The organism is Agromyces sp. NPDC029043 (assembly GCF_055564615.1).
Map to the genome: position 1 here is coordinate 220807 of NZ_JBVHVX010000002.1, position 114456 is coordinate 335262.

The window sequence follows — 114456 nt, forward strand, 5'->3', positions numbered from 1 at the left end:
TCCGAACACGTGGCTGGTCGCGGTCTCGGTGAACTCGGGCTGGGCGAGCTCCTCCCAGGTGGATCCCGGCGTGGATGTCTGCACGACGGCCCCGTCGGAGTGCGTCCATCGGTATGCGACGGGGTGGAATCGCACCTCGGCCGGCCGGCCGAGCAGCGTGCCCGACAGCGTCTGCACCGACGACTCGGCGACGAAGTTCGCCGGGAGCCCGACCACCGCCCACCCGCTCGGCTCCATGCCGTTACCGGGAGCGGCCGGTCGGAACGACGCGATGTCGCGCAGCGTCACCGCAGGCTCACCCGCGGGCAGTGGTTCGGGTTCCGCCGCCGACATCCTGCATTCCGTGGGGTCAACCGGGCTGCAGAAATCGTTGACTGGTGCAGCGGGGCGGTCCGCTGGCTCGTCGTTCGAGCCACTAGCCTCGCTCTCGCTTCCCCCGCCACCACCCTGAATGCCGCTTGACGGCAATTGCCCAAGGTTCAGTTCCGCGATCATGTCGACCGTCTGAGCATCACCGTGGCTGTTGACCAAGGCGTCGAGCTCCGAACCGGAGCCCCAGTCCATCGGGTCGTCAGGGTTCAGCGCACCAGCGGCGTTGGCGCCCCCAAGAAAGTGGCCAAGTATGGCGGCGAGCACTGCTAGCCGCAGAACGCTGTGTCGTCCCATCTCTCCAACTCAGTGACTATGAGCGTCCCGGGATCCGTCGCTGTCGACTCGAACACGGCCAGCACCGCCGATGTGATGCTGCGGTCAGAGGGTGTTACATCCTCTCCTGCGGCGTTCACGAGTCGAACTTGGCTGACATCTCTGCACACATACGCGGATACCTCGGCGATTCCGTTGCTCTCCGAGCGATCCGCCAACCGATGGCCGAAAGATCGCGAATCACCGACAGTCGTCACTTGAGACTCACGGAGAGCCTGAAACTCGCGGACGAGTTGATCAGCGTACGGAGCCTTGACGACCTCGCGAATCGCCTCGATCTCAGTGTTCGAACTGGATGTGATGTCGCTCGAAGTCTCTCTGTACGCCTCGTATGCGGCGACCGCCGCCGCGAGCGCCTCCTCGTCCGAGGCGAAGATCGGCGCGTCGGTCGGCGCCGCGGAGGGCGCGGACGTGGGCTCCACCTCGGGCTCGGGTGGCGCGCACGCGGCGAGCGACGTCAGGGTCGCGCTCGCGAGGAGCAGCGCGGCGAGACGGCGCGGGGTGCGGGGCATGCGCTCCACCGTAGGGGATCGGCGGAGCGCCATCCGATTTCATCCACAGCCCCGGCGCCGGGGGCGACGCAGAATGGGAGGCGCAGCGACATCCGCTCGGCGAAGGGAGTGCGCGTGGGCGACGGGACGAACGTGACCGAGCGCGATCTCGGGCACCTGCGGCGATGCGTCGAGCTCGCGCAGCGGGCGCGCGACCGGGGCGACCACCCGTTCGGGTCGGTCGTCGTCACCGCCGACGGGCGAGTGGTCGAGGGTCTGAACACGGTCGTGACCAGCGGCGATCCGACCGGGCATGCCGAGACCAACGTGGTCCGGGAGGCTGCGGCGCGGCTCGAGCCAGGGAAGCTCTCGGCATCCACGTTGTACACCAGCACCGAGCCGTGTGCGATGTGCGCGGGCGCGATCTACTGGAGCGGCATCCCGCGGGTGGTGTTCGCGCTGTCCGAGTCAGGGCTAGCCTACATCGTCGCCGAGCAGGAGGACGTGCCGACCATGCGCCTGCCGTGCCGCGAGGTGTTCGCGCGCGGCGGGCGTCGGGTCACGGTCGCCGGCCCGGCCGACCTGCCCGAAGCGACCCAGGTGCACGCGGGCTTCTGGGGCTGAGGACCACAGCCCTTCGGCCCGGAGCTCAGTCCGAATCGTCGGCGTCAGTGTCGGCCTCGGCCGCGCCGTCCCGCCGGGCGGCGACCTCCGGATCCTCCTCGGGTTCGAATGTCGTCGCGTCGCCCGCCCCGACGCCGACGCCGTCGGGTTCGTCGGGGATCGTGCCCTCGGTGCCGAGGCCGCCGTCGGTGTCGATCATGTCCTACCCCCTTCGCCGACACCCACGCTGCCAGCCGCAACGCGTCGCGTCGACGGGCTTGACGCGACGTCGACGCCGCACGCGGCGCCGTCGCCACCGCCTGCTGCGGCGCCCGAGGCTGCCACCGCCGCACTCGGGGCGCGCCCTGACGCGCGAGCCGCGGGCACCTCGATAGCCTCCGCGTATGGACCCGAACCACCGCGCCATCCGTCGCGCCCGCTCCCACCCCGACCCCGCCTCCCGCCGCACCCCCGGCCCGCTCGCCCGCATCGCAGCGGCGACGCTCGCCGCGGCCGCCGGCGTCGCCGTCCTGGCGGGGTGCGGCTCCAACGGGCCATCCACACCGGCGACGACGGCCCCGCCCGCCGAGACGACCCCCGTCGGCACCACCCCGCCGCCCACGACGATGCCGCCGGCGTCCGACTCCCCGGCGACCGGCAGCGCCGACCGCCCGCTCGAGGCGATCGACGCGTACGCGCTGTGCCGCGCGCAGACCTACGCCTACTACCCGGGCGACTTCGCGCTGCTCGACTACGCGCCGTTCGCCGACGCGACGGTACTCCAGCGCGACGACCAGGACTGGTTCGTCTACATCGAGGTCGACGACGGCAATCGCACGCCCGACCTCGTCGAGTCGGGCGGCAGCGAGTGCATCGTCGGCGGCACGATCGGCGAGCCCGAGTGGCAGTCCTTCGGCGTGATCTCGCGCGACGGCGCAGCGGACTCGATCGCGAACTACAACCGTCCGCCAGCCCAGCCGTAGGGTGCGATGAGCGGATGTCGCGACATCCGCTCACCAATCAGGTCGGCACGCCCGGCGCGGTCGGGGCCGCCGGCGGCAGCCAGTACTCGGGCGCCGGGAGCATCACGCCGCCGGAGGCCGCCCAGATGACGACGAACGCGTACGTGGCGACCGCGATCGCGAGCGCGCCGAGGCCCATCGCGACCGGCACCGCCCATGACACGGGCACGCCCGCGCGCCGGTAGCGGGGGATCGCCATCCAGGGCACCCACATTCCGGCCGCGCCGAAGCCCGCGATCCACACCGCGCGCAGCGCCTGCCCCTCGAGCGGCGCGAACAGCGCGATACCGAGCGCGCCCGCACCGATCAGCAGGCCCGCCCACGCGAACAGCCGCGCCATGCCGAGGCCGCCCACGTCGTACTGGTCCTGCCACCAAGGCGTCGGGACGCCGCCCTCGGCGGGGCGGCCGTCGCCCGCGCCGCGAGGCCCGCGGTCGGGCTCGTCGGGATCGCTTCGCTCGGCCGGATCGGTCATGCGTCGATCGTACGAGCCGCGGCGCGCTGCCGCGCCATCCGCCCGCCTCGCGCACCGTTGCGCTTGTCGGGGATCGCGCCCGACGCCCGGCACGTGGGCGGCTGTGCAGGAGAGTCGGGGATGCACAGGACGGATCGGCGGAAACGGTTCGGCACATCGCGGAATCTCCTGTAATCCGCGAGGGGCGAGGGGCGAGGGGCGAGGGGCGAGGGGCGAGGGGCGAGGGGCGAGGGGCGAGGGGCGAGGGGGGGGAGGGCGAGGAGGGCGCGCTATGCGCGCGGCGGCGCGATCGACTCGCGCTCGACGAGCGTCTGCGGGAGCACGAGGTGCTCGGTGGGCGCGCGGTCACCCGCGATGCGGCGCACGAGCAAGCGGGCGGCCTCGGCGCCGATCTCGTGGATCGGCTGCGCCATCACGGTGATCGCGGGCGCCGAGAGGCTCGTCCAGTCGGCGTCGTCGAACGCGACCAGCGACACGTCGCCGGGGATGCCCAGGCCGAGCTCGCGCAGCGTGCGGAACGCCGCCTGCGCGATGAGGCTGTCGGAGGCGACGATCGCCGTGATGCCGTCACCGACCAGCGAGCGCACGATCGCGTCGACACCGTCGCGGCGCGCGTTCAACCGCACGTCGCGAGCCGGGTCGTCGACGCCGGCGGCCTGCAGCGCGCCCACGAAGCCCGCGACGCGGTCGTCGACCGAACTCGAGCCGAGCCGGTCGCCCACGCGGTAGTCGCTGGGATGCGCGATCGTCGACACGAACGCGATGCGGCGGTGCCCGGCATCCAGCAGCAGGCCGGTGAGCCGGCGCGCCCCCTCGGCGTTGTCGGCGACGACCGTGTCGACGTCGAGTCCGTCGGCGACGCGGTCGAACAGCACGAGCGGGCGGCCGCGGTCGACGGCCTCGCGAAGGCTCGCCGGGTCGATGGTCGAGGCCGGCGCCACGAGGATGCCGTCGACGCGCTTCGCGAGCAGCACCGAGATCGCGTTCTGCTCGGCCTCGGCGTCCTCGTCGGCGTTCAGCAGGATCAGGTCGTACCCCGCGGCTTTCGCGACGTCGGCCGCACCGCGCGTCGCCTGGGCGAAGAACGGGTTCTCGATGTCGCCGACGACGATGCCGATCGAGTTCGAGCGGCCCGTGTTCATCGTCTTCGCCAGCGCGTTCGGGTGGTAGCCGAGCTGGTCGGCCGCCGCCTGGACGCGATCGCGCACGGCCTCGCTCACCGCGCCGTAGCCGCCGAGCACCCGCGCGGCGGTCGCCTTCGACACCTTCGCCGCGGCCGCGACGTCGGTGACGGTGACCTCCCTGCGGCCGTTCAGCGGATCCACCGGCATGGCGAGAACTCCTCAGAAAAAAGTGTTGACGGATGTCTCGGATCGCGGTTAGTGTTCCGGGAACGCGTTGAGACCGGTCTCAATCTACTCGACTGAGACCGGTCTCAACAAGAGCAGGATCCTGATCACGCGCGAGCGGACCAGCACCGGCACCAGCAGCACCCCGAACCATCCGCATCACCCACACCGAATACGCACAGCCCAACGACACGAAGGAACCATCGTGAACCAGCGCACCCTCCTCCGGCGCACGGCCGTCGCGGCCGTCGCCGCGGCCACGGCCCTCGTCCTCTCCGCCTGCGCCGCCGGCGCCGCAAGCACCTCGGGCGACGAAGCCGACGACAACCCGTACGGGCTCATCACGCCCGGCCAGATCCGCGTGGCCAGCCTCGGCGACGCCAAGCCCTACACGTTCACCGACGAGAGCGGCGAGTTCACCGGCTTCGACGTCGAGCTGTTCACGGATGTCGCTGAGCGGATCGGCATCGACGACGTCGTGTTCACCGGCCAGGACTTCTCGGGCCTGCTCGCCGCCGTGGCGAACGGCCAGTTCGACGTCGGCGTCGCCGCGATCGGCATCACCGACGAGCGCAAGCAGACGGTCGACTTCTCCGACGGGTACCTCGCCGGCTACCTGACGGTCATGGGCCACCCCGACGCGGGCATCGCCGACGAGGACGACCTCGCGGGCAAGCGCCTCGGCGTCGTGCAGGGCACCCTGCAGGAGGCGTACGCGGTGAAGAACTTCACCGAGACCGAGCTCGTGCGCTTCCCCGACAACAACGCCGCGATCTCGGCCGTGAACAGCGGCTCGATCGACGCGCACTTCCTCGACTACGAGGCGGCGAAGGAGTACGCCGACCAGTTCGGCCTCGTGAACGCGATCGACATCCCGTCGTTCGACGCGCCGGCCGGCTTCGCGATCGCGAAGGGCAACACCGAGTTCCAGGCCGCCCTCAACGAGGCGCTCGCCGCCGCGATGGAGGACGGCACCTGGAAGGAGCTCTACGAGAAGTGGTTCCCGGGCTCCCCGATGCCCGAGCAGTACCTGCCGTCGAGCGAGCAGGGCGAGTAGCCGCACGCCGACGCTCCGGTGCGGGTCGCGTCGCGACCTCCGTCACCCGACGGGCCGCCCGCGGTCCGCACCGGACCACCAACCGACCGAACGGAATCCACCATGGACTGGCTCGACAATCTCGTCGCCACCTTCCTCGACTTCGACGCGATGTGGCAGGTGTTCCCGCAGCTGCTGGGCATCGGGCTCGTCAACACGCTCGTGATCTCGATCGCGGCGACCGTGATCGGCGTCGTGCTGGGCATGATCGTGGCGATCATGGGCATCTCGCGCTCGCGCTGGCTGCGCGTGCCCGCCCGCATCTACACCGACATCTTCCGCGGCCTGCCCGCGATCCTGACCATCCTGCTGATCGGGCAGGGCTTCGCCCGGATCAGCCAGCAGGTCTTCGGCCCCTCCCCGTACCCGCTGGGCATCCTGGCGCTGAGCCTGATCGCGAGCGCCTACATCGGCGAGATCTTCCGCGCCGGCATCCAGTCCGTGGACCGCGGCCAGCTCGAGGCCTGCCGCGCGCTGGGCATGGGCTACGGCAGCGCCATGCGCCTGGTCGTCGTGCCGCAGGGCGTGCGCCGGGTGCTGCCCGCCCTGGTGAACCAGTTCATCGCGATCGTGAAGGACTCCAGCCTCGTGTACTTCCTCGGGCTGCTCGTGTCCGAACGCGAACTGTTCCGGGTGGGCCAGGACGCCGCGGTGCTGACCGGCAACCTCTCCCCGCTGGTCATGGCGGGCCTGTTCTACCTGATCATCACCGTGCCGTTGACGCACCTCGTCAACTACTTCGACGAGCGCTTCCGCACCGGGCGACGCAAGCCCACCCCGCCCAAGAGCGGCCTCGACGAGGTCGAGGAGCAGCAGCAGGCCACGCCCGTCGCACTCACCTACGGAGAGAACTCATGACGTACACCTCCCCGGTCCCCGTGACCGACGGGCACCTCTACACCGGCTCGAGCCTCGAATTGCGCGGCCTGAGCATGGCGTACGGCGAGATCGAGGTGCTCCGCGACGTGAACCTCACCGTGGCGCCCGGCACCACGACCTGCATCATCGGGCCCTCCGGGTCGGGCAAGTCCACGCTGCTGCGCGGCGTGAACCGGCTGCACGAACCCAGCCGCGGCGACGTGCTCCTGGCCGGGCAGAGCATCCTCACCCAGAAGCCCGACCTGGTGCGCCGCCGCATCGGCCTGGTGTTCCAGCACTTCAACCTCTTCCCCGACCACACCGCCGAGCAGAACATCGCGCTCGCACTGCGCAACGTGAAGGGCCTCTCCCGGGCCGAGTCGCTGCGCATCGCCCGCGAACGCCTCGCCGAGGTCGGCCTGGCCGAACGCGCCGACCACCGTCCCCGCGACCTGAGCGGCGGGCAGCAGCAGCGGGTCGCGATCGCCCGCGCCCTCGCCATGGAGCCCGAGGTCATGCTCTTCGACGAGGCCACCAGCGCGCTCGACCCCGAACTGGTCAAGGGCGTGCTCAACCTCATGGCCGGCCTCGCGCAGCGCGGCATGACCATGCTCGTCGTCACGCACGAGATGGGCTTCGCCCGCAAGGTCGCCGACCAGGTCGTGTTCATGGACGAAGGCCGCGTCGTCGAACACGGCCACCCCGACGAGCTGTTCGACGAACCGAAGAGCCCCCGCCTGCGCCGCTTCCTCAGCGAGGTGCTCTGATGACGGATGGCACGACCCGCGCGGACGGCACGCGCGACCCGATCCGCACCGCCGTCGTCGGCTTCGGCACGAGCGGCCGCGTGTTCCACGCCCCGTTCCTCGACGCCGACCCGGACTACGCGCTCGACCTCATCGTGACGCGCGACCCGGGCCGTCGTGCGGCCGCCGAGGCGCGCCATCCGTGGGCCTCGACCGTCGCGACCGTCGACGAGCTGTGGGCGGCCGCCGACCGGCTCGACCTGGTCGTCATCGGCTCGCCGAGCGGCACGCACGCGACGCTCGCCGACGCCGCGCTCGACGCCGGGCTCGACGTGGTGGTCGACAAGCCGTTCGCGGTGACCGCCGACGAGGGGCGCGCGCTCATCGAGAAGGCGGCACGGCTCGGCCGCACGCTCACGGTGTTCCAGAACCGCCGGTGGGACGGCGACTTCCGCACCGTGCGGCGGCTCGTGGAGTCGGGCGAGCTCGGCGAGGTCCGGCGCTTCGAGTCGCGGTTCGAATGGTGGAAGCCCGAGCCCGGGGCCTCGTGGAAGACCGAGGCGACCGTCGCCGAGGGCGGGGGCATCCTCTACGACCTCGGCACGCACCTCATCGACCAGGCGGTCCGGCTGTTCGGGCCGGTCGCCGAGCTGACGGCCGTCGAGATCGAGCAGCGCCGCCCGGGCGCGGCCGCCGACGATGACGCGTTCCTCGCGATCCGGCACGAGTCGGGCGTGCGCTCGCACCTCTGGATGAACGCCGTCGCGCCCGTGCCCGGCCCGCGATTCCACGTGCTCGGCTCGCGTGCCGGGTACACGAGCTGGGGGCTCGACCCGCAGGAGCCGTCGCTCATCGCCGGCGCACTGCCCGGCGACCCCGGCTTCGGCGAGACCGCCGAGTCGCGCTGGGGCGTGCTGGGCGTCGATGGCGCCGCACGGCCCGTGCCGACCGAACCCGGCGACTACGGCGGGTTCTACCGCGAGCTCGCCGCCGCGATCCGCGACGGCGCGCCCGTGCCCGTCGACCCGGCCGATGCGGTCGCGGTGCTCGAGCTCATCGAGCGCGCGCACGCCGCGACATCCGTCACCGCCTGAATCACCACACCAGAAGGAAAGCCGAACCATGTCCGGAACTGAATCGCAGCACGTCGTCGTCATCGGCGGCGGCATCCTCGGCGCGTCGACCGCCGCGCACCTCGCCCGCGGCGGCGCGCAGGTGACGCTCGTCACCGCCGGCCCACTCGCCGACGGCGCATCCGGTCGCTCGATCGCCTGGCTGAACTCGTCGGGCGACCGCTCGGCCGACTACCACTACCTGCGCCTGCTCGCGCTCGACCGGTACCGCACGTGGAGCACCCGGCACCCCGAGAGCCGCGACTACCTGCGCTTCGACGGCGCGCTGAAGTGGGCCGCCCCGGGGGCGAGCTTCGCCGAGACGTTCGCGTTCGAGCGCGCCGGCGGCTACGACGCCGTGTGGGTCGATCGGGCCGACGTGCCCGCCGTCGCGCCCGACGTGGACGCCGACGCAGTCGCCGAGGAGGGCGCGATCTTCAACCCCGGCGAGGGCTGGGTGAGCCTGCCCGACCTCATCGGCGCACTGGTCGACGAGGCCGTGGCCGACGGCGCCCGCGTGATCGAGCAGGCGGGCGACGCACGGGTCGACGTGCAGGACGGCGCCGCGGTCGGGGTCGTGCTGGGCGACGGCACGCGCCTGCCCGCCGACCGGGTCGTGCTCGCGACGGGCGCGGCCGTGCCGGCCCACCTCGCCGCGATGGGCGTCACGGTTCCGGATGCCACGCCCGCCGCGTTCGTGCTGTTCACCGATCCCGTGGACGTCGAGGTCAGAACCGTGCTGAACACGCCGCGCGTCGCGGTGCGGCCCACGCCCGACGGCCGGCTCGTGCTCGATGCGGACTGGGCGGAGCAGTCGGTGCTGGTCGGAGACGACGGGTCCATCACCGTGCCCGAGGAGTCGGTGCAGGGCCTGCTCGACGAGGCGTCGAAGGTGCTCGCCGGCAACCCGCGGCTGACCGCGCAGCGCGTCGGGGCGGGACTCAAGCCGATCCCGGGCGACGGCGAGCCCGTCGTGGGGGCGGTGCCCGCGATCGACGGCCTGTACACGCTGTTCACGCACTCGGGGGCGACGCTCGGGCTCGTGCTCGGCGAACTGCTCGCCGAGGAGATCCTCACGGGCACGCCGTCGCCCGTCCTGGCGTCGTTCCGCCTCGACCGGTTCGAGGCCGACGCGGTGCCCGACGCCGTCGAGACCGGGGCGTGGGCGCCGGTCGGACGGAAGTAGCGCGCCGCCGCCCGCGATCGCGATCGCGATCGCAGGAGTCCCGCCGTTTCGCAGGGCCGATTCGCGTTCTCGGTCATGCGGATCGCGGAATCTCCTGTGAACCGAGGGGTGGCTCGCGATGGCGGGCGCGGCTCGGGGTGGCCAGGGGGTGGACGCCGGCGGCACCCGGCCCGCAGAATGGGCGGGTGCCGCTCGGCACGTCCAGTCCTGATCGACGATGACGAACCGGGGGTACTCCCATGCGTCGCACCGTGTCCGCCGAGATCGCGCTCGGCATCGACGAGCCGGCTCGCCTCGCGTTCATCGTGGCGGTCGCCGGCGCGACATCCGCCGAGGCACTGACCGTGACCTCGGCAGGTCGGCCCGTCCAACCGGCCGAGCTGACGGATGCCGCGGGCAGCCGCATCCACGTCGTCGACGCGCCCGCCGGGCCGCTGGCGCTGTCGTACTCGGCCGAGGTCGACGGCCGCGCGCCGGCCGCACCGGTGCAGGACGCCGACCTGCTGACGTACCTCCGACCGAGCCGCTACTGCGAGTCCGACACGCTCGCGGCGACCGCCGCGGCCGAGTTCGCGGGGCTCGAGGGCGTCGCGCTGCTCGACGCGGTGTCGTCGTGGGTCGGCACGCGGCTCGCCTACGTGCCGGGGTCGAGCGGCCCGACGGATGGCGCGGTGCAGACGCTGCTCGCGCGGCAGGGCGTGTGCCGCGACTACGCCCACCTCGTGATCGCCCTGCTGCGCGGCCTCGACGTGCCGGCGCGGCTCGCCGCCGTCTACGCGCCCGGGCTCGACCCCATGGACTTCCACGCGGTCGCCGAGGCGTACGTCGACGGCGCGTGGCACGTCGTGGACGCCACGGCGCTCGCCCCGCGGTCGACGCTGCTGCGCATCTCCACCGGCCGCGACGCGGCCGACACCGCGTTCCTCTCCTCGTACGGCGGCGCCGTGACGCTGGAGTCGGTCGAGGTGACGGCCGTCGTCGACGACCTGCCGGGCGACGACGTCACCCGGCTGGTCGAGCTCCGCTGAGAGGCGGGGATCGACCTGCCGGGCGACGACGTCACCCGGCTGGTCGAGCTCCGCTGAGAGGCGGGGAGTAGCATCCGTCAGGCAGCGTGCCGAAGCGGGCCGCCGCGGAGGAGGAGCACATGTCGAAGCGGATCTGCGTCACGGGCGCGTCGGGGCTCACCGGGCGGGCGGTCGTCGCCGACCTGCTCGAGCACGGCTACGAGGTGCTCGCCACCGACCTCGTGCCACCGTCGCCGTTGCTGCCGCCACGCGGGTCACGGCCCGACCTCGTCTACACGCAGGCCGACCTGACCGACTTCGGCGACACGATCGAGGTCGTGAGCGGCGTCGACGCCGTGGTGCATCTCGCGGCCATCCCGGCCCCGGGCATGTTCACTGCGGCGCGCACGCTCAACGTCAACAACGCGATGAACTCGAACGTGTTCCTCGCCGCCGCCCAGGCGGGCGTCGAGCGCGTGGTCTGGGCGTCGAGCGAGACGACGCTCGGCCTCGAATTCGGCCCCGACAACCAGCCCTGGTACCTGCCGCTCGACGAGGAGCACTACCCGCGTCCCACGACGACGTACTCGCTCTCGAAGGTGCTGGGCGAGTCGATGGCCGAGCACGTGTCGGCCTGGTCGGGCATGCCGTTCGTCGCGCTGCGCTTCTCGAACGTGATCGATCCCGAGCGGTACGGCGAGTTCGCGGGGTTCGAGGCCGACCCGGCCTCGCGGCTCTTCAACGCGTTCGGCTACATCGACGTGCGGGATGCCGCGCAATCGGTGCGACGGGGACTCAAGGCGGAGGTCTCGGGCGCCCGCGCGTACGTTATCGCCAACGCCGACACGGTGATGGCGCGTTCCACGAGCCGCCTCGTCGACGAGTTCTTCCCGGGCGTCGAGCTGCGTCGCGAGTTCGGCGAGCACGAGTCGCTGTTCTCGATCGAGCGGGCGCGTGCCGAGCTCGGGTTCGAGCCCGAGCACGAATGGCGCGACCGGTCTGCGGGAGGCGCGGGCGCCTGACCCGGCTGACCCATCATCGGGTCAGCTCGTCATCTCCAGGCCGACGGCGGCCGGGACGAACGAGACCGCGAGGATGCCGAGCGCGGCGACGCCGAGCATGAGCCCGGCGGTCGCGGGCCCGCTCGGGCGGTGCCCGGTGCGACGGGCCGCCGCCTGGACGAGTCCGCCCAGCGCCACGGCGATCACGGCGAGCGAGGCCAGCACGCCCGTCGCGACGGGCGGGCGGACCGGGGTCACGAACGCGACCACGGCGGCGACCGCACCCAGCACCAGCGCGAGGATGCCGAGGAGGCGCAGGGCGCCCTGGACGACCGGCGGATCGACCTGCGGCTCGGGGGCGGCGGGACCGCGCGCGACGGCGGACATGCGGCACCGACCCCCCTTCATCACGCCCGCGGTCGCGGGCCCTCCATCAATCGTCCCGCGCCGGGATAGCGCACGACCTCCGATTGACGGCCGGAACGATTGCGATCTGGTCACGACGATTGCGATCTGGTCACGACGGTCACGGAGCCGTCACGAACGGAGCCGGTTCCTTCGTTCGGCGTCGTTCGCGACGCACAGCCGTCGTCCAGCCATCCGCTATTCGACACATGTAGAATTGTTTCGACGATGAGGTCGACACCGACCCGCTCCACAGTCCGAGCCCGATGCCGACCTCCCGAACGAGAAGGAGAGTCATCGAATGGCACGCGTCAGCGGAAAGGTCGCACTCATCAGCGGCGGAGCCCGGGGCATGGGGGCGTCGCACGCCCGACTGCTCGTCGACGAAGGTGCGCAGGTCGTCATCGGCGACCTGCTCGACGACGAGGGGGCCGCGCTCGCGGCCGAACTCGGCGAGGAGAACGCGCGGTACGTGCACCTCGACGTCACCGACTACGCCCAGTGGGAGGCCGCCGTCGCCGCGGCCACCGAGGCGTTCGGCCGGCTCGACATCGTGGTGAACAACGCCGGCATCGCGAACTTCGGCCCGATCGAGGAGTACACGATCGAGGCCTGGCAGAAGATCCTCGACATCAACCTCACCGGCGTCTTCTACGGCATCAAGGCCGCGATCCCCGCCCTGAAGGAGTCGGGTGCGGGCTCCATCATCAACGTCTCGTCGACCGCCGGACTGCAGGGCTACGAGGCGCTGCCCGGCTACAACGCCGCCAAGTTCGGCGTGCGCGGGCTCACCAAGAACGCGGCGCTCGACCTCGGCCGGTACAACATCCGCGTGAACTCGGTGCACCCGGGCGTCATCCGCACCCCCATGACGGAGGAGCTCGAGACCCCGCAGAACCACGTCGCGCTGCACCGGGTCGGCGAGCCGATCGAGCTGTCGAACCTCGTCCTGTTCCTCGCGAGCGACGAGTCGAGCTTCTCGACCGGGGCCGAGTTCGTCGCCGACGGCGGTGAGACCGCGGGCCTCGCGCACTACGAGAGCTGACGGGCTCAGGGCCGCACGAGGCCGAGCTCGAGGAGGCTCCGCGCCGAGGCGAGCACGGCCTCCTCGCGCGGGCGCGGCATCCAGCCGAGCACGCGCGTCGCCTTCTCGTGCGACGCGTCGAGGCGCACGTCGAGCTCGGCGGCCATGGCGCGCAGGTCGGCATTGAACGGTGCGCCCGCACGCACGATCCAGTCCGGAATCATGCGCGTGGGCACGCGCCGGGCGCGTTCGCCGAGCTCGGCGCGCAGCAGTCGCGCGAGCTCCACGTAGGTGAAGGCATCGCCCGACACGGCGATGAACCGCTCGCCCGCGGCATCCGGATGTCCCATCGCTCGCACGTGCAGGTCGGCGACGTCGCGCACGTCGACCGCGTTGAAGGTGCCGCGCGGCACCGCCGGGAACCGGCCGTCGAGGAGCGAGCGCAGCAGGCCGAGCGAGCTCGACAGGTCGGCGCCGAGCGCCGGCCCGAACACGCCGACCGGGTTCACGACCGACAGCTCGAGGTCGCCGCCCTCGCGTGCGGCGAAGTCCCAGGCGGCCCGCTCGGCCAGCGTCTTGGATCGCACGTAGGCGGTGACGCCGGGGCGGTCGGGGTCGGTCCAGTCGTCCTCGGTGAACCGCCGACCCGGATGGGGACCGTAGCCGACAGCCGCGAACGACGAGGTCTGCACCACGCGCCGCACGCCCGCGTCGCGTGCGGCCCGCAGCACGCGGAGCGTGCCGTCGCGTGCGGGCACGATCAGCTCGTCGGCATTGCGCGGCTGGCGCGCCGGGAACGGGGAGGCGACGTGCAGCACGTGCGTCGCGTCGCGCACCGCCTCGCGCCATCCCGCGTCGTCGAGCAGGTCGGCCGCCACGATCTCGAGCCCGCTGGGGTTGGCCCCGCCGAGCCGGACGAGCGCGCGCAGATCGTCGGCGCGCCGGAGGTCGCGCACGGTCGCGCGGACACGCCGGCCGTCGGCGAGGAGCCGGACGACGCAGTGGATGCCGACGAAGCCCGTGCCGCCCGTGACGAGTACCAGTCCGTCGTCCATCACCGCCTCCGGCTCGGACTCTACTCCGCCTCGCCGCAACGCCGGTCGGCATCGGTAGGGTGACGGCATGACCCACGCGGATGCCACGGCGGGCGCCTCGCCCGCCCCGTCCGCGAGCCACGACCCGCGGCTGCTGCGTACTCGCGCCGCGCTCACCTCGGCCCTGCTGCGACTGCTCGAGCGGGCGCCGCTCGACGCGATCTCGGTCGCCGCGCTCTGCCGCGAGGCGGGCGTGCACCGCACGACGTTCTACGGGCACGCGCCGAACGTGCACGCGTTCGCGCTCACAGTCTTCACGCAGGACCTCGACCAGCGCACGGCCGTCGCGGTCCAGCCGTCGGCCGAGACGCCCGAGCACATCGCCGAGCGCTACTTCGACTCGCTCACGCGCGTGCTCGAGCACATCGTCGAGGAGCGGGTCGGCTACCGCGCGCTGTTCGGCTCGGCGAGCCGCGGGGTGTTCCGCGCCGCGCTCGAGGAGCGCCTGCGTCGGCGCGCGCGCATCGCGCTCGAGGTGTGGCGCGCCAAGCGCGTGCCCGGCGCGCCCGTCGCCGATGCTGAGGTCGACGAGGCCGCGGCCTTCATCGCGGGCGGGCTCGTCGGCGCGGTCGAGACCTGGGCGATGGGCGATGAGACGGATGCCGCGGCATCCGCTGCCCGCATCTCGGGGCTCATGCCGAGCTGGTGGCCGCGCCGGCGTTGATGCGGTGGCCGCGTGGCGCCGCACCGCCGCCACTCTGCGCGCCACTTCGGTGGCCGGTGCGCCAGCTGAGGTGGCGCAGCACGCGCCGAGCGGGCGCGTCGGCGCAGGGGCGCGTGCGTGATCCTTGCGCACAGTGGCATCCTTGCCAGATGACCAAGCGGAACCACCGCGTCGCGGTGCTCGTGCTCGACGGCGCGAAGCCGCTCGACGTCGGCATTCCGGCGCAGACGTTCACGACGCGGGCGAGCATGCCGTACGAGGTACGGGTCTGCGGTGCCCAGCCCGGTCCAGTGGCGGGCGGGGACGGCCTCTCGTATCACGTCGCCGACGGGCTCGAGGCGTTCGAGTGGGCCGAGACGATCTTCATCCCCGGGTACCGGCATCCCGATCGCGATGACCCGCCCGCCGCGGTGGTCGAGGCGCTGCGCGCGGCGCACGAGCGTGGCGCGCGGATCGCGGCGATCTCGACGGGGGCCTTCGCGCTCGCCGCGACGGGGCTGCTCGACGGTCGGCGGGCCACGACGCACTGGCACTACACGCGGGCGCTCGCCGCGCGCCATCCGCTCGTGCGCGTCGATGAGAACGTGCTGTTCGTCGACGAGGGGCAGGTGCTGACGTCGGCGGGCGCGGCATCCGGTATCGACCTCTGCCTGCACCTCGTGCGGCGCGACCACGGCGTCGCGGTCTCGAACCACGCTGCGCGGCGGCTCGTCGCGGCGCCGTACCGCAGCGGCGGGCAGGCGCAGTACGTGCCGCGCGCACTGCCCGAGCCGCTCGGCGACGTGTTCGCGGCGACGCGCCAGTGGGCGCTCGAGCACCTGCAGGAGCCGCTGGCCCTCGGCGACCTCGCGCGCAACGCGAACGTGTCGCCGCGCACGTTCTCGCGGCGGTTCGTGGATGACACGGGCTACACGCCCATGCAGTGGATCCTGCGCGCACGCATCGACCTGGCGCGGGAGCTGCTCGAACGCACCGACCTCGGGGTGGAGCAGGTCGCCGCGCAGGTCGGGCTCGGCACGGGCGCGAACCTGCGGCTGCACTTCCAGCGGATCCTCGGCACGTCGCCGAGCGAGTACCGCCACACGTTCGCGGCCTAGGGCCGGCCTAGGCTCGCCGGCTCGTCGTCAGCTCGCCGGTGCGGCCCGTGTCGCGCAGTCCCGAGGCGGGCGCCGGGGCCGGCACGGGAGACCCGGACGCGCGCGTCAGCCGGGTCACGAGGCGCATGATCGCGTCGAGCGTGCGGGCGGCGATCACGCCGATCAGGGCTCCGAACGCGTTCGCGACGAGGTCTCGCGGGTCGGAGATCCGATCGGACATGGGGATCTGCACCAGCTCGATCGCGAGGCTGAAGCCCGCGCCCATCAGGGCGGGGATGAGGAACGGGACGCCGCGCAGGGCGAACGCGAGCAACGCGCCGAACGGGACGAACATGACCACGTTCAGCCAGAGCTCGGACTCGAGCCCGGTGCTCCAGGTCGACGGCTCGAACCAGAGCCGCCAGTCGAGCACCCCGTTCGGCGACTGGTTGCCGAACCCCGCCCACGGCACCGGACCGAGCGTCACCCACAGCACCAGGCCTGCGTAGAGGAACAGCAGGACGGCGGCGAGGGGGGACGGGCGCATGTCCACCATCGTGGCGAGACTGCCTGAGACCTCCCTCCGAGTCCGCTCTGCGGCGCCAGTGCTCGGGCTGTGACGGTGGACGGGTTGGCGAGATCCTTTCGCATGCTGTCGCCCGAGCCACTGCCATCAATGGTGCCGGCCGACGAGGGTGGGATGCGGCAACAGAAAGGAACCACCTGCCATGACTCGCATCGCCGTCAACGGTTTCGGTCGCATCGGCCGCAACGTCGTCCGCGCGCTCATCGAGCGCGACGCCGACCTCGAGCTCGTCGCCGTGAACGACCTCACCGACCCCGCCGCGCTCGCGCGACTGCTGAAGTACGACACCGTCGGCGGCCGCTTCGGCCGTTCGGTCGAGGTGGATGGCGACACGCTCGTCATCGACGGCCGCCGCGTGACGGTGCTCGCCGAGCGCGACCCCTCGAAGCTGCCGTGGGGCGAGTTCGACGTCGACGTCGTGCTCGAGTCGACCGGGCGCTTCACCGACGCCGAGGCCGCGCGCGCCCACCTCGAGGCCGGCGCGAAGAAGGTGCTCGTGAGCGCCCCGGCGAAGGGCGCCGACGTGACGCTCGCCTACGGCGTGAACACCGACGCGTACGACGCCGACGAGCACGTGATCGTCTCGAACGCGTCGTGCACGACGAACGCGCTCGCGCCGCTCGCGAAGGTGCTCGACGACCTCGCCGGCATCGAGCACGGCTTCATGACCACCGTGCACGCGTACACGCAGGACCAGAACCTGCAGGACTCGCCCCACTCCGACGCGCGTCGCGCCCGCGCCGCGGCCGAGAACATCGTGCCCTCCTCGACCGGTGCCGCGAAGGCCATCGGCCTCGTGCTGCCGAACCTCGACGGCAAGCTCAACGGCGACGCCATGCGCGTGCCGGTCCCGGTCGGCTCGATCGTCGAGCTCAACGCGACCGTGTCGAAGGAGGTCACGCGCGACGAGGTGCTCGCCGCCTACCGCGCCGCCGCCGAGGGCCCGCTCGCGGGCGTGCTCGAGTACTCCGAGGAGCCGCTCGTCTCAAGCGACATCGTCGGCAACCCGCACTCGTCGATCTTCGACGCCGCCCTCACGCGCGTCGACGGCAAGCACATCAAGGTCGTCGCCTGGTACGACAACGAGTGGGGCTTCTCGAACCGCGTGATCGACACGCTGGGGCTGCTCGCGGCCTGATCGCGGCACCGACTCCGGTCGGCTCGGGGGGCGGTACCCGGGCCGGCCGGCACGAACATCGCGTCGGCGGGGGACTGGAGCCCCTGCCGGCGCGATCGCGTTGCTGCGGCGCTGCTGTGCATCCGGCGGGGTCCGCCGTCATCGCGGCGAGACGGGCGATGGTTTCCGGATGGCTCATGCCCGCCTTCCCTCACATGAGGGCGCGTTCACACGAGCGACCTGCGCTCGCGCCATCCGTCGCTAGGTCCCCGGAGAGTCATGTGAGTCTTCCCTCACATGAGGGCGGGCTCACGCGAGCGAGATCGAAAGCATGGCGGCGCGGCATCCGAGCGTGCCCGAGACGTCGGACGGGCGACCGCTACGGTGCGACGCGCAAGTGGCGCGAGCCCGGCGGGAGCTTGTCGACGGCGGCGCGAAGCGTGGGCCGCGGCATCCGCTCGGCCTCAGTATCGAGGAATGCCATGAGGCGCCCGGGGTCGACGCCGCCGAGGTGACGGAGCGCGATGCCGACCGGCTTGGCGACGACCGGGTCGCGGTCGTCCATGAGAAGGGCGGCAAGGCGGAGGAGGTCGTCGCGCGTCGCAGCGTCGCCGCGACGGAGGAAGCCGAGCGGTGCGGTCATGGCGGTGCGACGGCGCAGCGGGTCGGGCGACGCCGCCAGTTCGAACAACGGGTCGCGCGAGCGCGTCAGCAGGTACTCGCCGATCACGCGCGGGGCGGCGCGGTCGACCATGTCCCACGTGTCGATGCGGTCGTGCCGCCGCAGGTAGAGCTCGTACCGTTCGCGTCGCACGGTCTCGTCGCGAGCGCCGCGGCCGCGCACGGCGAAGTCCATCACGCAGAGCGCGGCGAGCCGCGGCTCGTACTCGGGCTCGTCGAGCAGTCGGTCGAGCTCGTCGACCGGCATCGCGGCGTACCGCTTCGTGATGTCGAACAGCTCGCCCATCCGCACGCCGAGCACGGGCGCCCCGCCGTGGTAGTGCTTCTGCGGGTACTGCTCCGGGCGCGCCGCGGCGCGCAGCTCGGCGAGCAGGGCCGATGCCGAGGCCGACGCGTCCATGCGGTCAGGCTAGCGCGGGCCCCGTGCCGCGGCGGAAGACGAGCGCCTCGAGCAGCGTCTCGAGCGAGCGCTGCATGCGGTCGTCGGTCCAGGCCTCCGGGTCCTCGATCGACTTGACCTCGGTGCCACGGCAGTACAGGTACAGGATGTCGGCGATGCGCGCCGCCTCGTCGCGATCGACAGGGGCGCCCGAGCCGCCGCGCCGCACCTCGCCGGCGCCCGCGAGGAACTTCTCGTACGTGGCATCCGTCACCGAGCGCACGACTTCGTACGCGCGCCGGTTCGCGCCGCGCACGTCGGCGATCACCTCGACCCACAGGCTGCGCAGCACCTGCTCCTCGGGCGAGGTGCCGCACATCCACCGCGCGAGCTCGGCGAGGCGCTCGACGCCCGTCAGGTCGCCGAGGTGCGCCGCGCGATCCTCGTCCCAGCGGGCGCGCGCGTGCTCGAGCGCATTGGCCATGAGGTGCGCGCGCGACGGCACGAAGTTCGTGATGTACGCGGTCGAGCGACCGAGCCGGTCGGCCACCGCGCGCAGCGTCACGGCCTGCGTGCCGCGTTCCCGCGCGACCTCGATCGTGGCTCGGGCGATGTCGGCGAGCCGTGCACCGGTGTCGACCTCGATGGGCATGTTGACACCCTGCCATGCGCCCCGCTACGTTTCCAAACACTGTTGTAAAACGGTGCTTTAGTACGGGGAGGGCCATGACCGCGAACGGCGGCGTCTCGTTCTGGTGGCAGCAGATCGGCCTGCCCGCGCAGCGCCCGGCGCTGCCGGGGGATCGCGACGTCGACGTCGCGATCGTCGGCGGTGGGTACACCGGCCTCTGGACGGCCTACGCTCTCAAGCGCGAGCAGCCCGACCTGCGCATCGCGATCCTGGAGCAGCGCTTCGCGGGGTTCGGGGCGTCGGGTCGCAACGGCGGATGGCTCACCAACTCGGTCACGGGCGGTCGCGAGCAGTACGTGAAGACTCACGGTCGCGACGCCGCGATCGCCCAGCAGCGCGCGCTGAACGAGACCGTCGACGAGGTGATCGCGGTCGCCGGGCGCGAGGGCATCGACGCCGACATCCACAAGGGCGGCGAGCTCGAGGTCGCGTACGCGTCCGCCCAGCTCGCGCGGCTGCGCGCGTTCGCGGCCTCCGAGCGGTCATGGCCGGTGACGGATGTCGTCGAGCTCGACGCGCGCGAGACGGCGGAGCGGATCGACGTGGCCGGCGTGCTCGGCGGGGTGTGGCATCCGCACTGCGCCCGCGTGCACCCGGCCAAGCTCGCGCGAGGACTCGCGGCGGCCGTCGAGCGGCTCGGCGTCGAGATCTTCGAGGGCACGACGGTCGCCGAGATCCGCCCCGGCGAGGCGCGCACCCAGCACGGCACCGTGCGCGCGCCGTTCGTGATCCGGGCGACCGAGGGCTTCACGCCCGACCTGCGCGGCGAGCACCGCACGTGGCTGCCGATGAACTCGTCGATGATCGTGACCGAGCCGCTCGCGGCATCCGTCTGGGAGGCGATCGGATGGCACGGCCGCGAGACCCTCGGCGACTTCGCCCACGTCTACATGTATGCCCAGCGCACCGCCGACGACCGAATCGCGTTCGGCGGTCGCGGCGTGCCGTACCGCTACGGCTCGCACGTCGACGACGACGGCGTCACGCAGGCGCGCACGATCGAGAGCCTCACCGCGCTGCTGCGGCGGTTCTTCCCGGCCGCGGCCGGCGCCGCCATCGAGCACGCCTGGTCGGGCGTGCTGGGCGTTCCGCGCGACTGGTCCGCGACCGTCGGTCTCGACCGCGCGACCGGGCTCGGCTGGGCCGGCGGGTACGTGGGCACGGGCGTCACCGCCACGAACCTCGCGGCGCGCACGCTCGCCGATCTGGTGCTCGGCCGCGACACCGAGCTGACCCGCCTGCCGTGGGTCGGCCACCGCGTGCGGAGGTGGGAGCCCGAGCCGCTGCGGTGGCTCGCGGTGCAGGCGATCTACGGCGCGTACCACGCCGCCGACCGCGCCGAGCTGCGTGGACGCGCGAGCACGTCACCGGTCGCGCACGTCGCCGACCTCGTCGCCGGGCGCTGAGCAGACTCCGCGCGGCCCGGCGCTGAGCACCACCCTCGCGACGCGGCGCTCGGCACGCGCCGCGTGGCGGTTCCGAGCGCCCATTCGGCAGTCCGGGCGGTCGCACCGTGTCGGGGGCACCCGTCAGACTGGGCGGGTGACTCGTCGTGGGCTGTTCCTGTTCGCTGCGCTCGGCGTCGCCTGGGGCATCCCGTACCTGTTCATCAAGGTCGCGGTGAGCGAGCTCGATCCGGCGATGGTCGTTCTGGCGCGATCGGCGCTGGCTGCGCTCCTGCTCATGCCGCTCGCGTTCTTCCGGCGCGAGGTCTGGCAGGTGGTGCGGCGGTGGAAGCCCATGCTCGCCTACACGGTGGTCGAGATCATCCTGCCCTGGTACTTCCTGAGCTCGGCCGAGCAGCGACTGCCCAGCTCGACCGCCGGGCTCCTGCTGGCGACGGTGCCGCTCGCCGGCGTCGCCATCGCGTTCATCATGGGGCGGCCCGAGCGGCTCACGAGGCTGAATTGGCTCGGCATCGCGCTCGGCATGCTCGGCGTGGCCGCGCTGGTCGGGCTCGACATCGCCGGGTCCGACCTCATCGCGGTGGCCGAGATGGCGGTCGTCGTGATCGGCTACGCGCTCGGGCCGGCGATCCTCGCGCGGTGGATGCCAGACCTGCCCGGCGTCGGCGTGGTCGCGGTGTCGCTCGCCGCCACCGCGATCGTGTACGTGCCGTTCGTGTTCGTCACGGGCGCCTGGCCGGCCGCCTGGCCCTCGACCTCCGTCGTCGTCTCCATCGTGGTGCTCGCCGTGATCTGCAGCGCGCTGGCGTTCCTGCTCATGGTCGCGCTCGTCGCAGAGATCGGCCCGGTGAAGGCGACGACCATCACCTACGTCAACCCGGCCGTCGCCATCGTCGCGGGTGCCCTCGTGCTCGGCGAGCGCGTCACCGTGTGGACGATCGTCGGATTCGTGCTCGTGCTGCTCGGCTCCTACCTCGTCACCCGCAAGCGGAGGGAGCCGGTCGCCGCCGAGGGGCTCGAGGAGGCGTGCGCCGAGCAGGCGGTCGAGCCGGGCGCCCCATCGTCGGCCACCGCCGGTGACACCGCCGTCGGCGAATCCCGGCGGTGAATCCCACGGTCGTGTCGATTGCCCGGCATCCCGTTCGACGTCCAGAGTGAGGGCGGACAGACCGCCCGAACGATCCGCACCACCGACCCGGCACAGGAGACCACCATGCGCACCCTCATCGTCACCGAGTTCATCACCCTCGACGGCATCGTCGACTCGCCCGGCGGCGGCGACCACCCGCGCGCCGGGTGGACCTTCAAGGAGGTCCCATTTGTCGAGGACGCCTACGAGATCAAGGGCCGCGAGCAGGTCGAGGCCGGCGCGATGCTCCTGGGGCGCGTCAGCTACGACGAGTTCGCGCCCGTCTGGCCGAAGATGGACGAGTTCGCCGAGTACAACGCGATGCCGAAGTACGTCGTCTCGTCGACCCTGACCGATCCCGAGTGGAACAACACCTCGGTGCTGCGCTCGCTCGACGAGGTCGCCGAGCTCAAGCAGGGCGACGGCGGGAGCATCCTCGTGCACGGCAGCGCGACGCTCGCGCAGGGCCTCGCCGAGGCGGGCCTGGTCGACCGGTACCACCTGCTCGTCTTCCCGGTCGTGCTCGGCGACGGCAAGCGCCTCTTCAGCGGCCGCGAGCAGGGCTCGCTGAAGCTCGTCGAGCACGAGGCCTACTCCAACGGCGTCGTCAAGAACGTGTTCGACGTGGTTCGCTGAGGGGGCGTCGCGTCATCCGGAGCGGGCGCCGGCGCTCGCGGTCGCGGTGAGGCCCGGCACGCCGGCGAGCAGCTCGGCGAACAGGTCGCGCGCGTCGTCGTGCACCGCGAGCCGCGACGACTGACCCAGCCACAGCGACTGCAGCTCCCCCTTGCCGAGCCGAGCCGCCGCGGCGCGGAACCCGCCCGTGAGCCAGTTCTGCACCGGGAACGGCGCGATCGCGCCATCCGCCTCGATCTCGCGGATGGCGCGGTTCGGCGCGCCACGCGCGAGGCGCCCGCTCATCGCACGGGTCAGCACGGTGTCCTCGGCGGCGGTCGACTCGATCGCGCGGCGGTGCGCGTCGTTCGCGGCCGACTGCCGGGTGTGCAGGAACGCGGTGCCGACCTGCACGCCGGCCGCGCCGAGCGCCAGGGCGGCCGCGACGCCGCGCCGGTCGGCGATGCCGCCCGCGGCGATCACGGGCACGTCGACCGCGTCGACGACCTGCGGGATCAGCGAGATCGACCCCACGAGGGAGGCCTCGGGGGCGCGGAGGAAGGCGACCCGGTGTCCGGCGGCCTCGCTCCCGGTCGCGACCACCGCGTCGACGCCGCCCTGCGCGAGCGCGACCGCCTCGGCGACCGTCGTCGCGGTGCCGAGCAGGCGGATCCCGAATTCACGGGCGCGCTCCACCACGTGCTGGGGCGGCACGCCGTACACGAAGCTCACCACCGCGGGGCGCACCTCGAGCACCGCATCCCACTGCTCCTTGAACGGGGGAAGGTAGCGTTCGGGCGGCGCGGTCGGCGCGGGCGTGTCGACCTGGTTGTAGAGGGGGCGAACGGCTTCGACCGCGCGCTCGAACACGCCGGGCCGCGGGGTGGTGTCCCCCGGCAGCGGCAGCCACAGGTTGAGCGCGAACGGCTCGCTCGTCGCTGCCCTGAGCTCGGCGCCCGTGCGCACGATGCGCTCGGCGTCGTACCCGTAGAGCCCGTACGAGCCGAGCCCGCCGAGCTCGCTGACGGTCGCGGTCAGCTCGACCGACGAGAGCCCGCCGAACGGCCCGAGCACGATCGGATACCGGATGCCGAGCAGCCGGGTCAGGCCAGATGTCGCCTGCGTCGCATCGAACATGTCGGTCCTCCACTCCCGGGCGTCGCGGCCCTCCCGGCGGGTCGGCTCGGCCGGTCGGTCACTCCGCGCGACGGGTGCCGCAGTTCCAGCACGTGCCGCCCTCCACGAGGGCGCCGCACTCGCTGCAGGTCGCCGCGAGCCAGCAGACGTCGCCGCTCACCCCATCCTGCTCCCGGTCGGGCCGCGGGGGAGTGCCGAACGGCCCATCGCGCTGGTCCACGCCGTCATTGTTACGGCTCGGACGGCGCTCCTCCACCCCGGCGCGGAGAATCGAGGCATGCCCAGCTTCCGCCGCACGATGCTCAAGTCGAAGATCCACCGCGCGACCGTCACGCACGCCGACCTCCACTACGTGGGCTCGCTCACCGTCGACCTCGACCTGCTCGATGCGGCCGACCTCCTACCGGGCGAGCTCGTCTCGGTCGTGAACATCAACACGGGCGCGCGCTTCGAGACGTACGTGATCGCGGGCGAACGCGGCTCGGGCGTCCTCGGCGTGAACGCCGCCGCGCGGCTCGCCGCCGCGGGCGACCTTGTGATCGTCATTTCGTGGGCGTCGGTCGAGTCGACGGATGCCGCGGCCTTCGCGCCGCGTGTCGTGCACGTCGACGCGGCGAACCGCATCGTCGAGCTCGGGGCGGATGCGGCCGCCGCCGTAGTGGACGGGGTGGTCGCGCCGCCGCACGTGTACGTGGGGTGATCGCCGGCCCGACGATTTCGCATGAGAATCGCCCCGTAGGGCGCGTCGGGCGGGCATCGCCCGGAATGTCATGCGGACCGACCCTGGGCGCGCGGTCGGTCAGCGCGGCCGCGGCGGACTCGCATGAGAATCCGCCGGACAGGGCGCCTCAGGCGCGCATCGCCCGGAATCTCATGCGAATCGACCCGGGGGCGTGGTGCGGGTGAGCGCCGGCCCGGCGGTTTCGCATGAGAATCCGGCCAACAGGGCGCGTCGTGCGGGCATCGCCCGAAATCTCATGCGGATCGACCCGGGGCGCGGTGCGCGCCGGTCCGGCGCATTCGCATGAGAATCCGCCCGACAGGGCGCGTCGCGCGGCCATCGCCCGAAATCTCATGCGAATCGGCCGGGGGCGGGCGCCGGGGGCGCAGCGCGGCTCGCGGCGCGGCGCGCCGCGCGAAAACCGCCCGAAACGCACCGGGTGCATACTGAACCCGAGCCGCCGACCGCGACCCCGCGCGACCAGTCGGCGGGTGAGGAGACCCGGATGAACCGTGCCGTCCGCTTCGACGACATCCGCGCGCTCCTCGTCTCGCACATCGACAACGCCGGCATCTCGCGCGTGAAGGTGCTGCCGCACCGACGCCTGCTCTCGGCGAGCACGCACGGCGTGACCATCTCGAACAGCGTCGGCTTCCTGTTCTCGGTCGACGACCACCTCAACGCGACGCCGGCGCTCGACCCGGTGGTCGGCGACCTGCGTGGCATCGCCGACATCTCGTCGATGGCACTGCTCGACGCCGAGTCGGGGCTCGCGTGGGCGCCGGCCGACCTGTACTCGCTCGACGGCAGCGTGCATCCGACATGCACGCGGTCGGCGCTGCGCCGCGTGGTCGACGACGCGCACGACGCGCGGCTCGCGTTCTCGGTCGGGTTCGAGCTCGAGTGCACCGTGTTCCGCGGCACGCCGCACGACCTCGCGACCGCGACATCCGGCCCCGCCTACTCGACACGGTCGGTGCTCGAGGTCGAGGCCTTCGCGCTGGCCGCGCTCGCCGCGCTCGACTTCGCGGGCGTGCCGGTCGAGCAGATGCATCCCGAGTTCGGCAACGGCCAGCTCGAGTTCGCGTTCGCCCCGCGCGACCCGCTCGCCGCGGTCGACGACCTCGCGCTCGCGCGCGTCGTGCTCACGCGGGTCGCGCAGGCGCACGGGCTGCTCGTCTCGTTCGCGCCCGTGCCGATCGTGGGCGGGGCGACGAACGGATGCCACGTCCACCTGTCCGCGACGCGCGAGGGCCGCAACCTCTTCGCCGAGCCCGGCGCGGCGCACGGCGTCTCGGAGGACGGCGGTCGCATGATCGCGGGCATCCTCGACCGGCTCGAGGAGGGTGTCGCGCTGCTCGGCGGAAGCGTGCTCTCGTTCACGCGACTGCGGCCGCACACGTGGGCCGGCGCCGACGTCTGCTGGGGCCCGGCGAACCGCGAGGCGGCGATCCGGTACGTGCGGGGCCAGGCGGGCATGGGCGCCGAGCAGTCGAACATCGAGGTGAAGCCCGTGGATGGCGCGGCGAACCCGTACCTCGCGGTGGCGGCCATCCTCGCAGCTGCGCTCGACGGGATCGTGCAGGACGCGCGACTGCCCGATCCCGTGCACGTCGACCCGGGCACCCTCGCCGCCGAGGAGCGCCGCGCCGCCGCCATCCGCCCCCTGCCGGCCGACCTCGGATCGGCGCTGCACCGGCTGGAGTCGAGCCGGTTCTATCGCGGCGTGTTCGGCGACGTGCTGCTCGATGCCTACATCGCGACGCGGCAGCACGAGTGGGAGGCGTACGGCGAGATGCGGCCCGAGGCGGTCGCCGAGGTGGTGCGCTGGCGGTACTGAGCCGGCGGCCACGGCGAGGGCGCGCCGCGCCCCGATATCGAGGGCTTGTCAGTTCTCCGCGACGCGAGTACGACTTGCCTCAGGAGCAGTCGGGAGGTCGCCATGATCACGGGAATCGAGCGGATCACCCTGGTTCCGGACGAGATCCTGCTCATCGGCTCGACGATCGTGATCGAGACCGCCGAGCCCATCGACGAGGACGGCCTCGAACGGGCGGTCGGCGTTCGTGGCGTGCACGGCCGGATCGAACTCGGCGACGGCGGCCGGCGGCTCACCTGGACGCCGTCGAAGCATGCGACCCCGGGATGGTACGACTTCTCGGTCGACGAGCTCTCGAGCCGCGGACGGCGGACCTCCGACGGCGGACGCATCCGCTTCGCGCTCGTGCGATCCTCGGCGAAGGTGCCCGACGGCGTCGCGATCGAGGCGATGTCGCGACTGCGGGTCGACGCGTGGATGGTCGAGCGGCTGCCGCTGTTCGAGGACCCCGGCGACGATCACTTCGTCGAACTCATGAAGGCGACCGACCGGGCGTCGGGCGCGCCCGTGCGGCTGGCGTTCGACGCGCGTGGCCGCGAGATCGACCCCGACGAGGTGGTCGCGAAGGTGCTCGCGGCGCGGCTCGAGCGGTTCGGCAAGCTCGACGAGGACCTCGATCGCGTGCTTCGCCGGGCGTCGGACGACGAGCGGATCCCCGTGGCGATCTGGGCGCAGGTCGACGACGACCTGCTCGATCCGGGCGACAAGTCGGCCGAGGCCCCTGCCGATGAGCCGGCCGAGGGGGCCGGCGGGTCGGCCGGGGAGCCGGAGCCGGGGGAGGGCTCGGCGGCGGAGCGCGTCGATGCGCGTCTCGAGCGCGCCATCCGCTCGGCCGTCGAACCGCTGCAGGAAGACCTCGCGAAGGCCGGCGTCGAGGCGACGCCCGACGGTCTGGCGCCGGTCGTCTACGCCGAGCTCGACGCCGACGCCATCCGCCGCCTGCAGGACGAGCCGCGGGTCGGCGCGATCTTCCGATTCGACCCGCGCGGGTTCGACGACCTCGACGACTCGATCGCGGTCGCGAACAGCGACGACGTGCACGCGCTCGGCGCTCGGGGCCGTGGCATCCGCGTGGCGGTGTGGGAGCGCGGTCCCGACTCGACCGCGGATCTGGCGATCGCGGCACGTTCGACGCGTCGGGCGACACGTCGACCCACTCGCGGCTCGTGCACGGCGTCATCCGCAACACCGAGGCGAACCTGCCGAACGGGCACGCGCCCGACTGCCGCCTGTTCTCGGCGAACTCGTACGACCTCGCGGCGCTGCGATGGGCGGTCGCCGATCGGCGCTGCACCGTCGTGAACCAGAGCTTTCACCGCGACGACGAGCAGACCTCGAGCGGGCTGTCGTTCGACGACGTCTACAAAGACTGGCTGATCCTGCGGCCGCCGTACCCGACCATCGTGCAGGCGGCGGGCAACGGCGGCGACGACGAGTACGTCAACCACAAGGGCTTCAACTCGATCGCGGTCGCGAATCACAACGACGATGCGTCGGCGCTGTCGAGCACGTCGGTGTTCCGTAATCCCGCGTCGGTGCACGACGATCGCGAGCTGCCCGAGATCGCCGCGAACGGCACGGGCGTCGCCGCGGTCGGCACGAGCGACAGCGGCACGAGCTTCGCGTCGCCCGCGGTCGCCGGGATCGCGGCGCAGCTGCAGGGCGCCGACGGCGTGCTGCGCTCATGGCCCGAGGGGTGCCGCGCCATCCTGCTCGCCGGCGCCGGACGCAACGTCTCGGACTCGACCTGGTGGCGGGATGTCGCGTCGTCGGTCGACGGCTCGGACGGGTCGGGCGCCGCGAACGCGCTCGAGTCGCACCGGATCGTGCAGCAGCGCCGGTCGCGGAACGCCGACGCGACCCGACGCGGCTGGGACGTCGGCGTGCTGGCCGACGCCGACGTCGACCGCAACGGCGACGCCGAGTTCGCGTACCGGGTCGCGGTGCCCGAGTGGCCGCTCGGACCGCGGCACGTCAAGGTCGCGCTCGCGTGGGACAGCGAGGTCAGCGAGTTCTCGTTCCTCGGCATCCGCATCCCGGTCGGCTCGACGCTCCGGCAGGACCTCGACCTGCGCATCTTCGATTCGAGCGGATGGCTCGTCGCGCACAGCCAGTCGTGGGACAACAGCTACGAGATCGCCGAGTTCGACGCGCGCCGCGGCGAGGAGTACACGATCCGGATCCGCCGCTGGTCGGGCACCGGCTGGACCTGGTTCGGCATCGCCTGGACCGTCACCGGCGGGCTGCGCGACCTGCTCGACCTGTCGGACCTGGCGTTCGAACGGCCGATCGGCGGGTTCTTCGACATCTGACCGCGCCCGATGCCCGCGCCATTCTCGATCACACCTGTCGAATCCTCCGATTACCGGAGAATCCGCGATGTACAGGAGGCGAGCGCGGATCGGCTCCTGTAGGTCGCGGATTCTCCTGTGAAGCGTGCCCGTCGGGCGCGGCAGAGCAGCATCGACCACCGGTGTCCGGGTCACAAGGTGCTTGGCAGCCGCGCGCCGGGCCGGTATGTTCTCCTGCACCGGTTGACAACGGTGTCACGATGTTCGCTCGACGGATATTGGGGGAGAACGTGATCTACGACGACCGGAACCGACTGACCCGCGCGTTGCGCGTGACGACCGAGGGCGCCGAGCGCGAGCTCGAGCTCGACGAGGCGGCGCGCGATTGCGCCGAGGCGCTGCTCACGGGCGATCTCGACAGCGCGCGGTCGCATGCTGAGCGCTACTTCGAGCTGAAGGGTGAGCCTTCCGAGGCGGCCTGAGCTTTATCGGACACGCGGGGCTTCGCCCGACCACGAGGTTCGCAGGGCCACACGGTTTGCAGGACACATGCCGGAATGTCGGACGATTGGCGGGGTCTTCGTCCGACATCGCGCCCCTCGTCCTACATCGCGCCCCTGGTCCTAGATCGCGCCCTGGTCCTAGATCGCGCCCTGGTCCTAGATCGCGCCCTGGTCCTAGATCGCGCCCCTGGTCCTAGATCGCGCCCCTGGTCCGGCATCGCGCCCTGGTCCTACATCGCGCCCTGGTCCTATATCGCGCCCCGGGTCCGACATGGCGCCCCTTCGGCCGGATGTCGCGCCCTTCGTCCTGCACCGCGCCCTTCGTTCGACATCGCGCCCTTCCTCCTACCCGGCGCCCTTCGTCCGACATTCCGCCGCATGCCCACGGGCACGGGCCCGATCGCCCGGCTCAGAAGCTGAACGCGTCCCACAGGTCGCGGAGCCGGAACCTCGGCTTCGGCGGCCGGTTCGCGTCGAAGGCGTCCTCGACGACGAACATCACGTCGAGTCGCCACCGCGGCGGGATGGTGCGGAGCGCGGCCTCGAGCGCGGCGCCGTCACGGATCGACGACCACGGGATGCGCTGCAGCTCGACGGCGGGCACGGGCGGTACCGGTAGTCGGATTCCTCGGCGAGTCCGCCGGCGACGAGCTCGCGCGCGTAGGCTCGCAGGGTCTCGAGTTCCTCGTCCATCCAGTCTGAGTAGCGGTCGCGCGCGCCGTCCGGCAACCGCTCGACCATCGCCTGCACCGCGTCGGCGACCGGGGTCTCGCGCCAGTTCACGGGCTCCTCGTGCAGCTCACCCGCCACATCGGTCCACATCCTCGCCGCGCTCCTTCCCTCGCCCGGACGCACCAGCCCTCGATCCTCGCAGCGCGCCGCACCGGCACGGGAGTCCCCGAACGCGGGGTTCACGGCTCGGCGCGAAGTTGCGCCGTGCCGTGCGCGGCGCGCCCCGCATGGCGTGCGTCGTCGTAGCATCGCTGTGCGCGGGCCCCCATCCCGCCGCATCCGCACCGCAAGCCCGACGACCGTCCGACCACGGCCCGCCGAGAGACGGACCGGCCGCCCCCAGGAGTTCGGTTGACCCCCATCGACGACGACCCCGCGCCCTCGGGCGTGCGGTCGGGCGCGCACGCGCATCCCGTCGAGGTGCCGGTGGTGCCGGTCGCGCGGCATCCGTTCGCCGATCGCCCGAGGTACTTCCTCAGCAGCTTCGAGCCGAGCGGCGAGTTCGACGCGGTCGTCGTGGCGGTGACGGATGGCGCGCGGCGCCGGTACTTCACCACCAGCGACGGAGCTCGGCTCGCCGAGGTGAGCGAGGCGTCGTTCGAGCGCCGCAGCGAGGACGGCGCGCGGTCGCTGCTCGAACTCGACGAGCGCGAGCTCGGGGAGTTGGAGGCGGAGCTGCAGTTCGTGCGCCCGGTGCGCGGACGCGACCCCATCGCCGAGGCGGATGCCGCGGCAGACCCTGCCCGAGAGGTCGAGTCCGAGGTTCGGGTCGAGCCTGGGCCCGAGGCGGATGTCGCGGCGCACGCTGTGAGGCAGCTCGAGGCCGAGGTCGCCGCCGGGGCCGCGAGCCAGCCCCACCCCGAGCACGTCGCTGCTGCGGCGACCATGCCCGACTCCAGGATCGGGCACGTTCCCGCGATCGAACCGGAGCCCGAGCCCGTGTCCGTGGCGGCGGCCTGGCCCGATCCTGCGGTCGGGTCCGTGACCGCGATCGAACCCGAGCCGGTGTCCGGGGCGGCGCCCTCGCCTGATCCGGCGAAGGGGACCGTGCCCGCGGTCGAACCCGAGCCGGCGGCTGGGGCCCCGACCCGGCCTGACTCCACAGCCGGGCGCGAGCCCGTGGTCGAAGCCGATCCGGCGGCTGCGGCGCCGATCCGGCCTGACTCCGCAGAGGGGCGCGTGCCCGTGGTCGAACCCGATCCGGCGGCTGTGGCCCCGATCCGGCCTGACTCCGCAGCCGGGCCCGTGCCCGTGGTCGAACCCGAGCCCGTGGCTGCGGCGATGCCCCGGCCCGGCCCTGTAGTCGAACACATGCCCGCGATCGAACCCGAGCCGGTCGCGCCGGCGCCGGCCCCACCCGGCGTCGAGGAAGAGGTGACGCAGTTGGACGACGAGACGGTTGCCGCACCGGAGGAGGTGGACCCCGTGACCGAAGAGTTCGAGGCGATGGTGCTGGAGTCGAGACGGGCGACGTTCGTGCAGGCTGAGCCCGCGACATCCGACCCCAGCGTGCCCGCGCCGGATGCGGCGCCAGACGCCGCGCCCGACCGGATCTCCGCGAGCGACGCGGTCGAGCAGGTCGCGCTCGCGAAGGGGATCGCGTTCATGGCGCACCGCGGCAAGCTGGATCGCAGCGGCCTGCCGTTCATCGATCATCCGGGTCGCATCGCCGAGCGCTTCGACGCCGAGACCGAGCCCGTCGAGGCCGCCGCCGCGTGGCTGCACGATGTGCTCGAGGACACCGACATCACTGCGCAGGAGCTGTTCGAGGCGGGCGTGCTGCCCGAGGTGATCGAGGTCGTGCGGGTGCTGACCCGCACCGCGGACGTCTCAGCCGACGAGTACTACGCGCGGATCCGCCGCGATCCGGTCGCGCGTCGTGTGAAGCTCGCCGACATCGACGACAACACCGCCCGCTGGCGCCTGCGCCGCCTCGACTACGAGGTGCAGCTGCGCCTCATCGAGAAGTACCGCGTCGCCCGCCGTGCCCTCGGCTCGCACTGACCGGTGGGCGCGCCGAGGGGACGCGGAGCCCGTGACGCGCAGACGCGCGCGTCGCCGGCGCGCAACCCGGTGACGGCGCGACGATCGCCGGTCGATACTGCTGCGCATGGCGATGCGCGGAGTCATCGAGCGGCCGTCGGGCCTGGCCTACCGTGACGACCTCATCACGGTCGACGAAGAGACGGCGATGCTCGACCGGTTCGAAGCGCTCGAGGTGACGCCACTGGTGCGACACGGCGTGCCGTCGCGCCGACTCACGCGCGCGTTCGGCGTCGGCTACGACTTCGACTCGGGCGATGTCGCCGAGGTGGAGCCGTTGCCCGACTACCTGCTCGGCGCGCGCGACGCGGCCGCCCAGTTCAGCGGCGTCGATCCGGAGACCTTCGTGGAGGCGTTGGTCTCGCGCTATCCCCCGGGCGCGACGATCGGTTGGCACAAGGACGTGCTCGTATTCGGCGGAGTGGTCGTCGGCGTCTCGCTGCGGGGCGCGTGCGTGATGCGCTTCCAGCGCACCGCCGCCGGCGGCGAGCGGCGCGTGTTCGAGCAGCCGCTCGCACCGCGGTCGGCGTACGCGCTCACGGGCGCGGCGCGCTGGGTCTGGCAGCATTCGATCCCGCCCGTCGCCGAGGAGCGATGGTCGCTGACCTTCCGGCAGCTCGCCGATCGGAAGCGCGTCGAAACCGCGGAGGCGCCCCGGACCTGATCCGGTCGGTCGGCCGGGCATCCGGCTCGCGGTGACCGGCCACCCGGGCGCGACGCGGGCGGTGTCGCGTCGGCTCATTCGAGCATCGCGAGGAACCGCCGCACGCGCCCGGCCAGCTCATCGGGCACCTCGGCCGCGGCGAAGTGCCCACCCTCCTCGAGCCGGTCGAACCAGCGCAGGTCGAGATAGTGCGACCTGGCGAGCGATTCGGGATAGTCGCCCTCGTGCCGCTGGATCCAGACCGCGGCGGGCACCGACGTCGGCGGAATCGGATCGGGAGTGTCGGCGCCCTCGTAGTACGGGCGGAATGAGGACTGGATCGACTGGGTGAGCCAGTAGACCATCGCCTCGGTGAGGATGCGGTCGCGGGAGATCCGTCGCTCGACGGCGGCCGGATCGCCGCGCGGGGTGTCGCTCCACTCCACGAGCTTCTCGGCGATCCACGCGAGCAGGCCCGCGGGCGAGTCGTTCAGGGCGACCGCGAGCGTGTCGGGCCGCGTGGCCTGCACATGGCCGTACGCGCCATCCGTACCGTGCCGCTCGGCGAGGGCCGCGAAGAACGCCCGCTCGTCGGGATCGGTGAGCGCGTCGCGTTCGGATCCGGTCGGGAAGTGGGAGTGGGTCGCGACGATGCCGGCGACGTGCTCGGGGAAGCTGGCGGCGATGAGGTCGCTGACATTGGCCGTGACATCCTCGCCGTAGGTGACGTACCGCTCGTAGCCGAGCACCTCGGTCATGAGCCGGTGCATGGTCGCGGCCAGGCGCCGCTCGGTCATCGGCCCGTCGGAGTACGGCGACGAGAAGGCGAACCCGGGCAGGCTCGCGACCACGACGTGCACGTCGGGCAGCCGGTCGGCGAAGTCGAGCTGCAGCGCGAACGTGTGCGGCCAGCCGTGCATGACGAGCAGCGCCGGCGCATCGGGGCGGTCGGACTGCAGGTGGGCGAAGTGCACGCTCGCATCATCGACGCGTGCGACGAACTGGGGATGCCGGTTCAGCCACGCCTCTCTCGCGCGCCAATCCCAGTCGTGCCAGGCGTCGACGAGCTCACGGAGGTAGGCGGCGCTCATTCCCGACGGCGGCGTTCGCGGCGAGTCGTCGAGCAGGCGGCTGCGCTCGAGCCGCGCGCGCAGGTCGTCGATCACCTCGTCGGGGACGTGGATCGCGAAGGGTTCCACAGCGGTCATGGTGCGACGCTATGCGTGCCCGCCGACATGGCTGCGGCCGACGCTCCGCCCGGGAGAACCGTCCGATTCGCGCCCGGACGACCCCGCGAGCAGGCCAGGCCCGGGCCGCTGATCAGTCCCTCGCCGCGTGCCGCTGCATCAGCTCGGCGGCGTAGTCCGGCACCGCGTTCCCCCACGCACGCGGCGGCCGCTCGTACCCGCCGGCGGGCGGCCGTGGCGGGATCTCGATGTGCTCGGGCTCGACGTGCTCCCACGGCACCTTCGACAGCAGGTCCGCGATCATGTTGATGCGCGAACTGCGCTTGTCGTCGCTCTCGACCTCGTACCAGGGTGCCTCGGCGATGTCGGTGTGGAGGAACATGGCGTCTTTCGCGCGCGAGTAGTCCTCCCATTTGGTGATCGAGAGGACGTCGTTCGGGCTCAGCTTCCACCGGCGCATCGGATCGTTCGCACGCGAGCGGAACCGCTCCTCCTGGACGACATCCGACACGCTGAACCAGTATTTCAGCAGGATGATGCCGTCCTCGACGAGCATCCGCTCGAAGATGGGCGCCTGGTGCAGGAACCGCTGGTACTCCTCATTGGTGCAGTACCCCATGACCCGCTCGACGCCCGCCCGGTTGTACCAGGACCGGTCCATGAGCACGATCTCGCCGCCGGCGGGCAGGTGCGGAACGTACCGCTGGAAGTACCACCGCGTCTTGTCGCGCGCGCTCGGCGTGGGCAGCGCGACGATGCGCGTGACGCGCGGGTTCAGGTACTCGGTGACGCGCTTGATCGCGGAGCCCTTGCCCGCGGCATCCCGCCCCTCGAAGATGACGACGATGCGCGCGCCCGACTGCTGGACCCACGCCTGCATGTCGACGAGCTGCGCCTGCAGCTCGCGCAGCTCCTGCTCGTACAGCGCCTTCGGCATGCGTCTGGTCATGGGCACCCCTGACGTGAAGCCTAGAGCGGATGTCGCGACACGGCGTCGTCCGCCTGCTCGCCGTCGCGACATCCGTCGGCGCGAATCACAGCGCGCTTCGGCCCGCCGGGGCTGGGGCCGGAGTACGCTCGCGCGCAGCGACAGCGCCGCATGGCACCGCGGTGCGCGGGAGACGGGCGGCCTCGGCCGCGATGAGGAGGCGGAGATGGTCCCCGAGATCAACTACTGGGCGGTACTGCTGGCGACGCTGTCGAGCATGGCGGTCGGCGCGATCTGGTACGCGCGCAGGGTGTTCGGCGCCCGCTGGGCGAAGCTGGCCAAGGTCGACATGGAGCGCGGCGGAAATGCGGTGATCCCGCTCATCGTGACCCTGATCGTGAGCTTCGTGTCGGCGTGGGTGCTCGCGGGCGCCTCGTCGATCGCGTGGCACTTCTACGGCGGCAGCTACCTGATGGCGGCGCTGTTCACGGCGCTGATCCTGTGGGCGGGATTCACCGCGGCTCGCTTCATCACGCATGACGCGTTCGAGGGTCGCCCGTCGACGCTCACCATCATCAACATCGCGCACGAACTCGTGACGTTCGTCGTGATGGGGCTCATCATCGGCGTCTGGCCTCCGGCCGGCACGGTCTGAGGTCCTGGCCCGCGGCGGCGCCGACCGGTCGGGTCAGCCGGGTCAGCTGCCGCGCTGGGCGTTTCCGTCGTCGCCGTCGTCGGCCGGGAGCCGAGTGGGCTCGCCGGCGATCCCGCTGCCCTGGCCTGCGGGCGCGTCGTCGGTCGTCGTGCGGTGGGCCGCGACCTCGTCGTCGTCGACCTGCGTCATCGGCAAGTCGTTCCGGTCGCCGTCCTTGTTGTCGCCCGGATCCTGGAATCCGCTCGAGATGTCGGTCATGGTGTCTCCTTCAGTCGCCAACACGGTCCCATGCGCTCGCAGTCGCCGGCAGGCGGTTGACAGAGCGGATGGCGCGGCGCCGACGGCCACGCATGTCGTGGTGACACATGGGTGACAGAGTCATTACCCTTGTGTCATGCCGTACGGGGTTGCCGAGTACGCCGAGCGCCTCGGGGTCTCCCGGGCCGCGGCGTACAAGCGCGTGCGAAGTGGTCGCGTCGAGGCGTACCGCGTCGGGGCGCAGTGGGTGGTGCCCGAGCACGCGGTCTCCATTTCGACACCGTCGTCACGGCCGATGTCGGCGGCGAATGCGTTGCGCTTCCTGTCGGCGCTGTCGGAGGAGGCGATCGACGCGCCTGACGCGGTCGCCCGGCGCAGGATCGCGCAGAAGATCAGGCTGGTCCGCGATGGTGAGGTCGACGTGCGTCGGTTCTGGAGCTGGGTTCGCGCGCGCTCGCCGCGTCTCGCCCTGAGCGCCCGCGCGGTCGACGTGCCCGACCTGCTCGACGATCAGCGGCTCCTGCGGTCAGGGATCTCGGATGCCCGCGCTCGAGTGGCGACATCCGGCCTGGCCGAAGGCTACGTCTCGCCACAGCACCTCGATGAACTCGTGAAGCACTTCCTCCTCGTCGAGAGCGATCGACCGAACGTCTGGCTGCACGTCGCCGACGTCGGGGCCGATGACTCCGGCCGCGTGCCGATCGGCTTCGTCATCGCCGATCTCGCCGACCACGGCGGCGCCCGCGAGCTCGCTCGGGCGGCCTCGCTGCTCGCCGGCCTCGCGCGGCGTTGACGCGGCTGCCGTCCGACGCGACGACCGCTGTTCCTCGAGCCGCTGCTTGGGCCCGTGACCCCGCGTTCGGTGCGCCGGGCGCACGACGGCAGGTGCCCGACGCAACGCCGGCTGTTCCGCGAATCGCGCCTTCGGGACGGATGATCTCGCGTTCGGTGCGCCGAGCGGTGACTCCAGCCGCGTGACCGACGCGACGCCGGCGGTTCCTCGAGCCGCGCCGCTCGGGCCGGTACGCTCGCGTGCAATGGACCGGACGATCGACGACCCCGTGGTGGTGGACTTCCCGCTCCGCGGCGACCGCTGGATGGCGGTCACCACGCCGGCCCATCGCGTGCCCAGTCACGGCACCGACATGCTGGGGCAGCGGTACGCCTACGACCTGCTGAGGGTCGACGATCGGCGGGGCGCGCACTTCCATCCGGCGGGCACCCTGCGCGGGAACCTTCTCGGCGGGCGGACGCGCGACTGCTACGCGTGGGGGGCGCCGATCCATGCGCCGTTCGATGCCGAGGTCGTGCAGGCCGTCGACGGCGTTTCCGAGCGCGAGTGGATCCACCCGGCGCAGGAGCTCTTCCACATGCTCAAGAACGCGGCGACGTTCACGCCCGACAAGCTCGCGGCGATCCTCGGCAATCACGTGATCCTCCGCGCGCTCGGGACCGGCGACGTGTACGCCGGGCTGGTGCACATGGCGCCCGGCTCGGTCGCCGTCGCCGCGGGGCAGCGCGTCGCGACGGGCGACGTGCTCGGTCGCGTGGGTCACACGGGCAATTCGACGGCGCCGCATCTGCACTTCCAGCTCATGGATTCCCCCGATCCGTTGACCGCGCGGGGCATCCCGTGCGCCTTCCGCGCGTACGAGGTCGAGCGCGACGGCGTCTGGGTGCCGGTGTCGAACGGCATACCGGGGCGGCGCGAACGCATCCGCTCGGTCGAGCACACGTAGCATCCTTGCGGGCGTCGGGCGTCGGGCGTCGGGCGTCGGGCGTCGGGCGTCGGGCGTCGGGCGTCGGGCGTCGGGCGTCGGGCGTCGGGCGTCGGGCGTCGGGCGGCGGGCTGCGGGCTGCGGGCGTCGGGCGTCGGGCCCGCCTGGCCTCGCAGCGGCTCGCCCGTGCAGCGGCGCTGTCGCACCGCGTCAGCTCCGGATCATGGCGAGCCCGAACGCCTGGGCTGCCGGGTGGATGCCTCGGCCGTCGTCGTCGGTGAGGCCCATCGTGGCCAGCATCCGCATGGCCCGCGTCACGTCGGTATCGCCGAGTCGGCGACGATCGACACGGCGATGCGCCTCGTCGAAGGCGAACCGCCGCACGTCGTGCACACCGCGGTCGCCGAGGAAGAGGTCGATCGCGAGTTCAGCGACATCCGGCTGCCGATGGTACGTCGGCGAGTAGCCCGGGCTGATGAGTCGTTCGGCGAGGGTGGTCCACAGCGCGGTGGGATCGTCGAGCAGCCGGTCCCGGGTGACGGCAAGCGTGCGGAGCTGTCCTTTCTGGACACGGGCGAGCTGGAGCGCCCGAAGGTCGTCGCCCAGTGGTCCGCACATGGCGAGGTCGATCCCATCGGGCGCTGCGGCGGATCGGAGGAGATCACGGATCGGTGCAATCGCACTCGCCACGTGCGCCGGATCGAGCTGCACCGGCGCCAGCGCGCCGAGCCGCACGAGGTCGATGCGCAGAGCGCGACGCGCGCCATCGCTCGCTCCTGTGACGGCACCCTCGAGCGCCGGCCAGCGGCGGCACCCGGTCGTACTCACGATGTCGTCCGTGGACGTACCGAAGGCGAGTTCGAACTCGTGCCCCACGGCCTCATGCCACGATGGGTCGCCGAGTTCGCCGTAGGCGGCCTCGGTGCCGATGCGGGGGACGGTTCCGACGCCGCCGAGTTGTGCCGCCCGGGGGAGCGATGATCGAGAGGATGCGCCATCCCGTTCGGTCACCACGATGCGATGCCGCCAGGTCAGGCCCGATTCACCGCCCTCGCCGGCGAGCCCCAGCTGTCGGTACTCGAACTCGAGGCGACCGTCGAACCGGTCGGTGACGTCGTCGACGGTCCACTCGCGACGGCGGCAGGGTTCCGGTTCGCGCTGCCTCCAGTCGTCGTCGTACCCATAGATGTGCGGGGGACTGGAGCGCGCGGGAGTGAGCATGCCGCATCCCCACGCGTCTGCATCTCGCCCCCACCAGGGCGTGTGCGTCGTGCCGAAGCGCCAGCTTCCGGTGCCGGTCCATCCGAACGAGAGCAGGATCGCATCGGCCAGCTCGGACAGGCTCATCGCAGGATCGAGAACGAGCGAGCGCCACACGGGGGCGTCGACGCCATCGAGCTCGATGCGGAGGGTGAGGTGCGCGCGCGTCGCGCTGGTTCGCCAGGACATGGAGACATGGTTGTCGCTGGTGTGGGCGCAATACCGTGGTCTTGGCGGATCCGTGCGGTTTCGTCTGCCCGCGAAGGGTGTGGAGGGACGCTGCGTCGAACGCCGAGCCGGCACGGTCGCGCGAATGTTGCCTCGCTCACGCGGGATCGCACGAGCAGCGACGCAACGCGTGCCCAAGCCGTCTCTTCAGCCGGCGGCGGACAGCGAGCGAGCAGCGCGACACGCACCGTCGCGCTCGGTCCCGATCTCATGCGGCCGACCGGTGCGCGCGCAGCGCGAAGCGCTCGGTGCCACTCTCACGCGGCCGACCGTTGCGCGGGCAGCGCGAAGCGCGCCCGGCCGCCCAACCGCGGGACCTGGGTGGAGTCGACGTGCGGCGGCGGGATGAACCAGACCTCGGTCGCGGTTGCGCGGATGCCCCATCCTTCGCGGTGGATGCGGTGATGGTAGAAGGTGCAGAGCATCACCCCGTTCGAGAGGTCGGTCGGGCCGGCGTCGCGCTCCCACCATCGGATGTGGTGCGCGTCGACGTAGGCGATGTTCTGGCCGCAGGAGGCGCATCCGCCGTCGCGCTCGGCGAGTGCGAGTCGTTGGGCGCGACTGAAGAGTCGGGCAGAGCGGCCCAGGTCGAGGGGGAGCCCTTCGCCTCCGAAGACCGCGGGGATGAGTGCGGCATCGGCCGACATGCGCCGGGCGGTGCCTGCGGAGATCGGGTGGTCGAGCCCGTCGATGCGCGCGTGCCCGAGACCCTCGATCAGGGCGTCGTGGTCGAGGCGCACCACCACGGTGGTCTTCGCGAGCGGGGCGAGGGTCTGTTCGCATCCCAGGGAGTGCCGCGCGATGGCGGCGAGCGCGTCGGCTTGGATCTGCGGAATCGAGCGCGGGTCGTCGACGACCGGACCTGGCCCCTCCGCCGTCGATTCCCGACGGCGGAGCACGTCGCCCACGAGCGCCTCGATCGCGGTCTTGATCGGTGCGGCCGTCTCGGGATCGAGGCGCGCGTGCAGGTGCACCATGCCCGAGGCGTCTTGGCGCATGGTGAGCGAACGCTCGCTGCGTAACTGCTCCTCGCGCGGTTCGACCCCGTCGCGATCGAGCCTCGCCTCGGCCTCTCTGACACCGCGCACGAGCAGGTCGAGTGGCACCCGTGCGGCAAGATCGACGAGGCCCGCTTCGGCGGCGTCGGCGGCCTCGGGATCGGCATGCAGTCGTACACGATCGAGCATCCCGGTGATCGCGGCGGCCGCGTCGACGCCGATCAGGCCGGATTCGAGCGCTTCGGACACGTGCGGATTCCGCGACGACGGCCGGTCACCGCGGAACGTCTGCCGCTCGGCCGTGGCCGTGCCGACCGCGATGAGCCTCGCGGCGTCGCTCCGTGACGCCCCGGTTGCGGCGGCGATCAACCGAACCGGGTTGTGGAATCCCTGCGCCCGCGCGAGGCTCGACTCGCCGCGCTCGGCGCTCGAACGCCTCGACACCTCGGCGGCCACACGAGCGAGCAGCGCCTCGGCGTCTCGTCGCACCTTGGCCAGCGCATCGGTCACGCGCACCAGTCCGGCGTCGGTCATCTGCGCGATCGCCGGCCGGCCGGCCGCCTCATCCGCTCCGAACGGTGGTTCGGCCTCGCTCCACGCCGCACGCAACACCTCGATGTCGCGTTCGAGGACGTGCAGCGGCGATTCCATGGCTCCATCCTGTCGGCACCCACCGACATCGGCGCAGCGTGGAAATTGCCGCCTCATCTGGGCAAAACCCTGTGGATAATGTGCCCGCGACACCGCCTGTGGAGGACAAGTCGTCGGAGGTTGCGAGATTCGACGGAGCACAGACCCGGAATCCGCCCGGAATCCGCCCGAAGCCGATGTCGATCCCGCCCCTCCACGTTCGACGCCTGAGTAGAAGCACCCACTCGCGGCGGAGCACCCGCCCGAGCCATCCGCTCTCTCGACGACGAACCGCAAGGAGAAGATCATGGCGACTCCCCGGGCCCTTCGACCGCTGCGCAACCCGGCGTACCGCTGGCTGGCGGCGGCGCTCGTCGCGTCGATGGTCGGCGCCGGCATCTGGATGGTCGCGCTCGTGTGGCAGATCGTCGCGATCGGCGGCGGCGCGGCCGAGCTCTCGGTCGTCGCGGGGGCGTCGGCGGTCGGGATGCTGCTGACGACGCTGCTCGGCGGCGCGCTCGCCGACCGGATGTCGCAGCGGCGCATCCTCGTCGTCGTCGAGGTCGTTCGGGCGGCGAGCGTCGGCGTCGTGGCGCTGCTGTCGCTGGCCGGCGGGCTTGCCGTGTGGCAGCTCGCGGCGGTCGCGTTCGTCGGCGGGGTCATGGCCGGGCTGTACTACCCGGCGTACTCGGCGCTGCTGCCGACCGTCGTGCCCGAGGACGAGCTCATGGCCGCGAACGGCTTCGAGGGGATGGCGCGGCCCGTGCTCATGCAGGCCGGAGGGCCCGCGCTCGCGAGCGGACTCATCGCGGTGACCTCGCCGGGCGCGGCGCTGGCCGTGACCGCGCTGACCGGTGTCGTGGCGGCGGCGTGCCTGCTGCGTGTCCCCGAGGCGGCCCGGCGCGCCGGCGACGCCGACCACGCCGTCGCCGGCGCCGGCGCCGAGCACGAAGCAGAGCACCCCGAGCGGATGGCGCAGCCGACCGCCACGCGGCATCCGGCCCTGGCCCTGCTCATCGACGTGCGCGACGGCTTCGCGTACATGGTGCACACGCCGTGGCTGCTGGGCACACTGGTGTTCGCGTCGCTGCTGATCCTGCTGATCATGGGGCCGTTCGAGGTGCTCGTGCCGTTCGTGATCAAGGACCGCGCCGGCGGCGGCCCCGAGGAGCACGCGCTGATCCTGGCCGCGTTCGGCATCGGCGGCGCCGTCGGGTCGGCGGTGATCGCGTCGATGCGGATGCCGCGGCGCTACCTGACCGTCATGAACCTGCTGTGGGCATTCGGATGCCTCCCGCTCGCGGTGTTCGGCCTGACCGACCAGGTCTGGGTCATGGTGATCGCGGCGTTCCTGGTCGGCGCGGCGTTCAACGGCGGCGTCGTGATCTGGGGCACGCTGCTGCAGCGTCGGGTGCCGGCGGAGATGCTCGGTCGCGTCTCGAGCCTCGACTTCTTCGTCTCGCTCGCGTTCATGCCGGTCTCGATGGCGGTCGCCGGACCGGCGGGGGAGTCGCTGGGGCTGCCGGTGGTCTTCCTCATCGCGGGCGTGGCGCCGCTGGTGATCGCGGTGGTGGCGATCGTGGCGGCCCGGATGACGCGCGACGAGGTCGCCCACCCGATCGACGGCGGTGACGGCGACGTGCCGGTCGCGCCTGTCGAGGCATCCGATTCGGTGACGGATGGCGCGGTGCGCACCCCCACGACCGCTGACGAGCTCGTGCCCAGCGAAGCCTGGGCGTAGCGCCGAGCTCATTTCGACGACGAGGTCGCGGGTGAGATCAGGTGCACAGCGACCGATGGTTTCCGGATGGCTCGTTCCGAAGTCGCCTCATGTGAGGGCGGGCTCACATGAGCCATCCGGAACACGTCTCGGAAGCTCCGAATGCCGCCCGGAGTCGAGACATCCGTGATCGTCAGGCCCTACGGCGTCCCGCGGTCGTCGTCGCCCTCGTACTCGTCCACGACCCTGCGCGTGAACTCGTCGGTCATGCGACGGGTCTCCGCTTCCTTCCGCGCCACCTCGTCGGGCGTCTCGGTCGACGCCCAGAGGTCGGCCAGTCGGTCCTCGAGGTCGCGGACCTGCGCTCGCACCGCGTCATCCGTGCGGATGCGCGCCTCCTCGGCGGCGTCCCGGACCGCGCGCACGGCAGTGTCGACGATGCGGCGCTCGAGCAGCACGACCACCCCGACGAGCAGCAGTGTCGTGCCGACCGCGCCGAGCACGCCGGCGAGGTAGGCCGCCCGGTCCGCGACCGGCGCCACGAGCAGGCCGACGAGGATGCTCACCAGGCCGAGCACGATGCATCCCACGAACCAGCCCCAGCGGATGCGGATGCGCGCGGCCGGAGCCGGGGCCGCCGCCGGGTCCGGGGCCGCGTCCGGAGCCGGGGTCGCGCTCGTCTCGGTCGTCATCCCGTCAGCGTAGGACCATCCGCGCGATCCGGCCCGTCGGTGCGGCAGCACCGCGGCCGCGCAATCCCCGGCTCCCGCAACCCCGGCCCGCGCAAATCCGCGGCCCGTGCAATCCCGGCTCGCGCAATCCGCGGCCCGCTGCCGCTTGCCATCCCCGCCGTCCACCCCCCAGCACCCTCCCAGCGCCGGCCATAGGATCGAAGGCATGGCCGGGTTCTGGGGCAAGCGCAAGCGCGAGGAGCAGCAGGAACTCGACGCGCAGGACCTCGACCTGGCGAACCGGGCTCGGTCGGCCCTGGTCGCTGCCGACGAGCGCATCCGCGTCACCATCGATGAGCGCGACTTCGCCGAGGCCGAGCTGGGAGCCGACGCCACGAGGGGGCTGAGCGAGGCGCTCGCCGCGGTGCGCGTGCACATGGGCGAGGCGTTCCGCCTGCACCAGCTCAACCACGACCACATCCCCGACACCCCCGACGAGCTCCGCACCCGCAACGCCCGTATCGTGCAGCTCTGCGAGTGGGCCGAGGACCTGCTCGACCAGCACACGTCGGCCCTCGCCGAGAAGATCGCGCGGGCGCGGCGCGCGCCGCAGATCCTCGCCGGTGTGCGCGGCGACATCGGCGTCCTGCGCTCGCGCATTCCCCAAGCCCGCGAGACCGTCGACCGGCTCGCCGCGCGTTACGCGCCCGAGGCGCTCGCCCAGGTGGCATCCAACCCCGCCGAGGCCGACCAGCTGCTCGGATTCGCCGAGCACAGCGCCGGCGTGGCCGAGCGACGCCGCGAGGCCGGCCAGCGCGAGCAGGCCAACCTCGCGCTCGAGGCCTCCACCGAGGCGGTGCGTCGCGCGGCGACCCTGCTCGACGCGGTGGAGACGTTCGAGGTCGAGGCGCTGCGGGCCGAGTCGACGCTCGCGGCGATCATCGAGGACTCCCGCGGCGACATCGCCGTCGCGCTGCGCGAGCCGCACTCGCCCGGCGTCGAGAAGGCGATCGGCGAGCTGCAGACGGCGCTCGCGGCCCTCCCGCCGGCCGGCGTCAACACCGACCCGTTCACCCACCTCGACCGCCTGCGCACGGCGAACTCGGGGCTGGATGCCGCGATCGCGGCCGCCCGCGAGCGGGCCGCCCGCCCCATCCCGCCGCTCGAGCACGTGCACCACGCGATCGACGACGCCGACCGTCAGCTCGCCGTCGCCCGCGACGTCATCGCCGGCCACCGCGGATGGATCGGCGCCGACGCCCGCACCCGCCTCGCCGAGGCCGAGCGCATCCGCCTCGACCTCGACCACTTCCTCGGCATGCCCGCGGCGACCGTCACCGTGATCGACGAGGACCACCGCGAGCAGGCGATGGGGATGGCGCGCCGCGCCGCGTACCTCGCGGCCGAGGCGCTGCAGCTTGCCCGCCGCGACATCGACGCGTCGCGTCCGCAGGGCTACGACCAGTGGGGCGGCCCGGGCGGCCCCGGCTGGGGCGGCGGTCGGCGCGGCGGTGGCGACATGATGGGCGGCATCCTCGGCGGCCTCGTCATCGGCAGCATCCTCGACGGCTTCTTCGACGGCTGAGCCGGTAGACCCGGGGGCCGGGTGGATGTCGCGACTGACGTCCGTTCCATGGCGCGTCCGGAGCGCCGATCGTACGATGGAGCATGGCCGGGTTCCGGTTCGCGCGCCGAGGAGGTGCGCACGAACTCGAGGCCCGCGACGCCGACCTGGCGAAGCGGGTCGGGTCGGCCCTGTTCGCCGCCGATGAGCGCATCCGTGCGACCGTCGACGAGCTCGGTTTCGCCGAGGCCGAGTTGGGCGCCGACGCGACCGGGCACCTGGGCGAGGCCCTGGTCGCAGCGCGCAGGCGAGTGAACGACGGGTTCCGGTTGAACCGCCTCAACCAGGCAGCCGTCCCCGGCACCGCCGACGAGACGCGCGCTCGCGCCATGCGCATCCTCGAGCTCTGCGAACAGGTCCACCGCATGCTCGATGAGCAGACTGCTGCACTGGCCGATCGGATGGCGCGGGCCCGGCGTGCGCCCGAGGTCATCGCCGGGGTGCGAGCCGACATCGAACGCCTCGGCACTCGGATCCAGCCCGCCCGCGAGACCGTCGATCGCCTCGCCGCACGCTATGCGCCTGAGGCACTCGCCGAGGTGGCTGCCGGCCCCGCCGAGGCCGCGCAGCTGCTCGGGCTCGCGGCGCACAGCGCGCGCGTCGCCGAGCGACGGCATGAGCAGGGACGGCGCGAGCAGGCGCTTGTGGCGCTCGAGGCATCCGTCGCATCGGTGCGCCGGGCCGAGGTGCTGCTCGATACCGCGGAGAACTTCGAGGTCGAGGCGCTGCGGGCGGAGGCCGCGCTGGCCGCGCTCGTCGACGAATCCCGCCGCGCCCTGGCCGGCGCATCGAACGAGCCCCGCTCCCGCGACGTTACGACCGCGATCGCCGGGGTGCGGGCGGCCCTCGCCGCCCTTCCGGGGGCCGGCGTCAACACCGACCCCATCGGCCACCTCGCCCGACTCCGCGAGGCGAAGACTGCGCTGGATGCCGCGATCGCGGCCGCTCGCGAGCGCGCGCTGCGTCCCACTCCTTCGGTCGGCCACGTGCATCACGCGATCCGGGACGCCGACCGCAGGCTCGACGTCGCGCGTGACGCGATCGCCGCCCACCCGGGCTGGATCGGCGCCGCGGCGCGCGCGCGACTCGCCGAGTCCGAGCGCATCCGGATCGACCTCGGCCACGTGCTCGGCAGCCCCATTGAGACCATCACTGTGACGGACTCGGGTCACCGAGAGCGGGTGATTTCCATGGCTGATCGGGTCGTCTCTCTCGCGAGCGAATCCCTGCGCCTGGCGCGGCGCGATCTCGAGGCGTTCCACGCGCAGAGCCCCGGGCGACTCGATCCGCTCGCCTGAAGCTCTGCGCGTGAGGCGCATGGGAGACGGCGTCCAGGTGGGTCATGTCGACCTCGCCTCAATTGAGGGCGCGTTGACCTGAGCGAAGGGGAAGCGATGCCCGGGTGGGTCATGTCGACCTCGCCTCAATTGAGGACGCGTTCGCGTGAGCGAAGGGGAAGCGGTGCCCGGGTGGGTCATGTCGACCTCGACTCAATTGAGGACGCGTTCGCGTAAGCGAAGGGGAAGCGGTGTCGACGAGCCTCATGTCCACCTCGCCTCAATTGAGGGCGCGTTGACATGAGCGGAGGGGAACGTTCCAAGCGGGTCAGGTCGACCCGGCCTCAATTGAGGGCGCGTTGAGATGAGCGAACGGGAAGCGTGTCCCAGGGGGGTGATGTCGACCCGGCCTCATCTGAGGGCGCGTTGACATGAGCGAACTGAAGCCGTGTCCAGCCGGCGAGCGATGGGCCGCCCAGCGGGCGTCGAAGCGCGCGACCGCCGGATGGGCGACTCACGGTCGTTCGGGGCGATGAGGCTGCCCGCTCGCGGCGTTGATCGCCGTGTCGGCTGGCCGGCGCGGACGCGTGGCCCTCCTGCCAAACCGAAGCCGCGCGATTTTGGCATCCGCGAAGTGTTGACGGGCCCACCCGACCGGCTCTACTGTCTGATCAAACGTTTTGGCAAAACGTTTAGGCACTCCCCAAGCCACCTCCCCGCCCACGAACCACAGACATGAATGGAGCCGAAGTGATGGAGCTTCGCACCCGCACCTCCGCGCCCGCCACGCGCCGCCGTCTCATCCCCTCGCTCGCCGCCGTGGGCGCCGCCGCCCTGGTGCTCTCCGGCTGCGGCGTCGGCGGTGGCGACGGCGCCGCTGACGCCGACGAGCTGACCGTCGTCGTCGAAGGCGGCGGCCTCGCCGAGCTGCAGCCGATCGCCGACGCCTACAAGGAGGAGACCGGCACGACCGTCACCCTCGTCGAGCTGCCGTACGACGGTCTCTACGACCGCATCTCGTCGGAGCTGGCATCCGGTCAGGTCTCCTTCGACGTCGCCGCCCTCGACGCGATCTGGCTCACCGCCTTCGCCGACGGCGTCACCCCGCTCGACGACCTGTTCACCGACGACGTGAAGGCCGACCTGTTCCCCGGCCTCGTCAGCGAGGCGCAGGTCGACGGGAGCTTCGTCGGCATGCCCGTCTGGACGAACTCCGAGATCCTCTTCTACCGCACCGACCTCTTCGAAGACCCGGCCGAGCAGGCCGCGTTCCAGGCGAAGTACGGCTACGAGCTCGCACCGCCCACCGACTGGGAGCAGTACCGCGACGTCGCCGAGTTCTTCACGCGCGACACCGACGGCGACGGCCAGGTCGACCTGTACGGCACCGACGTGAAGGGCGCGGTCGAGACCGAGTGGCTCGCGACCGTCTCGCAGGCGGGGGAGGAGCACATGGTGCTCGACCCCGAGTCGGGCGAGGTCACGATCGACGACGCCGAGCACCTCGAGGCGCTCGACTGGTACACGAGCCTGCTGCCGTACGCGCCATCCGGTGCCGCGCAGCTCGACTGGGCCGGCGCGCAGAACCTCTTCTACCAGGGCCAGCTCGCGATGATGCGGTTCTGGGGCCACGCCTACACGGGCACGCCCGACGACTCGGTCGTGAAGGACAGCATCGGCGCCGCGCCGATGATCGCCGGCCCCGGCGGCATCGCCGGCGTTCCGGGCGCCTGGTACCTGTCGGTGCCGACCGCGTCCGACAAGCAGGAGGAGGCGAAGGAGTTCATCGCCTTCGCCTACGAGAACAACGAGCTCTCGATGGACTCGTGGCTCGGCCTCGCCGCACGCATCTCGGCGTTCGAGTCGAAGCAGGGCGAGGAGGGCAAGGAGCACTACGCCGCCCTGCTCGAGACGCTCAACGCGCCGCAGACCCTCGCCCGCCCGGCGACGCCGCAGTGGCAGGAGATCGTCGACACCGTGCTCACGCCGCTGCTGCAGAAGGCGGTCGAGCCCGGCGCCGACAACGCCGCGCTGCTCGCCGAGGCGAAGGCCCAGATCGAGGCGATCGTCGAGTAACCATGCGCACCACGACCAGCACGACGGCCGGGGCGGCAGCCGCCTCCCCGGCCCCGGGCCCCAGGCACCCGGGTGTGGGGGGGGGGGGGGGGGGGGTCCCCCCCGCACCCCCCCGTGGTGTGGGCGGCCGCCACAGGACCAGCACAGGCACCGACAGCAGCACCAACACCAACAGCAACAGCCCCCCCCCCCCCCTCGGCCCCAGCCCCCTGTGTGTCGGGTGCCTCCTCGCCCCCCCCCACCCCGGCACCGCCCGGTGGTACGGCCGGCCGCCACGGGACCGGCACCGGCACCGACGGCAGCGCCGACACCAGCGGCACCGGCCCCACCGGCACCGGCGCTGACGGAACCGGCACCGCCGCCGCCCCCACCGGCACCACCCCGCCCGGCCCGCCCAAGCTCGCGGCGCTCGGCCGCCCCCGCCGCCGCACCAGCCTGAGCGACCGCCGCTTCGCGCTCCTGCTCATGCTCCCCGCCGCGCTCTTCCTCGCGGTCTTCGTCGGCTGGCCGCTCGTGAAGTTCGTCACCGACAGCTTCTTCGAGATCTCGCCGATCGCCGGCGGGCCTCGCGAGTTCGTCGGCCTCGACAACTACGCCGAGGCCTTCGCGTCCGAGGCCTTCCAGGGCGCGGCGTGGCGCACGGTCGTCTACACGCTGATCGTCGTCACGGCCGAGTTCGTGCTCGGTCTCGCGGTCGCCCTGCTCTTCACCGCGCTCGGCCGCCGGTCGAACGCGTTCCGCACGCTGTTCATGTACCCGCTCATGATCGCCCCGGTCGTCGCGGGTCTGCTCTGGCGCTTCCTGCTCATCGACAACTTCGGCATCGTGAACCAGCTGCTCTTCGAATGGGGCATCCTCGACAGCCCGGATCAGATCCAGTGGCTGAGCGACCCCGACATCGCCCTCTTCTCGGTCGCCCTGCCCGACATCTGGCTCACGACCTCGTTCATCACGCTCGTGCTGTTCGCGGGGCTGCAGAACATCCCCGGCGACGTGGTCGAGGCCGCGCGCATCGACGGCGCGAACTACTGGCGGCTCCTGGTCAGCGTCATCATCCCGCTGCTGCGACCGGTCATCGCCGTCGCGCTCATCGTCCGCGGCATCGACGCGGCGCGCGCCTTCGACATCATCCTGATCCAGACGGATGGCGGCCCCCAGGGCTCGACGACCACGCTCAGCCTGCTCATCTACCGCACGCTCACGCGCTTCGGCGACCCCGGTCTCGCGAGCGCGATGGGCACGGTCTACCTCATCGCGATGCTGGCGGTCTCGATCGCCGCGATCGCCCTGATCTGGCGCCCGGGAGGGAACGCACGATGAACCCCCTCGAGACCCGCGGACGCGTGAGCCGCGTCATCCTCTGGGCCCTGCTCGCCCTCGCGATCGTGCTCTACGGCTTCCCGTTCGCCTACCTGCTGCTGACCTCGTTCAAGACCCCGCTCGACGCGATCGCCGTGCCGCCGACGGTCATGCCCGAGGCGTGGACGCTCGAGAACTACGTCTCGGCGCTCAGCCGCCAGGGCGTGCCGGCGGCGCTGATCAACAGCGTCATCACCGCCGTGATCTCGACCGTGCTCTCGCTCGTGCTCGCGGTGCCGGCGGCGTACGCGATCACCCGCTTCCGCACCCCGAGCGGCCGCGTCTTCATCGTCGCGGCGCTCGTGACCCGGATGGTGCCGACCATCGCCGTCGGCGCCCCGCTCGTCGAGGTCATGCGCAACCTGGGCCTCACCGACACGTCGTTCGGCCTGGCGCTCGCGCACACGACCATCTCGCTGCCGCTGTCGATTTGGCTCATGGCCAGCTTCTTCGAGGCCGTGCCCGACGAGCTCGACGAGGCCGCGAAGGTCGACGGATGCAGCCGGCTGCAGGCGCTCTGGCGGGTCGTCATCCCCGTGGTCACGGGCGGCCTCGCGGTCACCGCGATCTTCGCCTTCCTCGCGTCGTGGAACGAGTTCCTCTTCGCGCTCCTGCTCACGAGCGTCCGCGCGCAGACCACGCCGATCGTGATCGCGAACTTCCAGACGCAGTTCGGCCTCGACTGGGGCGGGATGACGGCGCTCGCCGCGGTCTACTCGGTTCCCGTCATCCTGCTCACCCTCGTCCTGCAGCGGCACATCGTCGCGGGGCTGACCCTCGGCGCCGTCAAGGGCTGACGAACCGAGACCCGAATGGAGCACTATCCATGCCCGGTGACAACACCTACGACGTGACGGAATGGCCCCACGGCGACCCCTACGACGACCTCGGCGCGGTGATCAACGGCATCATCGCCGACGTGAAGGCACGCCAGGCCGAGTCGCACGCCGACGGCCGGGGGAAGCCCGGCGCGGTGATCCACATCCCGCCCGGCGACTACCGCCTGCGCACGCAGGTGCTGATCGACCTCAGCTTCCTGCGCATCCAGGGAGCGGGTCACGGCTTCACGTCGTCGAGCATCCGGTTCAACGTGCCCGAAGGGGAATGGCCCGGGCTGCACGAACTGTGGCCCGGCGGCAGCCGCGTCATGGTCGACATCCCGGCCGACCAGATCGAGAGCGAAGCGGATGGCGCGGCCTTCCGCATCGCGCGGAGCGGCAGCCCCCGCATCAGCTCGGTCGAGTTCGTCGACTTCTGCATCGACGGGTTGCATTTCACCGCGGACCATCCGGAGACCAGTCCCGGCGGCAATCCCGAGAACTCGTATGTGAACGGCAAGACCGGCATCTTCGTCGAGACGGCGAACGACTCGCTGCGCATCACCGGCATGGGCTTCGTCTACCTCGAGCACGCGCTCACCATCCATCACGCCGACGCGCTCGCCATCCACGACAACTTCATCGCGGAATGCGGGAGCTGCATCGAGCTGCGCGGTTGGGGGCAGGCGTCGAAGATCACCGACAACCTGATCGGCGCCGGCCCGCACGGCCACTCGATCTACGCCGAGCACCACGGCGGCCTGCTGATCACCGCGAACAACGTCTTCCCGCGCGGTGCGAGCAGCATCCACCTGCACGGGGTGCGGCGGTCGAGCGTGACGAACAACCGCCTGCACTCGTTCTATCCGGGGATGGTGGTGCTCGCGGCGGACAGCTCCGAGAACCTGGTGGCCTCGAACCACCTCCTCCGCGACCACGAGCCCTGGACGCCGTTCCTCGGCATCGACAACGGGCTCGACGACCTCACCGGCCTCCTCAGCATCAGCGGCAGCAACAACAGCGTGATCGGCAATCACGTCTCGGAGGTCGTCGAGTCGGACCGCATCCGGCCGAGCGGTGCGGCGCCCGTGATCATCCGGCTCGTGGAGGGGCACGGCAATCACGTCGCCACCAACCATGTCGTGGCGATGGATGTCACGGCCACGTCGAGCGACTCGTGCTTCGAGGCGCAGGTCGACGCCTTGCTGTCGGAGGAGTCGCAGCCGCTCGATGTGATCGCCGTCCTGGTCGACCCCGCGTCGACCCGCAACACGATCCTCGACTCGGGTCGCGCCGACCAGCTCGTCGTGGACCCCGCGCGGAACGCCGTCCGGCCGACCCCGTCGCTGGAAGACGAGCCGCTCACCCGCGCCTCACCCGACGCGCAGGCGCTGCGTGGCGGCATCCGATGACGAATCGATCTGGCGAACGCACCCGCCGACGGCGCGGCGCCGACGATGAGGCGGCTCCGACACGCTGTGGGATGGTACGAAGGGAGGCGGTGAGATGAGGAGACGGATGCCTCGCAAGCAGGTCGGAATCCGCGATGTCGCGGCCGAAGCCGGTGTGTCGGTGACGACGGTCTCGCACGTGCTCAACGACACGCCCCACACGCGCACGAGCGACGAGACGAAGTCGCGCGTGCGCGAGGCCGCGGCGCGGCTCGGCTACCACCCGAACCGGCTCGCGCGCGGACTGCGCACGCAGGCCTCGGGCATGGTCGGCCTCCTCACCGAGGAGATCGCGACGACCCCGCACGCGGGTCGCATCATCCTGGGTGCGCAGGAGGAGGCGAGCCGCCACAACCTCACGCTCGCGATCATCAACTCGACGCTGCGGCACGAGCCCGACGTCGAGCCGTCGGAGGTGCAGGCGTTCCTCGACCGCCAGGTCGACGGCATCATCTACGCCACGGTCTACCACGACGAGGTGATCCTGCCCGAGCAGATGCATGCCGTGCCATCCGTGCTCATCGGTGCTCGCGACCGCGACGGCGAGGTGCCCTCGATCATGCCCGACGAGCGCGTGGGCGCGGCATCCGTCATCGACCTGCTCGTGCGCACGGGCCACCGCCGCATCGCGTTCGCCGCGACCTCGGTCGACGTGCCCGCCACGCGCGGGCGCCTGCGCGGCTACCGCGACGGCATGGTCGCCGCCGGCCTCGACCCGTCGGCGCACGTGGTCGAGGCGGTGGCCGAGGCGGCCGGCGGCTACGAGGCGACGATGGCGCTGCTCGACCACGGGCGCTCGCCGTCGGAGCGGCCCACGGCGGTGTTCTGCTACAACGACCGCATGGCGATGGGCGCCTACCGGGCGGCGGCCGAGCTGGGGCTGTCGGTGCCGGCGGATGTCTCGATCGTCGGCTTCGACGACCAGGCGCCGATCGCGGGCAGCCTGTTCCCGGCGCTGTCGACCGTCGCGCTGCCGCACTACGAGATGGGCGCGTGGGCGGTCGCGACGCTCGCCGCGATGATCGAGGGACGCGACGAGCCGGATGCCGCGGGGCCGGCGCCGACGCTGCTGCCGTGTCCGATCGTGGAGCGCGGGTCGATCGCGGGGCCTTCGCGCTGAGCGCCCCGCTTCCTTCTGCTTCTGCATCTGCTCCCGTTTCCACCGGGCGACCCGCTCGCTCCGCCGCGCCGGCCGCCCGTACCCTGCACACGAAAGGCTCTCCGCACATGCTCCGGCTCGCCGCATCCTGGGTGTGGGACTTCTGGTTCGCCGACGACGGCGACCGCTTCCACCTCTTCTTCCTCAAGGCGTCGCGGGCCCTGCACGACCCGGACCGCCGCCACTGGCGCGCGACGATCGGGCATGCCGTCTCCACCGACCTCGTGCACTGGACGGAGGTCGCCGACGCGATCGTGCCCTCCGACTCGCCCGCGTTCGACGACCTCGCGACCTGGACGGGCTCCGTCGTGCGCGGCGACGACGGCACGTGGCGCATGTTCTACACGGGCGTCGACCGCGCCGGCGGCGGGCTCGTGCAGCGCATCGGCGTCGCGACATCCGCTGACCTCATGACCTGGTCGACCACCGGCCGCGCCCTCGTCGAACCCGACCCGCGCTGGTACGAGCAGCTCGCCGACGGCGCGTGGCCCGACGAGGCGTGGCGCGACCCGTGGGTGTTCCGCGACCCGTCGGGGGAGGGGTGGCGGATGCTGCTGACCGCGCGCGCGAACGTCGGCGACCCGTCGTCGCGTGGCGTGGTCGGCACCGCATGGTCGCCCGACCTCGAGCAATGGCGCGTCGAGCCGCCGCGCTCGTCCGCCGGCTCGGGCTTCGGCCAGCTCGAGGTGCTGCAGCTCGAGCAGGTCGACGGCCGCTGGGTGCTGCTCTTCTCATGCCTCGGCACCGAGCTCGCGGCCGAGCGCCGGGCGGCGGGGGAGCGCGGCGGGATCTGGGCGGTGAACGTGGAGGATCCGGCCGGGCCGTTCGATGTCGGCAGTGCGTATCGCGTCGCCGACGAGGAGTTGTACGTGGGGCGGCTCGTGCGCGATCGCGTGGGTCGGTGGTGGATGATGGCCTTCAAGAACACGACGGCGGATGGCGCGTGGGTGGGAGAGATCACCGACCCGATGCCGGTCGGGTGGGTGGACGGGAGGCTGACGGTGATGACGGCTGTTGCGGGGCCGGTCGTGCCTGGGGTGCCGTCTGCGCCGGATTCCGAGCTGGTCGCCGATGCCTGAACGTCGGTCGGGTGCGCTCGTCATCGGCGAGGCGGTGATGGACCTGATCGACGACGGCCGATCCATCACGCGCTCGCCGGGCGGCTCGCCGGCCAACGTCGCGCTCGGGCTGGCGCGCCTCGGCGTTACGACGCGACTTCGCACCGCGCTCGCCGACGATGACGACGGCCGTGCCATCCTCGTCCGGCTGACCGAGTCGGCGGTCCTCGTTGATCCCGCGTCGATGTGCCTCGACCGCACGTCCACCGCACTCGCCGCGCTCGACGGCAAGGGCGCGGCGGAGTACGACTTCGACATCGAGTGGCGGGTGCCGTCGTCGGTTGACGTCGGCTCGGCGGCGGCGGTGCACTCGGGCTCGATCGCGCTATTCCTCGAGCCGGGCGCCGAGGCGGTGGCCAACGTTCCCGGGTCGCGGCCCGACGGCGTGCTCGTCTCGCTCGACCCGAACATCCGCCCCGCGCTGCTCGGCGAACAGGCGGCGACTCGCGCGACATTCGAACGACTCGCGGCCGCCGCCGACGTGGTCAAGCTCAGCGACGAAGACGCCGCCTGGCTCTACCCCGACGAGCCGCTCGCCGCCGTGCTCGACCGACTCCTCGACCTCGGCATCGCGCTCGCCGCGGTGACGCGCGGGGGAGCGGGCGCCGCACTCGCCACCCGCGCGACCCGTGTCGAGGTCGAGCCGCTGTCGGTCCGCGTCCGCGACACCGTCGGCGCGGGTGACACCTTCATGGCCGCCCTCATCGCGGGAGTGCTCGACCGCGACAGCACCGAACCCCTTCACGAGCTCCGCGAACCCGACCTCCTCCGCCTCGGCCGCTTCGCTGCCGCCGCGGCCGGCGTCACGGTCAGTCGTGTCGGCGCCGACCTGCCCACCGCCGACGAGGTCGCGCGGGCCCAGCACGCGGCGGCGGTCGATCGCTGCATGTCGGCGTCTGCGGGCACCATCCTCTGGTGAACCCCGGACCAGCGAGCGAACGCGGCAACGCTCACTGTCGGGTGCTTATTGCCACGGCACCATCTGAATCTTCCGAGATCACGAGGTGCTGCGTGCAACCGGGTGAGTCCGCCATGGGTGGATCCGACCGAATGCGTTGAGGAGGCTAGGCGTCGAGGCTCGAGGGGTAGGCGCAACGTGTTCAACGAAGCTTCGCGGACTGCAAGCGCCAGTTCGCCCAGGGCCATAGTGAAGTGATGCCAGCGGGCTCGAGGTTCTCGGCCGTCCGTACCATGTTCAAGTACTTGGCGCCGAGTTCACCTAGACGTTCGCGGACTGCACGGAAATCCCGGCTCGCCCAGACTCTGCCGAGTGCTTCGTCCATGATGCGGTCCGTTTCCGAGTCGATCTCCTGGAGAAGCTCGATTTGACTCGTGGGCGCGATGAGCGTCGCTGCGTAGCGCGCAGAGCTCCAGCGAATAGTGGCTTGATGCGGTTCTGGCCAGTCCCGACTGTGGTGGCCGGCCGTTTCGATACGAGCGAGATCGATGATGCGACGGTTCAGCTCCTGAAGGGCTCCGAGCACTTCCTGGGCAGAGGCCAGGCGTTGGACGCGTTCCTCCTTGTTCCGTGTGCTGCGATCCTGCGCGATCGCAATAAGGAGAGTAATGACGCCACCGACAACGACGCCTGACAGACCGAACCAAGCTTCGCCCACGCGCCGGACTCTAGCGCAATGGCATTCATGCTCCGAGAGAAGTCGAATTCGGCAGCGGCAACCACTTCATCGAGGTCTCGCTCGATGAGGCGGATGCCGTGTGGCTGTTCCTGCACTCCGGAAGCCGGGGCGTGGGCAACCGGATCGCGCAGCATCACATTCGGGTCGCGCAGGAGCTCTGCCGGAAGTGGTGGATCGACCTGCCCGACCGGGACCTCGCGTACCTCGTGGAGGGCACGCCGGAGTTCACGCGGTACATCGCGGCGCTGCGGTGGGCGCAGCACTTCGCGTTGCTGAACCGGGAGGAGATGATGCACCGGGTCATCCGGCAGGTCTCGGATTGGGTCGGCGTGCCGATGGAGGAGCGCGAGCGGATCAACTGCCACCACAACTTCACCGAGAGCGAGGAGCACTTCGGCAAGCGGGTGTGGGTGTAGCGGAGGGGCGCGATCCAGGCCGACGCGGGCCGGCCGGGCCTGATCCCAGGTTCGATGGGCACCGCGTCGTACGTGGTCGAGGGCCTGGGTGATGTCGCTGAACTCCTCACCGCACGGCGCGGGCCGGACGTACTCGCGCTCCGCCGCCCGGCGGACCTTCACGCAGGATCAGCTGCGGGAGGCGATGGCCGGCATCGAGTTCCGCGACACCGACGCGTTCATCGACGGGATCCCCGCGGCGTACAAGCCGATCGACCGGGTGATGGCGGATGCCGCGTCGCTCGTGCGGGTGCGGCACACGCTGCGGCAGGTGGGGAACGTGAAGGGGGACTGAGGGGGCCGGCCGCCGGCATGAAAGGGTGACGGATGCCACGGCTCGCGCCGCTCGAAGACCGGGCGGGGGCGGGTCACGTCCTCGGCTCGCCTGACGCCTCGATGCGTCCGACCACCGGGAAGGTTCTGCTGATCATCAGGACGCGTGCGCAGAACGCTCGTCGAGATCACAACGAAGGAAGCTGGCAGTAGCAGTGTCGCTCCGATCCACCTGCGGCTACGTGGGCGCCGTCGGGAGAGCGGGCGCAGATGGACTGCAATGACATCGGGACTTCCTCACCCAAAATGGGGCCGTTTGCGGCTGTTCAGGCATTCGCTCGCTGTACTAGTCTTCGAAGACCTCGAGCAGCGGAGACACAATTGCGAACCGAAACCTATCCGGCCGTCAAGACATCGCTATCGCTTCCCGAACTCGTCGGGGTCATCCGCGCGGAGGGTGACAACAAGACGTACATGAGTGGATTCCGGCGCCTTGGCACCGGGTTAAACCCAGGATCGTGGGGCTGGTACACGCCAGACGACGATCCGTTCGCTTCGGCGCACGAGTTCGGGAAGCCCGACTTCAGCATCGGCATTGGCTCACCAGGCTGGAGTGCGCTCTTTTACGTCTGGGATAGGGGAGATCACCGCATCTTCGAAGCTCAGCGCTCGGTTGGTGTCGACGGTGGGCCGGGCAAGGAACTGATTAGGCGCATCAATAAGCGGCTCACTCGATAGGTCATGACACAGCTTCCGCCTGGCCCGTTAGATGTCGCCTTGGCGATTCTCGGTCAGTTCGGCACTCCAGCGGTCCTAGTTCTCGTCATTGCCACCGTCGGCTGGCTGAAGGACTGGCTTGATGCGGGTCGCGGCGCTATTTCCGGGCTTGAGGCCGCGAGTCGGGCCGCTAGTTCCGCCCCCGCCAGCTTCATCCGAGTAGTGCTGGTCCAATCCCTCTTCGTGACTCTCACTGTTCTAGTTACCCGGACCCTAGACGCAGGAATGAGTCTCTCAGACTCCGTCCTGGGCGCAAGTTGGGCAGAATCATCCGGGATTCTTATTTCGAGCGCGCTTGTACCTCCACCGGGCATCTGGGCATGGGTTGCGTTCTGGGCTGCGAGCGGCTATGTCCTGATTGCCAACCTGACCGCTAGGTACGGGGTCGGATTGGGGCCGCTGGGCTGGTTATTTGCGGCCGTTCTCGTCCCCGCTGCAATCCTCGCAATCGTCGTCGTGGTAGCACGAATTACCAGCCTTCACGATGATGCAGAAGGTGTCCTTCCCTGGGTTATTGGTGCGCTTGGAGTCGTGACCATCTTCCTGTGGGCCCGGCTGGCGTCGCTCTCTGCTGACGTCCCCCTGGACCTTCGACGTGCAGTGGGCGCTCGGTATACGAGCCACAAGACTGTGCGATGACATGAGCAGGGATATCTCGGCCGCTCAGCTGCCCGCTCGGGAAGTGGCTCCACTTCATGCCAGGTCACGACTCCATTTCCCAGTGGTCCGGGTCATGCGATGGCGTAACTTGGGAGACTGCGGGAACGACATGCCCAGAATCCTTCGCGCACGCTCCAGCATGCTGCCTTTGGTGTATCAGCTTGAGTGTGTAGCGCGACTGGTTTGAACAGGTTCGAGGGCGATGACCATCACACACACAACGAGATCTGCACGAATCTGCCGGCTAGATTTGGAGGGCATGATCTGCGCGAGGAGGCATCGTGATTGTTGACACAGAGGCGGCTCTTGCTGCGCGGCACGCACTACGGCTTTGTGCAGATCAACACCATTCGGATTGCGCAAACTCCGCCCAGTGCGAGCGGGCGGAGCGAGCGCTTGATCGTCAGTTGGCCGACGTAGCCAGCTTTGACGCACGGCTCAGCTACATGATGTTTGCGAGACGGGAGCCGAGCGCCAATCACCCGACCGCCGCCCTCATGAGGGGCGTCGCCGATATGGTAGTGAGCCCGCCGTGGTCTGACCCCTTGTGGAGGAGTATTTGGATCACCTCGGCGTTGGCGCGACTGGCCGAGAGAGGGATACCCGCCGATGCCGTATTACGGACGGGCGTCGGGCACGCATTGCGCGAGCGGCTCGCGTTCGAGGCCGCGTCCGCGTGGTACGCGATGCGGCACGGGTCTCTTGATGGGGAGGAGGTTGAGCCCCGGATTCGTGCATGGGCAGTCATCTTGGACGGCGCAATCCAGTCGCACCACGATGATCCTGATGCCCTGGAATTCGTTGAGGTGGTTGTTCTCGCTCGATCCGGTGTGTTCGGCGAAGTGTTGCGCCGATGGATGGAGCAAACCGCCGTCGCGCACGTGATCGATTGGCGTGCTACGGACCCGCTTCGCGTGGAGCTGCTGCCGCGAGATCTCGTCGTGGGCGGGGGGCGCGAGGCGACTCTATGGATTCTTGATCGCTTCACCTGTACCTATCTTGGCGATTGGCGTCCCTCCAGCCTCCTGTGGGAACTCAGCTACAGCCAGGATCCGGATGGCGTCGCCGACCGAACGCAGGTTCCCGCCCCCGTTCTCGCTGAACGGTCGGTGAGTTCAGCGGAGCTTCTGCGGGCAGTTACCGGGCGTCACGCGACCGCGCGGCCGGTAACGCCGAGTAGTCATTCCCTGGCGGAGGAACTGTACGACCAGATCATTTTGCTGGCGCGCGGAGGGGATCTGCAGCGCGCCCGCGAGATGGCCAGCATTGCGGCGCAGGAGAATCCAGATGCTGCGCATTTCCGCAACGCTTACGCGTTCCTAACCATTCCGGTTGATCCCAATACCGCTCGTCAGCTACTCAATGACGCAGAACTCCGTTCCCTTCAACCCAACTTGTACAAGTTGAATTGGGTTGTGATCTCTATCGCCTCCGGTGATGTGTCCGATGCGGCGGGTCGGCTCGAGGAAGCGAAGCGAGAAGTCGATGGGGCAGAATCAGCTTGGCTCTGGGTTCCTGAACGACTGATCATCGGGGAATGGATCCTTGAGTATTACACATTCGACCAGTGGTGTTCGGAGGCTACCCAGGCGCTGACGAGCGCTAGCGCCTAAGCGAGAAACGCGTTGCGCACGTCCTTCATAGGAATCATTAGCTGCAGATCGTCCAAGGGTGACTGGAGACAGTCTGCGTTGTGTTCATAGAACCGTCGGGCGTCCTCATCACGAGCATGAATGAGGACAGCTCGTGCCCCGACGTTCTCGCTCAGCATCGCGGCACGATGAAGCGCATCTCGGAGCAGCCCGGCGCCCAGTCCCATCCCCGAGAATCGTTTGTCGACAGCGAGGCGGGCGAGGAGGATGCAGGGAATTGCCCGGGGCGCTCCCTGTTGGAGGCGCCCCGGCGCTTCGTCCCTCGATATCGCGCTCACAGCAATGGCGTAGTAACCAGCGATGAGTCCGGACTCGTCTGCGGTCACGTACGTTACGGCGTTATTGGCGCGAAGGTTCTCCCAAGCGAACTGCCTGAGCCACTCGTCAAGCTCGCCCGCGCCGCTCTCAAAGGTGCTCCGATCGTCAGCACGCTCGAGCTTCCTGGGCTGGCATGGTCCTGCCATCAATCAGAGAAAGGAGATGGGCGCTGAGCGAGTCGATCAAGTTTGCTTGTGCTCGCTAGCGGAGCTTCCAGAAGCCTGTTGAACTCATCCCACTGTTCGTCGGTTGCAAAGAACCAGCGGCGATCCGCCAGGATACGCTCTGCTTCGACGCTGGCGCTTTCGATTATGAGATCTGTGACAGTGCGATCGGTAGCGTCAGCAGCGCGACGCAGCAATTGCTCTTGCCGGGCTGTCACTCGTAGGTTAAGTCGAGCGTCTTTTGCTGCCCGGGCCTTCGAGGCGGTAGTCATGGCGTTCCTCTCTCGGTACGTCCATTGTACGTACGTCGTCGCTGTTGTCAAGGTGAACTTGCGGGGGAGCCGCGGTGCGAGGAGCACTTCGGCGAGCGGGTGTGGGTGTCGCGGAGGGGCGCGATCCAGGCCGACGCGGGCCGGCCGGGCCTGATCCCAGGTTCGATGGGCACCGCGTCGTACGTGGTCGAGGGCCTGGGTGATGTCGCTGAACTCCTCACCGCACGGCGCGGGCCGGATGTACTCGCGCTCCGCCGCCCGGCGGACCTTCACGCAGGATCAGCTGCGGGAGGCGATGGCCGGCATCGAGTTCCGCGACACCGACGCGTTCATCGACGGGATCCCCGCGGCGTACAAGCCGATCGACCGGGTGATGGCGGATGCCGCGTCGCTCGTGCGGGTGCGGCACACGCTGCGGCAGGTGGGGAACGTGAAGGGGGACTGAGGGGGCCGGCCGCCGGCATGAAAGGGTGACGGATGCCACGGCTCGCGCCGCTCGAAGACCGGGCGTGCACGGGTGGCCGTGTTCTGGATCTGCAGCCAGCGTCTGCCCACCCGGGTCAACTAGATCGAGCAGCCCACGGCACACCCCCCTGATCGTCGCTAGGTGCATGAACCCAGGATCTACGGACGGTCGCGATTGTCCGTTTCGGGCAGTGCGGATAATCGATCTATGGCATTCCCTACCCAGCGCAAGCCGCAGAGTGCGAGGCCGCCGACATGGGACGCGTATAAGTCTGCCGTTCGCAGGGAAGACCGGGACAGCCTGCTCATTCTGTGCGCTGGGGCTACTGCTGCGATAGCGCGCGGCGAGATGGGGGACGAGTGGAAGGCGAAAGGACTCACTGACTGGAACATCGCTGATGTGGCTCGCACCTCGCTCGCCTGGGGCCGATTCAGTCGGCCAGTAGCAGACGCGGAAACCCTGCTCCGCCTCTGCAACATGAGCAGCCTCCTGATCGACGAAGGAATCGCGGTTCAACCGAACGCTTCCGAACGGCTCGCACGAGTTCTGCCTCGACTCCTGTTCGAACAGTTGCCTCGACAGCGTTCCGTCATGGATCAGATCACCCGCACGCTGCTGCTCTTCGGCACCAGAAGCGTGCACCCGCCTGGATTTGCTCCCAAGGGAATGGTTCTCGATTGGTTCGAATCGGCCACCGATGGACTGACGCTTGATGAATATGTCGAGTCCATCTTCGTGATATCTGTCGGCGCTCAGACCAACGCAGGTGGCTTCTCCCTCGAATGGCTCTCGGGGCCCGGCTACCATGGTCTTGAGGATGTCATTCCGTTTGCGGCTCTCCGGCGCACGTTCACTGAGCACTTGCTGACCACTCCGGCGGCTTTCAAAGCTGCCAATCGGCGATGGCAGGATCCGGCACCTTCGCCCCAGAAGAAGTTCGCCTTCAATCCTCTTGTGGATCGCCCGTTCATCGACGAGGTCGCAGGGATACCAATTGCCCCCTGGGTCCAAGCGATCATCGCGAAGGCCTCACCGCCGTCCATCTACTTCCTCGCATACGAGAAACTCGGCAAGGGATTCGCCGACGACTTAGGTCTCGTCTTCCAGCACTACGTTGGCCGCCATCTGGAGCTCATCGAGCGGCCACGCGAAGTCATCCCTGAACTCCGCTACGGTCCTTCGCGGGCAGCGAAGGATACCTGCGACTGGTTCGTTGACCTGCCCGGCATGCTCGTGCTCATCGAGTGCAAGTCGCGCCAGCCTGTCGAAGCGACGCGAATTGGCGGAGACGCCTGGCTCGACGCCATCGCAGGCAGTATTGGCAAAGGCATTGCACAACTCAACGAGACAAACCGCCACATCGATGCCGTGAGCGACATCAACCCGCAGATTTCTAGGACGAAGCCTCGGGTCGGGCTCGTCGTCACACTCGAACCGTTCTATCTCGATCAGAATTGGCTTGTTCGTGAGCGCCTTCCCAGGGCGGAGTTTCCGATCGGCGTCGTCTCGGTAGGCGAGCTGGAGTCGCTCGTCACACTTAGTTCAGAGGAGTTGGCCGCGGCTCTCCGTGAGGCGGCGGACAGGTCCGAGGATGGAGTGTTGCTCCTGACCTCAGCCTTGGACGCGACCCGGGGGCGCGAGAATCCCTTGCTGGTTTCGACGTGGGAATCCATCGGACTCTTCGCCCGGGTCGGCGAAGAGTCTAGGCGCCGTCGTACGCGGCCTACCGGCACCGACGACTGACTGAGAAGCGCAGCTCGGGGCGCGAATGGAAATCACCCGGGATCCGCGTTCGCGCGCGGCGGGTCGTCTGACTACGGATATCTCGGGAAGTGTGCCTGCAGGTAGGCGTCAATACCGCCGTCTGCCGCCACCCCGCTCCGGTGGATGATTTCGGCGGTATCCCGACCCGACAGGACGACGATCGGGTGGCCGTCTTCCTTGATCTCGGAATACGCTTGTCTGTCCACATGGCTCGTGGTCACCATGATGCCGAATTGACGATGCCGCATCCGCGAGATCAGTCGCGACATTTCCCTTACTCCGACGCTGTTCCCGGGTCGATAGCACTTCGCTTCGACAGCGAAGTCGATCTGGATCGCGCTCGGCCCGGTCCCGACCCGATAGCTGCCGACCGCGTCTCGGCCGCCGTCGCGACTCGGCCGCGTGACCTCAATATCGAAGGCGTTCGGAAGGTACATCCTGACCACGCTCGCGGCGAACTGTTCGAACTCGTACGGATGCGTGGCGAAATGGGCATGGATGGCGCGAACGATCTCTTGATGCTCGGCAGTGATCGGCTCCTGGTCCTGGCGCGAACGTGCTTCCCGGGTTCGAGGTGCGCGCAATGGTGCTGCGTCTGCACCCGATCCCCAGGCGAGGAAAGCGGGCGGCGCCAGGTCGTAGGCGACGTCGTGGCTGTCGAGCGAATCGAGCCATCCTCGCCTGATCGTCCCAGCATCGAGGATCGTGAAGAGCGCCCGGTAGTTCTGATATCGCTGGCCGCCCGTCGAGCGCCAGATTCCAACCAGTTCATCGATCGACGATGCGTGCGACGCGCCGGGCACCGCTAGTCCGAGAAAACGGTGGTTTCGCCGAACGCCGGTACTTCCGAAAACCAGGATCGGCGGGACACGTTGCCGGTCAGCAAGGCTGCCGTTCGACCAGTCGAAGATGTTCCGAAGCAGCTGGTTGCCGCCCCTCGAAGTCTCGTGGAGCTCGTGTCCTGGTCGCTTGTTATCGCCGAAGTAGGTGAGGACTCCCGTCTCGACGTCAAGCCAATCGGGCCAGTCAGCGTCTGCCCCCGACGTGACGAGAGCGATCACCTTCGGAGCGCCGATTCGGCCTCGGAAGCGAATTCCTCCCGAGTTGCCGACCGGCAGCAGTCTCCCGATCGGATCATCGCCAGCATTTCCGCTGGTCCCGCCTTCATAAACGGCATCGACGATGAGGTCGGCCTGTGCCAGCTCGTCGAACGGGACTGTTGCAGCCATTAGATGGCCCCTCTGAGCGCCGTCGTCACGGCCATCGCGACTGCTTCCGGCGCCTCGTGCTCCCAATACCGCAGCACCCGCCATCCCGCTTCCTCGAACCGTCGGTCCGTATCCCGATCCCGCGCGATATTCGCTGCCAGCTTCGGTCCCCAGTACTCCGAGTTCCGCTTCGGATGCGTCCCGTGTTCGGGGCATCCGTGCCAGAAGCATCCGTCGATGAACACCGCGATGCGCGCTCGTGTGAACACGATGTCCGCCCGCCGTCGAAGCCCTGGCACTGGCGCAAGGTCCACCCGGTACCGCAGCCCTCGAGAGTGCAGGAGCCGGCGTACGGCGAGTTCGGTTGTAGTGTCGCGTCGCTTGTTCGCGAGCATCGAGCGACGCGTGCCCTCCGAAGTGGCCCAGGAGTCAGGCATCGCCGGGGTCCGCTTGTGCGGTCGATGGGATTGCGGGAGGCGGAAGTGCCACGACGGTCGGGGTCTGCGCCAGCTGCCGGAATCGTTGTCGCAGCCCCGAGGCGAATGCGGCATCGCGAATCAGTATGCCGGCTTCGAGATTGCGATGAGCGGCGGCGCGAGAAAGGTTCGCGCTGGTGACGAGCGCGACCCTCGAATCCACGATGAGCACCTTCGAGTGCTGAAGGCCGTAGGCGCCGCCGGAGGGTCGGTAGGTGAGGAATCGCGCACCGAACAACCGCTTCTGCAGTGCCCGTGCCGTCTCTGCGCGCTCCATCGTGTCGACGAGCATCGTCACATCGACGCCTCGGCCGATCGCCCGCCACAACGCATCGACGAACGGTGAATGATCGGCCGCCGAATACGTCGACGCGAACACATCGGTCGTCGCTTCATCGACCAGATGTGCGAGCGCCGCCGTCGTGTGATCCCCGTCGCCCTGAAATGTCGGCCCGCTCCACACCGGCCGGACGTCGGTGCGGCTCGACTCGCGCGAGACCGCGAATCCCCGCAGCACTGACGCGAGCGCGGATGCACCGATCAGCTCGAAACTCGCGCGAAACGCGTCGCGCGCGGGATGCTCGGACCCGAGCACTGCGAGCGCCTGCACTCGGCTCCCATCGATCTCCAGCGACGCCGCGAGTGCAACAGCGTCGGCGGCGGTCACCGTCGCGGCGAGGAGTTCGAGCGAGCCTGGCATCGATCAGCTCCCGGTCCAGTGCACGTGCTCGAGGAGTGGTGCGGCATCCTTCGACCCCGCGCCGAGCTTCAGCGCGAATCTTCGATCGAGGAATCGGTTGGCGCGTTCGCACGACGTTTCCGACAGGAACAGGCAGAAGTGGCATGCCGCGCCATGGAGGAAGTCCTCCTGCCCCTTGGGAACGCGATCGGCGCAGATCGGGTCGGACGAGCACCGGCCTGCGCGGTGGATCGCATCCTCCATCACCTCGTCGAGGCGAGCGGTGCGGGCGAGGTCGACGAGACCGCCGAGTGTGCCTTCGCTGTCGGGCGAGGTGGTGGTGATCAGGATGCCGGCCGCGGGTTCGCGCTCGTCGGTACCGGTCCACGCGTAGATGCGTTCCGCAATCGAGGCGGAGCCGTACCCACTCGACATGGCCATCTCGCGAATCAGCAGATGCGAGATGGTGTGGAGCGCCCAGTACCGCGGCGGTGGCATGAGGGCTTCGGCGTCGAGCGCGATGCCCGTCTGGCTCTCACGACGCTTCAGATTCCGCTTGTGGGCGGCGACGTGATCGGCCCACACGTCCGACCGCAGCACGCCGGCTTCCCACGCGACGACGGCCTCTTCGGCGAAACGCAGGAAGACACCCTCGCCGCGGTCTTCGGTCGCGGGCACCCAGGTCGGCCTGCCGTTCTGGGCGATCGGAGCGATGCGTGCGCGTTCGCCGCCGACCCGATCCGGCGCGTCGATTCGCGTGAATCCGGTGAACGCGTTCGCCTTGCGGATGCGGTCGACCGCGACGACATCGGCCACCACTGGTGCGAGCGCCTCCGGCACCGGCTCCGAGTGCACCTTGAACCCGGCGCGTCGCGACTCGGTCTCGAATTCCGACGGGTGCGTGAGCGTCTCCCACTCGGGGATCAGCAGCCGGTGTTGATCGTGCACCGGCGCCTCAGCCGGCGCCACCGCGACTATTGCAGGGTAGAGCGCCGCCTTGACCGCCTCGACGATCTGCTCGGCGGGCACACCGGCGAACGGGGCTGCTTCCTCAGGACTCCACTCGCGCCACATGGCAACCTGCTCGACCGAGGTCAGCTTCATCGCCTTACCAGCTGGCAACCCCATGACCTCGAGGGCGAGGTCGGCGATCGTCGGTACCTTGCGTGCGGGGAGTACGAGCACGCTCACGGTCGTCGGGAACCACTGATTCGCGGCACCGAGCAGCATGAGCCGCACCTCTGCGGTGCACGGCCTGTCGGCCGGCGCCCAGGTCGGAAGGTGCGGATGCCTGCCGCGGCACGCGGGCAGCAGCTTCTCGCCGCCCGCGCGGGTCACCTCGGCGATGTTCCTGGTCGCGCCGCATTGCACGCATTCCAGTTCGACGGCCGGCCCGAGGTTGGAACGGTACTCCCTCATCCGCAGAGCAGGGTTGGGCGCCTTGCACTCGATCGGGTTGCCGTCTTCGCGGTGCAGCCATTCCTTGTACGGGAACTCGTCGAGATGTCCGTTCGTGCACGCGATCAGGTATCGCGCGGGTACCGCGGGCCGAGGACGCGGCTTGAGCACGCCTTCCTTCCGGCCTTTTCCGGGCCGGCCTTTGCACGCCTTGTGTACGAACCTGGCCTGATCAGGCCGGTACTTGTTCGTGTTCTCGAAGACGAAGAACCCGGATGACTCGGGCGCGAGTCGATCGCAGCCGGTGCACCGCAGCCAGGCGGGGAAGATGCGCGTCGGGATGCCGATGGGCGCGTCATCGTCGGGCACCCACGGCGGCTGACGCAGCTCCTCCACGAGCGGACCGAGTTCGCGACGCACCGCGTCGAGCAGACGGGGTACCCGCACGAGCACCGGACCGCCCTGCCTCGAGTACGCCTTCTCCCATGCATCGAGGCCCTGCGGCATCACGGCGAGGTGCGGCAGGTCGACGGTCGAACCGATCCCAGCCGTGTACAGCATGCCGTTCGGCCGAATTGATCCGACCCGGCCTCGGTTCCTCGATTTCTGGTCGTCGTCGAGGAAGGTGTCGGCGATCTCACCGGGGATGCCCGCGAGCGTGGTGGTCGCAGCTTCCCCGGCCGCAGGCTCAGTGGTCGCGTCGGTGGGTTCTACAGCTGGTTCGGTCACTTCATCTTCGCTGACTTGTTCGGGAACGTCCATTTCGGAACGATCGTGGATGCCGGTTCGCTGAGTTGCTGCGGCGCCACGCGCAGGTTGATCTCGGGCTGCACCTCGCGCATCGAGTTCGCGACCTGGAACAGCTTGTCGCCAGTCTCGGAGATCTCGTCTTCGGGGCTGATGAGCAGTGGCTTCACGTATTGCCCGGGGAGCGAAGCCTTGACGTACGTGAGGCCCTTGTTGACGAGGTCGGCCTGCTCTGTCCACTTGTCGAGCCGGAGCACGAGCTTGCTCATGGCCGACTTCGCTGCGAGCCCGCCGTCGTTGGCGGCGATCGACATGCGCGCGGTGAGCCGATCGACGAGATCGTCGACGGCGGCGCGGCGGGTCGCGATTCGTCCGGCGCCGGCCCGTGAGTCGGGAGACAACGACTCGGATGCCGCGACCGTCGCATCGGCCACTCGAGCCACCGACACGATCAGGCCGGTGAGCCCGCGCTCCATCGCCGCGTCGGAGTATGGCGTCACCGAGAGCGCTTCGACGTTCGCGTAGAACGTGTCGTGATAGTGCTCGAACTGTTCGTAGTGCGCCATGTCGCGCGGGCGCGAACGGTTCGCAAGCGTCACCACGAGTCCCGGCTTCTTTGCATCGCGGCCGACGCGCGAGGACGCCTGGATGTACTCAGCGGTGTTCTTCGGCTGCCCGACGATGAGCATGAGCCCGAGCCGGGGCACGTCGACTCCGACCTGGAGCATGGAAGTCGCGAGCACGACGTCGTAAGCCCAGTCGCGCGGCGGCAACTTCTTGCCCTGCGCGTCGGCGGCCGCCGCGATCTTCGCCCACTCTGCCTTGCCGCTCGTGGTATCGCGGCTTGCGTCGAACGGCACGGCGAGTGCGGTGAGCGTGTCGCTGATCTGCGCCGATGAAATGCGCGAGGTCAGCTCGCCGATACGCAGGCCGTTAGTGGCCCGGCGGGCGTAGCCGCTCGCCGCGTCGGGATTCGAGATCCGGTTCGCGACGTCATCGTCGAGGTAGCGCCGCATGCCGGCGAGCTCGCGGGTTGCGCTGAAGTAGTCGACGAGGGTCAGGTACGGGTCGGCGACGTCGCCGTGCGCGTCGAAGAGCCGTTGCCCGGCGAGCAGCAAGATCTCGCTGATCCGGATCTCCGCGAGCGTGAGCCGGGCGCCGTGCGCGCAGACGCCGAGGTATCGGCGGCCGGGGGTTTCCGGGGTAATGAGCACTTCCTTCGAGAAGAACGTGTCGCTCACGCTGAGCACCTGCGGTGGGAACACTTGCACTTGGCGGGCGTAGAGCTTACGCACCTGGTCGGCCGCCTTGCGCACGGTCGCGGTGGAGGCGACGACGAGCGGTTTCACCGTCGCCGCCGTCTCGGCGTCAGACCCCGAACGCCAGGTTGAGAGCACGTCGATCGCGCCCTCGAACAGCCCGACCGCCGTGCCGAGCGCGCCAGTGATGAGGTGCAGCTCGTCCTGGATGATCAGGTCGGGGGGTCGCAGGCGAGTCGCCGGCTGCACGTGCACCGCGGGGTGGGAGACGCCGCCGGCCTTCTTCGTGTTGTGTGAGTCGCCGGTGCAGACGGTCGAGTCGGGGTGCTGGTATCCGTGCCGTGGGCATTTCTTCGAGACGAAGCCGAAGAGCGCCGCGGCCTCGCCCTCGCGGGCGAGCCGGGTGAACTTGTCGACGGTTGCAAGCAGGAACGTGGGCGGGTGGCGGTAGATTTCGTCGTCGACCGTGAGTACGGGCAGGCCCTCGACCGCCGTGCCGCCCCTGCGGAACGGGCAGCCGGTGCGTGCGCCGCAGTACACCCGGATACGCTGCTCGACGTCGTCGGCCTCGACGTTCGCGCGCGGGTTGATCGGCGTGCCGCACCAGGGGCAGTGGCTGAACTGCAGCACGGTGAGACCGTACGCCGAGACGGTCGCGCGGTCTTCGGCGCGCACGTCGGCGACCTGCTTCGCAGCATCGGTGTAACGCTTCGGGCTCACGCTCGAGCCAACCCAAAGACCGATGCGGAACGGCGTCGTACCCCAGGTTTCCGGGTCTTCCCGGCGCACGAGTTCGGCGGCGCACATGAGTGTGGTGGCGCGCAGGAACTGCTGCGAAGTGAGCAGTCGCAGCGTGTAGCGCATCAGCACAGCGACGCCGTCGCCACCGTCGAGCGGACCGTCGGGGCTGTCGACGATGCCCTGCAGCCGGCGCATACCGAAGGCGAACGCGGCGAGCCCGAGGTATGCCTCGGTCTTGCCGCCACCGGTGGGGAAGAAGAGCAGCTCGGCCCGCGGCAGTTCGGACGAGCGGCGCGGCAGCGTCGGGTCCACGATCGTCGGGAGCTGCATGAGGATGAACGCGAGCTGAAACGCGCGCCAGGATGCCGCGGCGTCGCCCTTCGCCTCGATGGCGGCGCGGGCGTCGGCCTCGCTGAGCGACTTGTCGGCGGCACGCGCGCTGGCGATCTGCGAATGGATGCGCTGGTCGCGCATGGTGCGATTCATGAACGCGAAGGCGGTGCGGGCTCGCTCGTCTGCGATCAACACGGCGAGCCCCTCCTTCAGGCGCTTCGACGCGAGGGCGCCGTCATCGAGCCCGAGCTCGGCTTGGTCGCGCAGCCAGGGGGGCAGTTTCGCCGCTTCGGATGCTTCGCCGGCGAGCCAAGCGTCGTAGCCGGAGATGAGCGGGCGCAGGCCGGCTTCCAATTCGCCCGGAGTGGCGTCCATGAGCATACGCATGCTCATGACCGCGCCGGGAACTTCCGGTGCGAGCGTCTGCGGAATCTCGGCGGTCGGCAGCCACGTCGTGCGCACGGCCGTCGCGCGGCGCGAGCCGGGCGAGGGAAGATTCCAGGTGACCGACGCCGTGCGCCCGATCGCGAACTCGAGCCGCTCCCGATAGAGCAGGTCGAGCCGCTGCGCCTCGGCGTCGTGGTGCCCTCGATCGCGGTCGAGTGCATCGCGGGTCGGGAGGAAGACCGGGGAGCCGTCGACCGCCTCGACCGCGAGTGCCGCCTGGAAGAGCCAGAGTCGCGGCGGCAGTTCGCGACCAGTGACCACGGTGTTGAGCAGCGCCGCCTCGACGACGAGCGCGCCGTCGTGGTCATAGACCTCGATCGAAAGCTCGACCTGCCCAGCTTCGATGATCACTCGCTTCGAGGTTCCCGGCTCGATCGTGGTCACATCGATCTCAACCAGTCCGCCGCCGGGATGGCGGTCGTAGTAGGTCTTCGTCGTGCCCGAGCTGCCGGCCTCGCGGCGAGATGCGTAGCGGCCCCAGCTGGGCGTGAAGCGCAGCGGTGGAGCGTCGCGAGGAATGCGGAAGCGCAGTCCCATCGACGACGGCGCGATGATCTTCGATTCGGGCCCGCGATCGTCGTTGTTCTCGCGGGCATCGCCGTCGGTCACCTCGTCGTCGTCATTGCTCGGGATGCCCTGGACTTCGCGACTGCGGTTTAGGTCAGTGCTCACGCTGTCATCGTCGACGACGTTAGCGGTGGTCGCCTGGGCGGGCGCGGCCTCGTCGATCGAGATCGGCGCGAGTGCCCCCACCAGGTATCGGCCGCGGGGGGTGCCGACGATGGCTTCGTCAGGCCCGTCCCACGGACCCATCAGGTCGCGCTCGAGCAGGTTGAGGAGTTCGTCGCGCACCTGCGCCGATGTGACAGTGGATGCCTCGGACACTAGAACATCGCCCCTTCGGGCTTCTCGGACTCCTCGAGGCTCTTGCCGCGCTTTGCCTTCTTCGGGTTCTGCTGCGCCTCGATCGCCGCGCGTCGGTGATTCTCCTCGAGCAGTCGGTCCAGGATCTCGACGCGGGCTGCCGGGCTCACCGTCCACCGCTCCATCTGCCGGTACGTGTGGAACCCGTGCTCGAGCGGGATGTCGGTCCAGCCGTACGCCTCCATCACTGCCTCGTCGATCTGCACGTGGATCGACCGGATGAGGTCGACATCGGCGTCGCCCTGCACGTCGGGCGAATTCACGAGGTTGTACAGCGCGGTCAGCCCGAGCTGCCGACGAAGCATGATCTTGCGTCGCTCGTCGTCGAGTTGCTCGCCGAGCTCTCGCAGGCGAACGGTGTTCTCGGGACGCGGAAGCGTCTCGAAGACATCGGAAGGGGCGTACCGGACACCTGTTCCGAGCGTCGAACCGTACGTAATTGCCCAGGATTGATGCGGGGTCGAGGACAAGACCGCAAGGTCGGCATAATCCTCGGTTGTGAAGACAGCGAGCGCGTGCGTAAAGACCTGAGAGACAGAGACTCTTGCTGGAAGGACGGTGTTACTGACGAGCGTGATCGCGAAGGCTCTCGAAAGACCCCGCAGCGAAGAATAGAGCCCGAGACTCTTCTCGCCGAACTGCCACCATCGCTCCCAGCGAGGCTTCCGCTGAACGTACGAGCCGTCCGGCTTTCTCTTCTGTCGCTCCGGCTTAACGAGGGCCTCGACTCGTGCGAAGGGGAGTTCGAACCGTGCGGCTTCCGCCATAGACATGTCGCCGAAGTGAATAACCCAGCGGCTCGCATCAGTGGTCGGGCGCCCGTTCAGGTCCTCACCATTGAGGTAGGGAACGACGACTTCGCGGTTCCTGTCCGATGCCGCGAGAAGCTCCGCTGCCTGTTCATTCGACAGCACGAACCCATCACCCAGCGCGATCGATCCCTGGAATACGATCCGACGATTAGCCTCGAGGCGAGCAGGCAAACCCGAGACCCGTCCAGCCGGCTCAAGCAACGTAGAGATCTCGGTCACGCGAGAGTCCGCGATCCACGGGCGCGCGAAAGCACCCGGCTGACGACCACTCATCCAAACAGCCGCGTAGCTAATTGATGCTGAACGAGCCGGCCAAGGCGCGCTCTGAATCGCTCGGCGAATTGTGTAGCCGCGCTCTACGAGCTGGTCGAGCCCGACTTCCCTGGTTGCTCCTTGTGAAATGGTGTTTGTCGCGATCAGGCCGATATTTCCGGCTGGGCTCAGCAGCTCCGCTGCACGAAGGAAGAAATATGCTACGAGGTCAGCGCTTCCGGGAACAGAGTTGCCGATGGTGCTCGAAAGCGTCTGTCGTGCATTGTCGCCGATGCTGCCAGCAAGCTTCTGGCCCCCCAGAAACGGCGGGTTTCCGATAATCGCGTCGAAGCCGCCATGGTCATGGATGACGTCGGGGGCTTCGAGGATCCAGTGCAGCGGCTTCCACCGCGCTTCGCCGGTGTCGACGGTCGGCGTGAGTCCGGCGTCGATGACGGTGTCGAGTCGGCGGCGGTCGCCGCTCGACCCGTCGACCGGGTACGCGTCGCGGAGCGCTTCGGCGAGTTCGTCGTAGCGTTCCTCGAGCTTGCGTCCGGGCTTGCCACTTTCAAGCAAGCCAGCGGCGATGATGCCGTCGGCAACATCGCGGAGCTTCGCGGTGACCTGCTTCGACTGGTCGAGCAGGGCACGCTTGGCGCGGGTCGAGCGCATGCGGTCGGCGTCGTCGACCTGTCCGGAGGCGAGTTCGCGGCGGAGGCGTGCGGCATCCTCGAGGTCCTTGTCGACGTCGAACGCGGCGAGCTGTCGCCTCATCGACTTCTGCGGGTAGATGTGCTGGGCCTTGAGCTGGGCCTCCGTCGTGACGCCGAGCAGTGAGTTGCCGTGGAAGACGCGGTCGTCGACGAACGAGAACGGCTTGCCGGGATCCATCGAGATGAGCCAGAGCGAGAGCTTGCACATCTCGACCGCCATGCCGTTGATATCCGCGCCGTAGAGACAGCGGGCGACGACTTCGCGCACCGCCCAGCGCTTCAGATCGGACTCGGCGCTGACGTCAATGCCCTCGGTCGCGCGCGCCTCGATGAGACGGTCGGCGAGGTAACGCGCCGCGGCGACGAGGAACGCGCCGGAGCCGGCGGCGATATCGGCGACCTTGAGGTCGAGGATCTCTGACGACGATTTTAGTACCCACTCCTTCTCGTTCTCAGTGTCGAGCGGACCGGGGGAGTAGACGAGTGGTTCGAGGGCGTGCAGCACCACCTCTTCCGCGAGCGAGCGTGGAGTGTAGTGCGTGCCGGTATTCGCGCGTTGCGACGACTCGGTCATGACAATGCCGTCTTCGGGCACGACGTAGGGGAACTCGCGGAGGTCGTCGCGGATCAGGCCGGCGAACGGCATGAGTCGTTCGACAGCGTCGTCGTCGTTCAGCAGCGTGTAGCGGAGCTTCGTTCGCGCGTCGGCCTCCGTCTCGGTGCTCACCGAGGTGTACGCCTTCGCGATCTGGTTCGCAGTCTGCGGCCTCGCGTGCTCCTGGGTCTTCTTCAAGTGCTCGATCAGCCGCTTCGCGAAGTCGGCAGAGGTGCTCGAGGTATCCGCGATCTTCTCGAGCTCGATGAGCGGAATCTCGGGCTCGAATCCGGCTTTGCCGTGCAGTCCGACGATGAGCTCGGGCGCGAACTCGGCCGAATACCCGAGCAGACCTTCGTAGACGTATCCGATCTGCTCGACATCGAGGTCGCGGAACGACAGAGGACGCGCGTCGCCTCCAACGACGGCGATCTGCACGGCGCGCAGCACCTCGAGCATCGCCCGGTCGGAAACGCGCACGAGAAGCCGGCCCTGCTCGTCGGTCGCCTCGAGCCATGGGAACCGGGACGGATCGAACAGCGATCCGCCGTACGCCGGCATTCGCATGTCGTCGAACGAAGTTCCGCTGAAGACCGCATTGCTGGCGGCAAGCAGCCGGTGCCAGGTCTCCCAGGTGTGGTCGAGGGCTTCGGCCGAAGTCCTCTTGGCCTCGCGCGCGAGTTCCTCGCGGATGCCCGAGATGGCGTACGCCGACCGGTAGAGTTCGTGCTCTGGCAGCAGCCCCCGCTGCTCGGCGAAGAGCAGGAACACGACTCGCATGAGCACCGTCACCGCGCCCTCGTACACGAGCTTCGGGTCCGCGGGCAGTGGCGATTCGCCGCGTTCCGCGATGGCCCGCAAGTGCACGTCGGAGAACGACTGGAGCACGAGCTCGACCGCTCGCCGCACCTGGTCGCCGAGTGCCTCCGTGATCTGCTCGGCGCTCGCCACGCTCTCCGCAAAGAGCCGATCGAGCTGTTGGGGCGAGCCACCGGCGATCGAATCGAATCCCGCAAGGGCGAAGAACGCGTCGCGACTCGGTCGCTCCTCCCGCCAGAGCTGAGCGTCCCACACGCCGCCTGCCGTCGTGATGTCCTTCGCCGCCGAGACGAGCGCCCACCAGCGCCCATCGGTCACGATGCCGACCGTGACGCCCGTCTCGCGGAGCAGATTGGCCATGCGATCGATGGCGTTGGCGGACCAACCGTCGGTGCCGGTCGCACGAAGGTTCGGCGTGCGGTCGACGACCGTGACGAGCGCGCGCGGCGAGCCATCCGTCTCGAGGGTCGCCCACGGCGACACCGTCACTGCGCTGTTCGGCGAATGGGCGACCAAAGTCGGCGACGGCTGGAGGTTCAGCTCGTCGCCCCACTGAAGGAGGTCGCGTAGCACCGCGGTGACCCAGCGCTCGCGCGCCTGATTCGCAGCATCGGAATCAGACGTTGTCGACGCGTTCATCCACCGCGTGTGCTCGTCGACGAACGTCGCGTTGACGTCATCGACCAAGGCATCCGTTTTGGGGAGCCCGTGCTTGTAGAAGGATCGCAGCGCCGCCTTCGACAAGAATGGACCGTCGGCGTCGACCAGCGACAGCCACTCCCACGGGTCGTTCTGGGCCACTTACGCCTCCAGCTTTCGCACGTCGTCGGGGGTCAGGGCGAAAACGAGCGCCGCCACGAAGGTGTGCGCGGTCACGTTTCGGTACCGGCGCTCGATCGAATCGCGCTCGGCCCGCTGCTCGTCGTCGAGCGTCACGAGGCGCTTCCGCACGCGCTCGAGATCGCGCTCGCGCTGCTGCTTCTCGTCGGGGAGCTCGAAGAGCATCTCCTCGCCCGCACGTCGCTGCTCGTCTGCACGCGCGAGGGTCTCGTCGAGCGTGCCGCGGAAGCGTGCGAAGATCGCATCGACCGCACCGAGATCGGCTTCGCGGCGGGCCGCGAGGTCGTCGGAAACTTCACGGCGGCGGCGCTCGGCCCGTGTCGCAACGGCGGCGGCCACGCGGGCGCCGACGCCATCGGGGTCATTCCCGTCTTGGTTCCATCTCGACGCCAGCATCTGCAGCGTTTTCGCGCCCGGCGCCGACAGACGGGATCCGTTGAGTGCCGAGCTCAGCAAGTCTTCGGCCTTCTCCATGCCGAGTTCCTGACGGCGCGAGAGCCGCGTGCCGGCGAGGAAGACTTCCTCGTGCAGTCGCACGCCGCCTTCGCCGACGAGCACGAGCCGTGCGACCCCGGCAGCGAACGATTGATCGAGTCCGTCGACCACGACCGCGCTGATGCCCCGCACGCGGTCGGTGCGAGTCCACACCTGGCTGCGCAATTCGCGGGCCGCGCGCTGGACGAGCGGATGCCCCAGGTGCGCGAACACGGCCTCCGGCAGTGCGCGCGCCCGGTGTTCGTCGAAGGTGAGCGGGCGATAGACGCCGCGATTCAGGCGGGTGTCGAGCCCCTCGAGGGCCGGCACCCACGACTTCGAGAGCCCCTTCGGCACCTCGTAGAGCACGCCCTCCCCGCGCGGATCATCCACCTCGATGAGCTCTGGCTGCCCCGAGACGCGAAGCCCCTCCGACATCACCCGGAGAAGGTTCTGTTCGTGCAGATGCATCCGATCGCGCGAGACATCCAACCGCTCGGCGAGCTTCGTCAGGTCGCGACTCAGCGTGTGCTCTTCCTGTAGCACCGTGTTGATCACCTGCTCGCCGGCAGCGACCTTCTGCTTGCGCGCCGGACCTTCCTCGAAGCCGAGCTCGCGCTGCAGGTCGGGGGCGATGATCTCGTTCGCCGAGCCGATGTCGCGCCGTACCTGCGAGAGCTTCTGCGCGACCCGAGCGAGCAGGTCGACATCCTTCGCATAGTCGCTCGCGCCGCCCGCGGCCTGCGGATGCCAGATGAGCGGAGTCTGCAGCTGTCCGTATCGATCGATACGTCCGATGCGCTGTTCGAGCCGGTTCGGGTTGAACGGGATGTCGAAGTTCACGAGCCGGTGGCAGTAGGTCTGCAGGTCGATGCCTTCGCCCGCGGCATCCGTCGCGAGCAGGATGCGCACGGGCTCGCTGGAAGGGGGAGCGGTGAAGCGGGCGCGGATGTCTTCGCGATCGTCGACTTGCGTTCCACCATGAATCACGGCGACCCGGTCGCCGCCGAAGCCATTCGCCTCGAGCACCGCCTGCAACCACTCGAGCGTGCTGACATATTCGGTGAAGATCACGATGCGCTGGTCGCCCCAGCCGAGACCGGGCACCTTCACAACGCCCTCGATCAACCCGAGCAAGGCCTCGAGCTTGCTGTCGGGCCGCCCCTCGTGGCGGTTTCCCCAGTCGATGAGCCACTCCAGGTCGGCGACATCCTGACCCGTGAGCGCGAGCTGCGCGCGCTTTGCGGAGCGGAGCGCCTCGAGCTCGGGCTGCTCGACGCGGCCCTCCTCCTCGTCGGAGGCCTCCTCGCCGAGCACGTCATCGTAGTCGGGGATCTCGAGCGCGTCGTCACCACGCGCGGCGAGATACGCCTCGGCCGTCGAGGCGAATGCCACCGGAGACGAGAAGAACCGCTTCTTCAATATCAACGTCGCCAGATCGGAGGCGCGCCTTCCCCTCTCCTGCTTCACGGCGGCGTTGCGCCGCTTGGTGAACGCGATCAGCCGCTCGTAGGCTTCCGCCTCGCTGGCGGTCGGTTCGAAGTGCAGCGGCTTGACTTCGCGCGGCTTGAAGCCCTTCTTCGGCAGGTCGCGCTTCAGCCGTCGCACCGCGACCTCGCGGAGCGCCTGCTCGTCGAGGTCGGCGCCTCGGGCGAACCGCTGCTGGTCGATCATCTCGAGCAGGGCGGTGAACGACTCGGTGTAGCCGTTGTGCGGTGTCGCGCTCAGAAACAGCCGGTGCTCGCACACCTCGGCGAGTCGTCGAACCGCGACCGTGCGTTGACTGTCGATCGCGTACCGGGCCTTCTGATCGTTCGCACCTCGGCTCGGCGTCGCCGGCGCGACGTGGTGGGCCTCGTCGACGACGAGTACGTCGAATGCGCGGTGCATCGCGGTGCCCGAGTCGCGGACGCTCGCATACACCTCGTCGAGCATCCGCTCGGCCCGCGGCGACGGCAGCCATGACATCGACACGATCACGCGCGGGTAGACCCGGAACGGGTTCGCGTGCACGCCGAACGTGCGACGGAACGTCTTCATCGTCTCGGAGTTGATGATCTCGAAGCTCAGGCCGAACTTGTCCCGCATCTCTTCCTGCCACTTCAACTGGAGGCCCGCAGGGCAGACGACGATGACCGAACGCGCTCGGTGCCGGAGCAGAAGTTCCTGGATGACCAGGCCCGCCTCGATGGTCTTGCCGAGGCCGACGTCGTCAGCGAGCAGCATGTTGGCGCGCGGCGACTCGAGCGCCCGCCGCAAGGGCTCGAGCTGGTAGTCCTCGACCGTCGCGCTGCTACGAAACGGCGCCTGCAGCGTGCGGGGGTCGGCGCTCGTGAGTGCCCCCCAGCGCAGCGCGTCGACGTAGGCGGCGAACGTCGTCGGACTGTCGAACTTCGTCGGGTCGATCCGTACGGGCAACCCCTGCTCGCGCACCACGCTGCGGCCCGGCTCGAGTTCCCAGATCACCGTGAGCTCGCGGCCGTAGTGCTCCTCCTCGACCGATTGCAGCGTGATGGCGTGCTGAAGTTCGGCGCGGCCGTCGTCGGCGCTGCTGCGGGGGAGGGACTGCGCCGAGACATCCGTCACCGACCAGCGGGCGCCGCGGACATTGACGAGCTGGCCAGGTTCGGGCACTTCGAGACTCGTCGCCGAGGTCGGGTCGATCGTCGTCGCTTCCATGCGATGCTCCTTCGCCGGTAGGGGGCGGTGTTGCTCGTACCGACGTGCTGCTACGCGAGGGCGGACGTTGGTTGAACGCTTTCCATACTGCCGAACGCACCCGCGGTCAGGAGAGAGGAAACGACCGCTGTGCCCAGTTGTGGGGGCACAGCGTTGCCGATCATCGTGGCGAGGGCGCTGCGCGTCGTGCAGGTCGAGAAGTCGAAGTAGTCGGGGAAGCCCTGGATGCGGGCGGCCTCGTGCGCGGTGAGCGCGCGGGGGAGGTCGGGGTGCATGTACCGGCCCTGCCCGATGCTGCCGAAGCCGCTCGTGATGGTCTGGGCCGGCTCGTCCCAGCGCAGGCGCCCGTACATCGACTTGTACGTGTGGTCGCCCTGGTGGCACTCGGGGCGGAGGTGATTGGGCAGGTCGTAGACGTCGTTGTCGAGCAGCCACTGCATGCGGGCGAGGTTCGGCGCCTTCGCCTGCGGGGGGCGGTCCATCATGCTCGTCGGTGCGACGTCGACGAGGTCGCCGATCGCCCAGGCGAGGTCGTGCTCGACCGCGTCGGCACCGAGGGTCTCCAAGATGGCTGATGGCGAGACCGAGCCCTCCCGCGTCGCCAGGAGGATGTGACGTCGTCGCGTCTGGGCGACGCTGAGCTTCTCCAAGCTGACCACCTGATCGGCGACTTGATAGCAGAGGGCGGTGAGTGCTTCACGTGCGCGCTCGACGACTCCGCGGCCGGCGTGGCGGTCCCGGAGCACGGCGGGGACGTTCTCGATGAGCACGACCTCGGGATTCAGGACCTCGGCAGCCCGAACCATCCGGAGGTAGAGCGCGTTCTTCTCGTCGACGCGGCGGGTGTGATTGTTCAGGTTGCTGTGCCCCTGGCACGGCGGACCGCCGACGAGGATGTCGACCTGGCCGACCTCTCTGGCGGTCCGGTGCTCTGCGAGCGACGGGTCGGAGCCGATCGCGCCGTCGAAGAAGTCCTGGACGGGGGCGGTCTCGACTCGCGTCGCCGACGGGAAGTTCCGTCGGAAGGTCGTCGTCGCCTGCTCCTCGAAGTCGACGGCGAGCGCGATGTCCAGGCCGCGGCCGGCGGCCAGAGCGGCCTGGGCGATACCCAGGGTGATGCCACCGCAGCCGGCGAAGAGATCGACGACGCGAAGGGGCGCATCCCCGACCGAGAAGTCCGGCCGAACCGATTCGCGCAGCGGGTGCGGATCGGTTCTCGCATCCGTCGCCCATTCCACGTCTTGAACGATAGCGGTGACCAGCGTCGTGCCCGAGCCCCCACGTCGCCCCCGGCCGATACGATGTGGCCCACAGCCCTGACCCGAACGAAAGCGCCGTGCGATGCCGAACGTGCTCTGGACCGACCTCAAGGGGCTCAAGCCGCCCAAGCTCGACAAGGCCGTCGAGATCCGCGAGGCCGCGTTCATCAAGAAACTGCGCCAGGACGACACCGCTGACGGTCTGCGCATCAAGCCGATGACGGATGCCGCCGACCCGCGCGCACGGACGGGCCGAGTCACGCAGGGCTGGCGGGCGGTGCTGTTCCGGTTCGATTCGAGCGAGGGCTTGCGGACGTACGTCTACGCCGGCACGTGGCCGCACGACGAGGGCAACATGCTCGCCAAGACGCGGCGGCTCGAGGGCAATCCCATCAACGGCATCGCCCAGATCGTCGATGTCGCGTTCCCGGTGCAACCTGTCCACTACGAGCCGGCGACGGATGGCGGGGCGCCGCCGGTCTCGTACCTAGAGAGCAGCTACAACTACTCACTCGCCGACCTCACGGACGTGCTGGGATTCGACGAGGCATCCGCTCGTGCACTTCTCGCCGCGACGACCCGGGAAGCGGTCACCGACGTCGCCGAGCGCTTCCCGAATATGTGGCAGCAGATGGCCGCCCTGGGGCTGGCGTTCGGCGACGAGCTCGAGAAGATCCGCACCGACCTCGGCTTCGACGAGGCGCCCGACGCCGCCGAACTCGCACAGCTCAGCGAAGACGACCGCATCCTGCGGGCGCTAGAACACCCGGCCGCGAAGATGCAGTTCACCTACATCGACAGCGACGAATCGCTGCGTCGCATCATCGAGGAGGGCGACTTCGGCTCTTGGCGGGTGTTCCTCCACCCGGAACAGGATCGGTACGCGACTGGAAGCTGGAACGGGTCCTACCGCCTCTCGGGCGGAGCCGGCACGGGAAAGACGGTCGTGCTGCTCCATCGGGCTCGCCACCTGATGCGCCGCAACCCCGAAGCATCCGTAGTGCTGACGACGTACACGCGGGCGCTCGCCGAGAATCTCAAGCGCGACCTCGCGAGGCTCGACCCCGATCTCCCCCTCGCGTCGGCGCTGGGGGAGCGCGGCATCCTCGTTCGAGGTGTCGATCAGCTCTCGGCCATGGTCCGGTCGCGGGCCGGCAAGGGCTTCGGGGCGGCCGCTGTGGCGGTCCTCGGTGAGACGATCGGCTTCGCGAAGTCCATCATCGGCAACCACGATCGCTGGGCCTCCGCGATGGATGCCGCGGCTCCCGACCTTCCGCCCGATCTGCTCAACGAGTCGTTCTTCGAGCACGAGTACGTGCAGGTCGTGCTGCCGGCGAGGGTCACGGAGGCCGAGGAGTACTTCGCCATCCGTCGCCCGGGTCGCAAGGTCGCGCTCGACCGGCGCAAGCGAGTCGAGGTCTGGCGGACGACCGAGGAATACCGCCGGCAGCTCCGTACCGCGAACGAGCTCACGTGGGCCGAACTCGCGTCGATCGCCTCGGTGTGGCTCGATTCGGTCGGTGACACAGAGCGGGCGCTCGCAGACCACCTGCTGGTCGACGAGGCCCAGGATCTCGTTCCCTCGCACTGGCAGATGCTGCGATCGCTCGTGCGCCCGGGTGTTGACGACATGTTCATCGCCGAGGACAGCCACCAGCGCATTTACGGCGAGCATGTGGTGCTGCTCCGGTACGGCATCCCGATTCGAGGGCGCTCGCGTCGCCTGACGCTGAACTACCGGACGACCGAGGAGAACCTGCAATACGCGCTCGGCGTGCTCGCGGGGGCCGAGTACCTCGACCCGGAGGGCGATGAGGTCTCGCTCGCCGGATATCGCTCGGCTCGGCGCGGCCCGACGCCGCGAGCGCTCGCGTGTGCCGATGCGGACGAGCTGCATGACGGCATCGCCCGCTCGATCCGGTCGTGGATCGACGATGGCGTCGACCCCGCCACGATCGCGGTGCTCGCGAGGGGCAACGTCGGGGCGGCCAAGGTGCGCGCCGAATTGAGCCAGCGCGGTGTGCACATCAATCACATCAAGGCGCCGAGCCTCAACGGCGACACGCCCGTCGCACTCACGATGCACACCGCGAAGGGGCAGGAGTTCAGCCGGGTCGTGCTGTACGACGTCTCCGACGGGGTCATGCCGAATCCGGTGATGCTCGCCAACGCCCCGGCGGACGAGATCGAAGATGTGATGTTGCGCGAGCGGTCGCTGTTGTACGTGGCGGCGAGTCGAGCACGGGACGAGCTCGTCGTGTCGTGGGCGGGGGAGCCGTCGTCCCTCCTTGGGCGTCGCGACACTCCGCGCGGGGTGGACGTCCCGAATGCATGAGACTTACCTGCGAGCGCCGCACGGTCGCCCGCGCGTATCCAACCCGAGGAGGTACTGAGTGAGCGTCGATCCTGACGAGGTTACGTCGGCACTGGTCGAGGTGGGTCCCGGCACAGCGCTCGTGTTCGGGGACGTGCCAGACGGCTTCGAGCTGATTCCGTTCAGTCTCATCTCGCCTGATGACCGGGCTGCCATCGTCGATGCCGTCGCCGGGGCGAGTTCGATCCTGAATGTCGGCGGGCAGCTCGCGAACGGCCTCGCGCAGGCCCAGGGACTGGTCCGGCTTGCTCCGGAAACCGTGAAGATGATGCAGGCCGGGCTGACCCCCATTCAGAGTGGTGGCTACAACATCGGTGTCCTGGCAGCGCAGAACGGTAAGTTCGCGGCCCAGGTTCGGTGGCTCCCTGCAACGGGTGCTGGAGCCGCTGGTGTGCTTGCCAGCCTGGGGCCGGCCATCGCCATGATCGCCATTCAGATACAGCTCAGCGAGATCTCGAAGCTCGTACGCCAGAACCTCGCCCTGACGGAGACGGTGCTGAAGACGGTCCGGCACGAGCAGTGGGCTGAGCTCACCGGTCTGGAACAGGCGGTGAGCAAGGCTTTGGCCGAGGCGGAGTCGGTCGGTCACGTCACAAAGGGCGTGTGGGACAACGTCGCCGGCTACGAAGCGGCCCTCCGGAAGCAGCGCGACCTCTTCCGTCGGCATGTCGAGTCGCACTCGGCCGAACTGGCGAAGCGCAAGGGGCATCAGGAACGCCGCCAGTACATCGAGAAGAACGGCGAGGCCATACTGCTCGATCTCCTCAGTCTCCTTCTGGCACACAAGGCCTGGTTCGAATACCAGGCGCTGCGCGCCGGTCGTGCACGACTCGATGCGATCGACGATCCTCGGGAAGAGAAGCTGCTCGAGACGATCGTCGACAACGCGCGAAACGAGTACGACGAGATCGTCGAGCAGATGTCGAAGGTCCTCGACGCGCTCAACCGCGAACTGCAGATCCTCGCGGAACTGCCCGGCAAGCGGACCATCCCGTTCAGCGGAGCGCGACGGAGTGCCCGGGATGTGGCGAAGATGGCCGAGCAACTGCTCGTCGCCGTCGCGAAGCTCTCCACGTCTGTGCAGACTCAGCCCGCTCCGCTCGAGTCGCCGAATACCTGCCTCGTCGACGAGGTCGATCAGCTCGACCAGGACCTTCGCATTCTCAGGTGGCACTTGAATGGCGACGAGGAGCTCGACGCGATCGCCGCCGCGCAGGAGCGCGGCAATGGGGTCCCGCTGCCAGCGGCGGTTCAGCCTCGGATGCTCGTTGCGGTCACTCAGGAGCGCGTGCTGCTCGCGGACCTGTCGGAGTTCCGCCGACACGGGATCCTGCGGCAGTCCGTCCCGAACAGCGAGATTCGATACGTCCGCGTACGCGATGAGGCTGCCGCGGGGCGCGCGGAGATCGACCTCATCACCAAGGACGAGAACTTCACCTGGCGGTTCGGCAAGGAGGCCGCCGCGGATCAGTCCATCAGGGGGTTCGGGGCGCTGCTCGCCGAACGGATGGCCATTCCAACGGATGAGCGCAAGGCCATGCTCGCGGACCTTCCGCCGTCGGCGGCGGGACGGAAGAGTCTGACCCCGTAGGCCGGGTAGCACCGCCCATCGAAGCGGTGCCACCTGTACCGTCCCTACGCTGCCGTCTCCTTCGTGGCCATTTCCTGGTCGTAGCGGTCGAGTTCGCTCATGAACCATTCGAGTGCCTCGGTGATCCGCTCTCGATCTCCGCGGTCGTCGAGTACGTCGAGCGGGAAGGAGGGGCGCTTGCTCAGCTTGTCGAGCGGAAGGTCGACGCCCTCCGCCTCCCCGAGCCGAATGCGCAGCTCGTCGCGGAGCTCGGGCTCGTCGAAGGGCGGACGAGTGACCAGGTACTGGAATCCAACCTCGACGTACCCGGACGCATAGAGTGCGATCGGCCAGAGGTGCTTGGGTCGAGCAGGGCCGGTAGGTGCCTGGAGGATGCATGCGAGATCCTCCCCCGAGCCGTAGGTCAGGTGACCACCCAGTCGTTCCCACGCGTCGAGCAGCTCGATCACCCCGTGGATGGTCGTGGGCGGCTGGTTCGCCGTCAGCTGCGTCATGAACGCTGTGCGCTCGGCACCCTCTTCTTCGGTCTGCGGCTCGACATCCGATCGAACCGAGAGGCCGATGAGCTCGGCGAGCTCGGACACGCGCAATCGCTGCTCCTGGGAAGCGCGGAGTTCCGAGTCGAAGTCGATCCCATCCTGTCGAAGCAGTTCATGGATGTCATCGCCGGCGTGCTCGCTGTCTGCAGTCCAGTGGAAGTTCGGGGAAACAGTGCCTGCGGCCTGCAACACGCGGTACGCCCCGGGGACAGGCTTTGTAGCGAGGAACTGGCCGAGCGGGACCGGGTGCGTTCCCGCGATCGCCGCTACATCCCCGTAGCTCGCCCAGCGGCCGTCGGGGATGGCGCCGACCGCATCGATGGCGATCTTCCAGCTCACGCCGGAGTCGCTCGAGTCCGTCTCGGCCAACGGGCCGACCCATGTCGTGACGATCCGCTCAGCGAGCACTCGGCCGCGTTCGAAAATCGCCTGCGGCCCCCAGGTCTCGCGGGCGGCGATCTCGTGGTTCATCCGAAGACCCGAGGACCCGAGAAGCTCGCGCTTCTCGGCGAAGGGACGGTTGCTGAGTTCCGAGTTGTAGGCCGTCAGGGTCAGGTTCGCCAGCGTGTGCAGCAACTCCTCGTGCACCTCATCGACGGATCGATCATCGGTTTGGCTGGCGATCGCATCGCGCCATGCAGAGCTGAGCGTCTGGGGCATGACGTGTTCGATGCTCGTCTCGGAGACATCCGCGAGCTCTCGCCCCGCGCGCTCGATGCCCAGGAAGGTGACCGGAGTAGCCTCCTCCAGCCAAGCGAGCACCGTCTTCCGCTGATTCGGTCGGCCCTGGTAGTAGAACGGCTTAGACAGGACTGCTTCCGTAATCTGCGCGTCGGTCGCGAAGAACTTTCGACCTACGGTGAAGTAGCGACGGAGCGCGTCCACGGAGGGCGTCTCACCGAGCTCGGTAACCGCTCGATTGAAGATCCTCGGAAGCGAGTTCGCCGGTGCCCCGACGACGATTCTTCGAACCAGGAACGACTCGATCAGGTGGAGCGCATTCGCGACGTCCATGTCGTCGATGACGCCGTCGTCGCGGAGGCGCAACCAGAACAGCACCAGCACATCCATCGAGCCGATGCTCCAACTCTTGACCCGCCTGAGTCGATTGGCGACAGTCTCGTTCTGCTCGAGCGAGGGATCCCTGTAGATCGCGAAGAGCTCGGCGAGACGCTTGAATCGCTTGACCTCGTCGATCACCCGCTCCCGGTCGAGGTGACGAAGCCGTTCGACCTGGCCGGAGTAGATGTCCCCGGCTTTCGAGTCCGGGCTGCGCCAGATCAGATCGATCCAGAACAAGGCTTCCAGATCGCTTGGCGAAAGCAGTTTCTGCATCGGCAGCCACCAGGTCTCGTAGACCTCCTCGCTGCGATCGCCGGCTCGCATGAAGAGGTAGTTGCGGAGAAGATCACCCTGGGTGAGCTTCATCCCGGTGTTGTTGAGCGACTCGAAGATCCGGTAGACGTTGTCGTCGCCCTTCGCGGTGATCGCGACGAACACCAGTCCGTTGAGCACCGCGCCCTCGATGCGCGGCATGTCGTGCGGGTCGTCGGCGAGGCGCAGCTTCGTCCTGAAGAAGCGGTACGCCTCGAGGAGCCCCGACGGTGCCGACTGATCGATCGACCCGGCGACGATCGACCGGTATGCCGGACGGTCGGCCTGGGTCGGCAGCAGTTTCAGGCGCGCGTCGCCCTGCTTGAAACGGTCGATGAGGAATGTCTCCTCGAGCCGGGCGATCTGGGCGAGATCATCTGGTTCTGTTTCCGCGTAGTGGTCTCGCATCGCCGCAATCAGGATACTCAGCGTGGTGAGCCGCTGCTGGCCGTCGACGACGAGGAACTCGGTCCCGTTCGGGCCGATTTGACCGGTTGAGAGGACCAGAGACCCGGTGAAGTGCGTCGCCGATGGCGAAGTCAGGTGCGTTTCGGCGAGCTCGACGATGTCGGCCCAGATGCGCTCGAGCTGCTTGAGCGTCCACGAGTACGGGCGCTGATAGAGCGGCACACGATACTGCGTCTGTCCCTGCAGCACCTCGCGGAGGCGCGTTTCCTGTACATCCATGTCATCGGCCTTTCGCGAGCAGGTCACCTCGACTGCTCGACAGCATCGCTATGTTCGGGTACTCCGGATTCTTCGAACCGAATCCGTCATCGGTGTCGCACTCGTTCATCTTGCCCTGTCGGGGCGTCGGATTAGCGGATACTCAGGCGTGCTTCTCGCCCGCCCGTCGCGTTCATCGAGCGAGGAGCTCGGCGATCGCTAGGACCTACTTGTTCGACCGGAGAAGTATTCTCCGACCGTCGCGAGCCACTCCCGCGGTGCCTTCGCCCGTGCGAGGTCGGAGTCCGGGATGCGGCCACGACGAATGCTGTTGATCACGTCGTCGGAGTAGTACCTCAGGCACTCGGGTCCGATTCCTATCCGAACGCTCTCGGGATCGCTCAGTGGTTGACCGCACTTCTCGCAGAGCCGCGCGGGTATGCCGCGGGAGCGACGCTCGACATGCCGCCGGATCATCGCAACCTGGCCGCCGACGCGTCGCTCGATTTCGGCGGGTGGGCATTCGAGCGCCTCGAGTCGCACTCGGTCTGCCGGGACGCCGATCGCATCGTCGAGAGTGGTCCGCAGTATCGCGGCGGCGGCGTTGCAGTCATCACAGCGCCACAGGACCATTGCGTCTGCAGATGCGTCGGCGAGTGACGAGACAAAGTCGAGTGTTGCGATTGCTCCATCCCGAACTGCCTCGGCCCCCGTGATGAGGTATTTCGCACGGAAGTACGGCGTGGGCGGGACGGTCGACAGCCAGAACTCGACGCGCTCCTGGATCCGTACGAGGTCGAATCGCATTGGCAATCGGCTCCTGCCGGGCCCGCTGACCGCAATGAGGAGCGCGTCGGTCGATGGATCGTGAAGGATCCGCCGAACTTCGAGGGCCAGAGCATCCCACTTCAGGCACATCATCTCCTTCATCTTTCACATCGGCGTTCGTGCGGCCTTGCAGGAGGCATAGTGCGCGTGGCTGCCGGTTGCGCTCGACGGGGCCGGCTACGCGAGCGGCCGGCCCCTTTCGTGTTACAGCGTCGCGAACGCCTCGAACGTGACATCCCCCGGCAGGTTCTCGAGGTTCCAGAACGACGACTCGAACTGCGCCGTGCCGCCCGCCGGCAGGCGGTCGATGAAGGTGAAGTCGCTGCCGACGATCGTGCCCGCTCCATCCCGGGCGATCACCGCGACTTTCACGAGATCCTGGTCCTCTCCGAAGGTCGAGGTCACCTTGCCTGTCACGTTCAGCCAGCCGTACTCCGCCGCGGTCGCGATCTCCGACACCGCGAACGATCCGGTCTCGGCGCCCGGCGCGGAGGTCGCGGCGGCGCTCGTCGGGCCACGCACATCGAGCTTCGCGATCGTGCCTGAGCCGACCGAGAAGAAGTCGCCGACGACCACGGTCCGACCCTGCAGCACCGTGGTGTACTCGTTGCCCGAGTCGAGGATGACGCCGTTCGCGTCGACAGCCTCCACCGTGATTCCGGCTGACGGGAACACGTAGACGGTGTTGGGGTTCTCCAGCACGACGGCGTACCACCAGGTGTCGGAGTCGATGTCCTTGCCGAAGGCGGTCTCTACGACCGCGAGTTCTTGGATGGCCGGTGCGGCGGGTTCCTCCGGTTCAGGCGCAGACGCGGCATCCGCTTCGGTTTCGTCGGCATCGTCGGCGGCGGTCGCGCTCGCTGCGGGTTCCGACGACGCCGTCTCGGCGGCGCGGTTCGCCGCGCCGACGCCGTTGACGATGAGTGAGATGACGAGCACGGCGCCGGTGACGATCCACGCCATCGTGCGGTGCTTCGCGTAGCCGTCGAGGGGGCGGCCGAGCTTGTCGCGCTGGGTGCCGGCGAGCACGAGGATCAGATCGACGAGCACCCAGATGCCGAGGCCGCCGAGCGTGAAGAGCTTCGTGAGCCCGGTGCCGACCTTGCCGAGATAGAAGCGGTCGACGGCGAAGAATCCGAGGAGGAGGGCGAAAGCCAGGTGACGATGAAGGACTTGGGCGGGCTTCCGTCGGCGCTCGCCGCAGCGGAGCCGTACGGCGCGGCTGCCTGATCGGCGGTCGTCGTCGCTGCGCCGGTCGCGGTCGCGTCGAGCGGGGCCGTGTGCTCCGTCCAGACGCTTCCATCGAAGTAGCGCTGAACGCCGCTGCCGTCGGGATACCAGCCGGCCGGCGTGCCGGTCGATTCGGATGCGGCAGCGGCAGCATTGGCTCCGGCCGAAGTCGCGGGCTCTGGGGCGTCGGACTGAGCCCCGCTGGGCGGGGTGGTCGTCGAGTCGGTCATGATCGTTCTCTTTCGCTGCGGTGTCGGATGCGTCGAATGCAGGTCCGCATCGCTGTCGGGTCGACAGCTGACCGACGTTACTGAGGCGGTCCGACGTGGAGACGGGGTCGGAGGCGTTGGAGGCGCCATCCGGCCCCGCCGAATGGACGAGTGATCGGCCATTCGTGCGGAATCACCCCCACAAGTGGTCACGAGCTCGCCGAGACGGCCTCGGAAGCGGATGTCAGTGGCTCTCCCTACCGTCGGAATCTTCGGCTACGGCTGGAGTCAGCAAGGAGCACCGACATGGGCTCGGACTCACCTCTCAGCGCTCGCATGGAGGCGCAGCTTCGCTCGGCCGGCATTTCGGTCGACCACATCGATCGCCCGCAGTTCTATGCCGACGTGCAGGCTCTCGAACTGCGGCTCGCGATCATCGACGACCGCTTCGACCGGCTCGCCGCCCGGCCGGACGACGCCTACCAGGCATGGCGGCGCGACACGGTGACGCGGCTCCGCTCACTCGCCGACCGGGCCGGTGTGCTCGACGCCGCCGGCGCGTTGGAGCCGCATCGGCGGCGGCATGTCGTCGCGCTGCTCACGGTGCTGCGGCGTCGGATCGCGCAGCTGGACGAGCGGCACGCGCGGTACCGGGATCGGCGGGCTCGGCGGCGTGATGGTCCGCGCTCGCCGATGCTGCAGCTCGTTCGATGATTCCGCCTCGCGCGGATCCGATTCCAACCCGACTGCCAGTGTGAAGACGAGAATCAAGCTATGGCCCGGTCGGCGTATCTCAACATCGTGGGGGACCGCGAGGCGGTGTACTGGATTCTGTCGCAGCGGTCCACCGCATTCGGTGCGGCACGGTTGGCGGCCGGAAGTGCACTCGAACGCGGTGACCGACTGTTCATCTACGCGACGAGGGGCGCGTGGCGGAATCCGACGCGCGATCGCGGACGACTTCTCGCATCCGCTGAGGTGGCGGCCGAGCCGTACGTACTCGACGAGCCGATCACCATCGCGGGCCGAGACTTCGAGCTCCGGGTGCCGCTCAATATCGATGGCGTCGCCCCATACCCCACGGGCGTGGTCCTCGCGGAGTTCGTCGACGTCCTCGATGTATTCCCGAACAAGCGAGCATGGTCGGCGACGCTCAGGACATCGCTCCTGAAACTCTCGCCAAACGACGAGGCGATACTCGATAACGAGCTGCGCCCATTATTGAGGCCACTCGAACCAGAGCTTCCGGCGTACGCACGCGCGGCCCGGCTCCCGAACACCGCGGAGCATGCGACATCCGGTTGAGTCCACATTGATAATGGCGATCGCAGATCGCGGGTTGGTGCGAGGTGGAGTCCCGCCAACGCCGGCCAGTGGGCTGAGCCATTAGTTCAAACTTCACGAGCCCCGATATCACGCTGCGCAACCCCTTCGGCGAGGAGTTCGTCGGATCGGCGGCCGCTTCGGGATCTCCGTCGAGGGCGTGACATCCGTGCCCAGCACCAGCGCCAGCCCCGGCTCGTCGGTCAGCTCGTCGAGCTCCTTGTCGCCGATGTCGTGACCGTCTGCCGGCGGTACTTGAACAGGTAGCTCTTCTGGTCGTCGATGGGCACCTCGATGCCCGCGGCGCGGGCGGCGCGAGCTGGTCGCGGCGATCGCGAAGGAGGCGCGCGCGTTCGACGGCCGCCTCACGGCGAAGCAACTGGATCGGATCGCGGAGAAGGCGCTGACGCGGTTCGGTCGGTAGTCATGCGCCCGGTGCAGCGTTGTGGACGAACCGGCACCGGGCGACGCCGACCGACCTACGTCGCCGGTGCCTCCTGAAGCGCGCGCACCTCGATCGGGCTGCGCACCGCCCGCGAAGCGCGCGTCGCCCACTCCACGGCCGCCGTCTCGTCGGTGGTCTCGATCACCCAGAACCCGCCGACGTAGAGGGACGCCTCGACGAACGGCTCGTCGAGCACGCGCGGCTCGTCGTGCCTGGCGTCAACGGTCTTCGCCGTCGACGGCGGGTGCAGCCCGCCGGCGAACCGGAACGCGCCCGACTCGATGAGCGCGTTGTTGAACTCGTCGACCGCCGTCATCACGGCCGCGAGCTCGTCCGGGCTCATGGACTCCATCGTCGGCTCCTCGGCCGAGTCGTGGGGCATGGTCAGGAAGTACTGGGTCATGGGAGCGTCCTCTCGTGAATGGGCGGATGTCGCCCTCACTTCAGACGTCGAACGGGAAGCGCGTTGATCGACATCGCGCTCGACGGTCGCGCCGGCATGACGCCATGCGCGTCGGTCAGGCGCGGATCGGAGCCCCGAGCGCCGCCTCGTCAACCCCGCGAACGCCGGCGTCTCCTGACGTAGCGTGCACTCGACGCGAGCGGAGGCACCCATGCGCATCGTCATCGTCGGAGCGACGGGCAACATCGGCACCGCCATCCTGCGGCGACTCCAGGCGGACGGCCACGGCGGCGGCGTCGAAGCCGAGGATCCAGGCCGGCCCGAGAACCGCGGCGGCACCGCCGGCCCGCACCAACTCGTGGGTGTCGCGCGCCGCCTTCCCGACGCGACGGTCGCGCCGTACTCGGGGGTCGAATGGCACCGAGCGGATGTCGCGGCACCCGACGCCGTCGACCGGCTCAGGGCGATCCTCGACGGTGCCGACGCGGTCGTGCACCTCGCGTGGCTGCTGCAGCCGAACCACCGGGAGCGCATCCTGTGGGCCACGAACGTCGTCGGCCAGCGCAACCTGTTGGCCGCCGCGGCGGCCGCGGGGGTGCGGCACGTCGTCGTGGCGTCGTCGGTGGGCGCCTACAGCCGCGGACCGAAAGGGTCGCGCGTCGACGAGGACTGGCCGACCGGCGGGTTGCACACGTCGCACTACAGCCGCCACAAGGCGCTGAACGAGCGGGCGATGGACGAGTTCGAGTCGCGGCATCCGCACATCCTGCTCACCCGCGCGCGACCGGGTCTGGTGTTCCAGCCCGCCGCGGCGAGCGAGATCGCCCGGCTCTTCCTGGGTCAGCACCTCCCGACCCGGTGGCTCGGACGGGTACGCCTGCCGATCCTGGCCGTCCCGGTGCAGGTGGTCTCGCAGGCCGTGCACGCCGACGACCTCGCCGACGCGTTCGCGCGCGTCCTCAGCCGACGCGCCGGTGGGGCGTTCAACGTCGCCGGCGAGCCGGTGCTCGATCCCGAGGCGCTCGGCGCGGTCTTCGGCGCGCGGAAGGTGATCCCCATCCGGCGGGCCGTGGTCCGCGCGCTCGCCTGGGTCACCTGGAGCCTGCGGCTCCAGGCGTCCGATCCCGGTTGGATCGACATCGCCACCAACGTGCCGGTGATGTCGACCGAGCGCGCGCGCTCGGTGCTCGGATGGGAGCCCCGCCACAGCTCGACGGGGGCGCTTCGCGAGCTGCTCGACGCCCTCGGCGAGGGCGAACGGCTTCCGGCATCGCCGCCCCTCTCGCACTGAGGTGCGGGTCGCTCCCGCGGCCGGAACCGGCAATCGGGCCGCAGGCACAGGTTGCGGGTCTCGGTGGCCCCTCAGCTCCTGCTCTTCGCCCTCCCCTTCGCCACGGATCGTCCGGACCCGGCGCCCTCGGGCACCTTCTCACGAGGCGAGACCGTCATGAGCCGTTCCACCGCCTTCGACATGCTCATCCCGCGCATCGACCCGAGATGCGTCTCGATCGCGCGGAGGTCCTTCCGGAGTTCAGGGTCCTGCACCCGCGAGCGCAGTCCGCGCGCGACCTTCAGTCCGGCGTCGACCTCGTCGTCCGTCAGCTTCGTGGAGTCGTCCTTCGTCAGCGCCGACGCGCGCTTCACGAGGTCGGCCGTCTGTCCGAGCAGCTCGCGGTCGCCGAGCAGGGCGACGAGTGCCGGCGCCTCGATGCGCTCGAAGAGCGCGATCCACTCCCGCCCGGCATCGGTCGTCGACAGCAGCTTGTCCCGCACCTTCTGGAGCGCATTCACCTCGGTCTGGCCGCGGAAGAACTGGATGCCGATGAGTTCGATGGCGCAGATGCTCTGCTGCAGCAGTGCGACCATGCCCGACTTCGCGTCGCGGATGATGGGCCGCGGGTCGGTCGGATGGAACGACTCCTCGGGTGTCGCGGCCATCGGTCCGGTCTCGAAGGTGAATCCGTACGTCTTGCCCAAGGCTGAGCTCGCAATGTGGCGGCTGTAGACGTAGTCGCCCCAGGTGCCGGTGGTCGGGTACAGCGCCACGCCGGGCTGGCTCGTGTACACGCGCCCGCGCACGGCCGCGATCGCGTCGCGGATGCGTCCGCCGACCGTCTGGAACCGCTGGAGATCGCGAGGCGGGAGGTACTCCTGATATCCCTCCACCTGGAGGTCCTTGCACTTCGGTGTCGGCAGCGTCGTGAAGCGCTTCTTCGGATCCGTCGTCTGCGTCGGCGCATGCCCCCACGGCCAGAGGATGAGTTCGGAGAACGAGTGGACGTCGGCGAACGTCGCGATCCGGTGCGTGTCGATGAGGTGCTTGACGTTGCGTGTCTCGGGCTCGCTGAATGCGTTCGGCCCCACGAAGGTCTCGGCGCACGGCGAACACGAGGTGGAGCCCTCGGTCACGCCCCAGAGGAAATCGGCGTTCCGATTGAGATCCACGCCCATGCACGCGGTGCCGGCGTTCGTGGCACGGTTCTTCCGCCACATGTCGTCGACCCCCATGACGTGGACGCGGCCATCGGGATTCGCAAAGGGAACCATCCAGATGTCGAGCGCCTCGAGGATCAGCTTGATGTCGGCCGCGGGCCACGTCTTGCCGCCGTAGACGAGGTCTCGATTCGTCGAGTAGCTGACGAAGACGTCGACCGCCAGTTCGATGATCGCGTCGGGATTCATGAGCTCGCGGGCGTGGGTGCCGCCGACGAGCAGCACGCCGCGGCGCTCAGGTCCCCCGCCGGCACGAAGCCGCAGGGCGAAGACAGGGCGGCCCTGTACGGATGGCTCAGGGAGCTCGATCCGCGTGAAGAAGCCGGGATACGACGTCGCGAGGAACTGCATCTGCGAGTCGAGTTGCGCCACGGTCCGGTACATCAGCGCGGCTCCTCTCGCGGGATCCCGGCGACGCGATCCTCCAGCCAGCGCATCGCCTCCTCGTCCGACTGGACCAGCCCGGGGTCCAGCGGTTGGACCGGGATGGTGCGATAGACCCGCACCTCGTACCCGCGCCGCACGAGCTCGGCCAGGTCCTCGGCGTTGACGATGACCCGGACGCCACCCTGCGGATCGGGAATGCGGTCCAGGTCGAGGTCGGACACTCGCGCGAGCGCGACCTCCTGTTCGCCCGGATGCACGGTCGCCTCGAAACGCTCGCCCTCCGGCTTGCCGAGCGCGTCGGCATCATTGGAACGCTTGGCCATGGGATCCCCCTCGAATCCACGGCTCGTCCGGCCGCCTCGCGAGCACGCCGAACGGGCTCCCCCCAGAACCCTCTGCGCCGGAAGCTACTCCTTCGGCCGCCGCCCCGCAACGTAGGTGCATGGAGCGCCAGCGATCGAGTGTGGCGGGTCCACGTGGGGCGGTTGGGACATCACGATTTCGACCTGCACGGCGCGAGCGAATCGCACGTCAGCGTGTCGAAGCTCACATGCTCGGTACTCGAAGAGTGGATCCGACTCGTGACGCGCCTCACCCTTCGCCAGCGAACGTCGACGGAGGACGGGGCGGCGCGTATCGACGTCACACACCGGGCAGGGCGAAACGAGCCGATCTTGACATGCCACCCGAGGAGCGAAGAGGATTGACACGATTCACCTGGAAATCGCTTTCCTTAGCGATACGCGCGAGCACGGCGCGCGACATCCCACCACGAACCTGATCGAGGGAGATCAAGTGGACCCGAACGTCCGACGTGGCCGTGTGCGGCCATTCCTGGCGGGGGTGACCGGCGCGGCGCTCGTCGTCGGCGCCGCCCTGACCGCCACCGCAACCCCAGCAGCCGCTGTCGAAGGCGAGGTGGACTACAGCTTCGACTTCGGCGGCCACACCACGCCGGTCGCCGACGGCTTCATCGGAGTGCATCCCGGCACCGCCTACGACGCGACGAGGGGCTACGGCTTCACCACCGCGCCCGCATCCAACGGCTTCCGCGACCGCGGCGGCGACGACCTGCTCCGGCGCGACTTCACCATCAGCAACACCCAGGCGTTCGCCGTCGACGTGCCGAACGGCACGTACGAGGTCACGACGTGGGCCGGCGACCTCATCGCGGGCAATGCCACGAGCTTCGACGTCGAGGGCACCGCGTTCGCGGGTCCGCGGACGAGCACGGGCATCGTCCACGAACAGTACTTCCCGGCGATCCAGGTCGCCGACGGGCAGCTCAACGTCCGCGTGACCGGCGGCGACGGGCGCGTGAACGGCGTGCGCGTGCAGGCGCCGCTGGCCTCGCCCGCCGGGCTCGCGGCCTCTGCCATCGATACTGAGGGCGACCTCTCGGTCACGCTCGAATGGCAGCCGGTGGCGGATGCCACGGGGTACGCGGTCTACCGAGCGGCACCCGACGGCGAGCCCACCGAGCTGGCCCGGGTGAGCGGACAGGCGACCATCACCTTCACCGACACGACCGTCGGCCTGGGCGAGATGTACGAGTACGCCGTCGCCACTCTCAAGGGCGAGCGCGTGTCGAAGCCGGGCGAGCCGATCGAGGCATCCGTCGTCGACCCGGATGTCGCGAAGCCCGCGATCCCGACCGGCATCACGACGACGGCGATCGACCGGAACAGCATCACGCTGGGCTGGGACGACCCGGGTGACGCGGTGCAGTGGAAGGTGTACCGCTCGACCCGCGACGACATCCCGTTCGAGCAGGTCGCGACCGTCGCCGAGCCGACGTTCACCGACGACGACGTACTCACGACGCGCCCGTACCTGTATCGGGTCGTCGCGCTGAACGCGGGCGGCGCGTCCGAGACCTCCGCCATCCACGCCACCGAGGTCGCGACGACGCTCGTGCGCCAGGCCGAGTACCTCGACCGTGCGCCCGTCGCTGTCAACCTCGGCGACGGCGAAGGCGTCTACCTCGGTTGGCGCCTGCTCGGGCTCGACCCGCGCGACCTCGCGTTCCACGTCTACCGCGACGGTGAGAAGGTCACCGGCCAGCCGATCACGGGTGCGACGAACCTCGTCGACGCCGACGGCACGGCCGACTCCACCTACCTCGTGACCGCCGTCCAGGGCGACCGCGAGGTCACCGTCGCCGAGCACTTCGGCGTGTGGAGCGAGCAGTTCCTCGACGTCCCGCTCGACCGGCCGGCCGGCGGCACCACGCCGATCGGGCAGGCGTACACGTACTCACCCGGCGACGCGAGCGTCGGCGACCTCGACGGCGACGGCGAGTACGAGCTCGTGTTCCAGTGGTACCCCTCGAACGCGCAGGACAACTCGCGGTCGGGCTACACCGGCAACGTCTACCTCGACGCGATCGAGCTCGACGGCACGAAGCTGTGGCGCATGGACCTGGGCAAGAACATCAGGGCCGGGGCGCACTACACGCAGTTCCAGGTGTACGACCTCGACGGCGACGGCAAGGCCGAGGTGTCCTTCAAGACCGCCGACGGCACGGTGGATGGCACGGGCACGGTGATCGGTGACCCGGCCGCCGACTACCGCAACTCGGGCGGGTACATCCTCAGCGGGCACGAGTACCTCACCGTCTTCGACGGCGCGACCGGCGCGGCCCTCGACACCGTGGACTACGTGCCCGGCCGCGGCAACGTCGGCGCATGGGGCGACACGTACGGCAATCGCGTCGACCGGTTCCTCGCCGGCACCGCCTACCTCGACGGCGAGCGCCCCAGCCTCGTCTTCTCGCGCGGCTACTACACCCGCACGGTGATCGCGACGTGGGACTTCCGCGACGGGCAGCTCGAGCAGCGCTGGGTCTTCGACTCGGCCGACCCGGGCTACGGCTCGGCGTACGAGGGACAGGGCAACCACCAGCTCACCCCCGCCGACGTCGACCGCGACGGCCTCGACGAGATCGTGTTCGGCTCGATGACGATCGACGACGACGGCACGCCGCTCTACACCACGCGGCTCGGCCACGGCGACGCGATGCACGTGACCGACCACATCGTCGACCGTCCCGGCCTCGAGGTGTTCGCCGTGCACGAGACGCCGAACGGCAACGGCGGCGTCATCGCGTCGATGCGCGACGCCGAGACCGGCGAGGTCGTCTGGTCGAACCCGGGCAACCGCGACACCGGCCGCGGCGTGGCATCCGACATCGACCCGAACCACGCGGGCTCGGAGGCGTGGAACGTCGGCGGCGACGCCGCGTGGAACTCACCCGTCGGCACGCTGAGCACGGCCGACGGCGAGCTGCTCTCGACCGACATCCCGGCGGCGAACTTCGTCACCTGGTGGGACGGCGACCTCACCCGTGAGATCACCGACCACGAGTACTCCGAGACGACGTCGACCGGCGTGCCGACCATCTCGAAGTGGGACCCGTCGACGAACACCGAGGTCGAGCTGCTGCGCGCCGACGGCATGTCGACGAACAACACCACCAAGGGCAACCCGATGCTCCAGGCCGACCTGTTCGGCGACTGGCGCGAGGAGCTCGTCGTGCGCCACGCGTCGAACGACGCGCTGCGGATCTACACGACGACGGATGTCACGGAGCACCGCATCCCGACGCTGATGCACGATTCGCAGTACCGTCAGGCGATCGCGTGGCAGAACACGTCGTACAACCAGCCGCCGCACCCGTCGTACTTCCTCGGCGAGGGGATGACGGAGCCGCCCGTGCCGTCGATCGCGTACTCGGGCGCACCCGCGGCCGACGAGTCGGCACCGATCCTGTCGGGCCTGCCGTCGGGCACGGTCGTGGACAGCGAGCCGCTGCAGCTGGCGGTGTCGGCCGACGATGCCGAGAGCGGCATCCGCTCGGTGACCGTGACGATCGGCGACGAGACGGTGGCGCCCGACGCGGCCGTCGACCTGGCTGCGCTCGGCCTCGCCGGCGAGGTCGTGGTCGAGGTGAGGGCGACGAACCACGCCGGGCTGGTCTCGACGGCGACGTCGACGCTGCTCGTCGTGCCCGACACGGGTGCCACCTCGGCGCCCGGCGAGGGCTCGCTCTCGAACACGAGCGGGTGGGAGCACGGCCTGCACGACGGCGACTACGACGTGGTCATGAACCTGTGGCACGGCACGCCGGGCAGCATCTTCCGGCTCTACGAGAACGGCACCCTCGTCGAGACCCGGGTCCTGGGTGACACCGGCGGACTGTCGCAAAGCACCGGCGTGACCTTCGCGGGTAAGCCGAACGGCACGTACGTCTACACCGGCGAGCTCATCAATGCGCTGGGCACGACGGCGACGACGCCGACGACCGTGAAGGTGACGGATGCCGCGCCCGGCACGCCCGTCGTGAGCACCGACCAGCGCAAGTTCGCCGGCTCGTTCACCGCGACGGCGAACCTGTGGTGGGGCACGAACGCCACGTCGTGGCGGATCGAGCTCGACGGCGCGGTCGTCGGGTCGGGCTCGCTCGAGGCCAACACGCCGAACGCGCAGTCGGCGTCGGTGAAGCTAAGGGATGTCGCGCCCGGCGACCACACGCTCGTCGCCGTGTTCGCGAACGCGAACGGCGAGACTGCCTCGAAGCCGCTCAGGGTGACGGTGAAGTAGCGTCGAGCTGCACGAGGGGTCGGGGGCGGATGCCTCCGGCCCCTCGTCGTGGGGGCGGCAGGCGCCTCGGTCGTCGCCGGCATTCCCCAGCCCGCGAACCGCCCAGCCGAGAGCGGCGGCCTCCGTCAGTGCTGCACTGCCCGGCAGGCGAGGTGCAGCGCCAGCCGCGCCTCCGGGTCGTCCATGTCGACCCCGAGGAGCTCCTGCACCCGCTGGATGCGGGTCGAGACGGTGTTGCGGTGCAGGCCGAGCGCGGCGGCGGTCGTCGCGATGCCCGACTCGTGATCGAGGTAGGCGGCGAGGGTCGTCAATAGCTCGCCGCCGCCCTCCCGCAGGGGCGCGAGCAGCGACTGCGCCGCCGGCACGAACGTGTCGTTGTCGGTCCACGCCAGGAGCAGCTGCTCGAGCCCGAGCCCGTCGACCCGCACGAACCAGCCTGTCGCGGAGCGACCCATGGCGATGCGCGCGGCATCCGTCGCCTCGTTCAACGTCGAGTACAGACCCGTCGAACCGCTCTCGAGCGACCCGACGCCGGTGGCCACGTTGAACGAGCGACGACACGCGACGTGAAGATCGCGCAGGGCCGAGATGAGCGCTTCGATCTGCGTCGGGGTCGGCGGCTCGACGAACGTCAGCCAGCCGCTGACGCCCCGGCCGCTCGTCGTCGCGTGCGAGTCGGCCGCGACGTCGCCGAGCCGGCCGCTCACGAAGCGCAGCAGCTGCAGCGCGTCGAGACGTGAGCGCCCGATGATGCGGAACCCGAGGTGGTACCCGGTAGTACGCCAGCCCCGCTCGAGCATGCGACGCTCGACCTCGGCATCAGGCGTCCCGCGCAGATCGACGAAATCGCGCAGCACGCCCGACGACACCGCAGCGTCGTTCACGTCGGCGACCTCGTCGATCAGGATGCGCGCGGCGACGGCCGGCATCGCCACCTCCGCGGCCACCGCGAGCGCGCTGACCTGCGCGTCGCCGAGGCGCTCGCCGAAGAACCCGAGGCGCAGGCCCTCCCGGCTCGGGCTGTCGACTCGCACCGATGCGAGGGTGCCGCCGTCGTCGGTGTGGGCGATGTCGACCCACGGGGCGAAGTCGACCGCGGCGTGCACGGCCGCATCGAGGTGACCCCCCGCCTCGATGAGCACGCCCTCCGAATCCACGAGCGCGATGCCGTGGCCGACGTTCGCCGACAGGTTGCGCAGCAGGTCGCGCAGGCCCTCCGCGTGGTACTCGATCGACTGGGCGACCTTCCGCACGTACTCGAGGCTGAGGGCGTCGCGCGCCTCGAGTAGGTGCCAGCACGCTTTCGCGAGCACCATCGGCCGGTCGGTATGCAGGAGGGTGATCCCGAGACGGTCGGCCAGCGCGCGCGTGCCCGCGCCGAATCCGTCGGCGTTCGGCAGGGCGAGCGCGTGGTAGCCGCGGTCGCGGGTACGGCGCACGAGGGCATCCTGCTGCCAAGGCGCGTCGGGCGGTGGCGCGGTGAGGATGGCGAGGCGGTCACCGCCCTCGTCGGGCAGCTCGGCCTCGGTCACCTCGATGGCGACCTCACTCCATTCCGCGTCGGACGGCCCGGCAATCACGCGCAGGCCGCCATTCGCCGGATGCGCGAGAAGGGCGCCGAGGCGGAGTCGCTCGGTCATGTCGCACCGTCGAGTCCGGCGAGACCGTAGACAGAGGGCACGACGTGGCGCAGGCGCTCCGGAGCGTCCGACCACCAGCCGGGTGCGGGCAGTTCGATCACGGCGACGTTGCGCGACATGTTCAGGTCGGTGACCTCGAGGATGTCGCGCGAGACCGCGTCGAGCGTCACGATGATCGAGGGCGCGGATGCCTCGAGCCGGCCGTCGGTCATGAAGGCGAGGGTCTCGGAGCGGGTGACCACGCGGTGCACCTCGCCGTGCATCCCATCGACGTCGACGGTGTTCACGTGCGGATCGCGGGAGTCGGCCTTTATCCCGGTGATGCGGCCCTGACCGAGTACACGACCCCCGAGCGCGGCGGCCAGCTCGGGCAGGGGAGCGGAGCGCGCCGCCAGGTACGCCTCGCCGAGGCGGAGCCCGCGATCGGTGCTGCCGTGCACGGCGTGCTCGACCAGGTCGCCGACCGTGAACCCGGCGAACACCATGCCGCCGACGCCGCCCGCCTGGACGGTGGCCGACCGGATCAGGGTCTCGATGTCGATCGGCCGCCTGGCGTCGACGAGCATCACGCCGCCCGCGCCGGTGTCGCAGGTCGCGATCACGCCGGGCACTCGGTCGACGAGCAGCGACATCTGGTCGAGGCCGGGAACCGCTCGGCCGGAGAAGTCGGCGTCGACGATCATCCGCTCATTGGCCACGACCATCGGGGCGAGGCCGTTCATCCCGCCGCCCTCGAGCGAGCAGACGACGGGCGCCTGCCGGCCGAGCCAGCGTTCCGCCGCGGCGATGAGCTCGTCGAACGGAGCCTCGGAGATCAGGCGCTCGCCGAGCAGCATCGTCGAACCGACGAACGCGCCACCGAGGCACGGCAGCGAGGGATCGAGCTCGTGCACGTCGTGGATCGCGATCGGCCAGGCCGAGGCATCCGCGAGCAGCAGCTCGAGCATGGTGGTGCTTCCACCGCCGCCGGAGCCGAGCAGCGAGAACCCGCGTGCGAGCGCGGGCAACTGCGCCAGCTCGAGGGTTCTCGCCATGCCTGAAGCCTAGACTCGGGCGACCTCCACCGAACCTTCGACCGGAACGAAGGGCTCGGAGAGCCCGAAGGCCCCCGGGCCGAACGCGGCGAGCGCTGCCGGCGTGCGCATCATCTCCGGGGTCGAGATGCCCAGCACCCGCACCCGCTGCCCATAGCGCAGCCCCTCCGTCGTGATGGGTTCGGCCGACTCGTGATCGACGACGCAGATGAGGTCGGGCACAATCGCGACCACGCCGCCGTCACGGCGCGCGATGAGGTTCTCGTTCTGGAACGAGATCTCGAACGTTCCCCCATCGGCGGGATCGAGGGGCGAGATCACGGCGCGGCCCTTCGCGAACCCGTCGGTCGTGCGCCGCTCGACGTCGGTCACCTTGCCGACGAACAGCTCGCGGACGTGCGAGTACAGCGTCGGCGCCAGCGTCTCGGCGATCGCCTCGAACGGCGAGCGGTGCTGTTCACGAGCGAGACGGATGCTGCGGCCGAGTGCCAGGGCCATGGAGATCGTGCGCGGCACCGCCGTGCGCCGCACGTCGGCGCCCGTCATGGCGTACTCGGCGATGTGGCCGACGCCGCCGAGCCGGATCGTGATGGCCCGAGCCAGCCACTCCATCTGCCGGTCGTCGTCACCGGTGTCGATGATGACGCGCTCGCCGCGTTCGCCCGCGAGGGCGAGCGGCGAGCCGTGCACGCCGTACACCGCGAAGGTCTCCATGGAGAGCTCGGGGAACGCGCGACCCATGCCGTCGGCGTCGACGACCGGCAGGCCGGTCTCCACGGCGACGATGAGGGGGATCATCGAGTTGATTCCGCCGCACTCGATGGGCATCGTGGCATCCGCTCGCCTGCCGAGGTGGTCTTCGAGGATGCGCAGCGCCAGCGTGGGCTCGGTTCCGGCGGGGATCTTCTCGATCATGACGGTCGGTGCCCCCATCTGCGCCGTGGGGATGACGAAGAGGTCGTCGGCCAGCTCGTCGGGATCGAGGATCGTGATCGATCCGTCGCCGAGCACACGCTCGACGAGCATCTTGCCGATGTAGGGGTCGCCGCCGCCGCCCGTGCCGAGCAGGGTCGCTCCGCGAGCGAGATCGGGCAGATCGGCCGCCGTCAGTTGCCAACTCATGCTGCAGCCTCCTCGAGGGGCGTCTCGACGGTGCCGTCGAAACGATGTGCCGGCCGGTCGTACCCGAAGTAGGCCGGCCCGACCATGGCGAGGGCCTCCGGGGAATGCCAACGCGCATCGCTCGGCGCGCTGATCACCCGCACGCGCTGGCCGTAGCGGAGCGCCTCGGTCGTGATCGGCTCGCCCGAGTCGTGCTCGAGCACGATGATCAGGTCGGGCGTCGTCACGAGCGTGCGGCCGTCGACCTCGGCGATCAGGTGCTCGTTCTGGAACGACAGGGTCATCGCGGATGGTGTCGCCGCGGCATCCGCCCCATCGATTCGGGCCCGGCCGCGCGCGAAGCCAGCCGTCGTGCCCCGCTCGACGTCGACGACCTTGCCGGCGAAGAGCTCGCGTCCGTTGAGCAGGGCGACCGTGCGCTCCACCGGGTCGGCCTTCTCGGCACGCGCGGCGGTGATGCCGCGCCCGATCTCGATGCACTGGGCGAGCGACCCGGGCACCAGTGCGGCGCGCGCCTGGTCTCCCGTCATGGGGAACCCCGAGATCATGACCGAGCAGCCCATTTCGACGCACGCCACCCGGGCGATGCGCTCGGTCCAGCTGTTATCGACCGTCTGCAGCACGCCGACGTTGCCCTTCTCATCGCTGAACGCGAGCGGCGAGGCCGTGATGCCGTAGAGCGTGGGCAGCACCATCTGGAGCTCGGGGAAGGCGCGGCCCATGCCGTCCGCGTCGATGAGCGGCAACCCCAGCGCCGCGGCCGCGGCGATCGGGATCGTCGAGTTCACGCCCCCGACCTCGGCGCAGGCGACGTGCGTCACCGGCCGGCCGAGGTGGGTGCCGAGGGCGTGCACCGGTGCCGTCACCTCGTCGAGGCTCGGCAGCTTCTCGACCATGACGGTCGGCGCGCCCATCATCGCGACGGTGAGCACGACCGCGTCGGCCGGCACCTCGTCCAGGGTGACCACGGTCACGTCGCCGTGCTCGGCGATCGCCTGGGCGGCGAGCAGCGCGCCGATGTAGGGGTCGCCGCCTCCGCCGGTGCCGAGGACCGCCGCACCGCGTGCGAGGTCGTGGATGTGTTCGGGCGTGATCGTCCAGCTCATCGTCACACCGCCATGTCGAGGTCGCCCACGGCCTTCACCCGGATCCGCGTGGCGTTGCCCGGCAGGTAGGGGATCGGCACCTCGTCGAAGTCGACGATCGCGACCGATCGGGGTGCGGCGCCCGCGGCGATGGCCTTGTCGACGGCCTCGGCGCGCACCGCCGAGAGCGCCTCCTCGCGTCGGCCGGACTCGATGGCGTAGACCTTGTCGATCTCGCCGCCGACCTGGGCGATCGACGCGCCGATCGCGTTCGCGACGGCGTAGTTCTCGGGCCGGTGCACCTTGCCGAACATCGGGAGCAACTCGGGCAGGAGGATCGATCCGCCTCCGACCGCGACCACGGGGATCGGTTCGGGCGAGGTGCGCATGCGGTCGACCGCCTCGGCGACGCGCTCGGCGATGCGCGCGAGCACCTTGGCCACGAGCGCGGGGTCGAGGTGCGCCACCTTCGACGGGTCGCCGACCTCGGCGCGGCCCGCGGCGACCGCGATGTCGGTTGCCGTCAGGGTGGATCCGCCGAAGACGAGCGCCTCGGTGGTGAGCCGGTAGCCGACCGACTCGGGACCCACCTCGCCGGTCTCCGGGTCGACGATGCTCCCGCCGCCGATGCCGAGCGAGAGCACGTCGGGCATTCGGAAGTTCGTGCGGATGCCGGCCACCTTCACCTCGTTGGCGGTCTCGCGCGGGAACCCGTTGATGAGCAGGCCGATGTCGGCGGTGGTGCCGCCGACGTCGACCACCGCGCACGTCTCGAGTCCGCTGGTGATCGCGGCGCCCCGCATCGAGTTCGTCGGACCGGAGGCGAAGGTCGCCACCGGGTAGAGGCGCACGTAGTCCTCGTCCATGAGCGTGCCGTCGTTCTGGCTGAGGAAGATCTGCGCGTCGATGCCCTGCTTCCGGACCGCGGCCGTGAGGCCGTCGACGATCTCGGACGCGAGCTCTCGCAGTGCCGCGTTGATGATCGTCGCGTTCTCGCGCTCGAGCAGTCCGATGCGGCCGATCTCGTGCGACAGCGAGATCGCGACGTCGGGCCCGAGCTCCTCGGTGAGGATGCGCCCGGCCTCGACCTCGAGGTCGTGGTTGACCGGGCTGAAGACGGACGAGATCGCGACCGAGCGGATGCCGTTGGCCCTCATGTCGGCCGCGTGGGCACGCAGCTCTTCGGGGTCGAGCGGCGAGATCGGGCGGCCGTCGAACTCGTAGCCGCCGTGCGCGAGGTAGCTCTTCGCGCTGATCGCCTCGGTGAGCGCCGCGGGCCAGTCGACGAGCGGCGGGAGCGCCTTCGTCGCGGGCAGCCCGAGCCGCAGTGCCGCGGTGGGTGCCAGCCGCTTCGCCTCCACGAGCGCGTTGATGAAGTGCGTTGTGCCGATCATCACCGCGTCGATCTGCGCGCCCTCGAACGGGTGCAGCGAGCGCAGGTCCTCGATCGCCTGAACGATGCCGGTCGTGACATCCGGTGTGGTCGAGTGCTTCACGCCCGCGAGGGTGGTGGTTCCGTCCATGAGGACGGCATCGGTGTTGGTGCCGCCGACGTCGATGCCGATGTGCATTGTGGGTCGCTTCCGTTTCGTGTGGATCGGTGCCGGGCTCAGCGCGTGCCGGAGGTGGCGGTCGCGGCGGCCCTGTCCGCGTCGGACTCCTGGACGGACTCCTCGGCCTGGATGGTGCGTGCCGCTCCGATGCCGCGGACCCAGCCGAGCTTGCCGGCGATGATGTAGAGCACCATCGAGGTCATGAGCGAGAGCACCGGCGGGATGCCCCAGGTGACGAAGTAGCCGACCAGGGCCGAGATCGCCCAGATGATGATCGTCGCCGGCACGATGCGCGGCGCGAAGGAGGGCAAGCTGCCAGCCTCGCGGGTCGCGTCGAGGTCGCCCCGCCAGCGCTTCACGACGAAGTACTCGGCCACCATGATCCCGGCGATCGGCGGGAACGCGACGCCCAGGATGATGAGGAACTCGGTGAACTGGCCGAGGATGCCGGCGGCGGCGAGGATCGATCCGACCACGCCGAGCACGACCGTGGTGGTCACGCGGTGCAGGTTGCGGTTGAACGCTGTCGAGATGAAGTTCACCAGGCCGAGCGTCGAGGAGTACAGGTTCCAGTCGTTGATCTTCAGCGTGCCGGTGATGACGATGATCAGTCCGACGAAGCCGATCGACGAGGTGACGATCGCGACGATGTTGCCGGATGCCGCTGCGTGGGCGAGCAGGACGCCGGCCAGTCCGATCACGAACTCGCCGAGGGTGACGCCCACGACCGTCTGCTTGACGACATCGGCCCGCGACCGGTTGAACCGGGTCATGTCGGCGGTGATGATCGCTCCGACGATGAGCCCGCCGGCCACGATCCCGGTGCCCTGCCACACGGTCATGGTCGGTCCGGGGGCGGGCCCGGTCAGCAGCTCGACGATGTCGTGGTTCGCGAGCTCACTGATGATCGACCAGCCGACCAGGATGAGGAAGAGCGGAACGGTGACGTTCGCCAGCCACTGCATCCCCTTGAAGCCGAACGCGACGATCGCGGTCACGGCGAGGCCGAACAGCAGGCTCCAGGCCCAGACGGGCATGAGGCCCGGAAGGAGCACGTCGAGCGACTCCGCCGAGATCGCCGACTGGATGCCGAACCATCCGATGAGGCTGATGCCGATCGCGAGCCCGACCAGCGACGCGCCGACCTCCCCGAACCCGGTCCAGCGGGCGAGGAGCGCGGTGTTCAGGCCCTCCTTCTGTCCGATGATGCCGACGATGCACATGATCACCTCGAGGATGATCGACCCGAGCAGGAGGGCGAGGGCGGCTTCGCCGAAGGTCATGCTGTAGCCGAGGGTGGCGCCGAGCAGGAACTGCGAGAGCGCGGAGACCTGCCCGAATCGCTGCACCGCGATGCCGAACCAGTGCTTCTGGGCGCTGGGGGTGACGCGAGACAGTGCGAAGTCGTCGGCGTGAACCATTCGAGACATGAGCGTCCTTCGAGTATGGGGGAGTGAGTTGGACCCAAGGTAGTCATCGATCTCCACCTGGGCCATGTGCGTTTTGCACTGATCGGGTGGGCGATTCAGCGGAATGCACATGTGGTGCGCAGCCCATCGGTGCTGCCAGGGGAGTATGAAGCGAACCATGCGCAGGATTCACACGGTCTCGCTCGCCTTATCGGCGGGAATCTCGTTCTTCGTCGGCGGCTGGGCGTTCTTCGCGCCGGCCTCCTTCGTCGACTCGTTCCAGGGCGTGCTGGGGCAGTGGGTCGCGACCGACGGGCCGTTCAACGAGCATCGCGTCCGGGATGTCGGTGCGGTGTACCTCGGGATCGGCGTTGCAAGCATCGCGGAGCTCGTGTGGCGCAGCCCGGTCGTGTTCCGCATCCTCGGCCTCGCGTGGGCGACGTTCGGCGCGCCTCGGGTACCACCTCGGGCACCTGCCCACCTGGAAGGCACGGGCGCCGTGGGCCCCGTCGAGTCGCTCTCGGTCAGCCTGGAACCGGGCGTTCTCGTACTGATCCCCGGGTCGCGCGCGGGCGGCAGCGGTGAAGTGAGCAGAGGCATGTCTCAGAGCCGAAAAACACCCACGGGCAGCGCGTCACACGCGGCCGACGGAGGCTCCGACATCCACTCCGTCGGAACCCCCGGCGCCGCGGGGCTGACGGATCGAAAGAGCCGGAGGCGCGGTCGCGACGCCAAGCGCGCTACACCGCGACTGAGACCGCCATTCCGTCCACCCCATCGCGCCGACCGTTTGCAGCGCTGTGGCATGCACCCGAGGGGCGCTATCCAGGAGCATGAGCGCTCGCCGGCTGCCGAGCGCCACCGCATCGCTGCTGCGGGCATTCGCGACCTCGCCCGCGCGGACCAGGTTGTCGAGCCGATCAGGGTGCCCGGACGTCCAGGCGGATCGCCCAGTCGACGTAGAGGGCGCTCGGCTCCTTGTCCGCATCGATGAAGACGAGGTCGAACGGCTCGTCGCCGCGCGCCGCGATGCGGGGCATCGTGTCGGCGGCCCGGCCCACGATCTCGAGCTGCTCCGAGACTCCGGCGTGTTCGAGGGAGAGTTGCGCTGGCCGAGCCTTGGCCCAACTATTCGCACTGGTCACCTTCGGCTGCGCTGGGCTGTTCCGGCTGAGTTGCTCTTGCCCGTCTTGCCGGCAACCCGAAAAGTATGATGCGCATCCGCGAAAGCACAAGAGAAAAAAACGCCGTGTAGAACGCGGCTATCCAGGCTATGAGTGATTGCAGGCCGAGATTGGAAAGCGCGACGAAAACACCCAAGGCAACCGCGAAAAATACACCAAGATAGAATCGGGCTCCACTCCGCCAAATGCGCGGATCGCCCGGACGTCGCCACGCGAGGCTAGAGTCGAACGCTCTCCAACTCCAAGTTAAGAAGTGCGCAAGGACCAAGAACACTCCAGAAGCCAATAGAGCAAACACAGCGTACCCAGCCAGACCATACTGTTGGATTGCGGCTAGGATGAACCCGGCCGCCGTATTCCATTCCGAGACAGTGGTCACCGTGAGCCAGTCGAATGGGTCCCAGCGCACCAAGGCATCGACGATCAACGGGGTTATCCCAACGCTTAGGAGCATCAGTCCTATGCGGCCCATGGCAAGACTCGTCAACGCGTCTCGATGTGCCAACTGCACTGCCGAGATAGCATGCGATTCTGTAGGCCGACTATCGGTGGCTCTCTTCCATAAGTGCATGGCCACCGGATCCACAACTTCGATAGTATTTGATGTGTATGTCGTGTGATCCGAGAAGAGCGATAGTCGGTTTTCCACCATTCTTTCTTGCGGTCCGAGGGTGGGTGCGTCAAGGGCTGCGTCGGCGATCACACGTTCTAGCTCGGTGTTGAATCTCTCGCGGAGGCTCGTTGTCACCTCAGGTCGGAGCGGAGGCTGTATCTTCCACCACGGGCCCCGCTCGTCAGGAGTCTGCAGCAGATATCCTGCATCGAGGCCAATGGTCAAATCGATTCCAAAAAGCCTATGGATTCGAGCGAACTCGTATAAGCGTAACCCTGGAAGCCGACTTTCCATCCTGGTATCTATTGCCGTAGCGGCCACGCGCAGCTCATCCCAGCGGTCTTCGACTCCTGTTTCATTCGAGGCCACCGGGCCAGCAGGCACAGGGTCAAGAGACGACCAGATGTTTATCCATTCGACACTTTTATTAGAGGGCTGCCTGCTCCAAAGCGCAAAAGCGCTCGAGTTCTCTCCTATGCTGCTTTTCCACTTTGGTTCCTTCAACAGCGAGTTTGCTGCCCCGATTGTAAGAACGGATATCGATTTGTCGCCGTGATCAAATCCTTCACTGAATATCGCTCGCGCTGTGACGGCGGCTCCCTGTGAGTGAGCGATCACGACAACCTTCTTGGTAAATTGAGAAACCCAATCCACGCGGTTGCGAACTACGTCTCGCATAGCATCTGCTCGAATCGGAGACCGTACCCAGGCCCCAGCATCTCCTAATGTGGCCGCTAGTGCGACCAGTGGTGGTTCGAGCCACTTGCGGAGCCCGGGCACTCTCGCCAGAGCTCCGACGATAAATAGCACGGCGATAGAAACTATCGCAAGCGGGAGCAAGATTGCGAATCCCACCAATAGGCCGATTATCGATGTCAATACTAGGGCGAAGATCCCGATAACGGTGATGAATCTAAATACCCGCGCGAGCATTGGCGCGGATAGCTCCCAAATGAATTGGGCAATGGTGCGTACTCGTGCTGGGGCAACGGGATCTGATCCGAAGTCGTCCTCGATCAGAGTCAGCCGCATCGGCGGACGCCGGTGGAAGCTCGTTACAGCTACTCGTCGAATCTGCTTCGAAATCCGAACGGCCGCCTTGAGGCCAAACTTCATTGCCCAGTCGACAAAGGATCGTGGGCTGAACGCCAAGAATGACTCGGCCCATCTCGCTTCCGTGAAAACCAGCGTCTTCTTGCCATGCTCTGTGGCGATGGACAGCCACACTTGAGGATTGGCGTCCGAGACAAGATCCGCGTAGACAACCTCGGCATCCGCTAGATCGAGCTGAGACGACCGGTGATTGAGGCGCTCTGCGATCGGTTCAGTCCACTCGAGTAGCGTGGCGCCTCTGAGTTGCTCGCCGATGCCGTGCACGAGCACGACTGCTAGGTCAGCTTGGGACGGCGGCCTCGACGTCATGCAAGTCATCATTGCGGTCGCGCAGACGCGTGAGATCCCGACCCGCCGGAACAAGCCGCCCGAAATTCGCGCCGAGCCGCGCGCCACTCGAAGAACGAGGGTCGTTCGGAAGCAGTTTGAAGACTGTCGCCACCGCCACTCCGCCACTGGCGGCGACGAGATTGCGGTGCAGTTCAGCACGGAACCGTGGGTGTTCGGCGACGAAACCGTCTTGGACGCGGGCGAGGATCAACAGGGTCTCGAACGAGCAGCCGGACTCCCGGCCGGTGGGGCAGACGAGCGCGAGCGCGCCCACGCAGCGTCGCGCCATCGGAGCGTCAGCGGGTTGAGCGTGTGCTGCAGTATCCGCAGCCAATCGCTCGACCCGCCCCATCGTCATGGAGTGAGCGTTCATGCGCGATCCGCCCGGCTGGACCGGGGACCGACGGCACCATCCGCGCCCCCGCTTCCGAGTCGATGCTGTCGGCAAGGTGCCACCGAGAGAGCCGCGCCCGGACGTGCCGTGCGGGGGTGAGCCGGTCGCGGTCGTCCGGGCGCACCACGAGCACAGGCCGAGGCGCCGGCCGGACATCCGGAGTCGCTCGGCCTCGCCGATCGGCTGGTGCACCTCGAAGTATTCGCCGCCGGGCAGGCGCACGATGCGACCGGTCTCGTATCCGTGCTGCAGGATGCCGCGGTCGCGCCGTTGCAGGCCGAGGCACACGCCGGCGCGCCACCACGATGCCCAGCGCGGGCCCGAGCACGAGCAGCACCTGCAGCCGCGATCACCCGCTCGAACGTCACGCCGAACTGCGTCGCGATGAGGTCGGCGCTGCCCGCCGCCGACGGCACGCCGAACTGCGTCGCGATGAGGTTGGCGCTGCCCGCCGCCGACGGCACGCCGAACTGCGTCGCGATGAGGTTGGCGCTGCCCGCCGCCGACGGCACGCCGAACAGAACACGGAGCGCCGAGTGATGCCCATTCTCGACGTAGGAGCCGGCGACGCCGTCGTTACCTGGACCGTCGTCGAATATGCGGCGATCGAGGTGACCGGCGACGGCCAGTTCTCGGTGGACGGCGGTGAGGTCTCCTACTCGTACACCGAGAAGTGCTTCGGCAGCGAGTACGCGTACGACGGCACTCAGTCGCTCTTCGGCTGGGGAAGCGTGCGAATCATCGGCGACGAGCTCGAGGTCGAACTCGACTGACCGACCGTCGTCTCCCGGTGCACCACTACGAGTCTGTACATCCTTCTGTACATACTCGAAGGTCGTCCGGGACGGGTCGCTCAAGGAGTATGAAGAGAACCATGCGCAGACTCCACACGGCCGCGCTCGCCCTCTCGGCGGCCATCGCGTTCTTGGTCGGCGGGTGGGCGCTCTTCGCGCCGCGCTCGTTCTTCGACTCGTTCCCGGGGATCCTGGGGCAGTGGGTCGCGACCGACGGGCCGTTCAACGAGCACCTCGTCCGCGACGTCGGGGCGTTCTACCTCGGGCTCGGCGTCGCGAGCGTCGCGGGGCTCGTGTGGCGCAGCCCGATCGTGTTCCGCATCCTCGGTCTCGCGTGGACGACGTTCGGCGTGCTGCACCTCTGGTACCACGCCACGCACCTCGACCAGCTGCAGGCCGACGCCGCCCTCGGCACCGTCATGTCGCTCTCGATCAGCCTGGCGCTGGGCATCGTGCTGCTGATTCCCAGCAGAGCGGATGTCGCGGGCCCGACGGATGGCACGGGCACCGCGTCGCACGCGAGCGACGCCGGCTCCGCGACATCCGACCGCACCACCACGAAAGGGGAGACCTGATGAGGATCGCCGTCGCTGGAGCAACCGGCAACGTCGGACGCCACGTCGTCGAGTTCGCGACGGCGCGCGGGCACGACATCCTGAGCCTCACGCGCCGCGCCGGATACGACCTCGAGGCGGGCACAGGACTCGCGGTGCGCTCGACGGGGTCGACGCGGTGATCGACGTGGCGAACGTGATCACCACGTCGACGCGACGCTCGCGCGAGTTCTTCACGGCGGTGACGACGCACCTGCTGGCCGCCGAGCGCGACGCCGGCGTCGGGCACCACGTCGCGCTGTCGATCGTGGCCATCGACGGCGTCGACGCGGCGTACTACGCCGGCAAGCTCGCGCAGGAAGCCCTCGTGTTGCACGGTGACGTGCCGTTCACGCTCCAGCGCGCGACGCAGCTCCACGAGTTCGCGGAGCAGGTCGTGCGGCAGACGTCGTTCGGCGGGTTCACCCTCGTGCCGAAGGGCCTCGTGCGGCCCGTCGCCGCCCGCGACGTGGGCGCTCGTCTCGTCGAGCTCGCCGAGGCGGGCCCGGCCGGGCGCGTGCGCGACCTCACCGGGCCGCGCGACGAGCGGCTCGCCGACATGGTGCGCCGCATGGTCGCGTTCGACGGCGTGAAGCGGCGCGCGTTCGAGTTCCCGCTGCCGGGGAAGTTCGGACAGGCCCTGGCTTCTGGGCGGCTGCGGGGCGGCGACGACGCGGTGCGGGCCACGATCGACTTCGACGCGTGGCTGCGCTCGCCCGATCACACGCCCGTCGGCGTGGGCGCCGGCGCCGCGACATCCGCCTGACGAAGCGGCAGCCACCCACCGAGGTGCCGACTCGCTGAGGTGACGTCACGTCGAGTGGCCGCCGAGCGTGCCGACCTCGAGCACACGCCGCGCCCGTGTCATCCGTGCCAGGAGGGACAGGAACTCGCCGGTGAGCGATGCCGGGCGCGCTCACGGCGCCGAGCCCTCGCCCGCCTCGCGCAGCAGCCGGAACTCGTGACGCCGCAGCAGCGTGAGCAGCCACGAGGCCGGCGGGCCGAAGGCGCGGCGGCCGGCATCCGTCGCCATCGGCTCGATCGCGTCGATCGTGAACGGGCGACCCTTCCACACGAGCGTGCCGCCACCGGCAGCGACCAGGTTGCGGTACCAGTTCACCTCGGGGCCGTACGTGAGCTCGGCGACGAAGCCGCCAGTGACCCGGGCGAGGATCAGCGGCGTCTCGAACGTGCGGCCGGAGCGACGCCCGGTGTGCCGCACGAGCGAGAACGGGCCGACGCCGCGGTGCGCCATCCGCAGGGTCAGCGGATTGAGCGTGTGCTGCAGGATCCGGAGCCAGCCCCGCTTCACCCGCCCCATCGTCATGGGGTCAGCGTACGTTCGCGATCGGCCCGCGTCGATGTGGCCGAGACGGGGGCTGGCGCGGCGCGCGGGCGCGCCTCGGGCTAGTTGAGCCCGAACTCGTCCGACACGGCCCGAGCGTTCTGAATGCCCGGGTGCACGAGCAACCTTCCGACGACCCGCACCTCGTTGACGAGGTCGAAGAACGCCCGGTCGACCACGGCGCGGAACTCGCCCGCGGCGTTGACGTCGGCGGGGTAGCGCAGCGTCGGCCGCTCGGGCTCGTCGGGCGCCCAGACGGCGAGCGCGCCGACTCCGCCGCTCAGCGGGTCGACCGCCCCGTCGACCGAGGTGTACACCCGGGCCGTGACGATCTCGCCGTTCCACGCGACATCCTCGAACCACACTCGACGCCCGGCCGTGAACGCGAGCCCGGCGCCGAAGCGCTCGTGCGGGGTCGGGCATTCGCTCTCGGGCGGCGGCTCGAGCCACGAGGTGATCGCCACCCGGGCCGGGATCTCGATGAGCGGGACCTCGGGCCGGTCGATCAGGGGCCCGAGCTCGGGGTCGCCGGCGACCGACTCGTAGGCCAGCGGGATGGCGGCCGAGCCGCCAGGCGGGAGGGCGAGCCAGGCGTGGCCGACGTAGATGCGGAACAGGTTGCGCGTCTGGCGGATGCCGAAGAAGTGCGTCGTCTCGCGCTCGAGGGTGTTCTCGAAGCCCATGACCGTGCGGATGCGGTCGGATGGCGAGCCGTTGGCCACGGACTCGGTGGTGAAGTTCGACTGAGCCCAGTTGTCGACCACGACGAGCTCGTCTTCGCCCGGGTTCAGTGGGTTGCGGAAGCGGTCGACGCGGGCGTTCACGCAGAAGTGCTCGACCTCCACGTCATTCAGCTTCAGCGAGGCCGGCGGCGTCCACGGCACGTCGATCGTCACCTGGCTCTTCGCCGCGATGACCGGGATCCTCGGCGGGTCGGGAAGCGGGTTCCACGAGCCGGGCGCGGTCGTGAAGGGCAGCCACTGCACGTGGGTGGCGACGTCGGTCGCGGCGAGGGTGCCCTTGTTGTGGATGGTGATCCGGATGGTGTGCGGCGAGCCCTTGACGACGAAGTCCTCGCCGAACGGGTTGCGCAGCGCGATGTCGGGGCTTTTGAAGTTCGTGCCGCCGGGCGCGGGACGCAACTGCAGCTGCGGGCGGTGCGCGCCGACGTAGTGCACCGTCACGCGCGCGCGATTCGGGTTCGCCGCGTCGATCGAGTCGAGCGAGACCCGGAAGTCCCACATGCGCATCGGATCGGACACGTCGTTGTCCTCGTAGTCCTCGCCCGCGACATCCAGCACCGGGCCCTCGCCGTCGCCGTCGAGCGGCAGCAGGAGGATCGGCGGCCGCTTCGGGCTCTCGGTCGAGGGCGTGACATCCGTGCCCAGCACCAGCGCCAGCCCCGGCTCGGGCGTCAGCTCGTCGAGCTCCTTGTCGCCGACCGTCGTGGCCGCCTGCCGGCGATACTCGAAGACGTAGCTCTTCTGGTCGTCGATCGGCACCTCGATGCCGGCGAACTCGCCGGCGGGCGCGCCATCCCTCGTGAGCGCCCCCGCGGCGCGCAGCACGACGCTGCCGCCCGTCTGCGACATCCGGAAATCGAAGCGCCGCAGGGCCGACCGCTTGACCCAGCCGAGCCGCACCCGGTTCGCCATGCTCAGGTGGGGCAGGGTGTCGGATGTCGCCATCAGGTCGGCGTGCGTCGCGATCCGCTCGACCACGGTCGCGTCGAGCCCGCCGCGGTCGTACAGGTCGTCGAGTCGCATCGTGTGGCAGAGCTCGTGCGCGAGGGTGTGCTCGGGGTGCGCCTTCGCCGGCGTGCCGTCTTCCTCGACCGGGTACACGTCGGTCATGACCACGATCGGCTTCGGTCCCTGCGTCAGCGTCGAAGTCGCCGGATGCTTGCGCGTGAAGTCCGGGCCCTCCTCCGGGAACCGGGCGTGGCCCCACACGAACCGAGCGGGCGTCGTCTTCGTGCCGACCGTCTTCGGTTCGAGGGATGCCGCGCGCACGACGAACACGTAGGCGTCGGCGCTCGCCGCGATCGCGTGGCCGTCGGGCTGGTCCATCAGCCAGACGCTGACCGCGTTCGCGAGCTCCTGCGGGGCGGTCGGCTTCGACGACCAGCCCGAGAGCAGCTCGTTCTCCTTTCGGACCTTGAAGAGGTCGCCCCAGCCGCGGTCCATCGCCACCGGACCGAGCAGGCGGCCGCCGGCGAGCTCGACGGTCACGCCCGTGCCGGCGCCCGACGGTCCGGGGCGGTTGAAGTAGGAGACGTCCTCGAAGTAGGTGCGCGCCGAGACGTTCGGGCCGACCGCGTAGTCGGTCCAGGTGTCGACGGTCGACGCGAGGTCGTCGCCGTACGCCCGCTCGTTGGTCTCGATGAGCACGACGGCGATGCGGTACGGGGATGGCGGCGGCGACTTCTCGAGGTAGCCGGTGAGTCCACCGGCACCGCCCCAGCTCATCACCATCATCGGGGCGTGCTCGGGCGCCGAGACGATCGGCGGGCCGACCTCGTCGTCGGGCCACAGCGCGGTGACGCGGAACCGGACGAGGCCGAGTTCCTCGCCCGAGACGAGATGCTGTGCGAGGAGGGAGAACTCGCCCGTCTGCCAGTTGGCGAAGAGGATGCGGCGGGAGCGGCCGTCGGGACCGACCGGCTCGACCGCGACCGAGACCTTGCCGGACTCCGGGCCGTCGAGCACGACGAGCTCGACCTCGGACGGGTCGAGGCCTGCTGCGGCGGCGTCGAAGGTCACGTCGGCGTAGCCGTGGACAAAGAGCGGGGCGAGCGGCAGGTCGAGCTGGATCTTGGAGTCGGGCAGTGCCCACTCCACGGCGTGCAGGGTCGGGCCGTCGACGGCGAGGAGCAGACTCGCCCAGCGCGTGAGGCTGGTGGGCGGGAAGCCGAGTTCGGTGGCGGTTCCGGTCGGGTTGCCGGCGAGGTCGAACTCCTGCACGACTCCGGTGGGATCGAGGATCAGGATGCCGCTCCTCGCCGGGTGCGAGACGACCCGATGCCCGGGCGAAGGGAGCGCGGCCAGTTCCGACGCCGGGTCACCCGTGAGGTCGGCGGCGATGAGCG

97 protein-coding genes and 4 pseudogenes (2 of these 101 cut by a window edge) are annotated in these 114456 nt (G+C 69.6%); 52 read left to right on the top strand and 49 right to left on the bottom strand.

Going from position 1 to position 114456, the window contains the following annotated elements:
- Positions 1-333, bottom strand: the 5' portion of a protein-coding gene (locus ACZ4TW_RS04730; RefSeq protein WP_465540674.1) for a PKD domain-containing protein. Its footprint begins 192 nt before the window's first position; 333 of the gene's 525 nt are visible here — the first part of the coding sequence; its start codon is at positions 331-333; its stop codon lies beyond the left edge, outside the window.
- Between the two features lie 305 nt (positions 334-638).
- Positions 639-1217: a hypothetical protein gene (locus ACZ4TW_RS04735; protein ID WP_465540675.1), complete on the bottom strand. Its 579-nt coding sequence runs from the start codon at positions 1215-1217 to the stop codon at positions 639-641.
- A gap of 114 nt (positions 1218-1331) precedes the next feature.
- Between ACZ4TW_RS04735 and ACZ4TW_RS04740 the strand changes: the two genes are divergently transcribed.
- The gene (locus tag ACZ4TW_RS04740) at positions 1332-1820 is read left to right on the top strand and encodes a nucleoside deaminase (protein ID WP_465540676.1); all 489 of its coding nucleotides are present in this window, start codon (positions 1332-1334) and stop codon (positions 1818-1820) included.
- A gap of 25 nt (positions 1821-1845) precedes the next feature.
- Here the strand turns inward: ACZ4TW_RS04740 and ACZ4TW_RS04745 are convergent, their stop codons facing one another.
- Positions 1846-2019 (bottom strand): hypothetical protein, encoded by a 174-nt coding sequence (locus tag ACZ4TW_RS04745; RefSeq protein WP_465540678.1) that lies wholly within the window; start codon positions 2017-2019, stop codon positions 1846-1848.
- A 184-nt stretch (positions 2020-2203) separates the two neighbouring features.
- On the opposite strand from ACZ4TW_RS04745, the gene ACZ4TW_RS04750 reads away from it, so the two are divergent.
- A complete protein-coding gene (locus tag ACZ4TW_RS04750) occupies positions 2204-2782 on the top strand; it encodes a hypothetical protein (RefSeq protein ID WP_465540679.1) in 579 nt (192 codons plus the stop codon).
- A 37-nt stretch (positions 2783-2819) separates the two neighbouring features.
- Here ACZ4TW_RS04750 and ACZ4TW_RS04755 read toward each other — a convergent pair whose 3' ends face one another.
- Positions 2820-3296 carry a hypothetical protein gene (locus ACZ4TW_RS04755; protein ID WP_465540681.1) on the bottom strand — a complete coding sequence of 159 codons (477 nt, stop codon included), beginning with the start codon at positions 3294-3296 and terminating at the stop codon, positions 2820-2822.
- A gap of 269 nt (positions 3297-3565) precedes the next feature.
- Positions 3566-4627 (bottom strand): LacI family DNA-binding transcriptional regulator, encoded by a 1062-nt coding sequence (locus ACZ4TW_RS04760; RefSeq protein WP_465540683.1) that lies wholly within the window; start codon positions 4625-4627, stop codon positions 3566-3568.
- Between the two features lie 223 nt (positions 4628-4850).
- On the opposite strand from ACZ4TW_RS04760, the gene ACZ4TW_RS04765 reads away from it, so the two are divergent.
- The 7 genes from ACZ4TW_RS04765 to ACZ4TW_RS04795 all read left to right on the top strand — a co-directional run bounded on the left by ACZ4TW_RS04765 (position 4851) and on the right by ACZ4TW_RS04795 (position 11672).
- On the top strand, positions 4851-5702 hold the full coding sequence (locus ACZ4TW_RS04765) for an ABC transporter substrate-binding protein (protein WP_465540684.1): 852 nt from the start codon (positions 4851-4853) through the stop codon (positions 5700-5702).
- A 102-nt stretch (positions 5703-5804) separates the two neighbouring features.
- Complete coding sequence (locus ACZ4TW_RS04770; protein WP_465540686.1) at positions 5805-6599, top strand: amino acid ABC transporter permease; 795 nt, start codon at positions 5805-5807, stop codon at positions 6597-6599.
- Complete coding sequence (locus ACZ4TW_RS04775; protein ID WP_465540688.1) at positions 6596-7366, top strand: amino acid ABC transporter ATP-binding protein; 771 nt, start codon at positions 6596-6598, stop codon at positions 7364-7366. The genes ACZ4TW_RS04770 and ACZ4TW_RS04775 overlap by 4 nt, the downstream gene beginning before the upstream one ends.
- Positions 7366-8439, top strand: coding sequence for a Gfo/Idh/MocA family protein (locus tag ACZ4TW_RS04780; protein ID WP_465540690.1), 1074 nt, complete (start codon positions 7366-7368; stop codon positions 8437-8439). The genes ACZ4TW_RS04775 and ACZ4TW_RS04780 overlap by 1 nt, the downstream gene beginning before the upstream one ends.
- Positions 8440-8467: 28 nt before the next feature.
- Positions 8468-9643 (top strand): NAD(P)/FAD-dependent oxidoreductase, encoded by a 1176-nt coding sequence (locus ACZ4TW_RS04785; protein ID WP_465540691.1) that lies wholly within the window; start codon positions 8468-8470, stop codon positions 9641-9643.
- Between the two features lie 239 nt (positions 9644-9882).
- Positions 9883-10671 carry a transglutaminase-like domain-containing protein gene (locus ACZ4TW_RS04790; RefSeq protein WP_465540692.1) on the top strand — a complete coding sequence of 263 codons (789 nt, stop codon included), beginning with the start codon at positions 9883-9885 and terminating at the stop codon, positions 10669-10671.
- Positions 10672-10757: 86 nt separating this feature from the next.
- Positions 10758-11672: an NAD-dependent epimerase/dehydratase family protein gene (locus tag ACZ4TW_RS04795; RefSeq protein WP_465540694.1), complete on the top strand. Its 915-nt coding sequence runs from the start codon at positions 10758-10760 to the stop codon at positions 11670-11672.
- Positions 11673-11693: 21 nt separating this feature from the next.
- On the opposite strand, the gene ACZ4TW_RS04800 is transcribed toward ACZ4TW_RS04795, so the two are convergent.
- A complete protein-coding gene (locus tag ACZ4TW_RS04800) occupies positions 11694-12038 on the bottom strand; it encodes a hypothetical protein (protein WP_465540697.1) in 345 nt (114 codons plus the stop codon).
- Positions 12039-12357: 319 nt separating this feature from the next.
- Between ACZ4TW_RS04800 and ACZ4TW_RS04805 the strand changes: the two genes are divergently transcribed.
- Complete coding sequence (locus ACZ4TW_RS04805; RefSeq protein WP_465540699.1) at positions 12358-13101, top strand: glucose 1-dehydrogenase; 744 nt, start codon at positions 12358-12360, stop codon at positions 13099-13101.
- A gap of 5 nt (positions 13102-13106) precedes the next feature.
- On the opposite strand, the gene ACZ4TW_RS04810 is transcribed toward ACZ4TW_RS04805, so the two are convergent.
- Positions 13107-14135 carry an SDR family oxidoreductase gene (locus ACZ4TW_RS04810; RefSeq protein WP_465540701.1) on the bottom strand — a complete coding sequence of 343 codons (1029 nt, stop codon included), beginning with the start codon at positions 14133-14135 and terminating at the stop codon, positions 13107-13109.
- A gap of 67 nt (positions 14136-14202) precedes the next feature.
- Here ACZ4TW_RS04810 and ACZ4TW_RS04815 point away from each other — a divergent pair, with 67 nt between their 5' ends.
- Positions 14203-14838 carry a TetR/AcrR family transcriptional regulator gene (locus ACZ4TW_RS04815; RefSeq protein ID WP_465540704.1) on the top strand — a complete coding sequence of 212 codons (636 nt, stop codon included), beginning with the start codon at positions 14203-14205 and terminating at the stop codon, positions 14836-14838.
- A gap of 149 nt (positions 14839-14987) precedes the next feature.
- Positions 14988-15935 carry a GlxA family transcriptional regulator gene (locus ACZ4TW_RS04820; RefSeq protein ID WP_465540706.1) on the top strand — a complete coding sequence of 316 codons (948 nt, stop codon included), beginning with the start codon at positions 14988-14990 and terminating at the stop codon, positions 15933-15935.
- A 7-nt stretch (positions 15936-15942) separates the two neighbouring features.
- Here the strand turns inward: ACZ4TW_RS04820 and ACZ4TW_RS04825 are convergent, their stop codons facing one another.
- Positions 15943-16461, bottom strand: a complete 519-nt coding sequence (locus ACZ4TW_RS04825; RefSeq protein WP_465540708.1) for a VanZ family protein — start codon at positions 16459-16461, stop codon at positions 15943-15945.
- 181 nt (positions 16462-16642) lie between these two features.
- Here ACZ4TW_RS04825 and gap point away from each other — a divergent pair, with 181 nt between their 5' ends.
- A complete protein-coding gene (gene gap / locus ACZ4TW_RS04830) occupies positions 16643-17638 on the top strand; it encodes a type I glyceraldehyde-3-phosphate dehydrogenase (protein WP_465540709.1) in 996 nt (331 codons plus the stop codon).
- A 358-nt stretch (positions 17639-17996) separates the two neighbouring features.
- Here the strand turns inward: gap and ACZ4TW_RS04835 are convergent, their stop codons facing one another.
- Positions 17997-18698: a DNA alkylation repair protein gene (locus ACZ4TW_RS04835; protein ID WP_465540711.1), complete on the bottom strand. Its 702-nt coding sequence runs from the start codon at positions 18696-18698 to the stop codon at positions 17997-17999.
- A 4-nt stretch (positions 18699-18702) separates the two neighbouring features.
- A complete protein-coding gene (locus tag ACZ4TW_RS04840; RefSeq protein WP_465540714.1) occupies positions 18703-19329 on the bottom strand; it encodes a TetR/AcrR family transcriptional regulator in 627 nt (208 codons plus the stop codon).
- 74 nt (positions 19330-19403) lie between these two features.
- Between ACZ4TW_RS04840 and ACZ4TW_RS04845 the strand changes: the two genes are divergently transcribed.
- The 3 genes from ACZ4TW_RS04845 (at position 19404) to ACZ4TW_RS04855 (ending at position 22539) form a co-directional block, all read left to right on the top strand.
- Complete coding sequence (locus ACZ4TW_RS04845) at positions 19404-20774, top strand: NAD(P)/FAD-dependent oxidoreductase (RefSeq protein WP_465540716.1); 1371 nt, start codon at positions 19404-19406, stop codon at positions 20772-20774.
- Between the two features lie 136 nt (positions 20775-20910).
- Entirely contained in the window at positions 20911-21882 is a 972-nt protein-coding gene (locus tag ACZ4TW_RS04850; protein ID WP_465540718.1) for a DMT family transporter, read from the top strand.
- A 105-nt stretch (positions 21883-21987) separates the two neighbouring features.
- A complete protein-coding gene (locus ACZ4TW_RS04855; protein WP_465540720.1) occupies positions 21988-22539 on the top strand; it encodes a dihydrofolate reductase family protein in 552 nt (183 codons plus the stop codon).
- Positions 22540-22551: 12 nt separating this feature from the next.
- Here the strand turns inward: ACZ4TW_RS04855 and ACZ4TW_RS04860 are convergent, their stop codons facing one another.
- Positions 22552-23655, bottom strand: coding sequence for an NAD(P)H-dependent flavin oxidoreductase (locus tag ACZ4TW_RS04860; RefSeq protein WP_465540722.1), 1104 nt, complete (start codon positions 23653-23655; stop codon positions 22552-22554).
- Positions 23656-23713: 58 nt separating this feature from the next.
- Positions 23714-23875 (bottom strand): hypothetical protein, encoded by a 162-nt coding sequence (locus ACZ4TW_RS04865; RefSeq protein ID WP_465540723.1) that lies wholly within the window; start codon positions 23873-23875, stop codon positions 23714-23716.
- 57 nt (positions 23876-23932) lie between these two features.
- Here ACZ4TW_RS04865 and panD point away from each other — a divergent pair, with 57 nt between their 5' ends.
- The 4 genes from panD to ACZ4TW_RS04885 all read left to right on the top strand — a co-directional run bounded on the left by panD (position 23933) and on the right by ACZ4TW_RS04885 (position 29028).
- The gene (panD, locus tag ACZ4TW_RS04870) at positions 23933-24355 is read left to right on the top strand and encodes an aspartate 1-decarboxylase (RefSeq protein ID WP_465540725.1); all 423 of its coding nucleotides are present in this window, start codon (positions 23933-23935) and stop codon (positions 24353-24355) included.
- Between the two features lie 526 nt (positions 24356-24881).
- Positions 24882-26216 (top strand): type I glutamate--ammonia ligase, encoded by a 1335-nt coding sequence (locus tag ACZ4TW_RS04875; RefSeq protein ID WP_465540727.1) that lies wholly within the window; start codon positions 24882-24884, stop codon positions 26214-26216.
- 1118 nt (positions 26217-27334) lie between these two features.
- Positions 27335-28567: a S8/S53 family peptidase gene (locus ACZ4TW_RS04880; RefSeq protein WP_465540730.1), complete on the top strand. Its 1233-nt coding sequence runs from the start codon at positions 27335-27337 to the stop codon at positions 28565-28567.
- A 239-nt stretch (positions 28568-28806) separates the two neighbouring features.
- Entirely contained in the window at positions 28807-29028 is a 222-nt protein-coding gene (locus tag ACZ4TW_RS04885) for a hypothetical protein (protein WP_465540732.1), read from the top strand.
- 430 nt (positions 29029-29458) lie between these two features.
- On the opposite strand, the gene ACZ4TW_RS04890 is transcribed toward ACZ4TW_RS04885, so the two are convergent.
- The gene (locus tag ACZ4TW_RS04890; protein ID WP_465540733.1) at positions 29459-29653 is read right to left on the bottom strand and encodes a hypothetical protein; all 195 of its coding nucleotides are present in this window, start codon (positions 29651-29653) and stop codon (positions 29459-29461) included.
- Between the two features lie 479 nt (positions 29654-30132).
- Here ACZ4TW_RS04890 and ACZ4TW_RS04895 point away from each other — a divergent pair, with 479 nt between their 5' ends.
- Positions 30133-31785, top strand: coding sequence for a hypothetical protein (locus ACZ4TW_RS04895; protein WP_465540736.1), 1653 nt, complete (start codon positions 30133-30135; stop codon positions 31783-31785).
- 106 nt (positions 31786-31891) lie between these two features.
- On the top strand, positions 31892-32488 hold the full coding sequence (locus ACZ4TW_RS04900; RefSeq protein WP_465540738.1) for an alpha-ketoglutarate-dependent dioxygenase AlkB: 597 nt from the start codon (positions 31892-31894) through the stop codon (positions 32486-32488).
- A 74-nt stretch (positions 32489-32562) separates the two neighbouring features.
- Here ACZ4TW_RS04900 and ACZ4TW_RS04905 read toward each other — a convergent pair whose 3' ends face one another.
- Together ACZ4TW_RS04905 and ppk2 are read right to left on the bottom strand one after the other, a co-directional pair.
- Positions 32563-33675: an epoxide hydrolase family protein gene (locus tag ACZ4TW_RS04905; protein WP_465540740.1), complete on the bottom strand. Its 1113-nt coding sequence runs from the start codon at positions 33673-33675 to the stop codon at positions 32563-32565.
- 112 nt (positions 33676-33787) lie between these two features.
- Positions 33788-34603: a polyphosphate kinase 2 gene (ppk2, locus tag ACZ4TW_RS04910; protein ID WP_465540742.1), complete on the bottom strand. Its 816-nt coding sequence runs from the start codon at positions 34601-34603 to the stop codon at positions 33788-33790.
- A 205-nt stretch (positions 34604-34808) separates the two neighbouring features.
- On the opposite strand from ppk2, the gene ACZ4TW_RS04915 reads away from it, so the two are divergent.
- Positions 34809-35237 carry a DUF1761 domain-containing protein gene (locus ACZ4TW_RS04915; protein ID WP_465540743.1) on the top strand — a complete coding sequence of 143 codons (429 nt, stop codon included), beginning with the start codon at positions 34809-34811 and terminating at the stop codon, positions 35235-35237.
- A 42-nt stretch (positions 35238-35279) separates the two neighbouring features.
- On the opposite strand, the gene ACZ4TW_RS04920 is transcribed toward ACZ4TW_RS04915, so the two are convergent.
- Positions 35280-35495 carry a hypothetical protein gene (locus tag ACZ4TW_RS04920; RefSeq protein ID WP_465540745.1) on the bottom strand — a complete coding sequence of 72 codons (216 nt, stop codon included), beginning with the start codon at positions 35493-35495 and terminating at the stop codon, positions 35280-35282.
- 136 nt (positions 35496-35631) lie between these two features.
- Here ACZ4TW_RS04920 and ACZ4TW_RS04925 point away from each other — a divergent pair, with 136 nt between their 5' ends.
- Both ACZ4TW_RS04925 and ACZ4TW_RS04930 read left to right on the top strand, forming a co-directional pair.
- A complete protein-coding gene (locus tag ACZ4TW_RS04925) occupies positions 35632-36288 on the top strand; it encodes a helix-turn-helix domain-containing protein (RefSeq protein ID WP_465540748.1) in 657 nt (218 codons plus the stop codon).
- 244 nt (positions 36289-36532) lie between these two features.
- Positions 36533-37234 carry a M23 family metallopeptidase gene (locus tag ACZ4TW_RS04930; RefSeq protein WP_465540750.1) on the top strand — a complete coding sequence of 234 codons (702 nt, stop codon included), beginning with the start codon at positions 36533-36535 and terminating at the stop codon, positions 37232-37234.
- Positions 37235-37423: 189 nt separating this feature from the next.
- Here the strand turns inward: ACZ4TW_RS04930 and ACZ4TW_RS04935 are convergent, their stop codons facing one another.
- Both ACZ4TW_RS04935 and ACZ4TW_RS04940 read right to left on the bottom strand, forming a co-directional pair.
- A complete protein-coding gene (locus ACZ4TW_RS04935) occupies positions 37424-38662 on the bottom strand; it encodes an IS1096 element passenger TnpR family protein (RefSeq protein WP_465540752.1) in 1239 nt (412 codons plus the stop codon).
- A gap of 296 nt (positions 38663-38958) precedes the next feature.
- Complete coding sequence (locus ACZ4TW_RS04940) at positions 38959-40350, bottom strand: DUF222 domain-containing protein (RefSeq protein ID WP_465540754.1); 1392 nt, start codon at positions 40348-40350, stop codon at positions 38959-38961.
- 286 nt (positions 40351-40636) lie between these two features.
- Between ACZ4TW_RS04940 and ACZ4TW_RS04945 the strand changes: the two genes are divergently transcribed.
- Positions 40637-42070 (top strand): MFS transporter, encoded by a 1434-nt coding sequence (locus tag ACZ4TW_RS04945; RefSeq protein ID WP_465540755.1) that lies wholly within the window; start codon positions 40637-40639, stop codon positions 42068-42070.
- Positions 42071-42249: 179 nt separating this feature from the next.
- Here the strand turns inward: ACZ4TW_RS04945 and ACZ4TW_RS04950 are convergent, their stop codons facing one another.
- Positions 42250-42741, bottom strand: coding sequence for a hypothetical protein (locus ACZ4TW_RS04950; protein WP_465540756.1), 492 nt, complete (start codon positions 42739-42741; stop codon positions 42250-42252).
- A gap of 205 nt (positions 42742-42946) precedes the next feature.
- Between ACZ4TW_RS04950 and ACZ4TW_RS04955 the strand changes: the two genes are divergently transcribed.
- The 9 genes from ACZ4TW_RS04955 (at position 42947) to ACZ4TW_RS04995 (ending at position 54521) form a co-directional block, all read left to right on the top strand.
- Entirely contained in the window at positions 42947-44305 is a 1359-nt protein-coding gene (locus ACZ4TW_RS04955; protein WP_465540758.1) for a hypothetical protein, read from the top strand.
- Positions 44306-44388: 83 nt separating this feature from the next.
- Positions 44389-45642, top strand: a complete 1254-nt coding sequence (locus ACZ4TW_RS04960; protein WP_465540759.1) for a hypothetical protein — start codon at positions 44389-44391, stop codon at positions 45640-45642.
- A gap of 732 nt (positions 45643-46374) precedes the next feature.
- Positions 46375-47697: an ABC transporter substrate-binding protein gene (locus ACZ4TW_RS04965; RefSeq protein WP_465540761.1), complete on the top strand. Its 1323-nt coding sequence runs from the start codon at positions 46375-46377 to the stop codon at positions 47695-47697.
- 465 nt (positions 47698-48162) lie between these two features.
- Positions 48163-49017, top strand: coding sequence for a carbohydrate ABC transporter permease (locus ACZ4TW_RS04970; RefSeq protein WP_465540903.1), 855 nt, complete (start codon positions 48163-48165; stop codon positions 49015-49017).
- A complete protein-coding gene (locus tag ACZ4TW_RS04975) occupies positions 49014-49853 on the top strand; it encodes a carbohydrate ABC transporter permease (protein ID WP_465540763.1) in 840 nt (279 codons plus the stop codon). Before ACZ4TW_RS04970 ends, ACZ4TW_RS04975 begins: the two co-directional genes overlap by 4 nt.
- 29 nt (positions 49854-49882) lie before the next feature.
- Entirely contained in the window at positions 49883-51286 is a 1404-nt protein-coding gene (locus ACZ4TW_RS04980; protein WP_465540764.1) for a NosD domain-containing protein, read from the top strand.
- A gap of 106 nt (positions 51287-51392) precedes the next feature.
- On the top strand, positions 51393-52445 hold the full coding sequence (locus ACZ4TW_RS04985; RefSeq protein WP_465540766.1) for a LacI family DNA-binding transcriptional regulator: 1053 nt from the start codon (positions 51393-51395) through the stop codon (positions 52443-52445).
- A 107-nt stretch (positions 52446-52552) separates the two neighbouring features.
- Positions 52553-53563, top strand: coding sequence for a glycosyl hydrolase family 32 (locus tag ACZ4TW_RS04990; RefSeq protein ID WP_465540769.1), 1011 nt, complete (start codon positions 52553-52555; stop codon positions 53561-53563).
- Complete coding sequence (locus ACZ4TW_RS04995; RefSeq protein ID WP_465540771.1) at positions 53556-54521, top strand: carbohydrate kinase family protein; 966 nt, start codon at positions 53556-53558, stop codon at positions 54519-54521. The genes ACZ4TW_RS04990 and ACZ4TW_RS04995 overlap by 8 nt, the downstream gene beginning before the upstream one ends.
- A 181-nt stretch (positions 54522-54702) precedes the next feature.
- Here ACZ4TW_RS04995 and ACZ4TW_RS05000 read toward each other — a convergent pair whose 3' ends face one another.
- The gene (locus tag ACZ4TW_RS05000) at positions 54703-55218 is read right to left on the bottom strand and encodes a hypothetical protein (RefSeq protein WP_465540772.1); all 516 of its coding nucleotides are present in this window, start codon (positions 55216-55218) and stop codon (positions 54703-54705) included.
- Positions 55219-55268: 50 nt separating this feature from the next.
- Here ACZ4TW_RS05000 and ACZ4TW_RS05005 point away from each other — a divergent pair.
- The 3 genes and pseudogenes from ACZ4TW_RS05005 to ACZ4TW_RS05015 form a co-directional block, all read left to right on the top strand.
- Positions 55269-55989 (top strand): annotated as a pseudogene (locus ACZ4TW_RS05005) (RtcB family protein); the annotation flags it as partial.
- Between the two features lie 359 nt (positions 55990-56348).
- Positions 56349-56705: a hypothetical protein gene (locus ACZ4TW_RS05010; protein WP_465540774.1), complete on the top strand. Its 357-nt coding sequence runs from the start codon at positions 56349-56351 to the stop codon at positions 56703-56705.
- Positions 56706-57685: 980 nt separating this feature from the next.
- Complete coding sequence (locus ACZ4TW_RS05015) at positions 57686-59017, top strand: hypothetical protein (protein WP_465540775.1); 1332 nt, start codon at positions 57686-57688, stop codon at positions 59015-59017.
- Here ACZ4TW_RS05015 and ACZ4TW_RS05020 read toward each other — a convergent pair.
- Positions 59014-59520, bottom strand: a complete 507-nt coding sequence (locus ACZ4TW_RS05020; RefSeq protein ID WP_465540777.1) for a GNAT family N-acetyltransferase — start codon at positions 59518-59520, stop codon at positions 59014-59016. The two genes, ACZ4TW_RS05015 and ACZ4TW_RS05020, sit on opposite strands and share 4 nt — an antisense overlap.
- Positions 59520-59810, bottom strand: coding sequence for a type II toxin-antitoxin system TacA family antitoxin (locus tag ACZ4TW_RS05025; protein WP_465540780.1), 291 nt, complete (start codon positions 59808-59810; stop codon positions 59520-59522). The genes ACZ4TW_RS05020 and ACZ4TW_RS05025 overlap by 1 nt, the downstream gene beginning before the upstream one ends.
- Positions 59811-59888: 78 nt before the next feature.
- Between ACZ4TW_RS05025 and ACZ4TW_RS05030 the strand changes: the two are divergent.
- Positions 59889-60255 (top strand): annotated as a pseudogene (locus ACZ4TW_RS05030) (RtcB family protein); the annotation flags it as partial.
- A 228-nt stretch (positions 60256-60483) separates the two neighbouring features.
- A complete protein-coding gene (locus tag ACZ4TW_RS05035; protein ID WP_465540782.1) occupies positions 60484-62019 on the top strand; it encodes a hypothetical protein in 1536 nt (511 codons plus the stop codon).
- Between the two features lie 71 nt (positions 62020-62090).
- Here the strand turns inward: ACZ4TW_RS05035 and ACZ4TW_RS05040 are convergent, their stop codons facing one another.
- The 6 genes from ACZ4TW_RS05040 to ACZ4TW_RS05065 are packed head-to-tail and all read right to left on the bottom strand — an operon-like array spanning position 62091 to position 73395.
- Entirely contained in the window at positions 62091-63269 is a 1179-nt protein-coding gene (locus ACZ4TW_RS05040; RefSeq protein WP_465540784.1) for a restriction endonuclease, read from the bottom strand.
- Positions 63269-63685, bottom strand: a complete 417-nt coding sequence (locus ACZ4TW_RS05045; protein WP_465540786.1) for a very short patch repair endonuclease — start codon at positions 63683-63685, stop codon at positions 63269-63271. The genes ACZ4TW_RS05040 and ACZ4TW_RS05045 overlap by 1 nt, the downstream gene beginning before the upstream one ends.
- Complete coding sequence (gene drmC / locus ACZ4TW_RS05050; RefSeq protein WP_465540788.1) at positions 63678-64424, bottom strand: DISARM system phospholipase D-like protein DrmC; 747 nt, start codon at positions 64422-64424, stop codon at positions 63678-63680. The genes ACZ4TW_RS05045 and drmC overlap by 8 nt, the downstream gene beginning before the upstream one ends.
- Positions 64425-64427: 3 nt before the next feature.
- Entirely contained in the window at positions 64428-66530 is a 2103-nt protein-coding gene (drmB, locus tag ACZ4TW_RS05055) for a DrmB family protein (protein ID WP_465540790.1), read from the bottom strand.
- Entirely contained in the window at positions 66527-70213 is a 3687-nt protein-coding gene (gene drmA / locus ACZ4TW_RS05060; protein ID WP_465540792.1) for a DISARM system helicase DrmA, read from the bottom strand. Before drmA ends, drmB begins: the two co-directional genes overlap by 4 nt.
- A complete protein-coding gene (locus ACZ4TW_RS05065) occupies positions 70213-73395 on the bottom strand; it encodes an Eco57I restriction-modification methylase domain-containing protein (protein ID WP_465540795.1) in 3183 nt (1060 codons plus the stop codon). The genes drmA and ACZ4TW_RS05065 overlap by 1 nt, the downstream gene beginning before the upstream one ends.
- Positions 73396-73711: 316 nt before the next feature.
- On the opposite strand from ACZ4TW_RS05065, the gene ACZ4TW_RS05070 reads away from it, so the two are divergent.
- Positions 73712-73999 (top strand): hypothetical protein, encoded by a 288-nt coding sequence (locus ACZ4TW_RS05070; protein WP_465540796.1) that lies wholly within the window; start codon positions 73712-73714, stop codon positions 73997-73999.
- Positions 74000-74244: 245 nt separating this feature from the next.
- Here the strand turns inward: ACZ4TW_RS05070 and drmD are convergent, their stop codons facing one another.
- Together drmD and ACZ4TW_RS05080 are read right to left on the bottom strand one after the other, a co-directional pair.
- Positions 74245-77436, bottom strand: coding sequence for a DISARM system SNF2-like helicase DrmD (gene drmD / locus ACZ4TW_RS05075; RefSeq protein WP_465540798.1), 3192 nt, complete (start codon positions 77434-77436; stop codon positions 74245-74247).
- Between the two features lie 50 nt (positions 77437-77486).
- Positions 77487-78674, bottom strand: a complete 1188-nt coding sequence (locus ACZ4TW_RS05080; RefSeq protein WP_465540800.1) for a DNA cytosine methyltransferase — start codon at positions 78672-78674, stop codon at positions 77487-77489.
- Positions 78675-78777: 103 nt separating this feature from the next.
- On the opposite strand from ACZ4TW_RS05080, the gene ACZ4TW_RS05085 reads away from it, so the two are divergent.
- Together ACZ4TW_RS05085 and ACZ4TW_RS05090 are read left to right on the top strand one after the other, a co-directional pair.
- On the top strand, positions 78778-81030 hold the full coding sequence (locus ACZ4TW_RS05085) for a 3'-5' exonuclease (RefSeq protein ID WP_465540802.1): 2253 nt from the start codon (positions 78778-78780) through the stop codon (positions 81028-81030).
- A gap of 58 nt (positions 81031-81088) precedes the next feature.
- Positions 81089-82660: a hypothetical protein gene (locus ACZ4TW_RS05090; RefSeq protein ID WP_465540804.1), complete on the top strand. Its 1572-nt coding sequence runs from the start codon at positions 81089-81091 to the stop codon at positions 82658-82660.
- A gap of 44 nt (positions 82661-82704) precedes the next feature.
- On the opposite strand, the gene ACZ4TW_RS05095 is transcribed toward ACZ4TW_RS05090, so the two are convergent.
- The 5 genes and pseudogenes from ACZ4TW_RS05095 to ACZ4TW_RS05115 form a co-directional block, all read right to left on the bottom strand.
- Entirely contained in the window at positions 82705-85260 is a 2556-nt protein-coding gene (locus ACZ4TW_RS05095) for a GmrSD restriction endonuclease domain-containing protein (protein ID WP_465540805.1), read from the bottom strand.
- A 198-nt stretch (positions 85261-85458) separates the two neighbouring features.
- Positions 85459-86169 carry a DUF6011 domain-containing protein gene (locus tag ACZ4TW_RS05100; RefSeq protein WP_465540807.1) on the bottom strand — a complete coding sequence of 237 codons (711 nt, stop codon included), beginning with the start codon at positions 86167-86169 and terminating at the stop codon, positions 85459-85461.
- A 102-nt stretch (positions 86170-86271) separates the two neighbouring features.
- Complete coding sequence (locus ACZ4TW_RS05105; RefSeq protein ID WP_465540809.1) at positions 86272-87117, bottom strand: hypothetical protein; 846 nt, start codon at positions 87115-87117, stop codon at positions 86272-86274.
- Between the two features lie 42 nt (positions 87118-87159).
- Positions 87160-87435 (bottom strand): annotated as a pseudogene (locus ACZ4TW_RS05110) (TM2 domain-containing protein); the annotation flags it as partial.
- Positions 87336-87689: pseudogene (locus ACZ4TW_RS05115) on the bottom strand (DUF2510 domain-containing protein); the annotation flags it as partial. The pseudogenes ACZ4TW_RS05110 and ACZ4TW_RS05115, both read right to left, overlap by 100 nt.
- Before the next feature lie 123 nt (positions 87690-87812).
- Here ACZ4TW_RS05115 and ACZ4TW_RS05120 point away from each other — a divergent pair.
- Positions 87813-88220, top strand: coding sequence for a hypothetical protein (locus ACZ4TW_RS05120; protein WP_465540811.1), 408 nt, complete (start codon positions 87813-87815; stop codon positions 88218-88220).
- Positions 88221-88280: 60 nt separating this feature from the next.
- Positions 88281-88811, top strand: coding sequence for a hypothetical protein (locus ACZ4TW_RS05125; protein WP_465540813.1), 531 nt, complete (start codon positions 88281-88283; stop codon positions 88809-88811).
- A 497-nt stretch (positions 88812-89308) separates the two neighbouring features.
- Here the strand turns inward: ACZ4TW_RS05125 and ACZ4TW_RS05130 are convergent, their stop codons facing one another.
- Entirely contained in the window at positions 89309-89677 is a 369-nt protein-coding gene (locus ACZ4TW_RS05130; RefSeq protein ID WP_465540814.1) for a YciI family protein, read from the bottom strand.
- Positions 89678-89888: 211 nt separating this feature from the next.
- Between ACZ4TW_RS05130 and ACZ4TW_RS05135 the strand changes: the two genes are divergently transcribed.
- Entirely contained in the window at positions 89889-90968 is a 1080-nt protein-coding gene (locus ACZ4TW_RS05135; protein WP_465540816.1) for an NAD-dependent epimerase/dehydratase family protein, read from the top strand.
- A 71-nt stretch (positions 90969-91039) separates the two neighbouring features.
- Here the strand turns inward: ACZ4TW_RS05135 and ACZ4TW_RS05140 are convergent, their stop codons facing one another.
- Both ACZ4TW_RS05140 and ACZ4TW_RS05145 read right to left on the bottom strand, forming a co-directional pair.
- Complete coding sequence (locus ACZ4TW_RS05140; RefSeq protein ID WP_465540818.1) at positions 91040-92554, bottom strand: M14 family zinc carboxypeptidase; 1515 nt, start codon at positions 92552-92554, stop codon at positions 91040-91042.
- Entirely contained in the window at positions 92554-92880 is a 327-nt protein-coding gene (locus ACZ4TW_RS05145) for a hypothetical protein (RefSeq protein WP_465540820.1), read from the bottom strand. Before ACZ4TW_RS05145 ends, ACZ4TW_RS05140 begins: the two co-directional genes overlap by 1 nt.
- A gap of 472 nt (positions 92881-93352) precedes the next feature.
- Between ACZ4TW_RS05145 and ACZ4TW_RS05150 the strand changes: the two genes are divergently transcribed.
- Positions 93353-97159: a rhamnogalacturonan lyase family protein gene (locus ACZ4TW_RS05150; RefSeq protein ID WP_465540822.1), complete on the top strand. Its 3807-nt coding sequence runs from the start codon at positions 93353-93355 to the stop codon at positions 97157-97159.
- Positions 97160-97284: 125 nt separating this feature from the next.
- Here ACZ4TW_RS05150 and ACZ4TW_RS05155 read toward each other — a convergent pair whose 3' ends face one another.
- The 9 genes from ACZ4TW_RS05155 to ACZ4TW_RS05195 form a co-directional block, all read right to left on the bottom strand.
- On the bottom strand, positions 97285-98799 hold the full coding sequence (locus ACZ4TW_RS05155) for a PucR family transcriptional regulator (RefSeq protein WP_465540824.1): 1515 nt from the start codon (positions 98797-98799) through the stop codon (positions 97285-97287).
- Entirely contained in the window at positions 98796-99833 is a 1038-nt protein-coding gene (locus ACZ4TW_RS05160; RefSeq protein WP_465540826.1) for an S-methyl thiohydantoin desulfurase domain-containing protein, read from the bottom strand. Before ACZ4TW_RS05160 ends, ACZ4TW_RS05155 begins: the two co-directional genes overlap by 4 nt.
- 9 nt (positions 99834-99842) lie before the next feature.
- On the bottom strand, positions 99843-100955 hold the full coding sequence (locus ACZ4TW_RS05165; protein ID WP_465540828.1) for a DUF917 domain-containing protein: 1113 nt from the start codon (positions 100953-100955) through the stop codon (positions 99843-99845).
- On the bottom strand, positions 100952-102061 hold the full coding sequence (locus ACZ4TW_RS05170; protein ID WP_465540830.1) for a DUF917 domain-containing protein: 1110 nt from the start codon (positions 102059-102061) through the stop codon (positions 100952-100954). Before ACZ4TW_RS05170 ends, ACZ4TW_RS05165 begins: the two co-directional genes overlap by 4 nt.
- A 2-nt stretch (positions 102062-102063) precedes the next feature.
- Positions 102064-103611: a hydantoinase/oxoprolinase N-terminal domain-containing protein gene (locus tag ACZ4TW_RS05175; RefSeq protein ID WP_465540832.1), complete on the bottom strand. Its 1548-nt coding sequence runs from the start codon at positions 103609-103611 to the stop codon at positions 102064-102066.
- 38 nt (positions 103612-103649) lie between these two features.
- Positions 103650-105023, bottom strand: coding sequence for a purine-cytosine permease family protein (locus tag ACZ4TW_RS05180; protein WP_465540834.1), 1374 nt, complete (start codon positions 105021-105023; stop codon positions 103650-103652).
- Between the two features lie 899 nt (positions 105024-105922).
- Positions 105923-106147, bottom strand: a complete 225-nt coding sequence (locus ACZ4TW_RS05185) for a hypothetical protein (RefSeq protein WP_465540836.1) — start codon at positions 106145-106147, stop codon at positions 105923-105925.
- A complete protein-coding gene (locus ACZ4TW_RS05190) occupies positions 106131-108221 on the bottom strand; it encodes a hypothetical protein (protein ID WP_465540839.1) in 2091 nt (696 codons plus the stop codon). Before ACZ4TW_RS05190 ends, ACZ4TW_RS05185 begins: the two co-directional genes overlap by 17 nt.
- Positions 108193-108615, bottom strand: coding sequence for a hypothetical protein (locus ACZ4TW_RS05195; protein ID WP_465540841.1), 423 nt, complete (start codon positions 108613-108615; stop codon positions 108193-108195). Before ACZ4TW_RS05195 ends, ACZ4TW_RS05190 begins: the two co-directional genes overlap by 29 nt.
- 207 nt (positions 108616-108822) lie before the next feature.
- On the opposite strand from ACZ4TW_RS05195, the gene ACZ4TW_RS05200 reads away from it, so the two are divergent.
- The 5 genes from ACZ4TW_RS05200 to ACZ4TW_RS05220 all read left to right on the top strand — a co-directional run bounded on the left by ACZ4TW_RS05200 (position 108823) and on the right by ACZ4TW_RS05220 (position 110789).
- Positions 108823-109176 carry a hypothetical protein gene (locus tag ACZ4TW_RS05200; protein ID WP_465540843.1) on the top strand — a complete coding sequence of 118 codons (354 nt, stop codon included), beginning with the start codon at positions 108823-108825 and terminating at the stop codon, positions 109174-109176.
- Entirely contained in the window at positions 109176-109409 is a 234-nt protein-coding gene (locus tag ACZ4TW_RS05205) for a hypothetical protein (RefSeq protein ID WP_465540845.1), read from the top strand. The genes ACZ4TW_RS05200 and ACZ4TW_RS05205 overlap by 1 nt, the downstream gene beginning before the upstream one ends.
- 101 nt (positions 109410-109510) lie before the next feature.
- Entirely contained in the window at positions 109511-110005 is a 495-nt protein-coding gene (locus ACZ4TW_RS05210; RefSeq protein ID WP_465540847.1) for a hypothetical protein, read from the top strand.
- Positions 110005-110166 carry an NAD-dependent epimerase/dehydratase family protein gene (locus tag ACZ4TW_RS05215; protein ID WP_465540849.1) on the top strand — a complete coding sequence of 54 codons (162 nt, stop codon included), beginning with the start codon at positions 110005-110007 and terminating at the stop codon, positions 110164-110166. The genes ACZ4TW_RS05210 and ACZ4TW_RS05215 overlap by 1 nt, the downstream gene beginning before the upstream one ends.
- 5 nt (positions 110167-110171) lie before the next feature.
- Positions 110172-110789 (top strand): SDR family oxidoreductase, encoded by a 618-nt coding sequence (locus tag ACZ4TW_RS05220; RefSeq protein WP_465540851.1) that lies wholly within the window; start codon positions 110172-110174, stop codon positions 110787-110789.
- Between the two features lie 150 nt (positions 110790-110939).
- Here ACZ4TW_RS05220 and ACZ4TW_RS05225 read toward each other — a convergent pair whose 3' ends face one another.
- Entirely contained in the window at positions 110940-111350 is a 411-nt protein-coding gene (locus ACZ4TW_RS05225; protein ID WP_465540853.1) for a PNPOx family protein, read from the bottom strand.
- Between the two features lie 80 nt (positions 111351-111430).
- On the bottom strand, positions 111431-114456 hold the 3' portion of the coding sequence (locus ACZ4TW_RS05230; protein ID WP_465540855.1) for a hypothetical protein. Its footprint extends 475 nt past the window's final position; the window shows 3026 of its 3501 coding nt (coding positions 476-3501); the start codon falls outside the window, past its right edge — the gene reads right to left on this strand; it ends in the stop codon at positions 111431-111433.

Coding starts and splice junctions, on each gene's coding strand:
- ACZ4TW_RS04750 (WP_465540679.1), top strand. CDS start 2,204: ATGGACCCGAACCACCGCGCCATCCGTCGCGCCCGCTCCCACCCCGAC.
- ACZ4TW_RS05120 (WP_465540811.1), top strand. CDS start 87,813: ATGGGCTCGGACTCACCTCTCAGCGCTCGCATGGAGGCGCAGCTTCGC.
- ACZ4TW_RS04885 (WP_465540732.1), top strand. CDS start 28,807: ATGTTCGCTCGACGGATATTGGGGGAGAACGTGATCTACGACGACCGG.
- ACZ4TW_RS04915 (WP_465540743.1), top strand. CDS start 34,809: ATGGTCCCCGAGATCAACTACTGGGCGGTACTGCTGGCGACGCTGTCG.
- ACZ4TW_RS05145 (WP_465540820.1), bottom strand. CDS start 92,880: ATGGCCAAGCGTTCCAATGATGCCGACGCGCTCGGCAAGCCGGAGGGC.
- ACZ4TW_RS05165 (WP_465540828.1), bottom strand. CDS start 100,955: ATGAGTTGGCAACTGACGGCGGCCGATCTGCCCGATCTCGCTCGCGGA.
- ACZ4TW_RS05155 (WP_465540824.1), bottom strand. CDS start 98,799: ATGACCGAGCGACTCCGCCTCGGCGCCCTTCTCGCGCATCCGGCGAAT.
- ACZ4TW_RS04960 (WP_465540759.1), top strand. CDS start 44,389: ATGGCCGGGTTCCGGTTCGCGCGCCGAGGAGGTGCGCACGAACTCGAG.
- ACZ4TW_RS04800 (WP_465540697.1), bottom strand. CDS start 12,038: ATGTCCGCCGTCGCGCGCGGTCCCGCCGCCCCCGAGCCGCAGGTCGAT.
- ACZ4TW_RS04935 (WP_465540752.1), bottom strand. CDS start 38,662: ATGTCCTGGCGAACCAGCGCGACGCGCGCGCACCTCACCCTCCGCATC.
- ACZ4TW_RS05130 (WP_465540814.1), bottom strand. CDS start 89,677: ATGACCCAGTACTTCCTGACCATGCCCCACGACTCGGCCGAGGAGCCG.
- ACZ4TW_RS05135 (WP_465540816.1), top strand. CDS start 89,889: ATGCGCATCGTCATCGTCGGAGCGACGGGCAACATCGGCACCGCCATC.
- ACZ4TW_RS04920 (WP_465540745.1), bottom strand. CDS start 35,495: ATGACCGACATCTCGAGCGGATTCCAGGATCCGGGCGACAACAAGGAC.
- ACZ4TW_RS04945 (WP_465540755.1), top strand. CDS start 40,637: ATGGCGACTCCCCGGGCCCTTCGACCGCTGCGCAACCCGGCGTACCGC.
- ACZ4TW_RS05100 (WP_465540807.1), bottom strand. CDS start 86,169: ATGAAGGAGATGATGTGCCTGAAGTGGGATGCTCTGGCCCTCGAAGTT.
- ACZ4TW_RS04745 (WP_465540678.1), bottom strand. CDS start 2,019: ATGATCGACACCGACGGCGGCCTCGGCACCGAGGGCACGATCCCCGAC.
- ACZ4TW_RS04790 (WP_465540692.1), top strand. CDS start 9,883: ATGCGTCGCACCGTGTCCGCCGAGATCGCGCTCGGCATCGACGAGCCG.
- ACZ4TW_RS04810 (WP_465540701.1), bottom strand. CDS start 14,135: ATGGACGACGGACTGGTACTCGTCACGGGCGGCACGGGCTTCGTCGGC.
- ACZ4TW_RS04900 (WP_465540738.1), top strand. CDS start 31,892: ATGGCGATGCGCGGAGTCATCGAGCGGCCGTCGGGCCTGGCCTACCGT.
- ACZ4TW_RS04840 (WP_465540714.1), bottom strand. CDS start 19,329: ATGCCCATCGAGGTCGACACCGGTGCACGGCTCGCCGACATCGCCCGA.
- ACZ4TW_RS04990 (WP_465540769.1), top strand. CDS start 52,553: ATGCTCCGGCTCGCCGCATCCTGGGTGTGGGACTTCTGGTTCGCCGAC.
- ACZ4TW_RS04970 (WP_465540903.1), top strand. CDS start 48,163: ATGCTCCCCGCCGCGCTCTTCCTCGCGGTCTTCGTCGGCTGGCCGCTC.
- ACZ4TW_RS04905 (WP_465540740.1), bottom strand. CDS start 33,675: ATGACCGCTGTGGAACCCTTCGCGATCCACGTCCCCGACGAGGTGATC.
- ACZ4TW_RS04980 (WP_465540764.1), top strand. CDS start 49,883: ATGCCCGGTGACAACACCTACGACGTGACGGAATGGCCCCACGGCGAC.
- ACZ4TW_RS05160 (WP_465540826.1), bottom strand. CDS start 99,833: ATGGCGAGAACCCTCGAGCTGGCGCAGTTGCCCGCGCTCGCACGCGGG.
- ACZ4TW_RS04845 (WP_465540716.1), top strand. CDS start 19,404: ATGACCGCGAACGGCGGCGTCTCGTTCTGGTGGCAGCAGATCGGCCTG.
- ACZ4TW_RS05225 (WP_465540853.1), bottom strand. CDS start 111,350: ATGACGATGGGGCGGGTGAAGCGGGGCTGGCTCCGGATCCTGCAGCAC.
- ACZ4TW_RS04785 (WP_465540691.1), top strand. CDS start 8,468: ATGTCCGGAACTGAATCGCAGCACGTCGTCGTCATCGGCGGCGGCATC.
- ACZ4TW_RS05175 (WP_465540832.1), bottom strand. CDS start 103,611: ATGCACATCGGCATCGACGTCGGCGGCACCAACACCGATGCCGTCCTC.
- ACZ4TW_RS04985 (WP_465540766.1), top strand. CDS start 51,393: ATGCCTCGCAAGCAGGTCGGAATCCGCGATGTCGCGGCCGAAGCCGGT.
- ACZ4TW_RS04875 (WP_465540727.1), top strand. CDS start 24,882: ATGAACCGTGCCGTCCGCTTCGACGACATCCGCGCGCTCCTCGTCTCG.
- ACZ4TW_RS05085 (WP_465540802.1), top strand. CDS start 78,778: ATGCCGAACGTGCTCTGGACCGACCTCAAGGGGCTCAAGCCGCCCAAG.
- ACZ4TW_RS04825 (WP_465540708.1), bottom strand. CDS start 16,461: ATGCGCCCGTCCCCCCTCGCCGCCGTCCTGCTGTTCCTCTACGCAGGC.
- ACZ4TW_RS05215 (WP_465540849.1), top strand. CDS start 110,005: ATGAGGATCGCCGTCGCTGGAGCAACCGGCAACGTCGGACGCCACGTC.
- ACZ4TW_RS05025 (WP_465540780.1), bottom strand. CDS start 59,810: ATGACTACCGCCTCGAAGGCCCGGGCAGCAAAAGACGCTCGACTTAAC.
- ACZ4TW_RS04735 (WP_465540675.1), bottom strand. CDS start 1,217: ATGCCCCGCACCCCGCGCCGTCTCGCCGCGCTGCTCCTCGCGAGCGCG.
- ACZ4TW_RS04940 (WP_465540754.1), bottom strand. CDS start 40,350: ATGGAATCGCCGCTGCACGTCCTCGAACGCGACATCGAGGTGTTGCGT.
- ACZ4TW_RS05125 (WP_465540813.1), top strand. CDS start 88,281: ATGGCCCGGTCGGCGTATCTCAACATCGTGGGGGACCGCGAGGCGGTG.
- ACZ4TW_RS05195 (WP_465540841.1), bottom strand. CDS start 108,615: ATGAACGCTCACTCCATGACGATGGGGCGGGTCGAGCGATTGGCTGCG.
- ACZ4TW_RS04955 (WP_465540758.1), top strand. CDS start 42,947: ATGGCCGGGTTCTGGGGCAAGCGCAAGCGCGAGGAGCAGCAGGAACTC.
- ACZ4TW_RS04975 (WP_465540763.1), top strand. CDS start 49,014: ATGAACCCCCTCGAGACCCGCGGACGCGTGAGCCGCGTCATCCTCTGG.
- ACZ4TW_RS05180 (WP_465540834.1), bottom strand. CDS start 105,023: ATGTCTCGAATGGTTCACGCCGACGACTTCGCACTGTCTCGCGTCACC.
- ppk2 (WP_465540742.1), bottom strand. CDS start 34,603: ATGACCAGACGCATGCCGAAGGCGCTGTACGAGCAGGAGCTGCGCGAG.
- ACZ4TW_RS04815 (WP_465540704.1), top strand. CDS start 14,203: ATGACCCACGCGGATGCCACGGCGGGCGCCTCGCCCGCCCCGTCCGCG.
- panD (WP_465540725.1), top strand. CDS start 23,933: ATGCCCAGCTTCCGCCGCACGATGCTCAAGTCGAAGATCCACCGCGCG.
- ACZ4TW_RS05095 (WP_465540805.1), bottom strand. CDS start 85,260: ATGGATGTACAGGAAACGCGCCTCCGCGAGGTGCTGCAGGGACAGACG.
- ACZ4TW_RS04995 (WP_465540771.1), top strand. CDS start 53,556: ATGCCTGAACGTCGGTCGGGTGCGCTCGTCATCGGCGAGGCGGTGATG.
- ACZ4TW_RS04770 (WP_465540686.1), top strand. CDS start 5,805: ATGGACTGGCTCGACAATCTCGTCGCCACCTTCCTCGACTTCGACGCG.
- ACZ4TW_RS04855 (WP_465540720.1), top strand. CDS start 21,988: ATGCGCACCCTCATCGTCACCGAGTTCATCACCCTCGACGGCATCGTC.
- drmC (WP_465540788.1), bottom strand. CDS start 64,424: ATGCCAGGCTCGCTCGAACTCCTCGCCGCGACGGTGACCGCCGCCGAC.
- ACZ4TW_RS04925 (WP_465540748.1), top strand. CDS start 35,632: ATGCCGTACGGGGTTGCCGAGTACGCCGAGCGCCTCGGGGTCTCCCGG.
- ACZ4TW_RS05045 (WP_465540786.1), bottom strand. CDS start 63,685: ATGCCTGACTCCTGGGCCACTTCGGAGGGCACGCGTCGCTCGATGCTC.
- ACZ4TW_RS04965 (WP_465540761.1), top strand. CDS start 46,375: ATGGAGCTTCGCACCCGCACCTCCGCGCCCGCCACGCGCCGCCGTCTC.
- ACZ4TW_RS04820 (WP_465540706.1), top strand. CDS start 14,988: ATGACCAAGCGGAACCACCGCGTCGCGGTGCTCGTGCTCGACGGCGCG.
- ACZ4TW_RS04835 (WP_465540711.1), bottom strand. CDS start 18,698: ATGGACGCGTCGGCCTCGGCATCGGCCCTGCTCGCCGAGCTGCGCGCC.
- ACZ4TW_RS05140 (WP_465540818.1), bottom strand. CDS start 92,554: ATGTACCGGACCGTGGCGCAACTCGACTCGCAGATGCAGTTCCTCGCG.
- ACZ4TW_RS05035 (WP_465540782.1), top strand. CDS start 60,484: ATGGCATTCCCTACCCAGCGCAAGCCGCAGAGTGCGAGGCCGCCGACA.
- ACZ4TW_RS04760 (WP_465540683.1), bottom strand. CDS start 4,627: ATGCCGGTGGATCCGCTGAACGGCCGCAGGGAGGTCACCGTCACCGAC.
- ACZ4TW_RS04755 (WP_465540681.1), bottom strand. CDS start 3,296: ATGACCGATCCGGCCGAGCGAAGCGATCCCGACGAGCCCGACCGCGGG.
- ACZ4TW_RS04930 (WP_465540750.1), top strand. CDS start 36,533: ATGGACCGGACGATCGACGACCCCGTGGTGGTGGACTTCCCGCTCCGC.
- ACZ4TW_RS05040 (WP_465540784.1), bottom strand. CDS start 63,269: ATGGCTGCAACAGTCCCGTTCGACGAGCTGGCACAGGCCGACCTCATC.
- ACZ4TW_RS05190 (WP_465540839.1), bottom strand. CDS start 108,221: ATGACGTCGAGGCCGCCGTCCCAAGCTGACCTAGCAGTCGTGCTCGTG.
- gap (WP_465540709.1), top strand. CDS start 16,643: ATGACTCGCATCGCCGTCAACGGTTTCGGTCGCATCGGCCGCAACGTC.
- ACZ4TW_RS05020 (WP_465540777.1), bottom strand. CDS start 59,520: ATGGCAGGACCATGCCAGCCCAGGAAGCTCGAGCGTGCTGACGATCGG.
- ACZ4TW_RS04780 (WP_465540690.1), top strand. CDS start 7,366: ATGACGGATGGCACGACCCGCGCGGACGGCACGCGCGACCCGATCCGC.
- ACZ4TW_RS05205 (WP_465540845.1), top strand. CDS start 109,176: ATGCCCATTCTCGACGTAGGAGCCGGCGACGCCGTCGTTACCTGGACC.
- ACZ4TW_RS04860 (WP_465540722.1), bottom strand. CDS start 23,655: ATGTTCGATGCGACGCAGGCGACATCTGGCCTGACCCGGCTGCTCGGC.
- ACZ4TW_RS04805 (WP_465540699.1), top strand. CDS start 12,358: ATGGCACGCGTCAGCGGAAAGGTCGCACTCATCAGCGGCGGAGCCCGG.
- drmD (WP_465540798.1), bottom strand. CDS start 77,436: ATGGAAGCGACGACGATCGACCCGACCTCGGCGACGAGTCTCGAAGTG.
- ACZ4TW_RS04950 (WP_465540756.1), bottom strand. CDS start 42,741: ATGACGACCGAGACGAGCGCGACCCCGGCTCCGGACGCGGCCCCGGAC.
- ACZ4TW_RS05170 (WP_465540830.1), bottom strand. CDS start 102,061: ATGAGCTGGACGATCACGCCCGAACACATCCACGACCTCGCACGCGGT.
- ACZ4TW_RS05210 (WP_465540847.1), top strand. CDS start 109,511: ATGCGCAGACTCCACACGGCCGCGCTCGCCCTCTCGGCGGCCATCGCG.
- ACZ4TW_RS04775 (WP_465540688.1), top strand. CDS start 6,596: ATGACGTACACCTCCCCGGTCCCCGTGACCGACGGGCACCTCTACACC.